The sequence below is a fragment of the Bradyrhizobium xenonodulans genome (assembly GCF_027594865.1).
Lineage (GTDB): Bacteria > Pseudomonadota > Alphaproteobacteria > Rhizobiales > Xanthobacteraceae > Bradyrhizobium > Bradyrhizobium xenonodulans.
The window spans coordinates 6,428,606-6,540,346 of the sequence record NZ_CP089391.1; the positions used below are offsets into that span (position 1 = coordinate 6,428,606).

Here is a 111,741-nt window from a genome sequence, read left to right on the forward strand (position 1 = left end):
TAGCGCTCGCGAGGATAGCCAAAGGCGGCGGCCTCTCCGGAACCACGGTATTCTCGCAGCGACGCGCCTTCGCGCCCTCGCCGGCAGGCGCGATCTCCATCCCGCACCCGCACGACTTATTTGCCGCGCAGCGACAGACTGATCCGCGTTACGACCTCGTCCCACTCCCGCTCTTCGCTCGCCGGGTAGTTGAGCAGGACGCAGTGGATCAATCCGCTCGAGAAGTTGCACCGGTTGTACCAGACCTTGTCGGCCTTGTAGCTGGACACGGCAAAGAACCGAGGCGTCGTTCGCTTGTACTGAATGCGCGCGGGCGGATGCTTCTTTGCGAGAAATGCAGCGGGTGAATCGTTCGAGACGTTGGGCGCGGCCTGTATCGTGAGGTCGGCTCGGCCGTCAGCCGTCCGAAATCGCTGTCCGTACCCGTCCGGCCGGCCAGCTTCTTCGGTAAAGATCGAGGCCGGGAAATCCACCGAGGTACCCGTCTGCGGGATAGAATAGGTCGCCCATCTCACCGGTTGCGCCGAGACTGCAGAGATCGAGGCGGCAAGTCCGAGAACGAGCGCCGTCACCAGCCATTGCATCGCGTCTCCTCCCAGGGAGTCATGAAGACCCGACGAGCGGCGTCTCGGCTTCGATCATCATGGGGCCGACGTTCGGTTCGGCCTCCGGCGCAAGGCAGCGTCAGGGCCAACCGCCCGCAGTTCCGGAAGATCACTTCCGGCCCGACGGCGCCTGAGCATTCGAATCGTTCGGGTTCTTCTTGTTCGCCTCATGATGGCCGATCACGCAGCCGGCGGCAGCGCCGAGCTTGCCGTGCCCTGCCATGTGGCCGGCGACGCCGCCGACGATGGCGCCCTTGATGCAACCCTTCGCGTCCGCACCCGAGGACGCCAGCGCCATTGCGGCCACGCATGCCGCCGTGAAGATCCATTTCATGAGCGTTCTCCGGGCTCGGTTTCCGCGAGATCAATTCGATCCGGAGGCGGTCGTTCCGCTGCGGGCACGCGCCAGGCTGTCGCGACGCATCGAACTCAAGTCGTCAGCCGGCGTTTACTGACATCATGTCAGACGCATTCGACTACTTCCGCGCCTACGCCGTCCGAGCTCTCTGCAAGGCGAGATCGATGCCGCGGGGCCGGATGAGGCGTCTGCAGCTGGTGGCCGGCCGGATCTACAATCTCCTCAAAAAGGAAGCTGCCTACGGTCCCAATATCCAACACCTTGACGACTTTCGCGCAGCTCAGAAGCTCGAGAGCTCTCTCGAACGCCGGCCAAGCGACCGCTCCGGCGGTCGCCTTGCTCCGGCGGCGCCGCAAAGCTCGGATAGGGAGGCTGGCTGAATGCCTTCGCTCGACGCGCGCGGTGTGGCAAGCCTTCTGCGAGAGTACGCGCAGCGGACCGCCTTGCGAGGCGGCAATCCCTACCGGGCGAAAGCGTACTCTCGGGCCGCCGACAGCTTGGCGGCCCTAGCCGTTCCTCTGGAGGTGCTTGTCGCCGAAGATCGACTTACTGAGATCCCAGGCGTCGGCGATGCTATTGCCGACATCATCACCAAGGTTCACAAGACGGGCAGTCATCCCAGCCTCGAAAAGCTGCGGAAGGAGATTCCCGCGGGCGTGCTCGAGATGCTCGCTGTACCCGGCCTTCGTCCGGAGAAGGTGCTGCGCCTATACAAGGATCTCGGCATCGGCTCGCTCTCGGAGTTGGAGGCCGCCGCCAAGGATGACCGCATCAAGAAGGCGAAAGGACTCGGCGCTGCGCTGCAGACCAAGATCCTGCAGAACCTCGCGATTGCCAAAAGCGGAGAAGGCCGCCTCCACCTGCACCGCGCCGCCGCGCTGCTCGCGCATGCGAAGGACTCGATCCGCAAGTCCCGCCCTGAACTCAAGCGTGTGACGATCGCCGGCGATTTCCGCCGCGGCTGCGAACTCGTCGGCGATCTCTCGATCGTTGCGGAGGCTGCCAAGCCGGACAACACATCGACGCCATCGGCCGACGGGCTGCAAATCCGAGTATCCGACCGCAAGCACTTCGGCGCTGCTCTCCTCTTCGCAACAGGCTCCGCCACTCATATCGAACAACTCCAGGCTTTGACGGCGGAGAAGGGGATGCGATTGGAGCCCGACGGCCTGCACAATGGGCGCACCCTGATCGCCAGCGAGGAGGCTGAGATCTACCGCGCCCTCGCTCTGCCCTTCATTGACCCTGAGCTCCGGGAAGGGCGCGGCGAGATCGAGGCGGCTCTGAAAGGCAAGCTTCCGAAGCTCGTCACCGACCAGGATCTGCGCGGCATTCTTCACTGCCACACCGATGCCTCCGACGGCACCGAGAGACTGGAGACCATGGCTAAGGCCACGCGCCAGCGCGGCTTCGACTATTTCGGAGTCGCGGACCATTCCAAGTCTGCCCACTATGCCGGCGGTCTCTCCGTGGAGGAGATCGCGCAGCAGCACCGGGAAGCCGATCGACTGAACAAGCGCTTCGGCAAGGACTTCCGGATCCTCAAGGGTATCGAGTCCGACATCCTGGCGGACGGGTCGCTCGACTATGACGACGACGTTCTGGAGCGCTTCGATTTCGTGGTCGCCAGCATCCATGGGCGCTTCAAGCTGGATCGCAAGGTGCAGACGCAGCGCCTGCTTCGGGCTATTTCCAACCCTCACACCACTATCATCGGCCACATGACGGGGCGACAGCTCCAGCGGCGGCCGGGCTACGAAATCGACGTTGAGAAGGTGCTGCGGGCGTGCGCCAAGCGCGACGTTGTGGTCGAGATTAACGCCCACCCATGGCGGCTCGACCTGGACTGGCGCTGGCACCAGGCGGCGCTGGAGTTCGGCTGCATGCTGAGCATCAATCCGGACGCGCACTCGATCCGGGAGCTCGACCACATGCATTGGGGCGTCCTGATGGCCCGCAAGGGCGGTGCCCCTGCCGACCGGGTCCTGAACGCGATGACGCTTGCAGAGATCACGCGCTACCTGCGCCAGAAGCGGCGCTCGCTCGCCCGCGCCGCCTGATGTCGCAGCGGCACAGCCGGGAAGCGTTCGGCCATCGAGCTCGTGGAATGTAAGCCCCAGTTCGAATCCCAGCTGCGTCGACATGGCAGCGTCGAAGCGGCGGCAGAAGCGCTCGGCGAGCGCCTTGAAGAACTTGGTGTCGTCGCTCGTCTCGCGCAGGATCTCGCTGATGGTCGCGGCGTCGAGACCCTGCTCGTTTTCTTCCGTCGCGAGGCGGTCGGCGCGCAGCTCGCGCGCGAACGGAAGAAGGTTTTCCCAGGCGGTGCCGTGAAATCCGCCGAAGCCCGGCAGGAACGTTGTCACTCTGTTCATCTCGTTCATGTCGCGATCTCCTCATTGCGATGCCGCTGCGCGAAGTCCTCGTCGGTCATGACACGCCCTTCCCAGAACTCGTGGGGATGCTGCAGCAGCACCTGCTCGAAGATCTCGAAGGCCCTGTCGGCGTCGAGACCGGGATTCTCCGAGCGCTGCAGGACGGTGCACGTGGCGCACTGGAACGGACCTCCGTCCGCCGGGCGGCGCCCGATGGCGAAGTAGTGCAGAGCGCCGACATCGCTGTAGACGACCGCGGGTTTGCCCTTGCCGCCGTATTCCAGAGCTAGGACGAGTGCGCGGGGCAGCGACACCCCGCACGCCACGACGTCGGCGGCGGCTGGCCCGGTCGCGTTCTCGATGAACATCGTGTACGTGATGCCTGTCATCTCACGCGTTCTCCGCAGATTTGCGGCGCGAGTGCGCGTCGTCGGTTTCCACCCGCCCGCTCCAGAACTTGCCGCTGTTGTCGAGCAGCTTCCGCTCGAATGAGCGGCGCGCGTAGTCCTCGTTGAGGCGCGGCAGGCAGGCGTGCCGCATGAACTCGAAGGCGAGGTACTCGAAGTCGCCGTTCTCGTGCATGCGCCCGATCGAGACGAGCCGTCCCTTGCCGACGTCGCGGCCGATCACGGTCGCCACGCCCGCGCGGTCGTGCTCGATGGCGATCTTCAGCGCGTCTTCGATTTGGACGCCGCTGGCGAGGATCTCCTCGTCGCCGGCCTCGTTGTCGATGGTCATGGTGTAGGTGGGCTTCATCATGGTTCTCCTTTCAGACCGCGTAGCGCGGCAGTTTCTCGATCTCGCGCAGCGCCACGAGCGGCCAGGTGTCGCCGTAGTCGTCGGCGACCTTCGAGCCGGCGTGACCCTGGATGATGTTGCGGACGTCCTCCGGCACCCCGACGAGGCGGCTCACGGTTGAAAAACGGTGGCGCCAACCGTGATTGGGCGCGACGCCCTCGATGCCGAGCGAGCGGACCCACTCGGCGAGACGCTCCGCGACCTTCTTGTGATGCGGATTCGAATCCGTGCCGCCGCGGCTGCGGTCCGGGTCGTAGAAGAGCGGCCGCTTCCGGCGCGACCTCACGTAGTCGAGCAGTCCCTGCTCGATCAGGTGGCTGTCCAGCGGCACATCGCGGTACGTGCGCGTCTTGTTGTTGGCGCCGCGGATACGGATCATCCAGATGCCGTCGCGCTCGACGAAGTCGTCGGCGATCAGCGGCGTGAGCTCGTTGATGCGGGCGCCGGTGTAGGCGCCGATCCAGGGCAGCCAGCGGCGCGCCGCGGCCGTCTCTTCGCTGATGAGATGCGAGAACCGGAGCCGCGTCGCCGTCAGGATCTTCGCGGCCTCCACGCCGTCGAAGCCCTTCTCGCGCTCCTTGACCTTCTTCTTTACCCGGACCTTCACTTCCTTCGTCGGGTTCTCGGGCAATTGCCCCTGATCGACCGCGAACTGGAGGAGCGCCTTGCTCGCGGCCAGATAGACGTCGCGGACGGTGACGTTATTCATGCCGCCGGCGAGCAGCGTGTCCTTCCAGGCGACGAGGTCGGCGCGCGTGATTGCGGCGGCGTCGTCATGGCCGAGATGACCGATCAGGCGCTCGACCACCGGGGTCCAGCGCTTGACGGTCGCGGGCGAGAGCTGCGCTTCCTTGCTGTACGAGGTGAAAAGGCGGCGCAGCGGCACCGGCGTCCCGCCGTCGGCGGCCACGGCGACTGCCGACGGCCCGACGGCGGCGCAAGCGACGGCACTCCCCGACCGGACGTCGACCGATGAGACGTTGGCCGACGAGACTTCGTCCGAACGAGCGTCGACCCACGGGAGAGCGGCTGACGGGACGTCGGACTCGAATTTGCACTGAAGGTCGGCGAGCAGGTGGCCCTTGCCATCGACGATGGAGGCGTCGATGCCCGACAGTTCGCGCTCGATCCTGGCCAGCAGTTCGAGGTGGCGGATGCGCGCGATCACGGGGTCGCGCGTCCGCAGCGAGATCTTGATCTCGCGCTTACCGATGATCCGCCGCAGCCATTTCGGGACGCGCTTCCTCAATTGGAAGATCCCGCTGTCCGGATCGCGCCTGAGAGATTCGAAAGCCATGTGTACCGACCGTGTGTACCGACGGTCGGTCCGGAAACCCTTTGAGATTCAAAGAGTCCGCTGTTTTCTAGGGGTTTTCGAGTTGGGTGGCGGAGAGGGAGGGATTCGCACCCCCATTTCCACACCTTCACTACTCGTGCTGCTGGCTATAGCTGACTGGTTGGTTGCCGGACCGGGTGACTGCGCACATTGATCAGCGATGCTTGCGCATGTATCAATGAGATATCCCTCGCACCGAAACATCGATCGGCCAAGTCTGGGAAATCAAGGGGTTACGCTGGATTTGGTAGCGGGAGAGGGACTCGAACCCCCGACCCCAGGATTATGATTCCCGTGCTCTAACCAGCTGAGCTACCCCGCCACAGGGTCGCGAACGGCTGTTACGGCCGATCTCGCGAACGCGCGGCATATAAAGAAGGGGGCGGCGGGAAGTCAATCCGCCTTCGCTAAAAGCTTCGGCGAGACAAGGCGGCGGGAGGGGTAAAAAGCGCCCGTTTCGGTCACCGGACTCGCGCATGGTCCCCCTCACCCGAAATCCACGCTTTGCGCGGATTTCGGCCTCTCCCCGGCGGGGAGAGGCGAAGGAAGAAGCGCCCTATTTCGGCCTGACGGTCGGGTCGCCGCCGGGGCTGCCGGGGGGCGGGATCACCGGGGTGTTGCCGCCGGATTCGGGGGCCGGGGCGTGCATGTCGGGATCGACGCCGGCGGGCGGGCAGAGCACGCCGTCGGATTTGGCCAGCTTGTCGCCGAGCGGTTCCCGCGACTGGCCGGTGGTGGTGCCGTCGGGTAAGCGGTTCGGGCGGTCCTGCGGCGTGCAGTTGGCCGCATGTTGCGGGGATGGCGGCGCGGTCGCTTGCGGCGGCGTCGCCGGGGCGGGCGGGGCCTGCGCGATCGCGCTGCCTGAGGCGGCGATCAGGAGGCTTGCCAGGATGATGTTTGATGTCGTGCGCATGGAAGGGGAACGCGCGGGCAAGGCCCGCTGTTCCCACATCGCAACATTACGTTTTATGGTAGCGGATCAGCGAAAAGTGCCCCATCGGCGGCATCGGGCGGCGCTCGGCCAGCGTGACGCCGCCGTGCCTGGCGGCCCAGTTGACGAGGCGGTCCCACGGGAATTCCGGACGCCAGCCGAGGCGGCGGGCGACGGGGGCGAACGCCAGCTCGAACAGTTTTCGCGGGCCGCTCTCGGCGCCGATGTGGTTGACGAGGATCAGCTCGCCGCCGGGCTTGAGCACGCGCACGAACTCGTCGAGCGTGCCTTCGGGATCGGGCACGGCGGTGATGACGTATTGCGCCACCACCGCATCGAAGAATTGATCGGGGAAGGCGAGGTTCTTCGCGTCCATCACCGAGAGCACCTCGACATTGGAGAGGCGAAGGGCCCGCACGCGCGCTTGCGCCTTGCGCAGCATCGGCTCGGAGATGTCGACACCGCAGATCTTGGTGGTGCGGGAATAGTCGGACAGCGAGAGGCCGGTGCCAACGCCGACATCGAGGATGCGGCCGCCGATGCGGTCGGCCTCCGCGATGGTCGACTGCCGTCCGGCGTCGAACACCTTGCCGAACACGAGATCATAGACCGGCGCCCAGCGGCCATAGGCCTTCTCGACCCCGGCCCGCGAGATGTCTGCTGCCATGCCCCCCTGCCCTTGCGCGTTTCTAGAGTGTGATGCGTCTTGGTGAATTCAATGCCGGCACCGCGCGCGGTCTGGCGCCTATCCCGCTTGCGGGAGAGGTCGACACGCTCACGAGAGCGTGGCGGGTGAGGACTTTTTCGGCTCGCGATATATCGCTAGCGGAGAGAGCCCTCTCCCCTACCCTCTCCCGCAGGCGGGCGAGGGAGCGCACTTCCGGTGTCGCGAGAGTGCGATCCAAATTCGTCATGATTAGCCGCGCACGGCTTCCGCGAGCGGGCGTGTCGTACCAGCGCCAAGCTTCGCCGCGGCGCTCTGAATGAAGCCGCCGCCGAGCACGCGCGCCTGCCCCGAGGGCGCGTCGTAGAACACGCAGGCCTGGCCCGGCGAGACGCCCTCTTCGCCGGCGACGAGCTCGACCTCGTAATGGCCGTTCGCGCCGCGCAGCCAGGCCGGCTGCGGCGCGCGGGTCGAGCGCACGCGCACGAACATCTCGAGGCCATTGCCGATGGCACAGTCGATGTCACCGTCGCCGATCCAGTTGACGTCGCGCAGCACGATGCGGTGCATCTTCAGCGCATCGCGCGGGCCGACGACGACGCGGCGGTTCGCCGCATCGAGCCGCACCACGAACAGCGGCGCGTGCGCGGCGATGCCGAGGCCGCGGCGCTGGCCAACGGTGAAATTGGCGATGCCGTTGTGCCGGCCGAGCACGTTTCCGTCGAGATCGACGATGTCGCCGCTTTCCATCGCGTTCGGACGCAGGCGGGTGATGATGTCGGTGTAGCGGCCCGTCGGCACGAAGCAGATGTCCTGGCTGTCGTGCTTGTCGGCGACGGCGAGGCCGAAGCGCCGGGCGAGCTCGCGCGTCTCGGGCTTGGTCATGTCGCCGAGCGGGAAGCGTAGGAAGTCGAGCTGCTCTTGCGTGGTCGCGAACAGGAAATAGCTCTGGTCGCGGTCGGCATCGGCAGCGCACACCAACGCGCGCGAGCCGTCGTCGCGGCGTCGCGAGGCGACGTAATGGCCGGTGGCGAGCGCCTGCGCGCCGAGCTCGCGCGCGGTCTTGAGCAGGTCGCGGAATTTGACGCTGCGGTTGCACTCGATGCACGGCACCGGCGTCTCGCCGAGCGCGTAGCTGTCGGCAAAGTTGTCGATGACGGACTCGCGAAAGCGGTCTTCGTAATCGAGCACGTAATGGGGAATGCCGAGCTTGGCGGCGACGTCGCGGGCGTCGTGGATGTCCTGGCCGGCGCAGCAGGCGCCCTTGCGATGGGTCGCCGCGCCATGGTCGTAGAGCTGCAGTGTGATGCCGACGACGTCATAGCCCTCGGCCTTGAGCAGCGCAGCCGTCGTCGAGGAATCGACGCCGCCCGACATGGCAACGACGACCCTGGTGTCCTCAGGACGGCCTTCGAGATCCAGACTGTTGAGCATGGGCCTAAGGGGTTGTGACGGCGGCGTTCGGCGGTCCGCGATTAGTGCTTCCAGCGGGACATCGGCGATCCCCGGGAACCCTGGTTCCCCCGGGGGGCACGGTCTGCCCGGTCGAAAGCGGCTGAGAGTGTCCCTTTAATATAGGCGGCATTCCGGTGAAGCAATCACGCCAGCGGCGAGCTTAGGGCAATTCTTGCCGGGGAGGCAGAAATGACGGGGCTCCTGCCGCCCTGGCGGAGAGGGTTCTAATTCGACAATACATTGATTTTACTAGATAAAACCTCATTTTGCGAAGCTGGCCCGCTCCTTGCTACCCCTAGGCCGAAGATGTTTCCAAGGGGTATTCCGTGGTCGGTCGGACGTCAGATGTAGCAGCCAGCGTGCAGGTCCAGAGCGCGCAGCAAAAGCCTGCCAGGTCGCAGGCCTCGAGGGACACGTCCGCCACCGACTCCTTCGGCTCGCTGGTCGACAGCAACACCCAGGCGATCAGCAACAATTCGCAGGCGCAGGACACCGCGCCGCGCCGGACCGACTCGTCCTCGTCCGCCTCGGACAAGGGCCCGCGCGAGACCGCCTCGACCGACCAGACCTCGCAGAGCAGGGCCGGCGACGACACCGACAATTCCGCGCCCGGCAAAAACGACAGCAAGGCCGACACCGCGAGCGATACGACGGCTGAACCGGCCAAGCCCGGCAAGACCAAGGACAAGTCCGAGACATCCGACGCCAAATCGGCGGACGAGTCCGAGGAGACCAAGGGCGACAAAACCACCGACGGCCTCGCCGCCGTCGATGCCGCGGCCGCCGCGCAAATCGATCCGGCGCAGGCCGCTATTCCCGATCCGAACGCAATCGTCGTCGCCGCACCTGTGGTGCCGGTCGATCCGAACGCGGCCGCGAGCCAGGCCAGCGAGACCGCCTCTTCCCCGCTGACGATTGCGGCTGCCGGCCTTGCCGCCAGCGCCTCCACCGCGGCGCAGATCGCGGGCGGCAAGACCGAGAACGCGACGGCCGGCGACAAGAGCGCCAAGACGGCCGGGGCCAAGGTCGATGCGGACACCACGGGGACCTTGGGCGACGCTGCGACCGGGGAAGCCGACGCCACCGCGGCCGACGCCAAGACCAATGGCGGGCTGATCGCGGCCGTCGACACCGGCACGCCAAAGACCTCCTTCAAGGCCGTCGCCACCGCGCAAGGCCAGACCGACGTCTCCAATATCGGCCAGGACGCGGGCAAGGCGAACACCGCGCAGACCCCGGCGAATGCAGCGATTGCTGACGCCGCGCATGCGCAAGCCGCCAAGCCTCAGGCCGAGGCCGCGACCGACGCCAAGGCCGGCACGTCCGATCGCAGCGATGCGGCGCCGGCGACATCGACCAACCACGCCCATGCGGGCGCGCAAGGCCAGGTCCCCACGACCGACACCAGCGCGCAGGCCGCCTCCGCCATCCAGGCGCCGGTGACCAATACGACCTCGGCCGCCACCGCATCGACCGCGACGCTCACCGCGACCGCGGCCAATTCGACCGCCGTGCCGATCAGCGGCGTGCCGATCGAGATCGCCGCCGCGGTGCGCGCCGGCAAGACGCGGTTCGACATCAGCCTCGATCCGGTCGATCTCGGCCGCATCGACGTCCGCGTCAATGTCGACCGCAACGGCCAGGTCACCTCGCATCTCACGGTGGAGAAGCCGGAGACGCTGGCGATGCTGAAGCAGGACGCGCCGCAATTGCAGCGCGCGCTCGACGATGCCGGCTTCAAGACCGGCAGCAACGGGCTGTCCTTCAGCCTGCGCGACCAGAATTCGTCGGGCCAGCAGTCCGGCCAGAACAACGACAATGGCGGCAATGCCCGCCGGCTGATCATCAGCGAGGACGAAACCGTTGCCGCTGCGCCCGTCGGGCGCGGCTACGGCCGCATGCTCGGATCGAGCAGCGGCGTCGACATCAGAGTGTGAGGAGTATTCGCAAATGACCACCACGAATGCCGCCACCGCCCCCGCCGTCGTCTCCGGGACGACCGACCTCCCGAAATCCTCCTCGTCGAACTCGCTGAGCTCGAGCACGGGATCGACGCTCGCCGGCAACTTCCAGACCTTCCTGACGCTGCTGACCACGCAGCTGCAGAACCAGAACCCGCTGGATCCGCTCGACACCAACCAGTTCACCCAGCAGCTCGTGCAGTTCGCCGGCGTCGAGCAGCAGCTCAAGACCAACGATTCGCTGTCCCAGCTCGTCACCCTGCAGCAGACCACGCAGGCGACCCAGGCGCTGGGCTTCGTCGGCAAGACCGCGCTGGTCGACGGCTCGACCGCGACCATGACGAAATCGTCGGCGACCTGGCATCTCAACGTGCCCAGCGACTCCACCGTCGACATCACCGTCGCCAATTCCACCGGCCAGACCGTGTTCACCGGCAAATATACCGCCTCCGCCGGCACCGACATTCCCTTCACCTGGAACGGCATGGGCAATGACGGCACGCAATGGCCCGACGGCAAGTACACGATCACGGCGACCGGCAAGGACGTCGCGAACAACAATGTCGGCATCGCCGCGCAGGTGCAGGGTGTGGTGTCGTCGGTCGACCTGACCCAGTCGCCGCCGCTGCTCACCATCGACGGCGCCAGCTACACCTTGAGCCAGGTGAAGAGCATCATCGCCACCAGCAGCAATTAGCGCTCGCGCGGCGCCTGATGCGCACCATTCGTTAGTAAAGTATTTACGAAGACCCCCTCGACCGGCCCGGACGCAACCGTCCCGCCGGCCGGGACAGGCGCGTTCCCGTCATTTTCAACGAGAATTGTATTGAAGCCTTAGGCTTAGCGGATTTTTAAGCCCGCACGCGTAGGGTTACGGCGTGAGTTCAGTGGTTGAGAGTTTGTGAGTACGCCATGACAGAACCCCATCGCCCGAGGGTAAAATACGTCATCGGGCCGGACGGCAGTCCGCTGACGATCGCTGATCTGCCTGCACCCGGCACCAAACGCTGGGTCATCCGCCGCAAGGCCGAAGTCGTCGCCGCTGTGCGTGGCGGGCTTCTCTCCCTCGAGGAGGCCTGCAGCCGTTATACCCTGACGGTCGACGAATTCCTCTCCTGGCAGTTTTCCATCGACCAGCACGGTCTGGCGGGTCTTCGCACCACCCGCATCCAGCAATATCGCCAGTAAGCGATCCGGAAATCTGCGGCTTTTGACGAAAATCGGCCTCGCCCCGCGAGGCCGATTTTTTTCATATCCGCCATTGGCGCCACTTTTGTCCCAGCTCTTAACCTTCGTTAACCATATCGAAACCATCACCTAGGCAATAATTGCCCAGTCGGCCTTTCCAGTGAAAGCAGCCGAAGCTGTCGGGGCGGTTGCTTGCAAGGTCTTGCGGACTTTTTGAAGGGTATCGGAGCCGCCCGGTTCGGGGCGATGATCGCGGTCACCGCCGCGCTCATCGGCTTTTTCGCGTTCGTCATCATGCGCGTCACCACGCCGCAGATGACGACGCTGTTCACCGACCTCTCGGTCGAGGACTCCTCCGGCATTATCAAGGACCTGGAGCGCCAGGGCATCCAGTTCGAGATCCGGAACGAGGGCAGCATCATCATGGTGCCCAAGGACAAGGTCACCCGCCTGCGGATGAAGCTCGCCGAGGGCGGACTGCCCAAGGGCGGCGGCGTCGGCTACGAGGTGTTCGACAAGTCGGACGCGCTCGGCACCACCTCCTTCGTCCAGAACATCAATCATCTCCGCGCCCTCGAAGGCGAGCTCGCCCGCACCATCCGGGCCATCGACCGCATCCAGGCCGCCCGCGTCCACCTCGTGCTACCCGAGCGCCCGCTGTTCTCGCGCGAGGCGCCGGAGCCGTCGGCCTCGATCGTGGTCCGCGTCCGCGGCTCGCTCGAGGCCCAGCAGATCCGCGCCATCCGCCACCTCGTCGCCTCCGCCGTCAACGGGCTGAAGCCGCAGCGGGTCTCGATCGTCGACGAGGCCGGCCAGCTCCTTGCCGATGGCGCCGCGGCCGATCCGGAGCAGGCGGTCGGCGACGAGCGCCGCATCTCGTTCGAGAAGCGGATGCGCAAGCAGGTCGAGGAGATCGTCTCTTCCGTGGTCGGCTCGGGCCGCGCCCGGGTGCAGCTCTCCGCCGATTTCGACTTCAACAAGGTCACCCAGACCTCGGACAAGTTCGACCCCGAGGGCCGCGTGCTGCGCTCGAGCCAGACCCGCGAAGAGCAGAGCATGACCGCCGACAACAACGGCCAGGTCACGGTCAACAACGAGCTGCCCGGCAACCAGCAGAACAGCGGCGTGGCGGCAAAGGACCAGAGCAAGAAGACCGAAGAGACCAACAATTACGAGATCTCCCGCACCACCAAGACCGAGGTGACCGAGGCCGGCCGGGTCAACCGCATCTCGGTCGCGGTGCTGGTCGACGGCATCTATTCCAAGAACGACAAGGGCGAGCTGGCCTATCAGGACCGCACCAAGGAGCAGCTCGACCGCATCTCCGCGCTGGTGCGCTCGGCGATCGGCTTCGACCAGAAGCGCGGCGACCAGGTCGAGGTCGTGAATCTGCGCTTTGCCGACGCCCCCTCCACCGCCCCGATCGGCGAGCCCGGCGGCTTCCTCGGCATGCTCCAGTTCACCAAGGACGACGTCATGTACTTCGTCGAGCTCGGCGTGATGATGCTGCTCGGCCTCGTCGTGCTGTTCCTGGTGATCCGCCCGCTGGTCAAGCGCATCCTCGCCTCCGACGAGGTCGCCGCCGCCATCTCCGGCGTCCTCACCGGCCCGGTGGCCTCGGAAGAGGCCGCGCCCGCCGCCGGCCAAGCGCTCCTGCCAGGCGGCGCCGCGAGCGCGATCGACGTCGCCACCATCCAGGGCCAGGTCCACGCCCAATCCGTGCATCGCGTCGGCGAACTCGCCGAGCGCAACCCCAACGAAACCGTCGCCATCGTTCGCCAATGGCTGAGCGAATCCGCAAAATGACCCGAGAAGTGATCTGACATGGCCGCCGCCCTGCAAAACGCCAACAGCAACGACATCACCAGCGTAATCTCCACGCTCGGTCAACGTGCCGGCAACCGCGCCAAGGACGGTAAGGCGGCCCAGGAACTGTCCGGACCGCGGCGCGCCGCGATCCTGATGCTGGCACTCGGCGAGCAATATGGCGGCAAGATCTGGGGCCTGCTCGACGACGACGAGGTGCGCCAGCTGTCGCTGGAGATGTCGACGCTCGGCACCGTCGAGGTCGAAACGGTGGAGGACATGCTGCTCGAATTCGTCTCGCGCATGTCGGCTTCGGGCGCACTGATGGGCAATTTCGACGCCACCGAACGGCTGCTCCAGCAATACCTGCCGCCCGAGCGCGTCAACGGCATCATGGACGAGATCCGCGGCCCCGCCGGCCGCAACATGTGGGAGAAGCTCTCCAACGTGCAGGAAGAGGTGCTCGCCAACTACCTCAAGAACGAATATCCGCAGACCATCGCGGTGGTGCTGTCGAAGCTGAAGCCGGAGCATGCCGCCCGCGTGCTCGGCATCTTCCCGGAGGAGCTCGCGCTCGACGTCGTCAACCGCATGTTGAAGATGGAAGCGGTGCAGAAGGAGGTGATCGAGAGCGTCGAGAAGACCCTGCGCACCGAGTTCATGTCCAACCTGTCGCAGACCCGCCGCCGCGACGCCCACGAGGTGATGGCGGAAATCTTCAACAATTTCGACCGCCAGACCGAAACCCGCTTCATCACCTCGCTGGAAGAGGACAACCGCGAATCGGCCGAGCGCATCAAGGCGCTGATGTTCACCTTCGACGACCTGGTGAAGCTGGATTCCGGCTCGGCCCAGACCCTGATGCGCAATGTCGACAAGGACAAGCTCGGCGTCGCGCTCAAGAGCGCCAACGAGGACGTCCGCAACTTCTTCTTCGGCAACATGTCCTCGCGCGCAGCAAAAATGCTCCAGGACGACATGGCTGCGATGGGCCCGGTGCGCCTGCGCGACGTCGACGAGGCCCAGGCGCTGCTGGTCAACCTCGCAAAGGACCTCGCCGCCAAGGGCGAGATCATGCTGACCAAGAACCGTGCCGACGACGAACTGGTGTATTGATGGGCGCTCCGGCAAAATTCCTGTTCGACACCGACTTCGCGGCGCCCGAGCGGACGACGCGCGAGAAGGCTGCGACCGCGGCCGAGATCGCCCAGAAGGTCGCGGAGGCCGAAGCGCGCGCCTACCAGGACGGCTTTGCCGCCGGCCAGCGCGAAGCCAAGGCCGAGAGCGACCGCCGCGTCGCACTCGCCATGGAAGAGATCAACATCGCGGTCCGGGGCATCGCGTCCGGCATCGGCAACATCGAGTCCAGGATGGAGACCGAGGCGGTCGACGTCGCGGTGGCGGTGGCGCGCAAGCTGTGCGCCGATCTGGTCGCCGCCGAGCCGCTCGGCGAGATCATGGCGCTGGTCAAGGACTGCTTCTCGCATCTGGTCGCGACCCCGCACCTCGTCGTGCGCATCAACGACGCGCTCTACGACGCCGCACGCGAAAAGATCGAGCGGCTCGCCAAGCAGAGCGGCTTCGAGGGCCGGCTGGTGATCCTGGCCGAGCCTGAAATCGCCACCGGCGACTGCCGGATCGAATGGGCCGATGGCGGCGTCGTGCTGGAACGCAGCGCCATCGCGGCCAAGATCGACGAAATGGTCGGACGCTATATCGCGTCCCGCAGGGGGAGCTAAGCCATGAGCGACACCGACGGACAGGTCCCGCTGCCCGATCTCAACGGCCCGATGCCGCCTGCCGGCACCGACGTCGGCTACACCGAGGACGAATATGCGGCGCGCGCCGCCGCCGACCTCGAGGCCGTGTTCGACGTGCCGGTGCAGGTCTCGGCCGTGCTCGGCCGCTCCAAGATGGACGTCAGCGAGCTGTTGAAGCTCGGGCCCGGCACGGTGCTCGAGCTCGACCGCCGCGTCGGCGAGGCCATCGACATCTACGTCAACAACAAGCTGGTCGCCCGCGGCGAAGTCGTCCTGGTCGAGGACAAGCTCGGCGTGACCATGACCGAAATCATCAAGACCGAACGCGCTTAAGGCGAACACAGGGAATGACGCGCGGCAGCGCGACCAGACGGACAGGAGACTGACATGCGGCTTCTCATCGTTGGCACATTGAAGGGCCAGCTCACCACCGCCACCAAGATCGCGATGGAGAACGGCGCCACCGTGACCCATGCCGAGGATCACGAGCAGGCGATGCGCGTGCTGCGCGGCGGCAAGGGTGCCGACCTGCTGCTGGTCGACGTCGCCCTCGACATCCGCGACCTCGTGATGCGGCTCGAGGCCGAGCACATCCACGCCCCGATCGTCGCCTGCGGCATCACCAACGACGCCCGCGCCGCGGTCGCCGCGATCCACGCCGGCGCCAAGGAATACATCCCGCTGCCGCCGGATCCGGAGCTGATCGCCGCGGTGCTGGCCGCGGTCGCCAACGATTCCCGCGAGCTGGTCTATCGCGACGAGGCGATGGCCAGGGTGATCAAGCTCGCCCAGCAGATCGCGGGCTCGGACGCTTCGGTGATGATCACCGGCGAATCCGGCACCGGCAAGGAAGTGCTGGCCCGCTACGTCCACACCCGCTCGGCGCGCGCCAAGCGCCCGTTCATCTCGATCAATTGCGCCGCGATCCCCGAGCATCTGCTGGAATCCGAGCTGTTCGGCCACGAGAAGGGCGCCTTCACCGGCGCGATCGCCCGCCGCATCGGCAAGTTCGAGGAAGCGACCGGCGGCACGCTGCTGCTGGACGAAATCTCGGAGATGGACGTTCGCCTGCAATCGAAGCTGCTGCGCGCCATCCAGGAGCGCGTGATCGACCGCGTCGGCGGCACCAAGCCGGTCCCGGTCGACATCCGCATCATCGCGACCTCGAACCGTAATCTGGCGGAAGCGGTGCGCGAGGGCACGTTCCGCGAAGACCTTCTGTTCCGCCTCAACGTCGTCAATCTGAAGATCCCGCCGCTGCGCGAGCGTCCCCTCGACATCCTCGAGCTCGCCCAGCACTTCGTGAAGAAATATGCCGAGGCCAACGGTGTGCCGGTGCGCCCGATCTCGGCCGAGGCCCGCCGCGTGCTCTCCACCAACCGCTGGCAGGGCAACGTCCGCGAGCTCGAGAACACCATGCATCGTTCGGTGCTGATGGCGCAGGGCGACGAGATCGGCGCCGACGCGATCCTCACGCCGGACGGCGACCGCCTCGATCTCGCCAAGACCGCGCCGGCCGTGGCGCATGCCACCATGGCCGCCGAACAGGTGACGCGGGCCCTCGTGGGGCGCACCGTTGCGGACGTCGAGCGCGACCTGATCCTGGAAACGCTGAAGCACTGCCTCGGCAACCGGACCCATGCCGCCAACATCCTCGGCATCTCGATCCGCACGCTGCGCAACAAGCTCAACGAATATGCCGACGGCGGCATCCCGATCACGCCGGCGGGCACGCCCGGCGAATATCCGCGGATGCCGATGGTGGGGGCGTAAGCGCTTCTGCCCAACATTGAGGCTGCGAATGCCCGGGCTGGTCCCGGGCATTTTCTTTTCGAGAAGAACGCAAAACGGTCACCACAACCGGTGACGTCCGGCGAAAGCCAAGGCCATCACTCAGCGCACAACGGTAAGCCACCCCGACCCATTCGGAGCCACTCTTCCGCCGCGTGAAGCAGTTCACAATCGAACCACAACAAGATGCTAGAGTGCTTAAGCCGCGCGACGTTGATGTCGGGCAGAGCCGCATCGGTCTCGCGAAACGTCCTTCACATCGAAAGGGCATGCCATGAAGCACTCGTCGTGGACCATCTTCCGCCTCTCTCTGATTGTAACACTGATCGCAGCCTCGGCGCCGCTTGCACGCGCCGACGTGATCATGGATTGGAATGCAAAGGCCGACGCGATCGCCACCGAGAAGCAAATCCTTCCGGCGCCCCACAGCCGTGCCTTGTCCATGATGCACGTCGCAATGTTCGAGGCCCTCAACGCGATCGACCACCGATACGCCCCCTACAAGCTCTCCTTGACCGCGGACCGCTCGACGTCGCGGGAAGCTGCAGCGGCAGTTGCCGCTCACGACGTGCTGCTTTCGATTTATCCAGACCTCAAGCCGGACCTGGATGCGACCCTGACGAAGTCTCTAGTGCCGATCGCCGACGGCGAGTCCAAGATCGCCGGCATCGGCCTCGGAAAAGAGGCCGCGAGGCAGATCATCGAGCTCCGTGCGAATGATGGCAGCGCCGGTCCGGAAACTTACCGGCCCCTGACGACTCCGGGCGCCTACGTTCCGACCACCGTCCCGCTTTTCTCGACTATTGGCGCGACGACACCCTGGGTCATGACCTCCGGGTCGCAGTTTCGCCCCGCGCCCCCGCCAGCACTTGGTTCAGAGGTGTGGACCCGCGATGTCAACGAAATCCGCGAGGCCGGTAGCCGAAGCAGCCCGACCCGGACGCCTGAGCAAACGACGATCGGTCGTTTCTGGTTCTTTGTCGGTGCCCGCACCTACAATCCGATCGTGAGGCAGGCAGCGATGGCCAAGGGCATGGATCTCGTCGACTGCGCCCGGCTGTACGCGTTGACGTCAATCGCAGGCAACGACGCCCTCGTTGCCGTATTCGACGCAAAATACCATTACAATTTCTGGCGGCCGATCACGGCCATACGCAACGCCGACCTGACGTCGAATGCGGCGACGCCTCGCGATGCATCATGGCTGCCGCTGGGGGACACGCCGATGCATCCGGAATACCCCTGCGCTCACTGCATCACGTCGGCCGCGATTTCGACCGTGCTGCAGACCGTCGTTGGTGATTTCGGCGAGTTTTCGCTGACCAGCCCCACTGCACCGGGTGTCACACGCAAATGGACGCGGCTCCAGGACTATAGCGACGAAGTCTCCAACGCCCGCATCTGGGCCGGCTTTCACTACCGGTTCTCGACCGAGATCGGCAAGGAGATGGGCCGGAAGATCGGTGCGCTGACTGTCACGACGCAGCTTCGCGGTGTGGAAGCGATGGCAGAGCCAAACCGATAAGCTTGTGCATCGCCCCATCCGAGCTACGGGTGCGAACACATGGCGGCACCGCATCCGGCGACTAGGTCACGCCCACACAAGGCCCTATAACCCCCGCGTGAGAACCACGCGGGGAACAACATGTCTGAAGCTCAAATCACGGACTGGCTGGCGTCGCAGCGGCAGGCGATGATCGACCTGCTGCGCGATGTCGTGAACATCGATTCCGGATCCTATGACAAGGAAGGCGTCGATGCGGTCGGGGCGCGGTTCGAGCGGCACTTTGCCGAGCACGGCATTCCGTTCCGGCGCGAGGCCAACGCCACCTTCGGCGACGCGATCCATGCCGAGGTCGTAAAACCCGGCAGCAACGAGAAACCGGCGCTGCTGATGGGGCATCGCGACACCGTGTTCGGCAAAGGCGAGGCCGGGCGGCGTCCGTTCACGATCAAAGACGGTCGCGCCTATGGGCCCGGCGTCGCCGACATGAAGTCCGGCGTCGTGATGAACATCTTCGTGGCGACCGCCTTCCACAAATTCGGCGGCAGCCCGCATCCGATCAAGGTGCTGATCACCTCCGACGAGGAGATCGGTTCGCCCTCCTCCCGCCCGGTGATCGAGCGTGAGGGGCGCGCCGCACGCGCCGTGTTCAATTCCGAGCCCGGCCGCCCCACCGGCAACGTCGTGACGGGCCGCAAGGGCGGCATCTTCATGCACATGGCCATCACCGGCAAAGCCGCACATTCCGGCGCCAATTTCGCCGCAGGCGTCAGCGCGATCGGCGAGCTCGCGCATAAGATCGTCCATATCCACGCGCTGACAAACCTCGACAAGGGCATCACGCTCAATGTCGGCCTCGTCTCGGGCGGGCAGTCCGTCAACACCACGGCGCCTTACGCCGAAGGCCAGATCGACCTGCGCTACGTCGATCCGGCCGACCGTGCGACGGTGATGGCCGCGATCGAAAAGATCGTCGCGACCTCATACGTGCCGGGCACCAGTGCGACACTGACGATCAAGGGCGAATTCGTCCCGGTGGTGCAGAGCGCGGATTCGAAGACGCTGTTCGAAGGCTATCAGGCCGCGGCAAGGCAGGTCGGCCTCACCACCCTCCAGGGCGAGTTCTCCGGCGGCTGCGCCGATTCCGGCTTCACCGCCGCCGTGGGTACGCCGACCATCTGCGGCCTCGGGCCGGTCGGCGGGCTCGCACACACGCCGGAGGAATATCTGGAGGTCGACAGCATCGTGCCGCGCGCCCAGGCGCTGGCGCTGGCGATCCTGCGGGGGTGAGTTCGCAGTGAGCGCGTAGAGTGGGTCGGCCACCCTACGCGCGCCGTTAGTTCGCCTTACGCACTCCCGAGATGAGGAGTGAGAGTCTCCCTCACACAATTCCCGCCGCGACCTGGCCGCGCAGGCGTTCCAGGCCGTGCAACGTTTCCGCGCAGGCGGCCGCGACCTCGACGCCCTTGATCGCAAAATGCCTGCGGAAGAAATCGTAGTGCACTTCGGTCTCGTGGAATTGCTGGGGCGTCAGCACGGCGGAAAACACCGGCACCTCGGTGCGGAGCTGCACGTCCATCAGCGCCTTGATCACGGTGTCGGCGACGAATTCGTGACGATAGATGCCGCCGTCGACGACGAGGCCGGCTGCGACGATCGCAGTGTAGCGCCGCGTCTTGGCGAGGACCTGCGCATGCAGCGGGATCTCGAACGAGCCCGGCACCTCGAACACGTCGACATGGGTGAGGTGGCGCGCCTCGGCCTCCTTCACGAAGGCGATGCGGGCCTCCTCGACCACGTCGCGGTGCCAGCAGGCCTGCACGAAGGCCACCCGCTGCGGTTTTGCGAAGCGTGGATGCTCGGTCACGGGAACCGGCGGTTGTGTTTGGGACGTTTCGGTTTGGGGATCTTGCAACATCTGATTCATGGCTTTCCTTCAAAGGACCAGAATCAGGGCACACGGAACGACAAACAGCCGCATCTTGCGATGCGTCTGCCACCGACCGTTCTCTTTCATCCGGACTTTAACCGTCGGCTTCGGAGTTGCACCGAATCTGCTGACCCTTCCCTTCGAGAAATCCTTTTCAGGATAATACCTTGGGGAAGGCGCTCGCGGGCTTGGGCCTTTCGGCCCTTACCGCCGGTGGGGACTTTCACCCCGCCCTGAGAACATCGGCCGTCCGGAATGAACGGCCTGAGGCGAAATATGACGCCGGTTCGGGGCCGCAGCAAGCGTGTTCCGCATGAAAAACCGCATGGTCCCATGCCGCTGGGGCGGTGCGGCCCTCGCGCCGCGGAATTAACGATTGGCGCTTTTCGGGAATCCGATTCCTGTTTGTTCTCATTCGTTAAGAATTGTGGCCGAGATGAGCTGTGGACGAACGAGTCCTGGCTTGTGGACGGACTCGGCAGCCAGTTGCGCAGATTCCGCAAATCACATCAGTTGATCCGCGACAGGCCGCGTTGGTCCGAAGGAGATCGCGAAAGCGACTCCGGAGATCACCAAGTTTAGGGAGCGCGCGCCGGACCCAACCGCGTGCGTATCAAAGACAACAAGAAGGCAAGAGGTCGAGACGGCATGTCCCTGCTCGAAGGCACTATCGATTCCAAAAGCCATCCGCTCGCGGTGGTCGAGGATATCGCCGCCAGCAACAACTGGCCGTTCGAACGCTCCGGCGAAGACGAGCTCACCATTGTCTCCAAGGGACAATGGACCGACTACCAGATCTCCTTCACCTGGATGGGTGAGATCGAGGCGCTGCATCTCGCCTGCGCCTTCGATATGAAGATTCCGGTGGCGCGGCGAGGCGAGGTGCAGCGGCTCGTCGCCGCGGTCAACGAGCAATTGTGGGTCGGCCATTTCGACCTGTGGACCAGCACCGGCATGGTCATGCACCGCCAGGCGCTGGTGCTGCCGGGCGGGCTCACCGCCTCGACCGCGCAATGCGAGGCCATGCTGGCCGGCGCGATCCATGCCTGCGAGCGCTACTTCCCGGCGTTCCAGTTCGTGGTGTGGGCCGGCAAGACCACGACGGAAGCGATGGACGCCGCGATGTTCGACACCGTCGGCGAGGCTTAAGGCTCGCCTCCTGGCGCGTGAGGAGGGCATTGCTCTCTCCTCATGGTCGTCTCTGCGAACGCAGGGACCCATACCGCGTGATTTCGCCGTATCACGACGGCGCTTGTTGCCAATACCTCGATCTACTAGAACCGCTTGTGGTTATGCGACGAGCAAGAGCTCGCGCAGGGGTCCCCTGCTTTCGCAGGGACGGCCCCCTTCCCTTGGGTGATCACAGTGACAGACAACATTCTCAAAAACATCACCGGCACCATCCTGCTCGCCGGCGCCGGCAAGATGGGTGGCGCGATGCTGACCGGGTGGCTGGCGGGCGGGCTCGATCCGCGCCGCGTTGCGGTGGTCGATCCCCACATCGCGCCCGAGATCACCGCGCTCGCCGCCAAGGGCGTTGTGCTCAATCCGGACGTGAAGGCGGCCGGCGCGGTCGAGACGATGGTCGTCGCGGTGAAACCGCAGATGTTCCGCGAGGCCGGCGCCAAGCTGAAATCATTCGTCTCGGAGAAAACATCCGTCGTTTCGATCATGGCGGGAACCACGATTGCCTCACTTGAAGAGGTTTGCGGCGGCGCCGTGGTCCGCGCGATGCCGAACACGCCGGCCGCGATCGGCCGCGGCATCACCGTGGCGGTCGCGGCGAACAACGTCAGCACCACGCAGCGCGCGGTGGCCGATGCGCTGCTGCGCGCCACCGGCTCGGTCGAATGGGTCGAGGATGAAGGCCTGATGGACGCGGTGACCGCCGTGTCCGGCTCGGGCCCGGCCTATGTGTTCCTGCTCGCCGAAGAGCTCGCGCGCGCCGGCGTCGAAGCGGGATTGCCCGAAGCACTGGCGACCAAGCTCGCGCGCGAGACGGTCGCGGGCTCCGGCGAATTGCTGCACCAATCGGAGCTCCCCTCCGCGACGCTACGCCAGAACGTCACCTCGCCCGGCGGCACGACAGCCGCGGCCCTTGGCGTGCTGATGGGTGAGCCCGGCCTGCGCGACCTCATGATCCGCGCGATCGCGGCGGCGACGCAGCGGTCGAGGGAATTGGCGAAGTAAACCGGTGCAGCAGGGTGGGCAAAGGCGCAAAGCGCCGTGCCCACCCTCTTTTTCCACGATGAAGTTGGTGGGCACGCTTCGCTTTGCCCACCCTACGGCATTGCGCCCGCGGCTACTTCCCCAGCCGCTTGTTGAACATCTCGACATTGACGAGCCCGCGCGCGTGGCGGCCCTCACCGAGCCTGCGCGCGCCCTCGAACGCCTCGACCTCGAAGCGGATGACGCGGCGCTCGACGGCCACCACCTTCGCAATGGTCCGCACCGTCGCGCCGACGAGGCTTGCGGCGAGATGGCGGATGTCGACCTCGGTGCCGACGGTGACCCAGCCCGGTTGAAGCGCAGCGCGGATCGCATCGCCCGACGTCATCTCCATTTCCAGGATCATCATCGGCGTCGCATAGACCATCGGCATGCCGGGCACGAAATGCCCGACCGTGCGCTCGGCCGGCACCACCAGCGTGCGCTCGGCGCTCATGCCGACCTTGATGAAATCACGTGCGTCCATTGGTGCTTTAATCTCCGCTGTCGTCCCGGACAAGCGAAGCGCAGATCCGGGACCCCATAACCACAGGACGTCGCGATTATGGGGACTCGGAGTTATCGCTTCGCCAGATAACCATTCCCTGTGGTTATGGGTCCCCGCGTTCGCGGGGACGACAGTTGTGATTGCCGAACCAGCCGCGACTATTTCTTCGCCGCCGCCGCGCGTTCCACGAAGGTCTTGCCGCCCTTCATCTTGTGGCGGAGCGGAGCTTCGTTGATCTGGATGACGACGGCGTCGGCGTCGACGCCGAGATTCGTCACCAGCGCCTGGGTGATGTCGCGCATCATGCCGGCCTTCTGCTCGTCGGTGCGGCCTTCGGCCATGCTGACGGTGATCTCAGGCATCGTTCTCTCCTGCTTTCGTCATGGCCGGGCTTGTCCCGGCCATCCACGTTCTTTGCCATCAAACAGGACGTGGATGCCCGGGACAAGCCTGGGCATGACGGCTTGCCGGAATGGCTAGCCCCACTTTACGTCATGGCGCGCCAAAACCTCGCGCACCTTCGCGACGAGGTCGGCTTCGCTGCACGAGAACTGCGCCGGCCGCGTCTCGCGCCATTCCTGGTTGGAGGCGATCGCGGCGGCGGCCTTGGCGCCTTCGATCAGATCCTTGACCTGCACCTCGCCGCGCGCCTTTTCATCCGAGCCCTGGATGATCACGCAAGGTGAGTTGCGGCGGTCGGCATATTTGAGCTGGTTGCCCATGTTCTTGGGATTGCCGAGATAGAGCTCGGCGCGGATGCCGGCGGTGCGCAAGGACGCGACCATCTTCTGGTAGTCGGCGACGCGGTCGCGGTCGAACACGGTGACGACGACAGGGCCGAATTCGGGCCGCGTGTCGAGCTTGCCGAGCAGCGTCAGCGCGGCCTGAAGCCGCGACACACCAATGGAGAAGCCCGTCGCCGGCACCGGCTCGCCGCGGAAGCGCGAGACCAGGCCATCGTAACGTCCGCCGCCGCCGACCGAGCCGAAGCGCACTGGGCGGCCTTTTTCGTCCTTGGTCTCGAGCAGGAGTTCGACCTCGTAGACGGGGCCGGTGTAATATTCGAGGCCGCGGACGACGGAGGGGTCGATCTTGATGCGGTCCGCACCGTAACCCGACGCAGTGACCAGCTTGGCGATCTCTTCCAGCTCGCTCACCCCGGCCTGCCCAACTTCGCTCTTGGCGAGATAGGTTTCGGCCGCGGCAATGGCCTCTTTCCAATCGTCGCGCGGCTTGGTGATGGCGAGAACGACATCGGCCTCGGCTTCACTCAGATTGGCGCCCTTCGTGAAATCGCCCTTGCCTTCTTCGCCGCCATCCCAGCGTCCGGGACCGAGCAGCTTGCGCACTTCGTCGGCGGAAAACTTGTCGAGCTTGTCGATCGCGCGCAGCACCGTCAGCCGGCGCCCCGCGTTCTCATCACCGCCGAGCCCGATGGACTCCAGAACACCGTCGAGCACTTTCCGGTTGTTGACCTTCACGACGTAGGAGCCGCGCGCAATCCCGAGTGCCTCCATCGTGTCCGCGGCCATCATACAGATCTCGGCATCCGCCGCGGGCGTCGCCGAGCCCACCGTGTCGGCGTCGAACTGCATGAACTGGCGGAAGCGGCCGGGGCCGGGCTTTTCGTTGCGGAAGACGTAGCCGACGCGGTAGCTGCGGTAGGGCAAGACCAGAGCGTCGGTGCCGTAGCGCTCGCCGACATAGCGGGCGAGCGGCGCAGTCAGATCGTAGCGCAATGAGATCCACTGCTCGTCGTCGTCCTGGAACGAGAACACGCCCTCGTTCGGGCGGTCCTGGTCGGGCAGGAATTTGCCGAGCGCGTCGGTGTATTCCATCGCCGGCGTCTCCACAGGCTCGAAGCCGTAGAGTTCATAGACGGCGCGGATTTTTTCGACCATCTCGCGCGTCGCCCGGATCGCGGCGGGGTCGCGATCCTCGAGCCCGCGCGGCAGGCGCGCCTTCAGTTTCTGGGGTTTTTTGGCCTTATCTCTCATGCTCGGCGTTTACCAGCGGACGCCGGTGGCGGCAACCGGAGTATCCGCAAAACTAGTCATGGCCGGGCTTGTCCCGGCCATCCACGCACCACGATGGTGGTGCCAAAGACGTGGATGCCCGGGACAAGCCCGGGCATGACGGAGTGTGGCTAAGCGGGAAGATGGGGGTGAACTACGGCTGCTCCATCCGCGCCCGGAGCGCATCGGCGTCCGCCTTCGGCATCGATTTGAGCAGCGGCTTGATGGTTTCGCCGCCGACGATCTTGCCGTTGCGCATGAACATCCAGTCCGAGATGTCGGCTTCCGCGAACTTGACCTGGTCGCCTGCATGTTTGCCGGGCAGATCGCGCGGCTCGTTGGCGAACAGGCCGGTATAGGTTCCGTCGGGCTTCTTCTTCACCTCGGCCATCCAGATGTGCTCACCGCCCTTGCGGGTCGAAAAGTGCACTTTCAGGGAGTGCCCGGTCTCCGACGATTTGGGCGCGTCATAGGAGGCCCAGAAGGTGGGAAGCGTGCCGCGGGCGCGCGCGATCGCGGCGTTCATCTCGGGATCGGCGGTGCGCACGTCGACGATCGGCGAACGGTCTTGCGCAACGACCTCCGGCGTTGGGCCGATGGTCAGGATGCCGAAGACGGAAACGCCGGTGATGGCGGCGAGAACGATCCATTTCAAGGGTTGGGAGAGTTTTATTGCCATGATCGCGATGTCCAGGATGCTTCGATGTCTGGAGGCTTTGTCGCGCGCTCGCGGTGGTGCGTTCATCTGTCAGATACCACCCGGCGTTCCCCGGATGCTGCGCAGCGCGCGTGGTGCGCTGCTGATCCGGGCTCCAGTCGCTGGCACTCTTGGTCCCGGCTCGCGCTTCGCGCGCCCGGGACACGAGAGATCAAAACACCTTGCGGATCCAGTTGTGCGGATCGTTGGTGCGGCCGTACTGGATGTCGACGAGCTGCTTGCGCAGGCCCATGGCGACGGGGCCGGCGGCGCCGCCGCTGATGTCGAAATCGCCGCTGACCGAGCGCACCTTGCCGATCGGTGAGATCACGGCCGCGGTGCCGCACGCAAACGCTTCCTTGAGCTTGCCGCTCGCAGCATCCTTGCGCCACTGGTCGAGCGAGTACGGCTCCTCGCGCACGGTCTTTCCGGCATCGCGGGCCAGCGCGATGATGGAATCGCGGGTGATGCCGGGCAGGATCGTGCCGAGCGGCGGCGTCGAGAGCGAGCCGTCCTCGAACACGAAGAACACGTTCATGCCGCCGAGCTCCTCGACGTAGCGGCGCTCGACCGCGTCGAGGAAGACAACCTGATCGCAGCCATGCTGGATCGCTTCGGCCTGCGCGCGCAGGCTCGCGGCGTAATTGCCGCCGCATTTGACGGCGCCGGTGCCGCCGACCGCAGCGCGCGTGTAGTTCTCCGAGACCCAGATCGACACGGGGGCAGGCCCGCCCTTGAAATAGGAGCCAACCGGCGAAGCAATCACCGCGAAGATGTATTCGGACGACGGCTTGACGCCGAGGAAGGTCTCGCTCGCGATCATGAAGGGACGCAGATAAAGGCTGCCCTCGCCGCCCGGCATCCAGGCGCGGTCGATGCGCACAACCTGCTCGACCGCCTCGATGAAGACGTCCTCGGGGATCTGCGCCATCGCCATGCGGTCGGCGGAGTCCTTGAAGCGCCGTGCATTGGCATCGGGCCGGAACAGGTTCACGCCGCCGTCGTCGCGCTTGTAGGCCTTCAGGCCTTCAAAAATCTCCTGGGCGTAGTGCAGGACGGCGCCGGCCGGATCCATCTGGAAGTTGGCACGGGCCTCGATCTTCGCCTCGTACCAGCCGCCCTTGGCCTGGTTGTAGCGGACGATCGCCATGTGATCGGTGAAGACCCGCCCGAAGCCGGGGTCCACCAGCTTGGCGACGCGGTCCTTCTCGGGCGTGGGATTGGATGCGGGCTGGATGTCGAATGTCATGCTCATGTCCTTGGCCTCCCGCTGCCGGTAGCGGCGCTGTTCTGGCGCCCGCCTGCCCATTTTGGGCCCGGCTGGCTTGATGTGGTTTCTGGCTGGACCGCCGCCAGCCTTGTTACGGCCGGTTTCCGTGGCCAGCATGTCGCCGAGGACATGCTTTTGCGGAAGGCGGAAGTCCAGTATGTTTTGCCGAAATGCCGTTCGACAATCGCACGGTAGATCTGCTCTGGCCGTCGCCGCCTGTCCGGCTCACTCCGGCCGCCCTGCTTCGATGCCACCCGACGCGATACGATCTAAAATTTCGTGCGGGTCGATCGGTTTGTAACATTGAACCCAAGATACGTCAATATGCCTGACATAAATTTCGCGACTCCCTCTCAAGACGCTGCCGAGCCACGGCCGGCCGCAGGTGAAGGAGGCAATTTGCGCTGGGATATCATCGAGCTGCTGTTCTTCGCCTATCGCGATTTCGTCGGCGATCCCGACCAGGAGCTGGAGGCGTTCGGCTTCGGCCGGGCCCACCACCGGGTCATGCACTTCGTCTACCGCTATCCCGGCCTGAAGGTCGCCGACCTGCTCGACGTCCTGCGTATCACAAAACAGTCGCTCGGCCGGGTGCTCAAGCAGCTCCTGGACGAGGGCTATATCGTGCAGAAGACCGGCGACAATGACCGCCGCCAGCGGCTGCTCTACGCGACGCCGAAGGGCGAGGCGCTGGTGCAGAAGCTCGCCGGCCTCCAGACCACGCGGATCACCAAGGCGCTGGCCGAGATGGCGCCGCAGGATGCGGAGACCGTCAAACGCTTCCTGCGCGCGATGATCGATCGCGACGATCCGGACAAGGTGCTCGAGACGATCTTCGCCTCCGTCAATCAAGACAGCAAGGAGTGACCGTGCCGCTCGCTGCCACGCTCGCCCGCCCGCCGGTGCAACCCGCCGACGACGCGCCGCATCTTCTTCTCGTCGACGACGACCGCCGCATCCGCGATCTGCTCTCGCGCTTCCTCGCCGGCGAGGGCTATCGCGTCACCACCGCGGCGAGCGCCGGCGATGCGCGCTCGAAGCTGCTCGGCCTGCATTTCGATCTTCTCATCCTCGACGTCATGATGCCCGGCGAGACCGGCTTCGATCTCGCCCGTTTCATCCGGACCTCCTCCTCGGTGCCGATCGTGATGCTGACGGCGCGGCATGAAGCAGAAAGCCGCATCGAAGGCCTGCAAATCGGCGCCGACGATTACGTCGCAAAACCGTTCGAGCCGCGCGAGCTGGCGCTGCGCATCAACAACATCCTCAAGCGCGCCGCACCGCCGCCGCAGGCTGCGAGCGTCGAGAAGATCGCGTTCGGTCCCTACGTCTTCCATCTCGACCGCGGCGAATTGCGCCAAGGCGAGGAAGTCATCCATCTCACCGACCGCGAGCGCGAGATGCTGCGGATTCTGTCGGAGACGCCGGGCGAGACCGTGCCGCGCAGCGCGCTCACGGGCAACGGCAGCGTCAACGAGCGCGCCGTCGACGTGCAGATCAACCGCCTCAGGCGCAAGATCGAGACCGATCCCGCCAATCCGCTGTTCCTCCAGGCGGTGCGCGGCATCGGCTACCGCCTGGTGGCCTCGCCATAGTCAAGTGAAGCGCGACCGATGAGCACGATCGATACCGGCCTGACGCTGCTCAAGAGCGCGGCCGGCCGCGTCTCCGCCGCCAATGGCTGGATGGGCAACGCGTTCAAGGGCTGGATGCCGACCGGCCTCTATGCGCGCGCGCTGCTGATCATGATCGTGCCGATGGTGGTGCTGCAATCCGTCGTCGCCTTCGTGTTCATGGAGCGGCATTGGAACACGGTGACGCGCCGCCTGTCGGCCGCGGTGGTGCAGGACATCGCCGCGTTGATCGACGTCTACAAGGGCTATCCTCAAGACAAGGATCGCGACCAGATCCGCCGCATCGCGCAGCAGCGCCTCGGCCTCGTGGTCGATTTCCTGCCCGCCGGCGACATGCCGCCGCCGGGGCCAAAGCCGTTCTTCTCGCTGCTCGACCAGACGCTGTCGGTGCAGCTCGGCCGCCAGATCGGACGCTCGTTCTGGATCGACACGGTCGGCCGCTCCAACCTCGTCGAGATCCGCATCCAGCTCGACGATGCCGTGATGCGGGTGTTCGCGCAGCGCAGCGCTGCCTATGCCTCGAACTCGGAGATATTCCTCTTCTGGATGGTCGGCACCTCGTCGATCCTCCTGATCGTCGCGGTGCTATTCCTGCGCAACCAGATCAAGCCGATCCTGCGGCTTGCGGACGCCGCCGAAAGCTTCGGCAAGGGCCGCGAGGCGCCGAACTTTCGGCCGCGCGGCGCGCGCGAGGTGCGGCGCGCCTCCGTCGCCTTCCTCGAAATGAAATCGCGCATCGAGCGCACGATGGAGCAGCGCACCGCGATGCTCGCCGGCGTCAGCCATGATCTCCGCACCATCCTCACCCGCTTCAAGCTCGAGCTGGCGCTGATCGGCGACAACCCCGAGCTCGAAGGCATGCGCAAGGACGTCGACGAGATGTCGATGATGCTGGAGGATTACCTCGCCTTCGCACGCGGCGATTCCGGCGAGCAGTCGCAGCCGACCGACATGGCGCAGGCGCTCGAAGAGCTGCGCAGCGACGCCGAGCGCCACGGCCACACCGCGACCGTGGCGTTCCACGGCCTGCCCGTAGTCACGGTGAAGCCGGCCTCGTTCAAGCGCTGCCTCGCCAATCTCGTCACCAACGCAGCGCGCTACGGCAAGGCCATCGCCATCACCGGCCAGCGCGATCACCGTTATTTGACCGTGACGGTCGACGACGATGGCCCCGGCATTCCCGCCCATCTGCGCGAAGAAGTGTTCAAGCCGTTCCTGCGGCTGGACAACGCCCGCAACCAGGACGAAGGCGGCACGGGCCTTGGCCTTGCCATCGCCCGCGACATCGCCCGCTCCCATGGCGGCGACATCACGCTCGGCGACAGCCCGATGGGGGGACTAAGGGCGAGCGTGAGGATACCGGTGTAGCCGCTCTTATCTCGCCTCCGCTTGCGGGGAGAGGTCGGATCGCTCTTGCGATCCGGGTGAGGTGGTACAGGTCTCACGACGATCTCAAGCGCGGAGAGAGGCCCCTCACCCCAACCCTCTCAGCGCGAGCGAAGCTCGTCGCGCCCCGTAAGAACGGGGCGAGGGTGCGCACCGGCCGCGCGGCGATCTCGCCTACTTCGGCAGCAGCGCCTTCAGCTTGTCCATATCGCGCACGTTCATCTTGAAGCCGCCGGGCATCACGATGTCGCCGGGCTTCTGCTCCGGCTTGCAGGCGCCCAGCCACTTGGCTTCGAGCGTCGTGGTGGTGTCGCGGCCTGCCGCGCCTACCGCGCCGCCTTGCGCGTGCGACGAGGTCTTCACCGTATAGGCCGAGTTGAAATCGCCAATGATCTCGGCATGCGAGGTCGTGCTGATGCCGGCGACGTTGCACTCGGAATCGCTGACATAGCCGGTCGCGGTCCTCTTGATCTCCTGCTTGGCGCAGATCTGCTTGGCCATCGGGGAGACGTTGTTGTTCATCTCCTTGTCGACGCTCTCGTCGGTGCAGTGCTGCATGGTCATCTCGGGCACGGGCGTGCCGGTTCTGACCATCTTCAATTCCCACAGGCCGGCCTTGCGCACCGGCAGATCGTCGGCGCTGGCGCTGCCTGCCGATACGAGGATGCAAAGGGCCGAGCCGAGCAAAGCGAGTTTGCGCGTCATCTGAGTGGCTCCCGACTGAGAGATTGCGGTGTTACGAAAGCGTCTCAGTAGAGCGTGCGGATCGGCTGTTCGGCGGCGCCGTAGGGCACCCAGCGGCAGGAGAACGAGATATAGCCGCCCTCATAGGCCTGCACCGCCAGAAACTTCACGACCTTGCCGTAGCGCGCGCAGTGATCGACCGCGACCTGACGCGCATCGACCTGGGTCGCCATCGAATAGGCGATGATGCCGCCGGTGTCGTTGCCCTTGAACGGCGGGACCGGAAGGATATCGGCGCGTGCCGACTGGCTCGCCATCATACCCAAGGCAAGAAGGCCCGCGGCCGCAATGATTCGCATTCCCGTTACTCCAATTGATTGGCGCCAGTTTACGGTGCCGTGATCGAAGTGGAAAGAACTGAAGCCCTGCCGGCTGCGACGATGTGGTCAACTCCTGGCGAAGTGTTGCCGCGCTGCACTTGACCCCGCCCGGCCTTCGCGGCACCGTCCCACCTTCGCAAGCCCCAGCAGTCCGGATTGCCCCATGCGCGCCCCCTCCCTGAAATCGCTCCGCTTTGCCGCCGTGCTCGGCCTCATGTTCGGAGCGCTGTCGCTCGGTGAGGCCAGGGCCGCCAATCCGCTGGAGCTGAACTTCTGGCTGAGCGGGCCGCGCTATGACGGCGCCGTCGCCGATTGCGACAAGGCGCTGCCGACGATCGCCACCCAGTTCTGGGAGAAGGAAAGCGCGTTCTGGAATTCCTCGTTGAAGATCACCGGCTTCTCCGCCGTTCGCGAGACCGCATTCCGGCCCTGGCAGTCCGACAACATTCCGCGCCGCTATTGCACCGGCGAGGCCATGCTCACCGACGGCAAGGTGCGCAAGGTACATTTCTCGATCATCGAGGATGGCGGCTTTGCCGGTTACGGCAATGGCGTCGAATGGTGCGTGGTCGGGCTCGACCGCGATTGGGCCTACAATCCGGCCTGCCGCGCCGCCAAGCCCTGATCAGCGAACCCTGATTCGGACCGGTCGGGCGGCCGAACGATCGCCGCTCGAATTTTGTTCTTGAAATGTTCTTGTTGCCTGCTAGGCTGGTTGCACAGTCTAGTTGAGGGGCGTCGCCATGTTTCATTTTAGATTGCAGTCGTTTTCCCGTCTGATGATATCGCTGACATTGGCGGCCGGGCTGGTCGCCCTCGCAGGCGGGGCAAAGGCCCAGGACAAACGGCAGAACGCGCCCGGCGAGTTCGATTTCTATGTGCTGTCGCTGTCGTGGTCGCCCTCGTTCTGCGAGGAGGCGTCCGAGCGCGATCGCGGCGGCGGGCGCTCGCAGATGCAGTGCAGCGGACGGCCCTATGCGTTCGTGGTGCACGGGCTGTGGCCGCAATATGAGAACGGCTTCCCCGAATATTGCCAGCGGCCCTCGCCGCGGCTGAACCGCAACATCGTCTCCTCGATGCTCGATCTAATGCCGGCGCCGGGCCTGATCTTCAACGAGTGGGACAAGCACGGCACCTGCTCCGGGCTCGACGGCCGCAATTATTTCGAGACGATCCGCAAGGCGCGCGCCGCGATCAAGATCCCGGCCGAATATCTCGATCTGTCGCAGGCCAAAACCGTGGCACCGGGCGAGGTGGAGGAGGCCTTCATCAAGGCCAATCCGGGCCTGAGCAATGCCGCCGTCTCGGTCACCTGCAACCGGACCCGGCTCTCCGAGGTCCGCATCTGCCTCAACAAGGATCTGCAATTCCGCGCCTGCGAGGAGATCGAGCGCCGCGCCTGCCGTCGCGACCAGGTGACGATGCCGCCGGTCAGGGGTGGTTGAGTCAAATCCAACGGCCGTGATGTCGTGCGGTTGCGCGTGGATGGCCGGGACAAGCCCGGCCATGACGAGTAGAAGATGCTGAGCATCCTCTCTTGCGAGCCGCCAATCTTGCCATGAATTACCGCCACGCCTTTCACGCCGGTAGCTTCACCGATGTCATCAAGCACATCGTGCTGGCGCGCATCATCACTTACCTCCAGGACAAGCCGGGGGCATTTCGCGTCATCGATACCCATGCCGGTGCCGGCCTCTACGATCTCGACAGCGACGAAGCGCGCCGCGGCGGCGAGTGGCTGACCGGCATCGCGCGGCTGATGCAGGCGCGCCTGTCGAACGAGACCGTGGCGCTGACCAAGCCTTATCTCGACATCGTCCGCGCCTTCAATCCGAAGGGCGAGCTCAAGGCCTATCCGGGCTCGCCGCTGATCGCGCGCGGCCTGCTCCGGCCGCAGGACCGGCTCGTCGCCTGCGAGCTCGAGCCGAAGGCGCGCAAGGCGCTGATCGACGTGCTGCGCCGCGACGAACAGGCGCGCGTGGTCGATCTCGACGGCTGGGTCGCGCTGCCGGCCTTCGTGCCACCGAAGGAGCGACGCGGGCTGGTGCTGATCGACCCGCCGTTCGAGGCGAAGGACGAATTCGACAGGCTCGGCGAAGCCTTCTCGGCGGCTTTCGCGAAATGGCCGACCGGTATCTATGTAATCTGGTATCCAGCCAAGAGCCGGCGCGCCACCGACGCGCTGGCGCAATCGGTGGCGCGGCTCGCAGCCGCAGCAAAACCGCCGGGGAAATGCCTGCGCCTCGAATTCAGTGTGGCGCCGCAAGCCGACGGTGCAGCTCTCACCTCGACCGGCCTCTTGATCGTCAATCCGCCCTACACACTGCACGGCGAGCTCAAGACGATCCTGCCCGAACTGGAAATGCCGCTCGGACAAGGCGGCGCTGCCAGATTCCGATTGGAGGTACCCAAGTCTTAGAGGTGCCGAAGTCTTAGAGGTACCCCATCCGTAACATCCCGGCATTCTTGGGAAAAATATGCAGCAGCGGTAGTCAATCTGCAGAGAACCGTATTATGCTGTTTGCGTGACTGGCTTTACGTTCCGCTTCCGCGAATGGTTGCGGCGGAGTGAAGGCCCTAAGAAAGATCCGACCGGACTGAAAGGTCCGCCCAAGGATGGCCAGCTCCCGGGCTTCGTAAGGCCCGGTCATGTCGTGACGTGAGTCTGCGTCGCGACGGAGGAGCAATGAGGGGGAGTTTCCCGATGGCCATGACGGGAACGGTTAAGTTCTTCAACGGCGAGCGCGGCTACGGCTTCATCAAGCCTGACGACGGCGGTCGCGATGTCTTCGTTCACATCACCGCTGTTGAGCGGGCGGGACTGAAGGACCTTGCCGAAGGACAGCGTATCACATTCGAAGTCGAACCGGACAAGAAGGGGAAGGGACCGAAGGCCGTCAATTTGGTCATCCTGTCCTAGCGAGCCTGGCGCAAAAAAAGTCCCGGCCGCAAGCGGCCGGGAGGTTGGTCCGGTATTTTCTTCTTCAGCTATCAGAAGTGATAGTTCACGCCTGCGCGCACAACGCTGGCGCTATAGCCGTTTGACACGCCTGTAATTGCGAACTGGCTCGTCGACAGATCGATGTAGAGATATTCGAGCTTGGCGCTCCAGTTCGGCGCGAAGCCGACTTCTGCGCCGGCGCCGATGGTCCAGCCGGCGGTGGTGTGCGACTCCGTCCAGCCGAAGGTCTGTGCGCGCAGTTCGCCGAAGGCGAGGCCGGCGGTGCCGTAGAACAGCACGTTGCTGAAGGCATAGCCGGCGCGGCCGCGCAGCGTGCCGAACCAGGGGTTGGAGAACTTCCACGGCGCGAAGGTGTCGTCGGCCCCTGCAGCCTGGATGTCGCCCTCGACGCCGAACACGAACGGGCCGTTCTGGAAATTGTAGCCGGCCTGCACGCCGCCGACGAAGCCGGAGGGCTTCACGGGCGTGTTGCTCACCGAACCCCACTCATAGCCGACATTGGCGCCGAGATACGGGCCCGCCCAGCTATAGGCGTTGAGCGGCTGGTTGACGGTATAGGGCGCACGCTGACCATAGAGATCGGCGGCCTCTGCCGAAGCTGTCCAGCCGGCTGCAACCAACGCGGCCGCGCCCACAACGAACCTCTTCATCGGTACTCTCCAACGCAACTGCCGTCCCCCGCGACGCCTGCGCGCCGCGCGAGGCAAAACCGCATGGTTACGGAACCACCACTTTTTCGCGTAAGATTTATCGAGAGTTTTAAGTTAAAGGCCTGTTAAGCCGGGTTACCGCGCTGTTAACAGGCTTAAGCAAGCGTTACCGGGAACTGCGCCGCCATCCTGTGCGTGCCGCACGGCCGGAACTTCAAATCGGCACCCCCAGCGCCTAAATTCGCAATCATGGCTCACGATTCCACCGACGATCCGGACAACGCAGGCGCGCGCAAACTCCCGCGCGGCGCGACGGCCGACGCCCCGCCGGAGAGCCTGGCGCCGCCGGACCTCGATCCCGCCACCACCGCCGGCGAGGACGAGGACGATGCGCTGCTGCCTGACATCCTGGAGGAGAGCGGCGCGGTCGGCGAGGAGCCGCTGGCGACCGGCCACGAGGCGATCGAGCGCGCGGTCCGGCTCGCCCCCACCTCGCCCGGCGTCTATCGCATGCTCAGTGCGAGTGCCGACGTGCTCTATGTCGGCAAGGCCAAGAACGTCAAAAAGCGCCTGTCCAACTACGCGCGGCAGAGCGCGCCGCAGCCGGCACGCATCCTGCGCATGATCGCGGCCACGGTGACCGTGGAAATCGTCTCGACCAATACCGAGACCGAAGCGCTGCTGCTGGAAGCCAACCTCATCAAGCAGTTGCGGCCGCGCTTCAACGTGCAGCTGCGCGACGACAAGTCGTTTCCCTATATCCTGATCACCGGTGACCATTGGGCGCCGCAGATCCTGAAGCACCGCGGCGCGCAGACCCGGCCCGGGCGCTATTTCGGCCCATTCGCCTCCGCCGGCGCCGTCAATCGCACCATCACGGCCCTGCAGCGCGCGTTCCTGATCCGCTCCTGCACCGATTCCTTCTTCGAGAGCCGTTCGCGGCCCTGCCTGCTCTACCAGATCCGCCGCTGCGCAGGCCCCTGCACCCGCGAGATCGACTTCCCCGGCTATACGACCCTGGTGCGCGAGGCGACCGACTTCCTGTCGGGCAAGAGCCATGCGGTGAAGCAGGAGCTTGCCGGCGAGATGGAGAAGGCCTCCGGTGAACTCGAATTCGAGCGCGCCGCGCTCTACCGCGACCGCCTCGCCGCGCTCTCCGCGATCCAGTCGCAGCAGGGCATCAATCCGCGCACGGTGGAGGAAGCCGACGTGTTCGCCATCCACCAGGAGGGCGGCTTCTCCTGCGTCGAAGTGTTCTTCTTCCGCACCGGGCAGAACTGGGGCAACCGCGCCTATTTCCCGCGCGCGGAGAAGACGTATACGCCGGAGGAAGTGCTCGGGTCGTTCCTCGCCCAGTTCTACGACGACAAGCCGCCGCCGAAGAACATCCTGCTCTCGCACGAGATCGAGGAGAGCGAGCTGCTCGCCAACGCACTGACGATCAAGGCCGGCCACAAGATCGAGGTCACAGCGCCGAAGCGCGGCGAGAAGAAGGAGCTCGTCGCCCACGCGCTGACCAATGCGCGCGAGGCGCTGGGCCGCAAGCTCGCCGATACCGCGACGCAAAGCCGCCTGCTCGATGCGATAGCCACGACGTTGAGCCTGCCTTATTCGCCCAAGCGCATCGAGGTCTACGACAACAGCCACATCCAGGGCACCAATGCGGTCGGCGCCATGATCGTCGCCGGTCCCGATGGCTTCGTGAAGAACCAGTACCGGAAGTTCAACATCAAGTCGGAAGGGATCACGCCGGGCGACGACTTCGCCATGATGCGCGAGGTGCTGGAGCGGCGCTTCAAGCGCCTGATCAATCCGCCCGAGGACGCCGCCAGCAAGGCCAAGGACGATGACTTCCCGCAATGGCCGGACCTCGTGATCATCGACGGCGGCCGCGGCCAGCTCAATGCCGTCAGGGAGATCTTCACGAATCTCGGCCTGACCCAGGTGTCGCTGATGTCGGTCGCCAAGGGACCGGACCGGGATGCCGGCCGCGAGACCCTGTTCATGCCGGAGCGCGAGGCGATCAAGCTGGAGCCGCGCGACCCCGTGCTCTATTTCATCCAGCGCCTGCGGGACGAAGCCCACCGCTTCGTCATCGGCTCGCACCGCAAGCTGCGCAAGAAGGACATCCGGGAGGCCGGTTTGCAGGAGATTCCGGGCATCGGCCCGTCACGCAAACGTGCCTTGCTGCACCATTTCGGAACCCTGAAGGAGATCGAACGGGCCTCGATCGCCGATCTCGGCAAGGTTCCGGGAGTGAGCGCCGAGAGCGCCCGCAGGATTTTCGACTATTTCCATCCCCAACCGGGATGAACTAAAGGGGACGGGGTCATATGGTCGTCGTCTCCCGCACCCCATGTGGGGGATGGGACGGTTGACCTTAGGGCAACAGCGGTATTGGTAGGACGGATGAACATCGCCACGACACGAGGGACCACCAGCCGCGCGATGTCCCTCCCGAACATCCTGACCTATGGCCGGATCGCCGCGATCCCGGTCGTGGTCGGGTGCATCTATGCGCAGTCGATCCTGGACGGTCCGCTATGGCTGCGCTGGGTCGCCGTGACCATCTTCATCGGCGCCGCGGTGACCGACTATCTCGACGGCTATTATGCACGGATCTGGAATCAGCAATCGGCGTTCGGCCGGATGCTCGATCCGATCGCCGACAAGCTGCTGGTCGCCTCGTGCCTGCTGATGTTGGCCGCCGACGGCATCATCCACGGCTGGTCGCTGTGGGCCGCCATCGTGATCCTGTGCCGCGAGATCCTGGTCTCGGGCCTGCGTGAATATCTCGCTGCGCTGCGGGTCAGCGTGCCCGTGACCAAGCTCGCCAAGTGGAAGACGACCGTTCAGCTCGTCGCCATCGGCTTCCTGCTCGCGGGCGAGGCCGGCGACCAGGTCGTGCCCGTCGTGACCCAGATCGGTCTGCTCCTGCTGTGGGCCTCGGCAATCCTCACCATGTACACCGGCTACGACTATTTCCGCTCCGGCATCCATCACCTCATCAAGGAGGATGAGGCATGAAGGTGAAATACTTCGCCTGGGTGCGCGAGCGCGTCGGCAAGACCGAGGAGACGATCGAGCCGCCCGCGACCGTGCACACCGTCGAAGAGCTGATCGCCTGGCTGTCGGGGCAGAGCGAGGCCTATGCCTACGCCTTCGAGAAGCCGAAGGTGATCCGCACCGCGATCGACCATACCCATGTCAAATCGGACGCCGCGATCGCAGGCGCCCGCGAGATCGCCTTCTTCCCGCCGATGACCGGCGGCTAGGCCATGCCCTCCTCTGTCACCACCTGCCCCGTCACCATCCGCATCCAGGAAGACGATTTCGACATCGCGCGCGAGATCGCGGTCCTGACCAAAAGCCGCACCGATATCGGTGCCGTCGTGAGCTTTTCCGGCATCTGCCGCGCCGACGATGACAGCGCGAAGATCGCCGCGCTGACGCTCGAGCATTATCCCGGCATGGCGGAAGAAGAGATCAGGCGCCACGCCGACGAAGCGGTGTCGCGCTGGCCGCTGAACGGCGTCACCGTCATTCATCGCGTCGGCCGGTTCATGCCCGGCCAGAACATCGTGCTGGTGCTGACGGCGTCGCAGCACCGCCAGGCGGCGTTCCAGGCGGCCGAATTCCTGATGGACTATCTCAAGACCAGCGCGCCGTTCTGGAAGAAGGAAGAGAGCGCCAGCGGCACCGGCTGGGTCGAGGCCCACGCCCGTGACGACGAGGCCGCCGCACGCTGGACGAAATCGTGATGGCAAGAGTTTCGAAGAAGACCGCGCGCGGTCGCGCCGCGCCCAAGCCTGCCAAGGTCGGCTCCGGCGAGCTTGTCTCGTTGCTTGATTACCTCCGCTATGCGGTGAGCCGCTTTGTCGAGGCCAAGCTCGCCTTTGCCCATGGCACGACCGACCCGGTCGCGGAAGCAGCCTTCCTCATCGGCGAGGCGCTACATCTCAATCCCGACCAGTTCGAGGGCTTTGCCCACGCCCGCGTCACCGCTGCGGAAGGCAAGACCATCCTCGATCTGATCCATCAGCGCATCATCACGCGCAAACCGGCCGCCTATCTCGTCAACAAGGTCTACATGCGCGGCCTGCCCTTTTATGTCGACGAGCGTGTCATCGTTCCGCGCTCCTTCATCGGCGAGCTGCTGGATTCGCATTTCGGCGGCGAAGACGGCGCCGGCGCGCTGATCGACGATCCCACGGCCGTCGAGCGTGTGCTCGATCTCTGCACGGGATCGGGATGTCTTGCGATCCTGGCGGCACATCATTTCCCGTATGCGGCGATCGATGCCGTCGACATCTCCAAGGGCGCGATCGAGGTTGCCACGCGCAATGTCGACGAATACGGGCTCGATGAACGGATCAGGCTGCATCGCGGCGATCTGTTCGCCCCGCTCGGCGACAGCAAATACGATTTGATCATCACCAATCCACCTTACGTCGATGCCGAAGGCATGGCGGCGCTGCCGCCGGAATGCCGCGCCGAGCCGAAGCTTGCCTTCGATGGCGGTGCCGACGGCCTCGACGTTGTCCGCCGCATCCTGCACGACGCGCCCGACCACCTGACCCCGGACGGCGGGCTGATCTGCGAGATCGGCCGCGGCCGCGACCTTGTCGACGAGGCCTTTCCGGAACTGCCGCTGCTCTGGCTCGACACCGAGGAGTCCGAGGGCGAGGTCTTCTGGATTTCTGCGGCCGATCTCGGCTGATCCGTCACGGCGGCTTTGCTCCCGGCGGAACAAGTCAAATTCCGCCACGTTCATTCCCCGACGAGTTTTCTCGCTCTCGGAGGATGACCGCATGCTCGCGCCATCGGGCGAATTGCTGCGCGCCGGCATGGCGCTCAAGCTCAACCATCTCAAGCGCGCAGCTCAGTCCTATCTGCGCGACCGCACCAGCCAGGCCACGGGGCGCGCGACGTCCTATGCGGTCGCGGCGGGACTGTTCGCGGTGGCCGGGCTGTTCCTGATCGCAACCTTCTTTGTCGGCCTGATCGCCCTGTACCGCTGGGTTGCGCTCACCTACGGACAATTCTGGGGCTTCGGCGTCGTCGCCGCCGTGCTTCTCGTGCTGTCGATGACCTGCGCCGGCATCGGCCTGGCGCAAGTCAAGCGTCGGGACAAGCCGATCGTGCCGCTTGCCAGCCGCATGCGCGTTGCGATCGCCACCCCGCGCATTCCGCGCGGAACGGTCAAACAGGCGGTAAAGGAGGTCGCGACGACGATTCCGCTGGTGCCGCTTGCGCCGGGCGAACGCGGCCATGGCACCAAGGCTACCGGTAGCAATAGTTGGCCGGCCCGGACCAACCGCCCCGTGCAGCTCGGCCTGATGCTCGCGGCGATCGGACTGGTGGGATTCACGGCGGCGCGCCGCCGGCGTCACGGCCGGAGATTGGACGCGTAAATGCTGGTGCGGCGCTCCGAACAGATCGACTCCTGGCTGTTGGTGGCGGCGACTGCGGTTTTCGTGCTCACGGCGGAGCGCTATTTTCAGGACACAGGCTTGCCCCTATCCGGGCCACCGCAAGACCATCGCAAAGGCGAGGCGAATTCACCGGAAACGCACCCCGCGCGCGCGGCCGTGCAGCCCGGTCATGGCCGCCGTGCCAAGAGCCCGCTTGAGATCCCCTGGAAGGGCTGGAAGGATATCTTCTGGCGGACTTATCAGCGCATCGATGAGGATCGCCTGCTTGCCACGGCGGGCGGCGTCGTGTTCTTCGGACTGCTCGCGATCTTTCCGGCAGTTACCGCGCTGGTCTCCTCTTATGGCCTGTTCGCCGATCCCAAGACGATCAGCGCCAATCTCCAGACGCTCGCGACGATGCTGCCCGAGGGCTCGTTCCAGATCGTCGAGGACCAGGTCGCGCGCGTGGTCTCGAACGGCAATACGACGCTGGGTGCCACCTTCCTGTTCGGCCTCGTGCTCGCGATCTGGAGCGCCAATGCGGGCGTCAAATCCATCTTCGACGCCCTCAACGTCGCCTATGAGGAGCGCGAGAAGCGCAGCTTCATCAAGCTCAATATGGTGTCGCTGGCCTTCACGGTCGGCGGCATCGTGGCGCTGCTGGTGATGGTGGGGCTTGTCGTCGCCTTCCCGCTGGCGCTCAATCATCTCGGCATGGCGCCTGAAAGCAAGCTGATCGTGGCGCTAGCACGATGGCCGCTCATGTTCCTCGTCCTGCTGGTGGCGCTTGCGATCCTCTACCGTTTCGCGCCCAGCCGCGATGCGCCGCGTTGGCAATGGCTGAGCCTCGGTGCAGTCACGGCCGCCATGCTCTGGATCGCGGGCTCGGCGCTGCTGTCCTGGTATCTGTCGGCCTTCGCCAATTACAACGCGACCTACGGCTCGCTCGGCGCGGCGATCGGCCTGATGACGTGGATGTGGATGTCGGCGATCGTCATCATGTTCGGCGCCGAACTGAATTCAGAGCTCGAACGGCAAACGCTGAGGGACACGACCGAGGGGCCACCCAAGCCGCTCGGTACCCGTGACGCCGTCTCGGCCGACACGGTCGGAGCCGCCGCGCCAGCCTGACCTCGGCCGCGAACAGGCCGCTATCCCCTCGAATCAACAATGATGTTAGGGTCATACGGCCAAGGGGGAGCATGAGGCGTGACGGGTTCGCACCATGGCCCGTGTTTTCCCGGGTGAGGCAGCAGCTCTTTGAGGCGTAACGCGCGGCATGATTCGCATTTCGACGATCTTCATCGCCATCTGCATGGTTCTGGTCGCGGCCTCGCTCGGGCTGGTGCTCTACTCGGTCGCCGGCATCAGCGGAACCGAATCCGCCATCGTGGCGCTGACCGCGCTGACCTTCCTGATCCTCTACAACGCGGTGTCGATGCGGCTGCGCGACCGCAGCGACGTCGGCGGCCAGATCGCCGACCTCTCGCGCGGCACCGCCGACCTCGCCCGCCAGGTCGCCGAGTACGGCCGCCGGTTGGCTGCGATCGAGGGACGTATCGCCTCGTCCAATTCGACCAATTCCGACCGCATCCAGTCCGTGGTCGGCGAGATCAACGAGCTCGGCGGGCTGGTCAGGCAGCTCGCCACCACTGTGTCGGCCCATGAGGACCTGCTGGCCGGCGGCGCGCCCGTGCCGGCCCCCGCTCCGGTCGCCCGGCTGGAGCCGGAGGCACCGATCGACCTGGTCGCGCCCTTCGAGGAACGGCCGGCCGCCCCTCCTCCGCTTTCCGCACGGCCGGCACCGCCGGCAATCCAGACCCAGACCGCCCATCCGGCTCAAGCCACCAACGGCCGCAATCAGCCCCAGATGCTGGGGACGCTGCGCAACGCCATCGACGAGAATCGCATCGACATCTTCCTGCAGCCGATGGTGACGCTGCCGCAGCGCAAGGTGCGGTTCTACGAAGTGGTGACGCGCCTGCGCGACGAGCGTGACCAGCTCATCGCCGCCGAGGAGTTCATCAGCATCGCCGAGGCCTCCGGGCTGATCGGACGGATCGACAACATGGTGATGCTGCGCTGTGTGCAGGTGCTGCGCCGCCTGATGGTACGCAACAAGGATGTCGGCGTGTTCTGCAACGTCGCGGCCTCCACCCTCGGCAATTCCACCAGCTTCGCGCAGTGCCTCGACTTCCTCGAGGCCAACCGGGCGCTGGCGCCCTCGCTGGTGCTGGAGTTCAAGCAGTCGACCTTCCGCAATCTCGGCCCGGCCGAGACCGAGAATCTCGCAGCGCTGGCCCAGCGCGGCTTCCGCTTCTCGATCGACCACGTCACGGATCTGCGCATCGAGCCGCGCGAGCTGGCCGACCGCGGCGTGCGCTTCATCAAGGTGCCGGCGTCACTTCTGCTCGACCCCAGGCAGGCCTCGACCTCGGACATCCACCCCTCCGACCTCTCCGATCTGCTCGGCCGTTTCGGCATCGACCTGATCGCCGAACGGATCGAGGGCGAGCGCGCGGTGGTCGACCTGCTCGACTATGACGTGCGGTTCGGCCAGGGGTTCCTGTTCGCTCCGCCCCGGCCATTGCGGCCGGATGGGGCATCTGCTACCGGCGGGGCCTCGCCGAACCAGGCGCAGGATATTCAGGGATCCAATGGCTCCGCTTCCCCCAGCCAAGGTACGACATCTGGCGCGACGTCTTCAGCGCCTCCGCCCCAGCGCACCACCGGCAACGCGGCGCTCGCGCGCCGCATCTGATCGGTGCTGCGTATCATGACCACGCTGCATTTTGCCGAAAGCCTGCGCGAGCTCGTGGGCGGCGTCGACGTCGTGCTCAGCGACATCTGGGGCGTGGTCCACAACGGCCTGGAATCATTCCCCGACGCCTGCGAGGCGCTGCACACCTATCGCAGCCGTGGCGGTACGGTGATTCTGATCACCAATGCGCCGCGACCGGCCGACTCCGTGCAGCGGCAGTTGCGCAAGCTGGGTGTTGCGGACGAGACCTACGACGCGATCGTCTCGTCGGGCGATTTGACGCGGCTGTATGTCGCCGAGCATCCCGGAAGCAGGATGTTCTGGCTCGGACCCGAGCGCGACAACTCGATCTATCGCGGCCTCGATGCGACGACCGCGCCGCTCGAAGAGGCAGACTACATCGTCTGCACCGGCCTCTATGACGACGAGACCGAGACGGCGGAAGACTATCGCGGCATGATGCTGAAGGCGCGCGAGCGCAAGCTGACGCTGGTCTGTGCCAACCCCGACATCGTGGTGGAGCGCGGCGACCGGCTGATCTATTGCGCCGGCGCGATCGCGGAGCTCTATCGCGAGCTCGGCGGCGAGGTGATCTTCTACGGCAAGCCGCACCGGCCAATCTACGAGCGCGCGATGCGGCTGGCCGGCGAACGCCAGGGCCACCAGATCGACCGGAAGAAAGTGCTGGCGATCGGCGATTCCGTCCGCACTGACCTCACCGGAGCGCGCGAGTTCGGCATCGACTGCCTGTTCGTCACCCGCGGCATCCATGCCGAGGAGTTCGAGGGCCTCGACCAGCTCGATCCCAAGTCGGTGTTGGAATTATTCGGCCACCCGCCGAAGGCGCTGATGCGCGAATTGAAGTGGTGAGCTCCGTCGTTCCGGAGGAATGACGACGAACGCAGAAAGCCCGGGACGAGCCCGGGCTTTCCAAATTCAGTTGATGGCTTCGAAGCGCGGCTTACGCGCTCGCCATGTCCGGGAAGACCGCCTCGATCTTGGTCTTCAGCGTCGCCGCGTTGAACGGCTTGACGATGTAGTTGTTCACGCCGGCCTTCTTGGCCGCGATCACGTTCTCGGTCTTCGATTCCGCCGTGATCATGATGAAGGGCGTGGTGGCAAGGTTCGGATCCGCGCGCACTTCGCGCAGCAGGTCGTAGCCCGTCATCGGCTCCATGTTCCAGTCGGAGATCACGAGCCCGTACTTCTTGCCGCGCATCTTGTTCAGCGCCGCCGAACCGTCGCTGGCATCATCGATATTCTCGAAGCCAAGCTGCTTCAGGAGATTCCTGATGATACGGATCATGGTGCTGTAGTCGTCAACCACCAGAACCGACATCGACAAATCAACCGCCATCTCGACTCCCCCAACGCAAACCCAGGAAATATTACGATCGGACCCGCCGGGGCTCTGGCCCCGCTGTTCCACGTTTCAAGAACTAGCACCAAGGCGTTAAACAGCGCGTTAATCGCGGGCGCCTCCGAAGGACTGAAATCGCGTTCAATGCGGCCGTCCCCTGCCGCTTGACTTCATCCGGCGGGTCAAGCCACGGTCCGGACCGGTCCTGCCGCTTCGAGAATTTCCCTGATGGCCCCGCATTTTACCGTTATCCGCGACACCACGCAGGATTCCGCGATTTTAAGGGGCGCCGTGGTCGCCATGGGCAATTTCGACGGCGTTCATCTCGGCCATCGCGCGGTGATCGCGGCGGCCCTGGAAATGGGCCGGGCGCATGGCCGCCCTGCGCTGGCGTTGACCTTCGAGCCGCATCCGCGGCGGTTTTTCAGCCCGAACACCCCGCAATTCCGCCTGACGGACGAGCGGGCCAAGCTGCGGCTCCTGGCCGGGACCGGGCTGGACGGCGCCGTGATCATGACCTTCGACAAGGCGCGGGCTGGGACCAGCGCGCAAGACTTCATTCACCATGACCTGATCGGACGCCTCGGCATCAGCGGGATCGCGGTCGGCTACGACTTCCATTTCGGCAAGGGACGGGTCGGCTCCCCCAGCCTGCTGGTCAACGAGGCGCCCCGGCTCGGCATCGAGGTCGACGTGCAGCCGCATGTCGATATCGACGAGCGGCCGGTCTCCTCCAGCGCGATCCGGATCGCGCTGGCCGAGGGCCTGCTCGACGAGGCCACCACCATGCTGGGCGCGCCCTGGTTCGTCACCGGCGAGGTGATCCATGGCGAGAAGCGCGGCCGCGACCTCGGCTATCCCACCGCCAATATCCGCCTCGATGCCAATTGCGGCCTCAAGCACGGCATCTATGCGGTGCGGGTCGGCCGCGGCACCGAGCGCCTGGACGGGGTGGCAAGCTTCGGCCGCCGCCCGACCTTCGACAATGGCGCCCCGCTGCTGGAGATCTTCCTGTTCGACTTCAAGGGCGACCTCTACGGGCAGGCGCTCGACTGCGCCTTCGTCGGCTTCATCCGCGAGGAGCTGAAATTCGACAGTCTGGAGGCCCTGATCCGCCAGATGGACGACGATTCCGCCCGCGCCCGCGCCATGCTGGCGGCCGCCCCGGACGCATTTCCGCGGCTTGGCGTGATCGATTGACGCCGAAAACCGGCCCCGCCGAACCTTTTGCGCTTCTACCTTTTGCGCTTCCTTTGGCCCCCTGCTATGGAGGGCCCATGTTTGCGCGGCGCATCATAGGAATTAGCGGCCCGGCTTCCGCCTGAGCCTTCGGCTCGGCGCAAGACCGGGATTTTGTCGTTTCACCCCGCGATTCCGCATCGCCATCCGTTCCCGCGCCCTTCCGAGCCAGTCAGCCCCATGTCCGAAAAGCCGCAAAAGTCCCAAAAGTCTGAAGCCAAAGACTATTCGAAGACCCTTTATCTGCCGCAGACGGATTTCCCGATGCGCGCCGGCCTGCCGCAGCGCGAGCCGGAGATCCTCAAGCGCTGGTACGAGACCGGCCTCTACGAGAAGCTGCGCCAGAGCGCCCGCGGCCGCGCCAAGTTCGTGCTGCATGACGGTCCGCCCTACGCCAACGGCAACATCCATATCGGCACGGCGCTGAACAAGATCCTGAAGGACCTCGTCACCAAGAGCCAGCAGATGCTCGGCTTCGATTCCAACTACGTGCCCGGCTGGGACTGCCACGGCCTGCCGATCGAGTGGAAGGTCGAGGAGGAGCATTATCGCAAGAAGGGCAAGCAGAAGCCCGACTTCCGCGACAGTGCCGCGATGATCGATTTCCGAAAAGAGTGCCGCGCCTACGCGACGCACTGGCTCGGCGTGCAGCGCGAGGAGTTCAAGCGTCTCGGCGTGATCGGCGATTGGGACCATCCCTACGCCACCATGAGCTTTCCGGCCGAAGCCCAGATCGCGCGCGAGCTGATGAAGTTCGCCGCCAACGGCACGCTCTATCGCGGCTCCAAGCCGGTGATGTGGAGCGTGGTCGAGAAGACCGCGCTGGCCGAGGCCGAGGTCGAATACGAGGACTACACGTCCGACATGGTCTGGGTGAAATTCCCGGTCACCTCGCCCGCGCATGGTGCGCTCGCCTCCGCAAGCGTCGTGATCTGGACCACCACGCCCTGGACGCTGCCCGGCAATCGCGCCATCTCGTTCTCGCCGAAGATCGCCTATGGCCTGTACAAGGTCACGGATGCACCCGCCGACAATTGGACCAAGAGCGGCGACCTGCTGATCCTCGCCGACGCGCTCGCTGAAGAAGTCTTCAAGCAGGCGCGCGTGACGGCCTACGAGAAGGTCCGCGACGTCCCCGGCGACACCATGGACGCGATCGAATGCGCCCATCCGCTGAAGGGCCTTGCCGGCGGCTACGACTTCATTGTGCCGCTGTTTTCAGGCGACCACGTCACCGACGACACCGGCACCGGCTTCGTGCACACCGCGCCCAGCCACGGCCGCGAGGACTTCGACGTCTGGATGGCGAATACGCGCGAGCTTGACGCGCGCGGCGTCCCGACCGCGATCCCCTACACTGTCGACGAGAACGGCGCCTATACCGAGCAGGCTCCGGGCTTTGCCGGCAAGCGCGTCATCAACGACAAGGGCGAGAAGGGCGATGCCAACGAAGCCGTGATCAAGGCACTCGTCGAAAGAGGTATGCTGCTCGCGCGCGGCCGGCTCAAGCACCAATACCCGCACTCCTGGCGCTCCAAGAAGCCGGTGATCTTCCGCAACACGCCGCAATGGTTCATCGCGATGGACAAGGACATCGCGACGGGCGGCAAGACCAAGAGCGGCGACACGCTGCGCGCCCGCGCGCTGCAGGCGATCTCCGTGACGCAATGGGTGCCGCCATCAGGCGAGAACCGCATCAACGGCATGATCGAGGCCCGCCCCGACTGGGTGATCTCGCGCCAGCGCGCCTGGGGCGTGCCGATCGCCGTGTTCGTGCGCGAGAAGGGCGACGGCTCGGCCGAGATCCTCCAGGACGAAGCGGTCAACACGCGCATCGGCGATGCCTTCGAGACGGAAGGCGCGGACGCCTGGTACGCGAAGGGCGCGCGCGAGCGTTTCCTGGGCGCGCGCGCGAGCGAGGACTGGCAGAAGGTCGACGACATCCTCGACGTCTGGTTCGATTCAGGCTCGACCCACGCTTTCGTGCTGGAAGACCCCGTGCAATTCCCCGGCCTCGCCGGCATCAAGCGCAAGGTCGATGGCGGCACCGACACGGTGATGTATCTGGAAGGCTCGGACCAGCATCGCGGCTGGTTCCACTCCTCGCTGCTGGAGAGCTGCGGCACGCGCGGCCGGGCGCCTTACGACATCGTGCTGACCCACGGCTTCACCCAGGCCGAGGACGGCCGCAAGATGTCGAAGTCGCTCGGCAACACCATTGAGCCGCAGGCCGTCATCAAAGAGTCCGGCGCCGACATCCTGAGGCTGTGGGTCGCGTCCTGCGACTACACCGACGACCAGCGCATCGGCCCCGAGATCCTGAAGAACACGGTCGAGACCTATCGCAAGCTGCGCAACACCGTGCGCTGGATGCTCGGCACGCTGCATCATTACAAGCCGGCTGAGGCGGTCGCGCCAGCCGAGATGCCGGAGCTCGAGCGGCTGATGCTGCACGAGCTCGCGGTGCGCGCTGCCGCCATCGACAAGGCCTATCGGGAGTTCGACTTCAAGACGGTGGTCGCTATCCTGTCCGCCTTCCTCAACAGCGAGCTGTCGGCCTTCTATTTCGACATCCGCAAGGACACGCTCTATTGCGATCCGCCGTCCTCGCCGGTGCGCAAGGCGGCGCTGACGACCATCGACCTGTTGTGCGCCTCGATCCTGAAATGGCTGGCACCGGTCCTCAGCTTCACCGCGGAGGAAGGCTGGCGCATGTACCGGCCCGATGCCGAGCCGTCGGTGCATCTGACGCTGTTTCCGAACAACCTCGAAAGCTTCCGCGACGACAAGCTCGCCGCGAAGTGGGAGACGATCCGCAACGTGCGCCGCGTCGTCACCGGCGCGCTCGAGCTGGAGCGCGCCGCCAAGAACATCGGCTCCTCGCTGGAGGCATCGCCCGTGATCTATGTCGCCGACCGCGACATGCTGGCCACACTGTTCGACACCGACCTCGCCGAGATCTGCATCACCTCGAACTATGAGGTGCGCGAGGGTGAGGCGCCGGCCAATGCTTTCCGTCTCGATGCCGTGTCCGGCGTCGCCGTCGTGGTCGAGAAAGCGGTCGGCACGAAGTGCGCCCGCTCCTGGAAGATCTCGCCGACGGTCGGTGAGGACCGTGAATATCCCGACGTCACCCCGCGCGACGCTAAGGCGCTGCGCGAATGGAAGGCGTTGGGCGTGAGCGTCTGATCCCGGCCATGCCCCCGCTCCGCGCCGGCATCCTCGTGGCAATGGTCACGCTCGTGGCCGACCAGGCTTCGAAGCTCTGGCTGCTAAACGTGTTCGACCTCGCCCGCCGCGGCGTGGTGAAGGTGATGCCGTTCTTCGACCTGGTGCTGGCCAAGAACGTCGGGATCAGCTTCGGTTGGCTCCAGAACGACAGCCAGGCGGCGCAGCTCGCGCTGATGGCTGTGAAGGTCGTTGCTGTGGTCGCCCTGGCGATCTGGATGGTCCGTTCGCACACCCGGCTTGCGACCGTCGCCCTGGGACTGATCATCGGCGGTGCCGTCGGCAACGGCATCGACCGCTTCGCCTATGGCGCGGTGATCGATTTCGCCCTGCTCCACATCGAGATCGGCGGAAATACCTATAATTGGTATGTGTTTAACCTCGCGGACGTGGCCATCGTTGTCGGGGTGGCGGCGCTATTGTATGATTCCTTCATGGGGGTACCCGCCGCAAAAGCGCCCTGATCCCGGCTGATACGGGCGGGCAGGCGGAACCTTGCTTTTTGCGAGGATAGGCCGCGTGCGAGCGGTAAACTGCCACAATATGGAACAGGTACAGTGATGCGCAGCTCGAAGACCAGCGGTTTGATGGTTCGAGACCCCCGGCAGGGGATCCGGCGGGCGTTGAAATTGTCCGCTGTCGCGCTCAGCGTCGGCCTCGTCATGTCGGCAGGCGCGGTGCGCGCCGGCGACGACGATGATGACGACATGACCTTCGAAGAGAAGCTCATCGACAATTTGATGTCCGGCCTCGGCGCCAAGAGCATGGAAAAGCCCGGCATCGAATACCGCGAGCGCTCGCCGCTGGTCGTGCCGCCGAAGCTCGACCTGCCGCCCCCTGCATCGTCCGCCGAGGCCGCTCCTCCGAACTGGCCAAAAGACCCGGATGAGAAGCGTCGCAAGGAGCTTGCCGCTGCCAGAAAGAAACCCGGCACCAAGTTCCAGAATCCCTGGGAAACGGCCCGCCCCCTGACTCCGGCCGAACTGGACGCCGTCAAGACCAACGGCAATACCCGCACGTCAAGCAACGACCCCGTCCAGCCGGGCGGAAACAATCCGACCATGAGCCCAAGTCAGCTCGGCTATAAAGGCGGACTGCTCGGGCTCTTCAAGGGTGACAGCGACGAATCCAAGCAATTCACCTCTGAGCCAACGCGGGAATCCCTGACCGAACCACCGCCCGGATACCAGACGCCCTCGCCCAACTACGCCTACGGCTCCGGGGGACCGGATAAGTCCAAAAGGACATATTTTGACGTGCTCAGTGGTAAGGAAAAAGAGCGATAGCGCTCTTGCTGGTTGGCGCCGCCATACGGAACTGCCGCAATCGCCCGGTGTAAGCCGGACGAAGCACATGACTTATCTTTAACCTCACGATGACGGCGTTCTCTTCTTCGTGACGAAAAGCGCCAGGCCGCACGGTGTAGCATGCCGTGCCTCCGAGCCGGACATCCGGATCTCGGCTTCACCAGGGATCATGATGTCCGCAAACCGATCGGCTGCCTGCCTCCTTGCCGCGCTGCTTTCGACGAGTGTCCTCCCAGCCAGCGCCACCTTCGCCCAGACCACGGTGACATCGGCTCCGCCTGCCAGCTTCACGCTCGGCAACGGCATGCAGGTCGTGGTGATCCCGGACCACCGCACGCCCGTGGTCACGGAGATGATCTGGTACAAGGTCGGCTCGGCCGACGAGACGCCGGGCAAGTCCGGGCTCGCGCACTTCCTCGAGCATTTGATGTTCAAGGGCACCTCGAAGCACCCGGTCGGCGAATTCTCCCAGACCGTGCTGCGCGTCGGCGGCAACGAGAACGCCTCGACCTCGGTCGACTACACCAATTACTACCAGCGCGTGCCGAAAGAACAGCTGCCGACCATGATGGAGTTCGAGGCCGACCGCATGACCGGCCTCATCCTCAAGGACGAGAACGTGCTGCCGGAGCGCGACGTCGTGCTCGAAGAGTACAACATGCGCGTCGCCAACAATCCGGATGCGCGGCTCAACGAGCAGATCATGGCCGCGCTCTATCTCAACCACCCCTACGGCCGGCCCGTGATCGGCTGGCACCAGGAGATCGAGAAGCTCGATCGCGAGGATGCGCTCGCCTTCTACCGCCGCTTCTACGCGCCGAACAACGCGATCCTGGTGATCGCCGGCGACGTCGAAGCCGCCGACATCCGCCCGCTGGTCGAGCGTAATTTCGGCTCGATCCCGGCCCAGCCCGCGATCCCCGCACGCCGCGTCCGCCCGCAGGAGCCGGAGCCTGCCGCCCCGCGCACGGTCACGCTGGCCGACCCCCGCGTCGAGCAGCCGAGCCTGCGCCGCTATTATCTCGTGCCCTCCGCGACGACGGCTGCGGCCGGTGAAAGCGCGGCCCTCGACGTGCTGGCGCAATTGATGGGCAGCGGCAGCAATTCCTATCTCTACCGTGCGCTCGTCGTCGACAAGCCGCTCGCGGTGTCGGCCAACGCCAGCTATTCCAGCATCTCGCTCGACCCGACCCAGTTCGCGATCTCGGCCTCGCCGAAGCCCGGCGTCAGCTTTGCCGACGTCGAGCAGGTGGTCGACGGCGTCATCGCCGACATCGCGCGGAACCCGATCCGCGCCGAGGACCTCGAACGGGTGAAGACCCAGCTCATCGCGGAGGCGATCTACGCCCAGGACAACCAGGCTGTGCTGGCGCGCTGGTATGGCGGCGCACTGACCACGGGCCTGTCGATCGAGGACATTCGGAGCTGGCCCGATCGCATCCGCGCGGTCACGGCCGAGCAGGTTCGCGCCGTTGCACAGAAATGGCTCGAGAAGAAGCGCTCGGTGACGGGCTATCTGATCAAGGACACCGCTGCCGCCAAGCGCGAGGAGAAGCGTTCGTGACCTATCCCTTCCTTCGACGCGTTGCCTTCTCCCTCGCCGCTGGCGCGGCACTTGCGCTGGTTAGCGTCTCGCCGTCGCAGGCGGCTGCAAAAATCCAGCATTTGACCTCACCGGGCGGCATCGAGGCCTGGTTCGTGCAGGACGCGACCGTGCCGCTGATCGCCATGGAATATTCCTTCGCCGGCGGCTCGGCGCAGGATCCCAAGGACAAGTCAGGCGTCGCCAACCTCGTCGGCGATCTCCTCGACGAAGGCTCCGGCGATCTCGACTCCAAGACCTTCCACGAGCGGCTCGACCGCCGCGCCATCGAGCTCTCCTTCAGCGCCACACGCGATACGTTCCGCGGCAGCCTGCGCATGCTGCGCGACAACAAGGACGAAGCCTTCGACCTGCTGCGGAGCGCGCTGACCTCGCCGCATTTCGACACCGCCGATGTCGAGCGCATCCGCTCGCAGGTGATCTCGGGCCTGCGCCGCGAGACCACCAACCCGACCTCGCTGGCGAGCCGCAAATTCCTGGAGGTCGCGTTCGGCGATCATCCCTACAGCCGGCAGAGCAACGGCAACCTCGACAGCGTGCCGACCATCACGGTCGCCGACATGAAGGACTATGTCGGCCGCGTGCTTGCCAAGGATGGGCTGAAGATCGCGGTCGTCGGCGACGTCGATCCGGCCACCCTCGGCAAGCTGCTCGACCACACCTTCGGCAGCCTGCCCGCCAAGGCCAACCTCACGCCGGTCGCCGACGTGGAGGCTGAAAAACCGCCGCAGCGCGCCTTCGTCCCACTCGACGTGCCGCAGACCGTCATCACCTTCGGCGGCCCGGGCGTGAAGCGGAGCGATCCGAACTTCATGGCGGCCTATGTCGTCAACCACATCCTCGGCGGCGGCGGATTGTCCTCGCGGCTCTATCGCGAGGTGCGCGAGAAGCGCGGCCTCGCCTATTCCGTGTTCGAATCGCTGCTCTGGATGGAGCATTCGGCGGTCTTCATCGGCAACACCGGCACGCGCGCCGACCGCGCCGGCGACACCATCGACGCCATCGACAAGGAGGTGCGCCGGATCGCCGACGAGGGTCCGACGCAGAAGGAGCTCGACGAGGCCAAGTCCTATCTCAAGGGCTCGCAGATGCTGGCGCTGGATACCTCCTCGAAGCTCGCGCAGGCGCTGCTGCAATATCAGCAGGACAAGCTGCCGATCGACTATATCGAGAAGCGCAACGGCATCGTCGACGCGGTCACGCTGGACGACGCCAAGACGGCCGCCAAACGTCTCTGGGGCCAGGGCCTGCTGACCGTCATCGTCGGCCGCGCGCCGCAGGCCGCCGCGCAGCCGGCGGCAGCACCGGCGACGAAGTCGAACTGAGCTGAGGCAAAAGCGAGCTGCTCCGACGCCGGCAGGCGGCCGCATCACAACGCAAGGTGTATGCGCCCTCGTCCGCGCCCGGCATGATTGACTCCGGAAATCAGGCTTAATATCTTCCCGGCGGGGAGTTGGGGAAGCGTTTGCGACGGGCTGATTGCCGTCGCTAGGGGAATCTGTGGCCGGCTCCAGAAAAGGAGCCGTTATGGCCATCGACAACGATATCCTCTCGATCACCGGAACGGTACAGACGGCACGGTGGAATACCGACGCGCCGCTCGGCACGGCCGTCGTCGTCACCTTCAGCTTCAACTCCGCCCCGGCGACCTACGATATGACGGCGCGGCCAAGCTTCTCGGCGTTTTCCGCCGCACAAAAGGACGATATTCGCCAAGCCTTGAATGTTTGGGCGGCAGCGAGCGGGATTTCTTTCATCGAAGTCCCGGAAGCGGTCGGCGGGCAAATCCGCTTCAACATGTATGACATGAGCGGGGTACTCGCCTCCAACGGGCTGCAGGCCGCCGGGTTCGCATATCATCCGCAGTTTCAGGCCGCTAATGCAGGTGGCACAACGGTCTACAGCCCCACCTACAACAATCTCGGCGGCGACGTTTTCCTGAACTCCAATTTCTACGCCGGAAATGACACCCTGATGGCGCCAGGCCATGGCGGCTACTCGGTCACGCTTCATGAAATCGGGCACGCGCTCGGATTCAAGCATCCGTTCGAAGGCACGCCGACGATCGATCCTGCGCATGACAATGCCAGCTACACGGTGATGTCGTATAATCGTCCGGGCACGACGGTTTCGCTGGGGACGGTGGATGTCGCCGCGTCGCAATATTATTACGGCACGAGCGACGTCAGTCACAGCTTCAACGCCGCAACGCTGACGGTCAATTTCACCGGCACCGGCGCAGGAGAATGGATTCTCGGCACCGAGCTCAGTGACGTGATCTATGCCGGCGGCGGCGACGACCATCTGCGCGGTGAAGTCGGCAACGACCTTCTGGCCGGCGGCACCGGCACCGACATGCTGACCGGCGGCATCGGCAACGACCTCTTCGTGTTCAATCCAGGCGACGGCTTCGACACCATCACCGATTTCGTCGCCGGCGCGCATACCGACGACCGGATCGACCTGACGGCTTTTCATACGACACTCGCCTATGCACTGGGACAGGCGACCCAGATCGGGGCCAACACAGTGTTCAGCTTCGCAAACGGCGACACGCTGACGCTCCAGAACGTCACCAAGGCCAATCTGAACGTCGACGATTTCACCGGCGTGCCGAACAAGGCGGTGAACGATTTCAACGGCGATGCCAGAAGCGACATGCTGCTGATCGATAACACCGCCCACACCGTCTACCAGTGGCAGATGAACGGCACCCAGATGTCCGCCAATCTGCTGGTCGGCACCATCAACGGTGCCGCCGGCTGGAACTACACCGGCAATGCCGACTTCAACGGCGACGGCCGGGCCGACATGCTGTTCATCAATTCCACGACCCACGGCGTCGCCGAATGGCAGATGGACGGCAACACGGTCGTCGCGGGTCCGCAGATCGGGATCTACAATGCCGCGGGCGGATGGAGCTACACCGGCACCGGTGATTTCAACGGCGACGGCAAGACCGATCTGTTGTTTCAGAACGCCTCGACCAACGGCGTCGCGATCTGGCAGATCGACGGCGCGCAGCTGACGGCGGCGCCGCAGATCGGCATCGCGGCGGCCGGATGGGCCTACGCCGGCACCGGCGATTTTAACGGCGACGGCAAGACCGATCTGCTGTTCTCGAACGCTGCGACCCACGGCCTGATGACGTGGCAGATGAACGGCACCCAGATCGCGGACAATTCGCAGATCGGCACCGTCAACACCGCTGGCGGCTGGCACTTCACCACGACAGGCGATTTCAACGGCGACGGAAAGACTGATCTGCTCTTTCTCAACGACATGACGCATGGCGTCGCAATCTGGCAGATGGACGGCAACCGCATCACGGACGCTCCCCAAATCGGTGTCGTCAACGCCGCCGGTGGCTGGCACTTCCAGGATACCGGCGACTTCAACGGCGACGGCAAGACCGATCTGCTGTTCCTCAACGATACCACTCATGGCGTCGCGATCTGGCAGATGAACGGCACCCAGATCACGGCGAGCCCGCAGATCGGAATCATCAACGCCGCCGGCGGTTGGCACTTCGACGCGGTACGCGACCTCAGCGGCGACGGAAAGTCCGACCTGGTGTTCGAGAACAGCTCCACCCACGGCGTCGCATCATGGGTGATGGACGGCACCCAGGTGACGGCGAACGCGCAGTTCAACACATACGACGCCGCGAACTGGCATTTGTATGTGTGAGCCTCGCAAGGAGATGACCGGCATCATCAACGCGGCCGGCGGCGGCTGGCACCCGACTGTCCAGGGCCGTCCACCGCCCGCAGACTGCAGGCAAATCGCAAAAGGATCGGCTAGATTGGCACCAACCCTGATTCTTCGTAAGCCGGTTGTGGTGCCACCATGCTGCGGATATCCCGCGATCTCGTCATCGACGAGGACGATATCGAGATCGGCTTTGTCCGCGCCTCCGGCCCGGGCGGGCAGAACGTCAACAAGGTCGCGACGTCGGCCCAGCTGCGCTTCGACACGCGCAAGCTGACCTTGCCGGAGGATGCGGCTCTGCGCCTCGCCCGCCTCGCAGGTCAGCGCATGACCAAGGACGGCGTCATCGTGATCCAGGCACAGCGTTTCCGCACCCAGGAGCGCAACCGCCAGGACGCCATCGATCGGCTCGTCGAGATCCTGACCGAGGCGATGATACGGCCGAAGCCAAGGCGCGCGACACGGCCGACCTTTGGCTCCAAGCAGCGCCGGCTCGAGGGCAAGAAGCATCGCAGCGACATCAAGGCCGGACGCGGCGGCCGCTTCGACGACTAGCGACGGCAGCCGAAAAACTCCGGCCGCCGGGGCGACCGGAGTTCTGCCGTTTCCCGACCGGGGTTAGTAACGCTTGGAGGGGGCTGCACCGCCCGTCGTGGCATCGTCGGCGGTCCCTTTTTGCGCAGCGCTGCCGGTGGTGCCGACCGTGCCTCTAGTGCCTTTGGTCGGCTTCATGCCGGTCTTCTCGCCCGCGGCGCCCGGCTGAGCACTCATCTCGTCATCGCCGCTGCCCATCGTGCTGCCTTGCATCGGTTTGCTCTGCACGGTGCCGCCTGACTTGGCGGGTGGCGCGCTTTGCGCGAGTACGGGCGCCGCCACAAGAGCCGAGAGGGCGCATGCGATCATCGAGGTCTTCACCAACTTCATCCATTTCTCCTGGATTTTTTCGCGATGAACGGCCCGGCGGCTCCACGCCGCTCGTCTGCACCGGGCCATTGCATCGCATCGAGAGTTCAAGCGGCGCGGTCGTCATGCAATCCGCATCGTGTGGTCATCGTTTAGGGATTTGACGGCGGTTTCGCGGAATTGTGCTCCGCATATAAGGCAGCGCGGAACACCACACGCCGCGAGCATCTCCGCGCTCGGCAAAACAGCCCGCTACTACCACCGCGTCTTTGGCGGCGCCTAGAGTTTGCGCGGGCTGACGTTGATGTGGATGGGCGAGCTGGTGGCGATGCGCGCGATCGTGCTGGGATTGTGCACCGCGATGGTGCTGGTGGTGCGGGTTGCCGATGCGCAAATGCCGTTACCGGCCGCAAAGCCGCCGGATGGCGCCGCGCTGTTCAAGCAGCAATGCGCCGTGTGCCATACGACGAATTCGTCGGAACCGATGCGGCAAGGCCCGCCGCTGGTCCAGATCGTGGGCCGCTCCGCCGGCAAGGTCGAAGGCTTTCGCTATTCCGAGAGCCTTGCGAAAGCGGACTTCGCCTGGGACGAGACGAAGCTCGACGCATGGCTGACCAATCCGCAAGCCGTCATTCCCGGCGTGACCATGATCTACCGGCAGGCCAGGCCGGAGACGCGCGCCGCCATCATCGCTTACCTCAAGGAGCAGAACTGAATGGCAAAGCCCGTTCATTCCATGATCCGCGTGTTCGACGAGGCACGCTCGCTCGACTTCTACAGGCGCGCCTTCGGCCTGGAGGTCGCCGATCAGCTGAAATTCGCGGACTTTGCCTTGATCTATCTGCGTCACCCCTCCTCGCCCTTCGAGCTCGAATTGACGGTCAATTTCGATCGCAAGGATCCGTACCAGCTCGGCGACGGCTACGGACATCTCGCCGTCGTGGTCGAAGATCTCGAGGCCGAACATGCCCGCTTCGAGCGCGAGACGCTCGCGCCGGGACCCTTACGCGACTTCAAGCACGACGGCAAAACGCTGGCGCGCTTCTTCTTCGTCAGCGATCCCGATGGCTACAAGATCGAGGTGATCCAGCGGGGCGGACGTTTCGGCTGACAACAAAAGTCCAATCACAAAAATTGAAGGAGGAATGCCATGAGAGAAGTCGACCGTCGAAGCAAGCACAGCCGCCGCGTGTTTCTCAAGGGCGCGGCGACCGCCGTGCCGGTCGTGGCCGTCGCGACCAGTGTCGCCGTCAGCATCGAGGGCGCCTGGGCCGATGAGGCCAGCGCGCTGTCGCCCGCGACGATGAAGACGCTGCTGAAGGTCGCGCGTGACATCTATCCGCACGATGTGCTCGGCGACAGCTACTACATCACAGCGATCAGGCCGTGGGACGGCAAGGCGGCCAAGGACCCTGCCGTCAAGTCGCTGATCAGCGACGGCATTGCGCGGCTCGATCAGAATGCGCGCGACCGCCACAAGGCGCCTTACGCCGACGTGCCCTGGGAGGCCGACCGCGTGGTGCTGCTGAAGGAGATCGAGCAAAGCGACTTCTTCCAGAAGGTGCGCGGCGACCTCATCGTGTCGCTCTACAACCAGAAAGAGGTCTGGCCGCGGTTCGGCTACGAGGGCTCCTCCGCCGAGCATGGCGGCTACATCAATCGCGGCTTCGCCGACATCGACTGGCTGCCGAAAGCCTAAAGCCACCCAACGGTTCAGGAGAACGCATATGGCAAAATTCGATCTGAACGACTCCAGCGTTGTGGTGATCGTCGGCTCCGGCGCCGGCGGCGGCACGCTGGGCAACGAGCTCGCGCAGAAGGGCGTCAAGGTGGTCATCCTCGAAGCCGGTCCCCGCATCGAGAACCACGACTTCGTCAACGACGAGTGGGAAAGTTTTTCCCAGCTCGCCTGGACCGATGCGCGCACCACGTCGGGAACGTGGCGCGTCGCCAAGGATTTTTCGGGCCTGCCCGCCTGGATCGTCAAAGCGGTCGGCGGCTCGACGACCCATTGGGCCGGCGCGTCGCTGCGCTTCGACGAGCACGAGTTCAAGGTGAAGAGCACCTATGGCAACATTCCCGGCGCCAACCTCTCGGACTGGCCGGTCACGCTCGCGGAAATGGAGCCCTGGTACGCCAAGGCCGAGAACAAGATGGGCGTGACCCGCACCAACGGCATTCCCGGACTTCCCGGCAACAATAACTTCAAGGTGCTGGAAGCCGGCGCGAAGAAGCTCGGCTACAAGACCGTGCACACCGGCAACATGGCGATCAACAGCCAGCCGCGCGACGGACGCGGCGCCTGCCAGCAGATCGGCTTCTGCTTCCAGGGCTGCAAGTCCGGTGCGAAATGGTCGACGCTCTACACCGAGATCCCCAAGGGCGAGGCGACCGGAAATCTCGAAGTTCGTCCCGGCAGCATGGCGGTCAAGATCGAGCACGATTCCGGCGGCAAGGTGACCGGCGTCGTCTACGCCGACGAGAGCGGCGCAATGCAGCGCCAGAAGGCGCGCCTCGTCGCGGTGGCCGGCAATTCGATCGAAAGCCCGCGGCTGCTGCTCAATAGCGCCTCGAACATGTTCCCCGACGGTCTTGGCAATTCATCGGGCCAGGTCGGCCGCAACTACATGCGCCACATGACCGGCAGCGTCTACGCCGTGTTCGAGAAGTCGGTGCACATGTATCGCGGCACCACCATGGCCGGCATCATCCGTGATGAAGCCGCCAACAACCCCAAGCGCGGCTTCGTCGGCGGCTACGAGATGGAGACGCTGTCGATCGGCCTGCCGTTCATGGCGGCGTTCCTCAATCCCGGCGCCTGGGGCCGTCCGTTCACCGCAGCGCTCGACGGCTATCCCAGGATGGCCGGCATGTGGCTGGTCGGCGAGGACATGCCGCAGGAGACCAACCGCATCACGCTCGACTCTGTCGTGAAGGACAAGCACGGGCAGCCGGTCGCGAGCGTGCATTTCGACGATCATCCCAACGACGTCGCGATGCGTGCCCACGCCTACAAGCAGGGCGCCGCGGTGTACGACGCCGTGGGCGCCACCGTGACCTATCCGACCCCGCCCTATCCGAGCACGCACAATCTCGGCACCAACAGGATGAGCGAGAAGCCGCGCGACGGCGTGGTCAACAAGTTCGGCCAGAGCCACGACGTCAAGAACCTGTTCGTCTCCGACGGCAGCCAGTTCACCAGTGGTGCTGCCTGCAACCCGACGCTGACCATCGTCGCGCTCGCGATTCGGCAGGCCGACTACATCGCCGGCGCGATGCAGAAGAAGGAGATCTGAGGTCAGATACGACAAAGCGGCTCTGTCCTTCCCTGGCAGAGCCGCTTTGGCTTTTGAGGAGAACGGATACGGCTATTCAGCCGCGTCGAGAATCGGCGCCACCGTCGCCTTGAAGTCCTGAACCGGCGCGGCATTCCGGGAACGATAAATCAGGCAGGAGCAGCGCAGCAGCGAGGCGAAATTGTTGACCTCGCCGTGATGGTCGAGCACCTCGTTGTAGAGCGTGGTCAGGAACTTGCCGACGCTCATATTCTCCTTGGCCGCGATCTCTTCCAGCGTGTCCCAGAACGCCATTTCCAGCCGGATCGAGGTGCAGTGCCCGCCGATCCGCAAGGAGCGGGTCTGGGATTCGTAGTCGCGTTGGGGCTGGTGCGCAAAGAGATGGCACATGGCGTCCTCCCGTCCTGTTGCCATTTTTTCACGATGCTACACCGCCGCCCGGCACCCCACAATCAGGATGGCAACCGGAGATCGGCCTGTCCCGGTTGTGCGATTTGCTCGAACGCCCAATGTCTTCAATGTGATAGGCATCCCTCTTCCCCAGGGCGCCACGTGGCTGTTGCCCAACACATGCTTTTGACGCAACACGGCCTAGAATAGCGCCGTCAGCGAATCCAGATCGAGTCCAAGTCAGATTCCATGCCCGTCCGCCAATTGCCAGAACAGGTCGTCAACCGCATCGCCGCCGGCGAGGTGGTCGAGCGACCAGCAAGCGTGGTCAAGGAACTCGTCGAGAACGCGATCGATGCGGGCGCGAGCCGGATCGACGTCTTCACCGACGGCGGCGGGCGGCGGCGGATCGGCATCACCGACGACGGCGGCGGCATGAGCGCGAAAGACCTTGCGCTCGCGGTCGAGCGCCACGCCACCTCCAAGCTCGACGACGAGGATCTGCTCCAGATCCGCACCCTCGGGTTCCGCGGCGAGGCGCTGCCCTCGATCGGCTCGGTCGCGCGGCTCTCGATCACGACGCGCCATGCCAGCGAGCCGCATGCCTGGGCGCTGTCGGTCGAGGGCGGCGAGAAATCCGAGATCATGCCGGCGGCGCTCGCCCACGGCACGCGGGTCGAGGTTGGCGACCTCTTCTATGCGACACCGGCGCGACTGAAGTTTCTGAAGACCGACCGCACCGAGGCCGAGGCGATCCGCGAAGTGGTGCGGCGCCTCGCCATGGCGCGGCCGGATATCGCCTTCACGCTTGCGGGCGAGGAGCGCGCGCCGGTGACCTGGACCGCGGCCTTACCGGGCGCGGCCGGACGCCTGACCCGGCTCGGCGATATCCTGGGGGTGGAATTCCGCAGCCACGCCATCGAGGTTCATGCCGAGCGCGAGGGCGTCGTCGTCGCCGGCTATGCCGCAGCGCCCGCGCTGACCAAAGCCAACGCGCTCGGGCAGTATCTGTTCGTCAACGGCCGTCCGGTGCGCGACAAGCTGATCCTCGGCGCGGTGCGCGGAGCCTATGCCGACTATCTGCCGCGCGACCGTCATCCGGTGCTGGCGCTGTTCGTCACGCTCGATCCGCGCGAGGTCGATGCCAATGTGCATCCGGCCAAGACCGAGGTGCGCTTCCGCAACGCCGGCCTCGTCCGCGCGCTGATCGTGCACGGATTGAAGGAGGCGCTCGCCCGTGAGGGCCGCCGTACCGCCGCCAACAGCGGCGAGAGCGCATTGTCGTCGTTCCGGCCCGCCTTCACGCCGCGCCCGGCAAGCTGGGACTGGCGCGCCTCGCCATCCGCCCCGGTCGCGCCGATGCCGTCATTCGAAGGCTACGCAGCGCCCGCATTCGCGGAGCGCGCGCAGGCTGCGTTCGACGTCGGCGCGCCGAGCGCCGATGTGCGGATCGAGACGCAGCCGGTGGCTGATCTCGTCGACCGCCCGCTCGGCGCGGCGCGGACGCAGATCCACGAGACCTACATCGTCTCGCAGACCCGCGACGGCCTGATCATCGTCGACCAGCACGCCGCGCATGAACGCATCGTCTATGAACGGCTGAAGGCCTCGCTGGCCGCCAACGGCGTGCAGCGGCAGATCCTCTTGATCCCCGAGATCGTCGAGATGGACGAGGCCACCGTGGAGCGCCTGCTCGATCGGAGCGAAGAGCTCGCATCGTTCGGGCTGGCGATCGAATCCTTCGGCCCCGGCGCGGTCGCCGTGCGCGAGACGCCGTCGCTGCTGGGCAAGACCAATGCGGGCGGGCTTTTGCGCGATCTTTCCGAGCACATGGCCGAATGGGACGAGGCGCTGCCCTTGGAGCGCCGCCTGATGCACGTCGCCGCCACCATGGCCTGCCACGGCTCGGTACGCGCCGGCCGCCGCTTGCGGCCGGAGGAGATGAACGCCCTGCTCCGCGAGATGGAGGAGACCCCGAACTCCGGCCAGTGCAATCACGGCCGGCCGACCTATGTCGAGCTGAAGCTGAGCGATGTGGAGAAGCTGTTCGGGCGGCGGTGACGGTGCCGTAGGGTGGGCAAAGGCGCAACGCGCCGTGCCCACGATCTCTCCATGATCGAGACAGATGGTGGGCACGCTTCGCTTTGCCCACCCTACGGCAGCGAGACTATGGCCGCTTCAAAAACACGAACTCCGTGTCGTCATATGTCCGCCGCTCCAATTCCTCGAAACCTTCCGGCGTTGCGAACTGCGCCGCCTTCGCCTCTTCCACCACCAGCAGCGCGCCGGGCGTCAGCCAGCCGCCATCGCGCAAGGACGCCAGTGCCTTCTCGGCAAGGCCGTTGCCATAGGGTGGATCGAGAAACACGAGCGAGAACGGCTCGACCGGATGTGCCGGGCCGAGATCGGTCGCATCGCGGCGATAGACCTTTGTCACGCCGCCGAGGCCCAGCGTCTCGACATTGTTGCGCAACAGCGCCCGCGCCTCCGCGCCATTGTCGACGAACAGCGTGAACTTCGCGCCGCGCGAGGTTGCCTCGATGCCGAGCGCGCCGGTGCCCGCAAAGAGATCGAGCACGCGTGCGTCCTCAATCGGGTCGTCATAGGCGTGCACGAGGATGTTGAACACCGACTCGCGCAGGCGGTCCGCCGTCGGGCGGATGTCGCGCGAGGACGGTGAGGCCAGATTGCGCCCCTTCAAGCGACCGCCGACGACGCGCAAGCTAGTCCTCCCGCGGCGTCAGATCGCGCTTGCCGTGATAGCCGCGCTTGGGACGACGCGGCGGGCCGTAGCCATTGGCCTCTTGCTCGTTGCGCTCGCGCGCCTCCTCGCTGCCGGTGCGCTGCACCAGCACGCGGCGTCCCTTGCGGTCAGCGATCACGCCACGCTTGCTGGCGGGCTTCTTCTCGCTCGGAGCATCGTCGTCGCCCGACGAAGATTTCTTTGGCACGTCGAACTGCGCGCCCGACTTCTCGATCACCTTGTCGCCGAGCTGATCGCGCAGCACGCGCGAGCGGATCTCCTCGACCTGGCCTTCGGGGACTTCGCCGAGCTGGAACGGGCCGTAGGAGACGCGGATCAACCGGTTCACCTCGAGCCCGAGATGGGCGCAGACGTTGCGCACCTCGCGGTTCTTGCCTTCGCGGATCGCGAACACCAGCCAGACATTGGCGCCCTGGTCGCGCTCCAGCGTCGCCTCGATCGGACCGTATTTGACGCCCTCGACCTCGATGCCGTTCTTGAGCTCGTCGAGCTGTGCCTGCGTGACGTCGCCATGGGCGCGGACGCGATAGCGCCGCAGCCAGCCGGTGTCCGGTAGCTCGAGCGTGCGCGCGAGCCCGCCGTCATTGGTGAGCAGCAACAGGCCTTCGGTGTTGAAGTCGAGCCGGCCGATCGAGATCAGGCGCGGCAGGCCTTCCGGCAGATTGTCGAACACGGTCGGACGGCCCTCGGGGTCGTCATGCGTGGTCATCAGCCCGCGCGGCTTGTGATACAGAAACAGCCGCGTGCGCTCCCGCTCCGGCAACGGCTTGCCGTCTACCAGGACGACGTCGTTGGACGTGATGTCGAGCGCCGGCGAGTTGATGACGCGGCCGTTGACGCTGACGCGGCCCTGTGTGACCATCTCCTCGGCGTCGCGGCGTGAGGCAAGCCCGGCACGCGCCAGCGCTTTCGCAATGCGCTCGCCGGCCTTCTTCGGCTTCGGTGCCTCTTCGCGGCGCGGCCGCCCCTCGAAATCACGATCGTGCTGGCGATAGGCGCCGCGGCCGCCGAAGGCGGGGCGCTTCTCGAAGATCCGGCTCTCATCCTCGTTTTCACGGCGCGGACGATCGCCGAAGCGGCCTTCGCTGCGCGGATGCTCGTGCCAGTCGGAGCGGCCTTCAGAGCGCTCGCGCGGGCGATTGAATGTCGGGCGGTCGCCGCCACGCCCACCACGGTCGCCATCGCCCTCACGACGGGGCCGGTCGAATTTGGGGCGATCCTCGCGATCGAATTTCGGCCGCTCGCGGAACGGACGATCGCCGGAGGCGCGATCGTCGCGCTTCTGCCAGGGCTTGTCGGCGCTGCGGTCGCGGCCGCCGAAATCCTTGCGCGGCCCGCGATCGGGTGCGCCACGCGAAAACTTGCGCTCGCCGTCGAACTTGCGTTCCGGACGGTCGCCGCGCGGCGCGCGATCGCCACGATCGAAATTCGGGCGGTCTCCACGCGGCTTGAAGCTGCGCTCGCCACGATCCTCGCGCGGCCCGCGATCCGGTCCGCCGCGCGAAAACTTCCGCTCGCCGTCGAACTTGCGTTCCGGGCGGTCGCCACGGGGCGCGTAGGGCTTCTTGTCGCCAAACTTCCGTTCACCGGACCGGCCGGCGGGACGGGAGTCGTCGCGATCCCGGCGCGGCGGACGGTCGTCACGGCCAAAGGACGGGCGATCACCACGCGGCTTGAAGGGCCGCTTCTCGCCGTCGCGCGAGGAGCGATCCGAGAACGGACGGTCGCCGCGCGGCTTGAAGCTGCGCTCGCCGCGATCGTCGCCACCACGGTCGTCGCGCTTGAAGCGCGGACGGTCGCTGAAATCGCGGCGCGGGGCATCGCCCTCCTCGCGACGGCGGAACGGACGGTCGCCACGATCGGCGCGCGGCGGTCGGCTGTCGCGGTCACCACGGGGCGGGCGGCTGTCGCTCTTGCCCTCGAAGCCGCGCTTGGCGAACTTCTTCTCGGGGCCGCGCGCCTTGCCGCTGCGGCCCTTCGGCGGTCCCTTGGGAGGGCCTCGCCGGCCGCGGGAATCGTTGTCTTTGTCGCTGTCGCGAGGCATGAATAATCTCACTCAGGGGGTGGCCAGAAAGCATTGTGCGCGCTCATTCGGAGCCGCATGCTCAGGCGATATCGGTAAGCACTTCTGCTGAAGGCGCAGCTACTAGCAGGTTTCTTCGGATGATACGAGGCTTGAAAGCCCCCTCTTTCATGGATTTGGCGCTCAAAACGGCCGAAAATGCCGGAAAGGCGGGCGAAGTTCCGATCGGATGCGTGGTGGTCCGGGGTTACGAGGTCATCGCCACCGCGGCGAACCGGACGTTAACCGACTATGATCCGACCGCTCATGCCGAGATTGTCGCGCTGCGCGAGGCCGCGAAAAAGATCGGCAGCGAGCGCCTCGTCGACTGCGACCTCTACGTGACGCTGGAGCCCTGCACCATGTGTGCGGGCGCCATCTCCTTTGCAAGGGTCAGGCGGCTCTATTACGGCGCCGCCGATCCCAAGGGCGGCGCGGTCGAATCCGGCGTGCGGTTCTTTGCATCCCCGACCTGCCATCACGCGCCGGACGTCTATTCCGGGGTCGGCGAAAGCGAGTCCGCGCGCCTGCTCAAGGAATTCTTTCGCGAGCGCCGCTAGCCGCCTGCGAAGAACTCGCGCAGCGCCCTCGCGGTCACGTCCGGGTTCTCCTCGGTGAGGAAGTGCCCCGAATCCACCGGCATGCCGTCGACGTTGGTCGCCCATTGCTGCCAGATGTCGAGCGGCGTGGCGGCGGCCTGGGCGATGCCGGCGTTGCCCCAGAGGGCCAGCATGGGAATGGTGATCTTCTTGCCGGCTTCGAAATCGGCCTTGTCGAGGTCGTAGTCGAAATAGGCGCCGGCGCGATAGTCCTCGCACATCGCGTGCACGCGGGCGGGATCGCGGAACGGGGCGATGTAGTGCTCGAGCGCGCGCGGGTCGATAGCATCCAGCGTCTTCGACCTGGTCTGGCTCGCCATCTTGAAGCGCAGGAAGAACTCGCCGTTGCTCGCGACCAGCGTCTCCGGCAGCGGATAGGGCTGCGCCAGGAAGGTCCAGTGGTAGATCTTCAGCGCGTAGGCGCGGTTCATCCGCTCCCAGTAATTATAGGTCGGCAGGATATCGAGCACGGCGAGCTTCGACAGCCGGCCGGGATGGTCGAGCGCAAGGCGATAGGAGACGCGGCCGCCGCGGTCGTGGCCGGCGAGCGCGAAGTGCACGTGGCCGAGGCGCTCCATCATCTCGACCATCGCCTTCGCCATCGCGCGCTTGCTGTAGGGGATATGCAGCGCGTCGGTCTCGGGCATGTCCGACCAGCCATAGCCCGGCAGGTCGGCGATGATCAGCGTGAAATGGTCGGCGAGCTCAGGCGCGACGCGGTGCCACATCACGTTGGTCTCGGAGAAGCCGTGCAGCAGCAGCAGCGGCGGCCCGTTGCCGCCGACGCGGGCGAAGATACGGCCGAACGAGGTGTCGATCCATTCGGCGTCAAAGCCCGGATAGAGGTCGGCGAGATCGGACATCTTTTTGCATCCTTGTCAGTCCCGAGGCCGCCCCGACAAAACGTCGAAAACAACCCCATGCACAGTAGCTAAGTTCAAGATCCGTCTATGTTTTTTTGGAGTGCCGACGGGCGCGGCCGGTCCTGCGCGTCAGGCCGGAAAAAGCGTGTCAGGTCTTGGCCTTCTCGGCTTCCACCGCCTGCCAGCCGATGTCGCGGCGGCAGAAGCCTTCCGGCCAGCGGATCCGGTCGACGGCCTGATAGGCGCGGCTCTGCGCCTCCGTCACGGTCGCACCTAACGCGCAGACATTGAGCACGCGGCCGCCATTGGCGAGGATGGCGCCGTCCTTCGCAACCGTGCCGGCGTGGAAGATCTCGGCGGTCTCCACCTTCGCCGCGTCATCGAGCCCCTCGATGCGCGTGCCCTTCTGGTAGTCGCCGGGATAGCCCTTCGCCGCCATCACCACGGTGAGCGCGGATTCCGGATGCCAGCGCAGATCGAAATTCTTCAGCTGCCCGTCGCAGGCGGCGAGGAAGGCCGGCACGATGTCCGACATCATGCGCAGCATCAGCACCTGGCACTCGGGATCGCCGAAGCGGACGTTGAACTCGAACAGTTTCGGGCCCTGCGTCGTCAGCATGATGCCGGCATAGAGGATGCCGCGGAACGGGGTGCCGCGCTGCTTCATGCCTGATACCGTCGGCAGGATGATTTTTGCCATGATCGCGTCATGGATCGCGGGCGTCACCAGCGGCGTCGGCGAATAGGCGCCCATGCCGCCGGTGTTCGGGCCGACGTCGTGGTCGAACACGCGCTTGTGGTCCTGCGCGGAGGCCAGCGGAATCGCGGTCTCGCCGTCGCATAGCGCGAAGAAGCTGATCTCGCGGCCCGGCAGAAACTCCTCGATCACGACCTCGGCGCCGGCCTCGCCAAAGACGCCCTCGAACATCATGGCGATGGCGTCGTCAGCCTCGCGCACCGTCTTGGCAACCACCACACCCTTGCCGGCGGCCAGTCCGTCGGCCTTCACGACGATCGGCGCGCCCTGGCTGTGGACGTAATCGCTGGCGTCCTTGGCGTTGGTGAATCGCTCATAGGCGCCGGTCGGAATGCCGAATTCGGTGCACAGCGCCTTGGTAAAACCCTTGGAGCTTTCGAGCTGGGCGGGGATCTTGCTCGGCCCGAACGCCTTGATGCCGGCAGCCGCGAGGTCGTCGACGATGCCGGCCGCCAGCGGCGTCTCCGGCCCGACCACCACCAGCTCGACCGCGTTCTTTTTGCAGAAGTCGATCACCGCGGCATGGTCGGCAACGTCGAGCGCCACGCATTCCGCCTCCCGCGCGATGCCGGCATTGCCGGGCGCGCACCAGAATTTGGTCACCAGGGGAGAGGCTGCGATCTTCCACGCCAGGGCATGTTCGCGGCCGCCGGAACCGAGCAGGAGAATGTGCATCGAGGGCTCGAATGAGGGGTTTTGCTGGGGGCGGAGGTCGCACGAATCGGGAGGGGTCTCAAGGGGAAAGGCCCCACCCTCCCCGTCATTCCGGGGCGTGGCGAAGCCGCGGGCCCGGGACCAACCGGGCCTCGCCAAACGCAGAGCGGTGGGCAACGCTCCCAACGTTTCTGTGGGATCAGGGTGGACAAATCCAGAACGGGAACCCATTTTCTGCTACGGCGTGCTACATCGCTAAATACAACTGGGAGAGGACGGACCGTGGCAAAAGGATCAAATAGCAGGGGTGGCGGCGGAAACACTGGGCCGTCGAGAGTGCGCTTCGTGGTCGTCGAAGCCGAGATAAACAGCGATCACGACCTTACGAACATCAGGCGCGGCACCTCGTCGGAAATTACGGTGACAGTGCACTAAATTCCAAAGCCAAAGCATCAGTTGACTCCGTTTAGTGCACTGTCACCGTAATCCCGGAGACACTTGGCCGACTTGAGAGATTGGCACAAGATCGCATATTGCATGGAATAGGCACGAAGGCAGCATTATGAAAAAACCAGCTGGGAAAAAACGTATTCGAGCACCCATAGTCGCGGTTGAGCGTAGTGCTCATAGCGCTGTTTTAAGGAATGCGGTTCGACTGCTCGAAGATGCGCGCATTCTTCGTAAAGCGCGGCGATACCCATCTGCAACGGCATTAGCCGTTCTCAGCTTGGAGGAGGTAGGTAAGTTTCGAACCTTGGATGAAGATCTGCTGTTCTGGAGCTCCGAGATTCACAATAATTCCATTCAAGGGCGCAAGCATCTATATGCGCATAAGAGCAAGCAGAGAGCGGCCGCGGAAGCGCTGATCGATGGCATGGGTTTTGACGAGCTCCGAGACCTGGCTCGCGCTGCAGGCTTCAGGATCATTTTGTCAAAAAAGCGAGAAGGCGTTAGACCTGCGACTATTGATATTATCGGGTCAATAACCAAAAGCACTTTTGAGAAGAAGCTAGCGGGAAAGATTCGGAGAAGCAAACACCATGCGTTCGTGATCGATCTAGCGAAAGGCGAGTTTGACGTCATCAAGCAACGCTCCTTTTACGTTGACGAAGAAGCAAGCGGTGATCTGAGTGACCCCGCCGTCGTTGTAGACAGGTTGGCAGCAGATAGAACTATCAGCCTCGCAAGCGGAGCGATTTACACGACGCGAATGACTTGGCGTCATGCTCGCGCGTTACGAAAGTCCAAGCAATCGCTTGAAAGCGAGGGGGTAACATCGAGCCGTTGAGGGGTTTCTTTTGTTGGTCAAAAGGAAACGGCCTCATTCAGCTACGGTCAGAACCGGCTCAGTCTGGTCGTTCCGCTATACTCTCTCCCACAGGGGGAGAGTATAGAAGTGTGTCCCGGCGCAACGGCACAGGCTACATCTGCCAGCTACGGTCAGAACCGGCTCAGTCTGGTCGTTCCGCTATACTCTCTCCCACAGGGGGAGAGTATAGAAGTGTGTCCCGGCGCAACGGCACAGGCTACATCTGCTTCCCCGCAATGATCTCCTGCAACGTCGCCACATGCCGCGCAAAGGCGCCGCGGCCGGCAGCCGTGGCGGTTACCGTGGTCTGCGGCTTCTTGCCAACGAAGGCCTTCTCCACCGACACATAGCCCGCCTTCGCCAGCGTCTCGATATGCGCGCCGAGATTGCCGTCGGTGGCGCCGGTGAGTTTCTTCAGCCGCGCGAATTCCAGACCGGCCGACACCGGCAACGCGTTGAGCGCCGCCATGATCTTGAGCCGCAACGGCTGATGGATGATGTCGTCGAGTTCGGCCATTCGCTAGATCCGCCGCATCCAGAGGCCGCCGAGGATCAGGCCGCCGCCGTTGACGAAGGCCATCCAGAGCGGGAATGCCTCGCCGATATAGAAGAAGCCGAACAGCGTCAGCGCGGTGATGCCGAGACCGATCGCAATGAAGGCGGTGCCGAACCAGAGGCCGGCGAGTGTGTAGAACAGCATGAAATAGATCGGCCAGAACGTTCCCAACTGGCGCGGACCGAAATGACCGACCACGCTGGTCACGAAATAGCCGAACGCAAAGAACAGGGCGAAGATCAGGAACAGCCTGATGGCAACGCCGGTGCCGAAGGGGTGATCCGACGGACTGAACACGCGAAGTGCAACCAGGCCGCCGACGCCCAGAACGTCCGCCGCAACCCAGGCATAGACCGCGTAGATCGGCCAAAGCCAGGTCACGAGGTTGGCTGCGAACACCAGCACGCCCCACCAGACCGCTGCGAGGCTCGCGAGCTCATAGAGCTGCGAACGCTTCACGCGCTGGACGATGTCGTCGATATCGGCCAGCGCTGCGGAGGCTTCCTTGCTGTCGATCATGTCGTCCCTTTCTGTCCCTCGGCTATATCGTATGACGCTCGGTGACACCTGAGCGCGCGCCTCGTCCTTCGAGACGACCGCTTCGCGGTCTCCTCAGGATGAGGCTCAGTTGCAGGCTTGCCTTTGGATGAGGCTCAGCTGCACCAGGCCCCGTTGAAGCGGCTGCCGCAAACTCCGCCCTCATCCTGAGGGCCCGCCGCAGGCGGCCGTCTCGAAGGATGGCCGCGAGCTCGGTGACAGCTGAGCAAGCGCCTCGCCCTTCGAGACGACCGCTGCGCGGTCTCCTCAGGATGAGGCTCGGTGGCAGGTTTGCCTTTGGATGAGGCTCAGCTGCATCAGGCCCCGTTGAAGCGGCTGCCGCAAACTCCGCCCTCATCCTGAGGGCCCGCCGCGGGCGGGCGTCTCGAAGGATGGCCGCGAGCTCGGTGACAGCTGAGCAAGCGCCTCGTCCTTCGAGACGACCGCTTCCAGCGGTCTCCTCAGGATGAGGCTCAGCTGCACCAAGCCCCGTTGAAGCGGCTGCCGCAAACTCCGCCCTCATCCTGAGGGCCCGCCGCAGGCGGGCGTCTCGAAGGATGGCCGCGGGGAAACCGCTCCCATCTGCGATGGCCCGCCGTCAACGGGGCGCATCATGACTGCCCGCTCCCGCGCGTTGCGACGTCGTCGGCGATGACCGAGACCGCCTTCGGGCTCGTGACGATGCCCATGTGGTTGATGCCGTCGATGATCTTGACGTCGACCTGCGGCTTCACCGCCTGCACGGCCTCGGCATATTTGTCCGAGATCATCATCTCGTCATCAGTGCCGCCGAAGATCGTGATCGGACGTGTCGTCGCCGGCAGATCGATGCGATAGCCGCGCGTCGCGAAATTGCGCATCAGGCGATCGGAATAGGTGGAGACGAGGTATTTCGCCGAGGTCGGCGGCACGGCCAGGGCGAGCACCGGAAGCTGCGAACAGCAGTCGATGCCGAGCTTGCGCAGCGCGGCGAGAGCGAAGAGGCGCGGCAGGTCGGCGTTGGCCCAGCCGCCGGCTTTCGGCTTGTTGGTCGGCGCGTCATAGCCGAGATAGGGCGCGAGCAGCACGGTGCGCACGAACATGTCCTGCATGATCGGGGTCGCCGCGACGCGCAGCGAGAAGCCGGCGCCGGCGGAATGGCCGATCAGGGTGAGCGGCAGATCCGGCGCGCTCTTGCGGATTTGAGCGACGAAATCGACGAGGTCGTCCTCGAGCTGGCCGACATAGCCGATGTCGCCGCGCGTGCCGGAGCCGCCATGGCCGCGGATGTCGAGCGCCCAGGTCTCAACCCCGCGCGCGGCGATCGCATGGGTCAGCGCGTGGTTGACGGTGCCGCTCGAGCCGGAGGAGCCATGGATGAAGATCGCGCCCCGGCCGGTCGCGGGACTATTGGCTGCGTAGTGGCGATAGCCGATCCAGGTGCCGTCGCGGGCCTGGAAGCGCTCCAGCGGAGGCAGCGTCGACCAGTCGACCCCCTTGGCGGAGTCGGAGACCGACTGCATCTCGGGCGGCCGCTCCAGCGGCGTCGCGATCATCGCGGCCAGGATCAGCGCCACGGCGCCGACTGCACACAGGGCCCATTTAAGTCCGCTCAAAACGCCGCGCAGCAGCCGGATCGCCATGGCTCAATCTCCCTCAACTCATCAATCAATAGAGAACTCTATAATACAGAGTACTCTCTCGATCAACCCCGGGATTGGCGCTGGCTTGCGAAAATCCTTAACGTCGGGTCTGACCCCAAAATGCCGAATCGATTGCCGATGCCGCCTGCGGAACAACTTCACAACGCGCCCGAATTCACCGTTTCCGAGCTCTCCCAGTCCCTGAAGCGGACGGTGGAGGACACCTATGGCCATGTCCGGGTCCGCGGCGAGATCTCGGGCTTTCGCGGCGCCCATTCCTCCGGCCATTGCTATTTCGCGCTCAAGGACGAGAGCGCCAAGATCGAGGCGGTGATCTGGAAGGGCGTGCACGGCCGCATGCGCTTCAAGCCCCAGGAGGGGCTGGAGGTCATCGCCACCGGGAAGCTCACCACCTATCCGGGCTCCTCGAAATACCAGATCGTGATCGAGGCGCTGGAGCCGGCCGGCATCGGCGCGCTGATGGCGCTGATGGAGGAGCGCAAGAAGAAGCTCGCGGCCGAGGGCCTGTTCGACGAAGCGCGAAAACAGCTCTTGCCCTGGCTGCCGGAGGTGATCGGCGTCGTGACCTCGCCGACCGGCGCTGTGATCCGCGACATCCTGCATCGGCTGGAGGACCGCTTCCCCCGCCGCGTGCTGGTGTGGCCGGTGAAGGTGCAGGGCGAAGGCTCGGCCGAGCAGGTCGCGGCCGCAATCCGCGGCTTCAACGCGCTGCCTGAAGGCGGCAAGATTCCGCGGCCGGACGTGCTGATCGTCGCGCGCGGCGGCGGCTCGCTGGAGGATCTCTGGTCGTTCAACGAGGAGATCGTGGTGCGGGCGGCCAGCGAGAGCATGATCCCGCTGATCTCGGCGGTGGGGCACGAGACCGACATCACGCTGATCGATTTCGTCGCCGACAAGCGCGCGCCGACGCCGACCGCCGCGGCCGAGATGGCGGTGCCGGTGCGCAGCGATCTGTTCGTCGAGGTCGCCGATCTCGGTCGCCGCACCCGCGCCTATTGGCAGCGCGCCCAGGAAAGCCGCCGCAGCGAGCTGCGTGCCGCTGCGCGCGCACTGCCCGCCGCCGGCGATCTTTTGGCGATCCCGCGGCAGCGGCTGGATTCGGCGGGCGCTTCGCTACCCCGCTGCCTCAAGGCCAACACGCACGCGCATTTCCGCAGGTTCACCGCCGCGAGTGCAAAACTGACGCTGCGCGTGCTGCACGGCCAGATCGCGCAGGCCGATCACCGCCTCACCGTATGCGGCGAGCGGCTCGGCCTGTCCGCGCGCTCGCTGCTCCGGCGACGGCGCGACCGCTTCGCCGGGCTCGAGGTTCGCCTGCGCGCCTCAAAGCTCTCCAACGCGCAGGCGCAGCGCAACGCGATTGCCCGCCAGCGCGAGCGCACGCATCGGCTTGGCGAACGTGCACAACGCGCGCTTGTCACCTTGTTGCAGCGGCTCGATGCGCGCGTGGAGAACAGCGGCAAGCTGCTCTCGGCGCTGTCGTATCGTGGCGTGCTCGCACGCGGCTTTGCGCTGGTGCGCGATGAAGCGGGACATCCGCTGCATGCGGCGGATGCCATCGGCCCTGGTGCGCGCGTCGAGATCGAGTTTGCGGATGGCCGTGTGGGGGCGACCGCGGATGCCGATCGCGCAGCGCCGACGCCAAGGCGTGCACCGGCGCAGGCGAACCCGGCGGCGCAGGAAACAAAGCCTGCGCCGAAGCGTGTGGCCAAGCCGGTGGATCAGGGCAATTTGTTCTGAGGCGCGAGAGCCGCGCTTCACATCCGGCGTCATTCCCCGCCTTCTGCGCAACTGCGCACTGGAGCGGGGAATCCAATACGCCGCGGCTTCTCTGTCGATCACTGATGTCTCGGAGTACTGGATCGCCCGGTCAAGCCGGGCGATGACAGTGAGGGTGCGGAGTGCATATGCAGCCACAACCTCGTCATTGCGAGGAGCCCTTGCGACGAAGCAATCCAGAGTCCTTCCGCGGAAAGATTCTGGATTGCTTCGCTGCGCTCGCAATGACGGCCGTGGAGACAGCGTCGCCCCGCCCTACCGGCAGGACAATCCCGCGTCGATCGTGGTCCAGAAGCCGCAATGTTCCGGCGCAAGCATGGGCGCGCCGGCGTGGGCCTCGAACAGGAAGACCGCGACGGTGAAGACGATGAAGGCGGAGGCGAAGAGGGTGATGCGGTTGCGCATGTGGACTGCGTTTAATCGACATCGTGGTCGAACTAAGGCGGCATGGGCCTAGGTTGAATCAAGCGGCCCCCGGGCTCGGTGCATCTCTCCCGCTTGCGGGAGAGGTCGGCGCAACGCGCCGGGTGAGGGCTCTCTCCTCTTGGGGGTTCTCGATTGCGGAGATACCCTCTCCCCAACCCTCCCCCGCAAGCGGGGGAGGGAGCACACCTCTCTCGTTGCCGCATTCGAACCTAATCCCACCATGCGCTAAGCCGCTGACGGCTACCGCGCCAGCCACTCCGCGACGTCCTTCTGCGACTCCGCGCGCGCGGCCGCATCGGTGCCGAGATGGCCACGATCGGGCACGGCGGCATCGTTGCTGGCGCCCGCTGCGTGCAGCGGCGTGTTGGCGCGGTCGAAATCGTGATAGGCGCCGGGATAGACCACGATGCGCGTCAGCGCGCTGCGGCCGCGCGCACCATCGACCATCTGGCGGCAGGCCGGCGGCGACGACACGTCGTCATTGGCGCCGATCAGCACCAGCGTCGGCACCCGCGCGCTCCAGCCGAGGCCGGCGGAGATCCGGCAATCCGGATAGAACGCGATCGCGGCCCGGAAATCCGGACCCTGATCGCGCGCGGCACTCTGCGGGCGCACCGCCCAGAGCAGCGCGCTGGCGCCGTTGGCCCAGCCGATCAGGCTGACGCGGTCGCGCGCCACCCATTTCTGCTTCATCAGCCAGGCGCGGGATGCCGCGACATCGGCGACGCGCTCGCGCCGCGCCTTGACGTGCATCTCCTTGACGCGGCATTGCGGCCCGAGCTCGCGCGAGCCGTAGCTGTCAGGCAGCAATACGGCGTTGCCGGCCTTGAGCAGCCGCTCGGCCCAGTCGCGATAGCGCGGCAGCACGGAATCGGAACGGCCGCCGAGCCCGCCGCAGTCATGCAGCGCAATCACGGTCGGAAACGGCCCCTCGCCTTCGGGCTTGTAGAGCTGCGCATGCAGGATGCCGGACGACAGCGGGATGTCGACCTGCTGCGGCGCCGGCGCGGCATGCGCGGCCGACATCAGCAGCGTCAGGAACAGGGCGGTCAACGGAAGGCGCATCGGTCTCTGCCGCAGGATCCTTCGGCTCAGCACTATTACGCGGGAACGGCGCCAAAACATCACAAACCGGTGGGTTTACCGGGCGGACAAGCCGCCCTATCTATGCTACATCCCGTCCAACACATCGTGCCCTCCAGGGTTTCCCAGGGAGAGGCTTTCCACGGAGACTTTCGACCGTGCTGAACAAGTTCGGCCCTTCGGGCCATGGCGAAGCGCAGGTGCAATATCTCGACGGCGATTTCCGCGTGATCTCGCCGGGGACCTTCGTGCGCTGCGCGATCACCGACACGCGGATCCCGCTCGACGAGTTGAAGTACTGGAGCGTGGATTTGCAGGAAGCCTATGCCACGCCTGTCGCCGTGCTGCAGCGGCATTTCCCCGGCGCGCTGAAGCCGCAGCTGTGATCTTGTAGGGTGGGCAAAGGCGCAACGCGCCGTGCCCACCCTCTCGTCATGACAACGACGAAGAACGTGGGCACGCTCCGCTTTGCCCACCCTACGAGACCGAGTGCGTGGCACCGTTGTGCTATTGCTGATCGGTGCCATCACCGCCCACGCAGGTCTTGATGAAACTCTTCCTGGCCTCTCCGACGATCTTCTGATCGATCGCCTGCTTCAGGCAATCGAGCCGCGCCTGCGCCAGGCAGAGCTGCATCTGGTCGCGCTTGTCCTGCCCCTTCAGGCTTGCCGTCGTGGCAACACACGTCACGCGCTTGGTCGCGGGAACCGGCACCGTGGTGGGAGCAGCCGGCGGCGTCGACTGGGCAAGCACGGGCGCAACAATCAGACATACGAGGCTGGCGGCGGCGGCCGCGGAGGGCAATTTCATCGAACTCTCCTGATCGGTTCGGAACCGATAGACGTTCGGCGATGAATGTCGCGTGAATGGCAGGAGTCGCAAGCTGGCCACAGCGCAGCTGTCCTGCCGCCGTCGCAGGAGCGGTACAGCTTTCGCGGCGTGCAAGATGGAGACGATGTTCGCGCACCTGACTTTGCGAGTCTCACAGCCGAAAAAAATCCCGGTCGTGCCGATCCGCGTTGCATCGAAGAGTGCTTGCACTCCGTGGTTAGTCATTTCGCGCTGTGGTTGGATTCTTCGATGCGACTCGGCGCCCTTAAGTTGTTCGACGAAGTCTTGGTGAAACAGAACGCTGCTAAACTGCATGTTAGGTAATTAGCCCTGCTGTTTTTATCGCACAGACAATCAAGTCGACCAATCGGCCGTTGAGCATTGGAATTGGCGAAGTCTGTGAACGGGCTCATATCGAAGAGCCATCTGACGGGCTACGATCACCTCGAAATTCGCGGTGGAATATCTGTAAATCGAAAAGTCAAACGATGGGGGTGATCATGCCCACCATACTAGACATGCTCTATCGTGAATATTGCCGCGCCCGTCTCGCTGAAATGCGCAAACAGCTTCTGATCGCAGCTCACCGCCCCGAAGCTTTCAAAGCGGATCTTCATCCTGCAGATCAGAGTGACGACGATCGCACGGACGCACATCGCAAGACCGGCCGCAGCGTGCCCCGCGACCGGTGATCTCTCCCGCGTAGCATTGACCAAGCAATTGGCAACAGTTTGGGAGGCCGCAATGAATACACCCGAATGCTATACCGTCGTGGTGGCCTGCGTATCGTGCCTGACCATCATTGGAATGATGGCCGTTGGCGCGTGGTGAGCGACGCAGCACTCTGCCGCAACACATCGCCCGCCAACACCTCGGTCTGCAGACGTGATGCTTGCCGAGGGATGAGCGTTGCCGCCGCCTGGTCAAACGGCGGCGGCTTCGCTCTGGATCCGGATGTCAGCTTCCGGGCGGGGTATACGAAGAGCGCAGCTTCGCCGCGTTCTGGCGGACCTGCTTGATCTCGTCCTGCGTGAACAACCGGGTCAGCTTCACGTTCTGCAGGGTGCCCGCCGTGACGGTCAGGCCGGAAATCGCCGGAGCCGCGCCTGGGTCAGGCACATCGAAGATCACCAACACGCCGGGGCCATCGGCCGCAACGCTGTACATCGAAAGCAGCCTTCCGCCGGCCGCTTCGATGAGTTTTCGCGCCGCCTCCTGCCGATCGGTCGTGGGATTTTCCAAAATGGCATTGAGAGCGCGTGGTGTGTATTGTCCGGTGAGGCAAAAATGCATGGCATGCCCTCCTCTGGGCTTTTGGCAATGTCCTCCCCGCCGTGACGAACTGGTCGTTACGGCCGCCGCATTTGGAATGATGAAGGTACTGCCCGCCGTGGGCATAAACGCCGCCGATGATTTCCGGGAGTTCGGCACATCCCGGTGACGGCTCTTCTGCGAGGCTACATCAACTCCAGAACCTGCGGAAGTGAATTTCATCAGCCGCGATATGCACGGCACTGGGCGAACTATTTTTCCATCCTGCGCTCTTTGGACGACGGCGCAGTCGCCTTGCCTGCGCTACGAGATCATCGCCCGCTGAACCGCCGCTCGCGCGCCTTGTAGAGATGATCGCTGATCAATTGCCGGAGCGCGGCCGGATCGTCGAACTCGAGCTGGACGGCGAACGGCACGATACTATCGGGCACATCGTCGCGGCCGCGCAGGCGCGCAAGGTCCTTTTCCGTCGTCACCAGCGTGAGCTGCTCGCGCTGCGCCTCCGCTACAAGCGCGGCGATCTCGTCGTGCGAAAACATGTGATGATCGGCGAAGGGGCGCGTGCGCGCGACCTCGATTCCACTCGCCCGCAATGTCCTGAAGAAACGCTCGGGGTCGCCGATGCCGGCGAAGGCGAAAACCTTTTTGCCGATGAGCTGCGCGAGCGAGGCCGCGTCCGGCTTCAGCCGCGCGCGCAGCTCCGGCTTGTTGCGCGCGGCAAGCGCGGCCGCGACACCGTCCGCGGCATGACCCTCGCCGATCACCACCAGCGCGTCGGTGCGCGCGAGCTGCCCCTTCAGCGGCGAGCGCAGGGGCCCGGCGGGAAATACCTTGCCGTTGCCGAGGCCGCGCTCGCTGTCGATCACGATCAGCGAGGTGTCCTTCAGCAGGCGCGGGTTCTGGAACCCGTCGTCCATCAGGATCACGGTGGCACCTTGCGACTTGGCGAGCGCGACGCCTTCGAGGCGGTCGCGTGCGACCGTCACGGGGACATCGCGCACCATCATCAAGGGCTCGTCGCCGATGTCGGCAGCGGTGTGACGCATCCGGTCGACCATCACGGGGCCCTTCAGGCGTCCGCCATAGCCGCGGCTGAGCACCACCGGCGTCTCGCCGAGCTCGCGCAACAGCTTCGTCAGCGCCAGCACGGTCGGGGTCTTGCCGGCGCCGCCGACATGGTAGTTGCCGACGCAGATCACGGGGATGCCGGCGTCAAAACCCTTGCGCAGCATGCGCCGTTCGGTGATCGCGCCATAGAGCGCACCGAGCGGCCGTAATGCATGCGACTTGAAGGAGCGAGGCCGGTACCAGAAGGCCGGCTCACGCATTGGCGGCTCCCATCTCGATGGTGAGCTGCAACAGATAGGGCTCGAGCGCCGTCATGGTGCGATTGAGCGCACCGCCGAGCTCCTCGACCACGCCCGAGCCAGCGCGCTGCATCTTGTCGCGCACGGTGGGATCGGCCAGCAACTGGCCGAGCTGCTTGACCAGCACCTCCTGCGTGTCGGCCTGACGCGCGCCGCCGCTGCCATCGAGCGCCTCGTAGACGTCGGCGAAATTGAAGACGTGCGGGCCATGGACGATGGCGGCGCCGAGCTTGATCGCCTCGATCGGATTCTGGCCGCCATGGCGGATCAGCGATCCGCCCATGAACACAATCGGCGAGAGACGATAGAACAGGCCGAGCTCGCCCATGGTGTCGGCGACATAGACGTCGGTCGTGGCCGTCGGCAATTCCTCGCGCGAGCGCAGCGCCGGCTTCAGGCCCGACGCCGTGATCAGGCCCGCGATCGACGAGCCGCGATCCGGATGCCGCGGCACGATCACGGTGAGGAGCTGCGGGAAGAATCCGACGAGGCTGCGATGCGCGGCGATCAGCATCTCGTCCTCGCCCGGATGGGTCGAGGCCGCGACGATGATCGGACGCCCGCGCGTCATCGCCATCAGCCGTTCGAGCTTGGCGGGATCGGCCGGCGGCGCGGGAACGTCGAGCTTGAGATTGCCCGTGGTGAGAACATCGCGGCCACCGAGCGCAGAGAAGCGCTCCGCATCGGTCCTGGACTGCGCAAGACAAATATCGAAGCGCGACAGCAGCGCCGAGATGGTGCCGTACATCCGCCGCCAGCGCGGGAAGGAGCGCGGCGACATCCGCCCGTTGATCAGCACCATCGGCACCCGGCGCGCCGCGCCCGCGAGGATCAGGTTCGGCCACAGATCGGATTCGATGAACAGTGCCAGCGACGGCTTCCAGTGATCGAGGAAGCGCGCGACATAGCGCGGCGAGTCATACGGCACGTATTGATGGATCACGTCGGGCGGAAAACGCTTGGCCACCACGGCGGCGGACGTGACCGTGCCCGAGGTGAGCAGGATGCGCAGATTGAGATCGCGCAGGCGCTCGATCAGCGCGGCCGCGGCCAGCACCTCGCCGACACTGGCACCATGGATCCAGACCAGCGGACCGTGCGGCCGCACGTCCCGTGACAGGCCCCGCCGTTCGCCGACACGCGCGGGATCTTCCTTGCCCTGCTTCAGCCGCCGCTTGATCAGCGCGGGCGCCAGCGGCATCAGGCCGCTCGCCAGGCGCCGATACATCCGCAGCGTCATCGGCAGTGAATTAGCCATCCTGGGGCCCCGGGCGGCCGAGTTTCGCATAGGCGCGGCGGGTGGCCTCGTTCAAGGTCTCCTCCAGCTCCAGCCGCAGCGCCTCCATGGTGGCGGCGTCGGCGTCCGGCGGAACGTGGATTTCCTTGATACCGACCAATGCGCCCCGCCCGAACGGCAGGTTGATGGTGGTGCGGTCCCAGTTCTTGAGCCGGATAAAGCGGCTGGTCGCCATCGCGAAAGGCATGATCGGCCGCCCCGATTCCCGTGCCAGCATGATGATGCCGAGCCCGGCCACGCGCGAGCGCTTGGGAACATCGGCGGTCAGCGCGACATTACAACCGTCCTGGAGCGTGTGCACCATTTCCCTGAACGCCCCCACCCCGCCCTTGCGGTGGAAGGCGCCGCCATGGTCACCGGAACCGCGGATGAGGCCGATGCCGAGCCGCTCGACGGCGATCGCGTTGAACTCGCCGTCGCGATGCCGCGAGATCAGGACCTTGGCCCGGTAGGAGTCCTTGTTCTTGATGAACGGCGTCAGGAAATGCTGGCCATGCCAGAAGGCGAAGATCGCCGGAATCTGCGGCTCGACGATGTCGTAGACATCGGGCGGATCGAACGTGAATGTGTTGGTCCGCCACACCAGGCGCAGATATTCGGCCGCCAGGAACCCGACGGCACGCTGAACGAAGCTGCTTCGCAGCGTATTGCGAAGCAGTTTTTTCAACGCGCCGGTTCTTGATTCGGGTCGAGCAGCCGGTGGAGGTGGACGATGAAGTAGCGCATCTGGGCGTTGTCGACCGTGCTCTGCGCCTTGGCGCGCCAGGCGACGTGAGCGGACGCGTAGTTCGGATAGAGGCCGACGATCTCGACGTCGTCGAGGTTCTTGAAGGTGTTGTGCTCGAGATCGAGTAGCTCGCCACCAATCACTAGATGAAGCAGTTGTTGCGGGGCACTATCTGGCATGGGTTCTGTTCCTAACGGGCTGCCCGGCAAAGCAGTGTTCGACAAGCACGACGGCAGCGCTTCAGGCCAAGGGACGGTTTCGAAAATGCGCGACAATGCCCGCATGACGATCTCGCCCCGCTGCCACCAGCACCCCGTGCGTGACTTCCCGGCGGTTATAGAGGATGGGATCTCCGGAGAGGTCGCTCATCCTACCATCCGCTTCCTGCACGATCAAATCGGCCGCTGCAAGGTCCCAATCATGGCTGTTGCCCCCCGCAAAAGCCGCATCCAGCACGCCGTCGGCGACCCGGCACAGGCGGAGCGCGAGCGAGCCGATTCGCGGATGCAGCTTGACCTCGCCGCCCGCGGTATTGAGTCGCTCGACCATCGGCTTCGGGCCGGCGACGCGGGAGAAGTCGAGCGCCGATCCGCCCGCCGCGCGCACGGCCTTGCCGTTCAGCGTCGTGCCCTGCCCGCGGGCCGCGAAGAAGAACTCGTCGCTGGCCGGCGCGAACACCGCACCCAGCACCGGCGCGGCATCCTCGACCAGCGCGACGCTGACGCACCATTCGTCGTGGCCGCCCAGATAATTGCGGGTGCCGTCGATGGGATCGACCACCCAGGTCAGCCGCCGCGACAGCCGCGAGGAATCGTCGGCGCTCTCCTCCGACAGCCAGCCATAATCGGGCGTCGCCTCGCGCAGCCGCGCTTCGAGCAGATCGTTGACGGCGATGTCGGCTTCCGAGACCGGCGAGGACACGCCCTTGGTCCATTTCTTCAGCTCGGTGCGGAACATCGACTGCGCGAGCGCGCCCGCTTCCCGCACCGCGTCTCGCAGCAGTGCCGCATCCCGCGCCAGGATCATTTCGTGCGCGTCAACGTCCGCCAAGCGTCAAACCCTCGATGCGCACCGTCGGCGCATTGATGCCGTAGCGGAACTCGAGATTGTTTGCGGGCTGCATCGACTTGAATATCTCGAACAGATGGCCCGCGATCGTCACCTCGCTGACGGGATAGGTGAGCTCGCCGTTCTCGATCCAGAAGCCGGAGGCGCCGCGGCTGTAATCGCCGGTGACGCCGTTGACGCCCGAGCCGATCAGGTCGGTGACGTAGAAGCCCTGCTTGATGTCGGCAATCAGCTCGGTCGGCGTCGGCGTGCCGGGCTCGAGATGCAGATTATATGGCCCGGGCGAGGGCGAGGACGACACGCCGCGATGGGCGTGGCCGGTGGTGGTGAGGCCGAGCTCGCGCGCGGTGGCGCAGTCGAGCAGCCAGGTGGTGAGCACGCCCTCGTCGACCAGCGCGATTTTCTTCACCGCGACGCCCTCGGCGTCGAAGGTCTGCGAGCGCAGGCCGCGCTTGCGCAGGGGATCATCGATGATGCGGATGTTTTTCGAAAACAGCTGCTGGCCGAGCTTGTCCTTCAGGAAGCTGGTCTTGCGCGCGATCGAGGCGCCGTTGATGGCGCCGACGACATGGCCGACCAGCGAGCCGGCAACGCGCGGATCGAACACGACGGGCACCTTGCAGGTCTCGACCTTGCGCGGATTGTAGCGCGCCACGGTGCGCTCGCCAGCGGAACGGCCGACGACCTCCGGCGACAACAGATCGGCCCCATGCGGCGCCGAGGTGAAGTCGTAGTCGCGCTCCATGCCGGTGCCTTCGCCGACGATCGCGGTCGCCGAGATGCCCTGGCTGGAACGCAAATAAGAACCGTGGAAGCCGGTAGACGTGACGAGCACCATGCCGCCCATGCCAGCGGAGGCCGACGCGCCTCCGGACTTGGTCACGCCCTTCACAGCGAGCGCGGCGGCCTCGGCCTCGAGCGCACGGCGCTCGAGCTCACTCGTTGCGGGCACATCGGGATCGAGCAGATCGAGCTCGGGGAAGTCGCGCGCGAGCAGCGCGGGATCGGCGAGGCCGACATATTTGTCATCGGGCGCGACACGCGCCATCGCAACGGCGCGTTCGGCAAGCTTGGTCACGGCATCGCCGCTGGCGTCATTGGTCGAGACCACCGCCTGGCGCTGGCCGACCAGCACGCGCAGGCCGACGTCGTCGCCCTCGGAGCGCTCGGATTCCTCGACGCGGCCGTCGCGCACCTCGACGCCCTGCGAGACGCCGCGCACCGCGACCGCATCGGCCGCATCGGCGCCGGCCCGCTTCGCCGCCTCCACGAGCCGCTGCGCGAGATCGGAGAGCGCGGACTGATCGAACAGGTCGCGATTGGCCTTTGGCGAAAGCGTCGAGCTTGGTGAAGGGTTCACAAACGAAATCCTGTTGGGGCGGGGTTCGGGACCGGAACCCACAGATGTGCCCAATTGATGCGGACTTCAAGCATTTTCACCCCGCAAAAAGCTCAGATTCGCGTCTTGCGCGCAACGTCTCGTCAATCATGTGCGCCAAGGTCTTGTCAATCATGAGCGGCGGTGACACTGGGTTAACCAGCCTTTTTAAGCGGTTTCCGCAAAGCGCGCGCTAAGGTCCTCGCATCGACCGGGAACATAATCCCGGCGGGGAGAACTAAAGCCGTGAGGCGTCAAACAGCAACATGCGGGGTCGCTCCCGCCGGGTCGGGCCGCAGTCTGCGGCTCGACCCTCTTTCCCTTCCGGTCCGCTTCGATGCGCACGATCCGCGCGCCGACGGACATGTCCGGCAGATCGAGCTTCATCGCGAGCGTGTCGTGCTGCGCCGTGCCGTCCGCGGCATGCAGATGGCGATCAACGTCCGCGTCAGCGACTTCACCGGCGTCGCGCTGCGCGGCAACGACGAGGCGCAGACCCTCGTCCTCGTTCATCGCGATCCCTCGCTCTCCGTTCCGCTGCTGGTCAGCGCCGATGGCGACGAACTCACCGAGGCCTGGGCGATCTGGAGCGAGCTGTTCGCGCTTCCGCAGCTCGACGAAGGTGCACGCAAGCCGGCAGCGCGCCGCCGCCGTGCCAACGCGATCCGGGCCCGCCGCCCGAAATTCCTGATGCGCCGCCGCACCGGCATGGTGCGCGAGCTGCCGGTTCATCGCGAAGAGCGCGAGATCATCGCAAGGAATTAGTCGGCAATCACAGGTGACGTAGGGTGGGCAAAGCGCAAGCGTGCCCACCTTTTTTGTCAATCATTGCGAGATGGTGGGCACGGCGCAAGTGCGCCTTTGCCCACCCTACGACAGCTACGAATTACGCCGCCCGCATCACCGCGTCCGCCAGCAATCCCGCAAACAGCAGCGCCCCCGCGTACTTGTTCGAGTAGAACAGGCGCTTGCACAATTCCGGATCGTCGATCCGCAGACGCACGATCTGCGAGGCCAGATGCACGGCGAAGGCGGCAAGCCCGAACCAGGCCGGCCAGCGCGCATCGCCGGAGGCGAGCGCGACGCCGATCAGTATCACCGCAAGCCCGTAGAACAGGATCAGCGCCTGGTGCGTGTGCGCGCCGAACAGGCGCGCGGTGGACTTGATGCCGATCAGCGCGTCGTCCTCGGCGTCCTGATGCGCGTAGATCGTGTCATAGCCGATCACCCAGGAGATCGCGCCGGCATAGAGCACCAGCGCGGTCAGCTCGATGCGGCCGAAGGTGACGGCAAATCCCATCAAGGCGCCCCAGGAGAAGGCGAGGCCCAGCACGATCTGCGGCCACCAGGTGATGCGCTTCATGAAGGGATAGATCGCAACGATCAGCAGCGAGGCGATGCCGGTCGCAATCGCGAAGCGGTTGAACTGGAGTAGCACCACGAGCCCGGTCAGCGCCTGCGCGACCATGAAGACCAGCGCCTGCTTCGTGGTCACCTGCCCCGACGGCAGCGGCCGCGAACGGGTGCGCTCGACCTTGTCGTCGAGATCGCGGTCGGTGATGTCGTTCCAGGTGCAGCCGGCCCCGCGCATCACGAAAGCGCCGATGAAGAACAGGATGATGGTGAGCGGCAGCCGGCTGACGTCATGCGCCATGGCGGCGGCGAGCGCCGCCGACCACCAGCACGGCATCAGCAGAAGCCAGGAGCCGATCGGACGGTCGAAGCGCGACAGCCGCAGATATGGCCGCGCCCATTGCGGCGCGAGCGTATCGACCCAGTTGCCGGTGGAATCGGCAACGCGGGCGGATGTGCTAGTGCCCAGTTTTCGAAGTTCGTATTCCATCGCGGCGTATTCCGGTACGAACTTCGAAAACTACAAGGGCACGAGCAAGAAATTATAATTCACGTGCCGCTTATCGATTTGAAGTTCCTATGAGGATCTCGCGGCAGACACCGTAGGAACTTCAAGTCGGCGGCACATGTATCATCGGGTGAGGACGTTGCCGTTGAGCGTGTCGAAGGTGCTGCCACCCTTCTTGCCGGCATTGGCTTCGGGCGCCGAGCCCGAGCCCAGCACTTCGCTCAGCGACGGACCAGCCGGCCCGCGCGGCTGGTTCTGCATCTGCTGCGCCACGTTGCAAACCTTCGCCTGCATGGCCTCGGTGTTCTTATGGCCGTCCTTCATCTGCCCGCCGACCTGCGGCGGGATTCCGCATTTGGCCGCGTTGGCCTCGATGTATTTGATCATCTTGGATTCGGCCTGGCTGAAGTTGCGGATCAGCTTGCAGGCCTCGTCCGGCTGAGCGTGACGGTCGCTCGCCGCCTTGATCAGCTTGCCGCGCTTCTCGGCCTCCTCGCGCAGAGGCATGAAGGCCTTCATGCAGTCCTCGCCGGCACCGCCCTGCGTCGGCGGGGCCGCGCTGAACGCACCGGCGCCACCGACAGGCGCTGCGCCGTTGACGGGGAAGGACGATTGCGGCGCCGTACCGACGGACGCGGTCGGCGCCGAGCCGTTGACCGGCGGAAACGCGGAGCTGGACGCGGCCTGTCCGGGCAACGGCGCAGGGAATCCCTGTGCGTGGGCGCCCGCGGCTCCCATGGTGACCATGGCGGCAGTGATCGGAACCATCAAATGACGGATCATCAAGATAGTCTCTCCGGCAGGAGCTTACGGGGTTCGGCGTCTTCTCAATTGAAGCGCAACCAGCGTGCTCGCGATTCTACGATTCCCGCCGGCCCTTAACAACCCGTCGAATAGGGCAAGAGCGCGGCGTGCCGACGCACCAATCTGGCAATATTTACCCCCGAAATGGCGGCTTTCGGTTAATACCGGCGGCAAATTGGACCTTTGAACGATGCCCTCCCACGATTTTCGCGCCCCCCGCCTGTTCGTCGATGCCCCCCTTTCCCAGGACGCCAGGGTTCCGCTGGACCGGGACCAGAGCAATTATCTCGGCAATGTGCTGCGGCTGGCCGCCGGAGCCGAGGTTTTGGCGTTCAACGGCCGCGATGGCGAGTGGCAGGCTGCCATCGAGGGCCGCAAGCGGCCGGACGGCCTCGTCATCCTCCAGCAGACCCGGGCCCAGGACCAGCTCGCCGACCTCGCTTACGTCTTCGCCCCGCTCAAGCATGCCCGGCTCGACTACATGGTCCAGAAAGCCATCGAGATGGGCGCCGCCGCGCTTCAGCCGGTCCTGACCCGGTTCACCCAGGCCTCCCGGGTCAACACCGAGCGGATGCGCGCCAATGTCGTCGAGGCGGCCGAGCAATGCGGAATTTTGAGCATCGCAACTGTTGCCGAGCCGGTGACGCTGGACCGCTACCTCAGTCAGCGCCCCGCCGACCGCCTTCTGGTATTCTGCGACGAGGCGGCCGAGGTCCAAAACCCCATTCAGAGCCTGCAGGACGCCCGCGAGGCCGGCCAAGGTATCGACCTGCTGATCGGCCCCGAAGGCGGCTTTGCCGAGGAAGAGCGCGCGCTGTTGCTGCGCCAACCGAAAATCCTGCGGCTGGCCCTTGGTCCCCGGATCATGCGCGCCGACACCGCCGCGGTGGCGGCGCTGGCGCTGGTGCAGGCCGTGCTGGGCGATTGGGGCGGTCCCTAACGTGGCAATAACGAGCCGGCAACCGCTTCCCAAAAGGTTTGCTCATCTCGTTTGCCGTCCAAGCATGCTCTTTCCGCCTGCTTGTTTGCGTGGGATGCGGCCGACGGACCATGAACAATCGCGAGCTCATGCGCCGTGCGCTGGACCTCAATCCAGAAATCATCGTCGGGGGGTGCCGTCATGACGCCACCTTGCCACGGGGACTAAATTAGGACAGCCCCAATTGCTGCACCCCCGTTAAACCATTGTGCCCATTGGAGGTCGAAACCGCTTTCGGGCCATGCTAAGGGCTGCGCTAATCCCCTTGCCCTGCCCGGTTCCACCGGGACGATGGACCCCTGTGATGACCGCGACTGCCACCTCAAATGCTGCCGGCTCTGCCGCCTGGGCGGATACGCTGCTGTTGTCGTTCGCGCAGGCCGGTTACGTCAGGGCCGAGCCCGCCATCCTGCAACCGGCCGAGCCGTTCCTGGACCTTTCCGGCGAGGACATCCGCAAGAGCCTCTATTTGACGACGGACCTGTCCGGCGAGGAGCTCTGCCTGCGCCCGGACCTGACCATCCCCGTCGCCCGCGACTACCTCACCTCCGGTCGCGCGGGCCAGCCGGCCGGGTTCAGCTATCTCGGTCCGGTGTTCCGTTACCGCAGCGGCCAGGCCAGCGAGTTTCTCCAGGCCGGCATCGAATCGTTCGGCCGCCAGGACCGCGCCGCAGCCGACGCCGAGATGCTGGCGCTGGCGCTGGAAGCAACCGCCGCCTTCGGTGTCCGCGACGTCGAGATCCGCACCGGCGACGTGGCGCTGTTCAACGCGCTGCTCGACGCGCTCGACCTCTATCCGGTCTGGCGCCGCCGCCTGGTCAAGGACTTCAACCGCAAGATCAGCCTGGAAAAAGACCTGGAGAAGCTGGCGGCCGCGACCACCGCGACCCGCAGCGAATATGAGGGCGTGCTCGCCGCGCTCGCCGGCTCCGACCGCAAGGCGGCGCTCGCCTTCGTCACCGATCTGATGTCGATCGCCGGCACCACCAATGTCGGCGGCCGCACCACGGCCGAGATCGCCGACCGCTTCCTCGAGCAATCGACGCTGAAGGGCGGCGCGCTGCCGCGCGAGGCCATCGCCGTGCTCAAGCGCTTCCTGTCGATCGCAGGCAATCCCGACGATGCCGTCGCCGAGCTGCGCGCGCTCACCACGGACGCGAAGCTCGATCTCACGGCGGCCATCGACCAGTTCGAAAGCCGGGTCGGCTTCATGGCGGCGCGCGGCATCGACGTGAAGCAGACGCGCTTCTCGACCGCGTTCGGGCGCGGCCTCGACTATTACACCGGCTTCGAATTCGAGCTGCACCACAGGGGCAATGGCGCCGAGCCATTGGTCGCCGGCGGCCGCTATGACGGGCTGATGACCCAGCTCGGTTCGGTCGAGCCGATCCCCGCGGTCGGCTTCTCGGTCTGGGTGGACGCGCTGACCCGGATCGGCCGCAAGGTGGGAGCTTAAAATCATGAGCGCGCCGTTCGTTCTGGCCGTTCCCTCCAAAGGCCGCCTGCAGGAAAACACCGAGGCCTTCTTCGCCCGCGCCGGGCTGAAGCTGTCGAAGGCCGGCGGCGCGCGCGACTATCGCGGCACGCTCGCAGGCCTCGACAATGTCGAGGTCGCCTATCTCTCCGCGAGCGAGATCGCCTCGCAACTGTCCCGCGGCCTCGCGCATCTCGGCGTCACCGGCGAAGACCTGGTGCGCGAGAACATCGCGGATGCCGACAAGCGCGTGTCGCTGATCGAAGGGCTCGGCTTCGGCTATGCCGACGTCGTCGTCGCGGTGCCGCAGGCGTGGATCGACGTCCGCACCATGGCCGACCTCGACGACGTCACCACCGGCTTCCGCGAGCAGCATCACATGCGGATGCGGGTCGCGACCAAGTTCATCAACCTCACCCGCGCCTTCTTCCAGAGCCAGGGCATCACCGATTACCGCATCGTCGAAAGCGCAGGCGCGACCGAAGGCGCGCCTGCGGCCGGCAGCGCCGAGCTGATCGTCGACATCACCACGACCGGTGCGACGCTCGCCGCCAACGGCTTGCGGGTGCTGGACGACGGCGTCATCCTGCGCAGCCAGGCCAATCTGGTGGCGTCGAAGGATGCCGACTGGTCGCCGCAGGCGCGGGAGACCGCGCGCGTCATCCTCGATCACATCGCAGCACGGGCACGGGCCAACAAATACCGCGAGGTCCGCACCCGCTTCCGGCAATGCGACGCGGCCCTGCTCGGCGAAGCCCATGAGCGGTTCGGCGTCGAGGCCCCGTTCGGCGGGCCGACCTCGTCGGGCATGCTCACGCTGCACTGCCCGCCGGGCCAGCTCTATGCGCTGGCGAGCTTCCTGCGCGAGCACGGCGCCGAGACCGTCTCGGTGGTCTCGCTGGATTATGTATTCGACCGGGAGAACCCACTGTTCGCCAGGCTCGAGGCATTCCTGCGGCAGTGAGCCCAAAGTTTTTTGGACGGCTCCGTTCAGCGTAGCGACAGCAAACGGCAGCTACCATATGCTGCTCCGATGACATTGAACGCCTCTGGAACCTTGATCGATGACGCTGGGCTCTGACGTTTCCGGCATGACGGCCACCGCAGGCTCCGCCGCCGCGAAGGGGATGTCGATCGTCGTTCCCGTCTACAACGAGGCGGCGGGCCTCGCCGCCCTGCACCAGCGCATCTGCGATCTCGCGAAAACCCTGCGAGAGCGTTATCGCCTCGCCTGCGAGGTCGTCTATGTCGACGACGGCAGCGCGGATGCGACGCTGTCGATCGCCCGCTCGCTGCCGGCCGATGCGATCGACGTCCAGGTCGTTTCGCTGTCGCGCAATTTCGGCAAGGAGGCCGCGCTGATGGCCGGGCTCGACCATGCCCGGCTCGGCGCCGTCATGTTCATGGACGGCGACGGCCAGCATCCGCCTGTTCTGGTCGAGCAGCTCGTGCGGCACTGGATCGAGGACGGCTATGACGTCGTCTATACCGCCAAGGCCCATCGCGACAACGAGCCCTTCCTGCGGCGGCTCGCCGGGCGCGGCTTCTACGCGCTGATCAATTGGGGCGCCCGCCAGAAAATCCCCGAGGACGCCGGCGATTTCCGCCTGCTGTCGCCGCGCGCGGTGGCAGCACTCAGGCAGCTCCCGGAGCGCAACCGCTTCTTCAAGGGCCTCGCAAGCTGGATCGGCTTCCGCCAGATCCGCGTCGACTACGAGCCCGCGCCGCGCACCCACGGCGTGACGACATTCAGCGCCGCGCGTCTGCTCGGTCTTTCGATCGAAGGGGTGACCTCGTTCTCGGTAGCGCCGCTGCGCTTCGCCAGCCTGCTCGGCGTCATCCTCGCCGGCGGCGCCTTCCTGTTCGGCCTCTCGATCCTGTGGGAGGTCTGGACCACCGGCAAGCAGGTGCCCGGCTATCCTTCGCTGGTGATCGGCCTGATGACGATCGGCGGCGTGCAGCTCATCATGATCGGCATCGTCGGCGAATATATCGGCAAGATCCTCTCCGAGCTGAAGGCGCGTCCGATCTATTTCGTCGCCGAGCACAGCGAAAAGCATGCCGAGGCAGACGACGCCGCAAAGCGGACGGCGGCCGAATGAGCGCGGCCGCGGGCCTGCGGCGGATCTGGCTCTGCGCCGACGATTACGGCATCAGCCCGGGCGTCAACCGCGCCATCCGCGACCTCATCGAACGCGGCCGTCTCAACGCCACCTCGGTGATGATGGTCGGACCTGCGATCGAGCGCAGCGAGGTGGAAGCGCTTCAGGCTTCGGCAAAGGACAGCCCGCGCTGCGCGATCGGATTGCACGTGACGCTGTCGGCGCCGTTCCGGCCGCTCACCATGCATTTCCGCCCGCTCGACGGCGACATGTTCATGCCGTTTCCGAAGCTGTTGCGCGCAGGCCTTGCGCGCACGCTCGACCGCGAATTCTTTCGCAACGAGGTGAAGGCGCAGCTCGCCGCCTTCACCGAAGCGTTCGGTCGCGTGCCCGACTTCGTCGACGGCCATCAGCATGTGCAGCTCTATCCGCAGGTGCGCGACGGTTTTGTCGACGCGGTCAGCGAAGTCGCGCCGAACGCCTGGGTGCGCCAGGGCGGCCGCGACCTGCCGCTGGCGCAGCGGCTCGCTTCACCAAAGGCCATGGTGCTCGATATCCTCAGCGCGCAATTCCGCCGCCGTGCCGGCAGCGCCGGCCTCGGCTTCAACCCCGGCTTCGCCGGCGCCTATGACTTCACGCGGGCGGCCGATTTCGGCGAGCTGATGCGGCAATTCCTGGACGGCCTCCCCGACGGCGGCCTCGTGATGTGCCACCCCGGTTTCGTCGACGAAATCCTCACCGGCCTCGACCCGATGACGGATGTCCGCGAGCGCGAGCACGCCTATCTCACGGGCGATGCCTTCGCACGCCTGCTCACGGAACGCGGCGTCACGCTGGGGTGAAACCGGCGGAAAACAAGCGACGGGGGCAGCTTGTCGCATACCGAAATTTAATATGGCCGGCACTGTTGGGGCCACAATGGAACCCTACATCTGCCTCGCGCTTGGTTTGCGCGAGGGAGATTGATCATGACGCCGCAGGAACGCCAGCTCGTTGACGAGCTTTTCGACCGGCTTTCGAAACTGGAAAACGCACCGCGCGATCCCGATGCGATCGCCGCGATCTCCGATGGCCTGCGGAAGGCCCCCGGCGCTGTCTATGCGCTGGTGCAGACCACGCTGTTGCAGGACGAAGCGCTGAAGCGCGCCCATCACCGCATCCAGGAGCTTGAAGCGGCCCAAGCGCCCGAGCAAGCGCAGTCCGGCGGCTTCCTCGACACCATGCGTGACACGCTGTTCGGCGGCAGCCCCTCGCGCGGCTCGGTTCCGAACGTGCCGCCGCGGGAGCAGCGGCCGGTCTGGAACACCGGTCAGGCAATGCCGCAGACGCAGCCCGGCTACGGCGCGCCGCCGCCTTACGGACAGGCCTACGGCCAAGGCCCGGGTCAAGGTTATGGCGCTCCGCCGGTCGGCGGTGGCGGTGGCTCGTTCCTCGGCACGGCGGCGGCGGCCGCCGCCGGCGTCGTCGGCGGCTCGCTGCTGCTCTCCAGTATCCGCGGCATGATGGGCGGATCGCACCAGCAGGCGTTCGGCGACACCAATTCCCTGAGCGGCGACCGCAGTGCTGGTGGAAGTCCTTGGGGCGGCAGCGACCAGTCCGGCGGCTCGCTCGCGCGCGATGCCGGCCTCGACGACATCGGCTCGAACCGGGAGTCCCGCCAGGGCTTCCTCGACCATGCCTCGAACGACCGGGACAACAACAACGATCAGAGCTACGGCGACGACGATCGCGACAACGGAAATATGGACGTCGCCGACGACAGCGATTTCGGCGGCGGCGACGACGGCGGCAGCGATTACGCCTGATCGCAGCCCAACCTCTCGGCAACCTGAACGAACGGCCGCCCCATGGGCGGCCGCTTTCGTTTCAGCGGTATCTATGTCTCTTGCGTGCAATTCGTCACATAAGTCCGCACCGCTTCGTGCTCGGTCTTGGACAGGCGCGACGCCGCCGCTATGATGCAGCCTTTCGGACGGGGAGACTTGCAATGCGCATGATTTGCCTGACTGCCTCCATCATTTTTATTTTTGCGTTGCACGCGAGCTGCGCCTTCGCCGCACCTGCGGGCATCTTGAACAAGACCATCACGATCTCCTTTGCCACCACCGGCATGGCCAAATCGCCCGACGGCCGGTCGAAGGGCTTCACCACCAAGTTGTCTCGAACCATCTACGTCAGCAGCGCCGGACGCCTGTTCAGCCGCTACCGGGCCACCAACCGTGGCGGTGACCGGAGTGGCGAGATTGCGCCGGGCCAGGGTAAGGCCAGCGTGAGCTTTCAGGGCGACCGGCTGGTCGCCGTGATCCCCTTCGAGGTCGGCGCGCGCCAGGTCACCGTGACCTTCGATCCCAGCTACTCCAGCTGTTCGGTCAACGTGATCGAGGGCCATAGCGGCGGTGTGATCCGCCGAAAGGGGCCGAACGGCGTGATGTACGAGCTCTCCGGCGTGACCACGACGTCGCCGAGTTGCTCGATCCAGAGCGGCAACGCCTTCGCCAGTTAAGGTTTCCGGTGGCCGGATGACCACCGGCAGCGTCCAGCGGTTGTTTGGCCATCCGGCTTTTGATAGGGACTCTCATTGCACCCGCGGAGACGATCCGTGCGATCCGCCTTTTTCTTTGTCCTCGCTCTGATCTTGTCGATCTCCACCGACGCGGCCTGGGCCGGCAAGCGCGTCGCGCTGGTCATCGGCGTCTCCGCCTACAAGCAGGTGCCGCAGCTCACCAATCCCGCGCGCGACGCCGATGCGATGACGGCGCTGTTCAAGAAGGCCGGCTTCGACGCCGTCGACAACAGACGCGATCTCGGCATCTCCGAGCTGCGCCGCGCCATCCGCGACTTCTCGGCGACGTCGCAGGATGCCGACGTCGCGGTGGTCTACTATGCCGGCCACGGCATCGAGGTCGACGGCGCCAACTATCTGGTCCCGGCCGACGCCAAGCTCGCGAGCGATTTCGACATCGAGGACGAGACCATCTCGCTCGACCGCGTGATGCGCGCGCTCGACGGCGCCAAGCGGCTCAAGCTCGTCATCCTCGATGCCTGCCGCGACAATCCCTTCGCCAACAGCATGAAGCGCACCGTCGCCAGCCGCGCGATCGGGCGCGGACTTGCCAAGGTCGAACCTTCGATGTCCGACACGCTGATCGCGTTCGCCGCCAAGGCCGGCGCGGTGGCGAGCGACGGCGACGGGCAGAACAGCCCGTTCGCCACGGCGCTGGTCCGCAACATCGCCGAGCCCGGGCTGGATCTGCGGATCGCATTCGGCCGCGTGCGCGACGAGGTGCTGAAGGCAACCGGCAATCGCCAGGAGCCGTTCGTCTACGGATCGCTCGGCGGCGATACGGTCGCGCTGGTGCCGCGCGTTGCCGATCCTGAAGCCGAAGCACGCGTCGATTACGAGCTGGCGGCGCAGGTCGGCACCAGGGAGACATGGGATTCCTTCCTGGCCAAACATCCGACCGGCTTCTTCGCCAACCTCGCCCGCGGACAGAACAGCAAGCTCGAGGCAGCCCAGCAGGGCCGTGCCAAGGCCGACGACGCCAAACGTCAAGCCGACGAGCTGGCGGCTCAGAAGGCCACGGACTTCCGCCGGCAATTGGAAGAGCAGAGCGCGCGCCAGACCGCGGAGGCCAAGCAGAAGCTTTCCGAGCAGGCCAAGCGCGACCTCGACGAGGCACGGGCGCAGATCGCCGAGCAGGCCAAGAAGGAGCTGGACGAGGCAAGGCGGCAGGCCGAACAGGCCCGGCAGCAGGCCGATGCGGCCCGGGTGCAGGTCGACGCCGCAAGGCGCCAGGCGGCCGCCGATGCGCAGGTCCAGGTCGAGCAGGCGAGGCGCGATGCCAAGGCCCAGGCGGACAAGGCTCAAGCCGACAAGGCCCAGACGGAGAAGCTGGCGGCGCTCACGCCGAACCAGCCGCCCTCGCCCGAGCCGCCTCCTGCCGCGCCGAAGATGGATCCTTCCGATATCGCGCGACTGCTCCAGGCCCATTTGAAGCGGGTCGGCTGCAATCCCGGCAATGTCGACGGCAAATGGGATGACGGCTCGCGCAATGCGCTGGAACTCTTCAACAAGAGTGCCGACACCCGTTTCGACGTGAAGCTGGCGAGCCTCGACGCGCTGGACTCGGTCCGCAGCAAGACCGACCGGGTCTGTCCGCTGGTCTGCGCCAAGGGGCAGCGCGCCGAGGGCGATCGCTGCGTCCAGATCGGCTGTTCGAGCGGTTATGTCCTCAACGCCAGCGGCGCCTGCGAGAAGCGGCCCGAGCCGGCACCGAAGCCCAAGACCGCGACGCGGCAGGAGCCCGCCGCACCGCGCAGCGCGCCGGCGCCTCGCGGTGGCGGCGGCAAGTGCTTCTCGTTCGGCGGCAAGACCTATTGCGAGTGAGGTCTGCTCACGCGCCCTTCGCGCGCATCGGCACGAAGGCGCTGGCGCTGATGGCGTAGACCTCCTCACCGCGCTGGTTGGTGCCGGTGGTGCGCGCCGTCAGGATGCCCCAGCCGGGCCGCGAAGCCGATGTGCGCTTGTCGACGACGACGTTGACGTAGTTGATCGTGTCGCCCGCGAGCACCGGCCTGATCCAGCGCAGGTCGCGAAAGCCCGGCGAGGGACCCCACACCGCAATCTCCTCGCCGCGCGAAGCGGCCTCGCGCGCCTGGCGCTGGCCGTCCGCGACAAGCAGGCTCATGCAGGCCGAGCCGACATGCCAGCCCGAAGCGGCGAGCCCGCCGAACAGCGAGTTCTTGCCCTCCTCCTCGTCGAGGTGGAAACGCTGCGGATCGAATTTTGCGGCGAAACTCTTGATGGAGTCCGCGGTGAACGTGTAGGTGCCGATCTCGCGGCGGTGGCCGATCTCGATCTCCTCGAAGAACGCCATCAGACCGCTCCCTCGCGTCGCTCGATCAGGATCGGCGAGGTCATCTCGCACAGCGCCTGCCCCGCCGCGTTACGCGCGGTGCATTTGAACTTGACGATCCCGAGCTCGGGGCGGCTCTTCGAGGCGCGCGCCTCGAGGACGTCGACATCGAGTGTCAGGTCGTCACCCGGCCTGAGCGGCGACAGCCAGCGCACCTCGTCGACGCCGGGCGAGCCGAGCGAAGCGGCGCGGGTAATGAAACCGTCGGCCATCATCCGCATCATCAGCGAGCAAAGGTGCCAGCCCGAGCCGGACAGGCCGCGCAGCATGCTCTTGCCGGCGGCCTCCTCGTCCAGATGCATGGGTTGCGGATCGAACTCGGCGGCAAAGGCCAAAATCTCGTCGCGGGTGACATGGCGCGGGCCGAATGTTCCGAACCGGCCGGGCGGGAAATCTTCGAAGGTCAGGGTCATCTTGGGATCACTGGCGGAAATGACAGATTGTGGCCGCACTTTGCGGCAATCTCAACCCGCCGGCCCGCATGGCTCGTGCTACATTCGCCGCGGCGGCCTGGTCTGAGTCGGCCGGCCCGCGTCGGGTCGACCAGGGGCTGCGGCGTGGTTTGACAAGGCCCGATTTGTGTTGGGGAGAGCAATGTTTTCATTCAGCGACCTGTTTCAGTGGGACCGCTTCATCACGCCGACGATCATCAAGACCTTCTACTGGCTGGTGATCGCGCTGATCTGCCTGTTCGGCCTCTCCGGCATCTTCTCAGGGTTAGCGACCATGGCGATCAGCCCGTTCGGCGGCTTCCTGCTGCTGCTGTCGTCGATCGCGAGCGTCGTCGTCGGCATCGTGTTCTCGCGCATCGCCGCGGAACTGATCCTGATCGTCTTCCGCATCAACGAGCATCTCGGCGCGATCCGGGATCAGGGCGGCGGGATGCGGTGAGGCGGCCATAGGTGCCGTAGGGTGGGCAAAGCGAAGCGTGCCCACCTCTTCTTTCGCAGCGAACGAACGGTGGGCACGGCGCGATGCGCCTTTGCCCACCCTACGGCACCGCGGTTTGCGGCTTAATTGTTGAACCGGAAATGCATCACGTCGCCATCGGCGACGACGTATTCCTTGCCCTCGAGGCGGAGCTTGCCGGCATCGCGGGCGCCGGCTTCGCCGTTCAGCGCGACGTAGTCGTCGTATGCAATCGTCTCGGCGCGGATAAAACCCTTCTCGAAATCGGTGTGGATCACACCGGCCGCGCCCGGCGCCTTGGTGCCGCGATAGATGGTCCAGGCGCGCGCTTCCTTCGGGCCCACCGTGAAATAGGTGATGAGGTCGAGCAGCGTGTAGCCGGCGCGGATCAGGCGATCGAGGCCGGCCTCTTCGAGACCCAGCGTCTCCAGGAAGTCGGCGCGTTCCTCGCGTGAAATGGTGGCGATCTCGGATTCGATCTTGGCGGAGATGACGACGGCGATGGCGCCTTCCTTGGCGGCCTGCTCTTCAACCGCCTTGGAGAATGCGTTGCCGGTCGCGGCCGAGCCTTCCTCGACGTTGCAGACATAGAGCACGGGCTTCGACGACAACAGGCCGAGCATCCCGAAGGCGCGCTCCTCCTCGGCCTTGCGCTCGACGAGACGCGCGGGCTTGCCCTCGCGCAGCAGCACCAAGGTGCGGTTGACGAGGTCGAGCTGCTCCTTGGCGTCCTTGTCGTTGCCCTTGGCCTTCTTGGTGAGGTTGTCGACGCGCTTCTCGAGGCTGTCGAGATCGGCGAGCATCAGCTCGGTCTCGATGGTCTCGATGTCGGCGAGCGGAGCGATCTTGCCTTCGACATGGGTGATGTCGGAATCCTCGAAACAGCGCACGACATGCGCGATCGCGTCGACCTCGCGGATGTTGGCCAGGAACTGGTTGCCGAGGCCTTCACCCTTGGAGGCGCCGCGGACGAGGCCCGCGATGTCGACGAAGGTCAACCGGGTCGGGATGATCTGTCCCGACTTGGCAACGGCCGCGAGCTTGTCGAGCCGCGGATCGGGCACGGCGACCTCGCCGACATTCGGCTCGATGGTGCAGAACGGATAGTTCGCGGCCTGCGCCGCGGCCGTCTCGGTCAGCGCATTGAACAAGGTCGACTTGCCGACATTGGGCAATCCGACGATCCCGCATTTAAATCCCACGAGCGTTATTCCTTGCCGTTCTCGTCCTTGGTCAAAAATCCCTTCGCCTGCATGGCCAGATGCACCCTGTTGGCGAAAGTCGCGTCCGTGCCCTTGGCGACCAGCGCCGCGTGCTCGGCAACGGCGTCGCACAGCGTCGCCACCCAGTCATTGTCGGCCTTGGCGAAGTCCGACAGCACGTGGCCATGCACCAGCTCCTTGACGCCGGGATGACCGATGCCGAGCCGCACCCGGCGGTACTCGTTGCCGATATGCGCCGAGATCGAGCGCAGGCCGTTGTGGCCGGCGATACCGCCGCCGATCTTCACCCGAACCTTGCCCGGCGGCAGCTCGAGCTCGTCATGGAACACGGTGATGTCGCCTGGCGCGATCTTGAAGAAGCTTGCGGCCTCCTGAACGCTGCGGCCGGAATCGTTCATGTAGGTCGTGGGCTTCAGCAGGATCACGCGCTCAGTGCCGAGCGCGCCTTCCGAGGTCTCGCCCTGAAAACGGCGGCGCCATGGCGCGAAACCATGACGCCGCGCGATCTCGTCGACGGCCATGAAGCCGATATTGTGCCGATTGCGTGCGTATTTCGCGCCGGGATTGCCGAGCCCAACAAAGAGTCGCATGACGCGGCGCGCCCCTCGCTCGGCGCGCGATCAGAGACCGCGCGCCAGCTCTTTGAGAGATTACTTCTTCTTGTCGCCGCCGGCGGGAGCCTTGGCAGCCGCTGCCGGAGCAGCACCCGCAGCCGGAGCCGCCGCGCCAGCCGCCGGAGCTGCCGCAGCAGCGCCCGGAACTGCAGCCGCAGCCGCGGCCTTCTGCTCTTCAGCGTAGCCGGACGGCGGCACGATGGTGACGAGGGTCGCGTCCTCGCGGGTCAGCGCCTTCACGCCGGCCGGCAGCTTGACGTCCGACAGATGCAGCGAGTGACCGATTTCGAGCGAGCCGACGTCGGCCTCGATGTATTGCGGGATGCTCTCGACACCGCATTCGAGCTCGATCGCGTGGGCGACGATGTTGACGGTGCCGCCGCGCTTCACGCCGGGCGACCCTTCAGCCTTGACGACATGCAGGGGAACGCTGATGCGGATGGTGGCGCCTTCGCCGAGCCGCATGAAATCGACATGGATCGGAAAATCCTTGACCGGATCGAGGTGATAGTCGCGCGGAATCACGCGATGCTTCTTGCCCTCGAGATCGATGTCCACCAGCGTGGTCAGGAACCGGCCGGCGAGGATGCGCTGGCGCAGTTCACGATCTTCAATCGAGATCGTGAGGGGGGGCTGGTTGTTGCCATAGATCACTCCGGGCACTCTGCCGGCGCGACGCTCAGCCCGGGCGGCCCCCTTGCCGCTCTGCGGACGTGCGGTCGCCTTCAATTCCTTGACGGTCGTCGCCATGTCGTTAAGTCCTTGTTTTTGCAAAAGTTAATGGGCCGCAAGGCGGCCCATGGTGTACGCCGCAGCAAGCCTCCAGGGGTGCGGGGGCCGCGGACGTGGCGGGCTTTTACCCGGAAGACGCGGAAATGACAAGGAGAATGGGCTGGCATCCCGGGTTCCTACCCTCCCCTGGAGGGGGAGGGTCGATGCGCATGCAGCGAAGCGGAATGCGCAGCGGGGTGGAGTGACAGTCCATCCAATGAGGCGGTGCCCGAGTGGAGAGATCACCCTACCCGGCGCTGCGCGCCGACCCTCCTCCTCCAGGGGAGAGGGGAAGGACGTTACCCGCCGAGCTTGGCCTCCAGCGCCGTAATCCGCGCCTTCAAGGCCTCGTTCTCTTCACGCGCCAGGCGAGCCATGTCCTTGACCGCCTCGAACTCCTCGCGCTTGACCAGATCCATGTCGCGCAGGAATTTTTCGGCCTGGGTGCGCATCACCGTGTCGAACTCGCGCTTGACGCCCTGCGCGGCACCGGCGGCATCGTTCATCAGGCGGCCGATCTCGTCGAAAAACCGGTTGTTGGTCTGGGTCATGTCGGTCTCCTGGCGGCTGCCGATAAACTTTGCGCGAACGCTCGAAAAGACAATGGCAATCCAGGCGGAACGGTTCAAGGGCCGATCGGCGGTATCCTTGTCATGCCCCGGTTTCCTTGCAATCGTATTCAACGTCCCTGCATAAGAAGAATCACAAGGCGCACGAGATGATCGACCAGCAGATCGCGATCCCGACCAGGGACGGCCATACCGCAACCTTCATCACCCATCCCGAACGCGGCGGGCCGTTTCCGGTCATCCTGTTCTACATGGACGCGCCGGCGATCCGCGAAGAGCTGCGCGACATGGCGCGGCGGCTGGCGACCTCGGGCTATTACGTGATGCTGCCGAACCTCTATTACCGCTCCGGCGTGATGGAGCTCGGCCCGCTGCCGGCCGATCCGAACGCACCGGAGCGCAAGCGCATGTTTGCGCTGATGGCATCGCTCACCATTCCCATGATCATGGACGACACCAGGGCGCTGCTGACCTATGCCGAGGGCCAGGCGGCCGCGAACACGAAAATCGTCGGCACCGTCGGCTATTGCATGAGCGGCCGCTACGCCGTCAACGCCGCCACGCATTTCCCCGACCGCGTCAAGGCCGCCGCCTCGATCTACGGCACCCAGCTCGCGACCGATCAGGACGACAGCCCGCATCTGGCCGCAAGCAAGGCCAAGGCCGAACTCTATTTCGCGTGCGCCGAGACCGACATCTATGCGCCGACCGAGATCATCGAGAAGGTCAAGCAGGGCATGAGCGGCGCGAAAGCCGAGGTCGAGATCTATCCCGGCACACATCACGGCTTCGCCTTCCCCAAGCGTCCGGTCTACGACCGCGACGCCGCCGAGCGGCACTGGGAGCGGCTCCTGGCGCTCTATCGCCGCAATCTCGTGTGAGCAGCAGTATGGATTGGCCCATCCGCGAACTCGGTGCACCTCTCCCGCTTGCGGGAGAGGTCGGCACGCAGTGCCGGGTGAGGGTTCTTTCCTCTGAGGGAGTCTTCGTTGGCGAGACACCCTCTCCCCTGCCCTCCCCCGCAAGCGGGAGGGAGTGCACCTCCGTCCTGATCACACACTGACCTCCAGTTCTGAAACCAAGGCGCGATGCAGCTTCTTCTGATCGACTTTCCCGCCTTCAAGCCGATCGCGATCGAGATCGGGCCGTTCGCCATTCGCTGGTACGCGCTGGCCTATATCAGCGGTATCGTGTTCGGCTGGCTCTATGCACGCTCGCTGCTGAAGAAGGAGCGGCTGTGGGGCGGCCCCGCGCCGATGTCGCTGGTGCAGATCGACGACTTCATCCTGTGGGTCACGCTCGGCATCATCCTCGGCGGCCGCACCGGTTACGTGCTGTTCTACAATCTGCCGTTCTTCATCGATCACCCCGCCGCGATCTTCAGATTGTGGGAGGGCGGCATGTCCTTCCATGGCGGCTTCCTCGGCTGCGTCGTCGCGGTGATGTGGTTTGCCTATCGCAACAAGATCTCGATCCTGTCGCTCGGCGACATTACGACCGCCGTCGCCCCGGTCGGGCTGCTGCTCGGGCGCATCGCCAATTTCATCAATGGCGAATTGTGGGGTCGCGCCACCGACCCGGAGCTGCCCTGGGCGATGATCTTTCCCAACGATCCCACCCAGCTGCCGCGCCATCCGAGCCAGCTCTATGAGGCCGGCATGGAGGGCATTTTGCTGTTCACGGTGCTCGCCATCATGATCCGCTTCGGCGCCCTGAAGCGGCCGGGCATGATCCTCGGCGCCTTCATTCTGATCTATGGTTTGAGCCGGATCATCGGCGAGCATTTCCGCGAGCCGGACGTCCAGCTCGGCTTCCTCTGGGGCGGATTAACCATGGGCATGTGGTTGTCGATCCCGATGCTTATTGTCGGCCTCATACTTATTGTATTGGCAGTGCGGCGCGGTGCGCCGAAGCCCGCAGGGGCTATTCGTTAATTCCTTTCGAGAAGATAGGCCGTGACCGAACAGCCGTTACTCAACGAGATCAAGGCGCTGATCAAATCCTCAGGGCCCATGCCGGTCTGGCGGTACATGGAACTGTGCCTGATGCACCCGCGCCATGGTTATTACGTCTCGCGCGATCCATTGGGACGAGAAGGCGACTTCACCACCGCCCCCGAGGTCAGCCAGATGTTCGGCGAGCTGCTGGGCCTGTGGACCGCCTCGGTGTGGAAGCAGATGGGCTCACCGCAATTCTTGCGACTGATCGAACTCGGCCCCGGCCGCGGCTCCATGATGGCGGATGCGCTCCGCGCGCTCCGCGTGCTGCCGCCGCTCTACCAGGCGCTTCAGATCCACTTGGTCGAGGTCAATCCGGTCCTGCGCGAGCGGCAGAGTGCGACGCTGGCGGGCGTGCGCAACATCGCCTGGCACGACAGCGTCGACGAGGTCCCGGAAGGCCCGAGCGTCATCCTCGCCAACGAATATTTCGACGTGCTGCCGGTCCATCAGATGGTGAAGCGCGAGAACGGCTGGCACGAGCGCGTGATCGAGATCGATCCCAACGGCAAGCTTCAATTCGGCGCGGCCGCCGAGCCGACGCCGCGCTTCGACGTGCTGCTGCCGCCTCTGGTGCGCGCGGCGCCCGTCGGCGCCGTGTTCGAATGGCGGCCGGACGGCGAGATCATGAAGCTTGCGACGCGCGTCCGCGACCAGGACGGCGCGGCGCTGATCATCGACTACGGCCATCTGCGCAGCGACGCCGGCGACACCTTCCAGGCGATCGCGCGCCACACCTTCACCGATCCCCTGAAGGCGCCGGGCCAGGCCGACGTCACCGCCCATGTCGACTTCCAGGCGCTCGCGCGGGCCGCGGAGGATGTCGGCGCCCGCGTGCACGGTCCGGTGACGCAGGGCGATTTCCTCAAACGCGTCGGCATCGACACCCGTGCCGCCGCCCTGATGCAGAAGGCGACGCCTGAGGTCGCCACCGACATTTCGGTCGCGCTCAAGCGGCTCACCGATACCGGGCGCAGCGGCATGGGCTCGATGTTCAAGGTGCTCGGCATCTCCGAGCCGCGGCTGACGGGCCTCGCCGGCCTCAGCGATCTCGAACAGGCCGGAGACGGTTCATGACGCTTGCTTCGTCGCTGCTGTCGGCCGTGCCTGGTCTGCGCCACGCCTTCTTCACCCGCGAGGGTGGCGTCTCCAGCGGCATCTATTCCGCACTGAACGGCGGGCTCGGCTCCAACGACGATCAGACCCTGGTCGCGGAGAACCGCCGGCGCATGGCCGAGCATGTCGGCGTCGCGCCGGAACGCTTCGTCAGCCTGCACCAGATCCATTCGCCCGATGTGCTCGTTGCAGAAGCCCCGTGGCCGAGCGGGCCGCGGCCGAAGGGGGACGCGCTGGTGACGAACACACCGGGCATCGCGCTCGGCGTCTCCACTGCCGATTGCGGACCGGTGCTGTTCGTCGATCCCAACGCGCGCGTGATCGGCGGCGCGCATGCCGGCTGGAAAGGTGCGCTGACGGGCGTGCTGGAATCGACGATTCTGGCGATGGAGAAACTCGGCGCCGCCCGCAGCGGCATCATCGCGGCGATCGGCCCCCTGATCCGCCAGGACAGCTACGAGGTCGGCAACGAGTTCGTGGCGCGCTTCATCGAAGCGGACGCGGACAACGCCATGTTCTTCATCCCGTCGTTACGCGACGGCCATGCGATGTTCGACCTCGCCGGCTTCATCCGCCAGCGGCTGGAGGCCGCCGGCATCCTGATGATCGACGATCTCGGGCTCGACACCTACGCCGACGAGCGCTTCTTCAGCTATCGCCGCTCGGTGCACCGCAAGGAGCCGGATTACGGCCGCCACGTTCACGCGATCGCGCTGGAGGGGTGAACACACAGGCAACGTCGTTTCATTCCGGGGCGATACACAAAATCGACGCCCGTAATGCCCCCGGATCTGTGTCGCCCCCGCCCTAGACCTTAATCGATTTTAACGATATCGCTGCCCTCCATAATGAGGGACGCGTCATTCATCTTGCGCCGCGCGGGTTCGCGCGTGCTGGCGGTCATGCTGCTGGCAGCGGCGACCATGCTGGCCGGCTGTGCCGGCGGCAACGCGCCCGGCAATTCCTATGCGATGGCGCCGAGCGGCGGCTCCGGGGCGACCGTGGCCTTCGAATCGATCGACGGGCCGCCGCCGCAGGTGTTCGACCGCATGGTTGGCGTGCTCGACAGCGAATCCAAGCTGCGCAGCCTGTCCGTGGTCTCCCGCGAAGGCTCGGCCGCCTACCGCGTGCGCAGCTACCTCTCCGCCCAGGTGGTCCGCGGCAAGACCGTGATCGCCTGGGTCTGGGACGTCTACGACGCCAACCAGCAGCGGGCGCTGCGCCTCTCCGGCGAGGAACCGACCGCGGCCAAGGGTGGCCGCGATGCTGCCCGAGATCCTTGGCAGGCCGCCGACGACCTCGTGCTGCGCAAGATCGCCCAGGCCGGATTCAGCGGACTTTCCAACATGATCAGCGGCGCGCCGGATGCCCCGGGCTCTGTTCCCGGGCTGCGCGGACCGGCCGTAGCGAGCGTGATCCCGGAGGCTCCGGCGCCTGCGATGCCGGCCACGGCGCTCGGCTATGCCGAGCGATAACCCCCGCTAAACCACGGCCTCAACTTACGGCCAAGCCGTTGGCCCGACTCAGGATTTTCAGAGGGAAAACGTAGCATCCCGGGTTGCCATTACGGCCCCCGGCCTGATATTTCCTCGCCCGTCGTAACCGTGCTGTCAGTGGGTATTTTCTGATGTTGAACGTCGTATCCAGCAAAGCGCGGGAGGAAGCGTCCATGTCGGCCAAGAACGGCTCCATCAAGCTTGTCGCCGGCAACTCCAATCCGGCCCTCGCGCAGGCCATCGCGCAGGGCCTCGACATGCCGCTGACCAAAGCGGTGGTCCGGCGCTTCGCCGACATGGAGATCTTCGTCGAGGTCCAGGAGAACATCCGCGGCTCGGATGCCTTCATCATCCAGTCGACCTCGTTTCCGGCGAACGACAATCTGATGGAGCTCTTGATCATCACCGACGCGCTGCGCCGCTCCTCGGCGCGCCGCATCACCGCGGTGATCCCCTATTTCGGCTATGCCAGGCAGGACCGCCGCTCCGGCTCGCGCACACCGATCTCGGCCAAGCTCGTCGCCAATCTGATCACCCATGCCGGCGTCGACCGCGTGATGACGCTCGACCTGCATGCCGGCCAGATCCAGGGCTTCTTCGATATCCCGACCGACAATTTGTTCGCTGCCCCCGTGATGGTGCGCGACATCCGCGAACGTTTCGACCTCGGCAAGGTGATGGTGGTCTCGCCCGACGTCGGCGGCGTCGCCCGCGCCCGCGGCCTCGCCAAGCGCATCAACACCCCGCTCGCGATCGTCGACAAGCGCCGCGAACGTGCCGGTGAATCCGAGGTCATGAACGTGATCGGCGACGTCGCCGGCTACAGCTGCATCCTGGTCGACGACATCGTCGATTCCGGCGGCACGCTGGTGAACGCGGCCGACGCGCTGATCGCCAAGGGCGCCAAGGAGGTCTACGCCTACATCACCCACGGCGTGCTCTCCGGCGGCGCGGCGGCCCGCATCACGAACTCCAGGCTGAAGGAGCTCGTGATCACCGACTCGATCCTGCCGACGGAGGCGGTGACCAAGGCGCCGAACATCCGCACGCTGCCGATCGCCAGCCTGATCTCCGACGCGATCGCGCGCACGGCTGCGGAAGAGTCGGTGTCGAGCCTGTTCGACTGATCTTTCCGATCCGGAAGGTCTCGTAGGGTGGGCAAGGCGCACTGCGCCGTGCCCACCTTTTCTTTTTGGATCGCGGACAATGGACGCGCTTGCGGCCTACGGCCCTGCACTCTGACGCACCGCAACACGTCCCGGCTGGCACGGGTTGTTGCCGGCGGCGACGCATGACATCATCCAGATATCGAGTCACCTCCTGGATGCCTGATGCCGCGCGGGAAATTCGCTTGGGAAAAGCTGTCGGACGAGGAACTGCTCCAGCAGCGCCTGAGTAGCCTGAAGGTTACGGTCGAAGGCACCTGGCTCGAAGACTGCGTTGCCACACTCCACGAAGAGCTCGAAGAGCGGGGCATCCGGCTGCGGCCGCACACGTGGATCTCGAGCGAATGGTTCAGTCCGGGAGACGTGCCCGGCATCGCGCTTCCCTTCTATCTCGCCCATCCCCGCCTGATGAAGCTCGAGAAGAAGATGATGTTCGACGTCGAGGGAGGAACCTGGCGTGAGTGCATGGCCATTCTCCGTCACGAAGCCGGCCATGCGCTGCAGCACGGCTACCAATTGCAGCGCCGCCGGCGCTGGCAGCAGCTGTTCGGCCCGTCGTCAAAGCACTATCCGCGCTACTACCGGCCCAACCCCGCGAGCCGGCGCTACGTCCAGCATCTCCGGCTCTGGTACGCACAGAGCCACCCCGACGAAGACTTCGCTGAGACGTTTGCGGTGTGGCTGCGGCCGCGCTCGAACTGGCGGACGCGCTATGCCGGCTGGCCGGCGCTGAAGAAGCTCGAATATGTCGACGAGCTGATGGGCGAGATCGCGGGAAAACGACCGCTGATTACGACGCGCGAGCGCGTCGATCCACTGAGCAAGCTCAGCCAGACGCTCGAAGACCATTACAAAAAGAAGCAGGCCTTCTACGCCTTCACGCCGCCCAAGACCTACGACCGCGACCTCTCCCGGCTTTTCTCCGCCGATCCACGACATCTTCGTTCCAAACCCGCTTCGAGCCTGATCAGGCGGCACCGAGCCCAGATCAGGCGACTCGTCGCGCGGTGGACGGGCGAGAACCAGCTCACGCTCGATGCCGTGCTCGACGACATGATCTCCCGTTGCCGCGAGCTCGATCTGCGCGCGGTCGGCCCCGAACAGAAGCTCGTTCTCGATTTCACCGTCCTCGTGACCGCCAAGACGATGCACGCGTTGTTCGGCCCGTCCCGGCGCAAATGGATCGCGCTATGAGACGTCAACGCATTCTGGTGCTGATGCATCCGGACTTCCTGCCGCCGGATTCGAGCGACGGATACACGCCGCAGGAAATCAACAACTGGAAGACGGAATACGACGTCGTCAGCACCCTGCGCGCGGGCAAACATGAGGTTCGCGTACTCGGCGCGCAGGAAGAGATCAGACCGGTCCGCGAAGCGATCGAGCAATTCAAGCCGCACGTGGTTTTCACGCTGCTGGAGGAATTCCACAACAACGTCGCCTACGACCAGCACATCGCCAGCTATCTCGAACTGATGAAGGTCCCCTACACCGGATGTAACCCGCGCGGCCTGATCCTCGCGCGCGGCAAGGATCTGTCCAAGACGCTGGTGCACCACCGCCGCATCGCGGTGCCGGCCTTCGCCGTCTTCCCGATGCGACGCAAGGTCAAGCGGCCGAAGCATCTCGCGCTGCCGCTGATCGTCAAGGCCCTCAACATGGATGGATCTGCCGGTATTTCTCAGGCCTCCATCGTCGATACCGACGAAAAGCTCGCGGAGCGCGTCGCCTTCATCCACGATCGCAGCGAAACCGCCGCCATCGCCGAGCAGTTCATCGAGGGACGCGAGCTCTATGTCGGCGTGCTCGGCAACAATCGACTGCGCGTGCTGCCGGTCTGGGAATTGAAATTCGGCAGCATGGGCGGACGCAGGTCACGGCACATCGCGACTGAAAAGGCCAAGCACGACACCGACTACCAGGAGAAGGTCGGCATCGTCGACGGACCGGCGAAAGATCTCGCGCCGGAAGTCACCGCGCGCATCCAGCGTGCCGCCAAGCGCATCTATCGGGCGCTCGGCCTCGACGGCTACGCGCGCATCGATTTTCGCCTCGCCGCTGACGGTACGCCGTATTTCATCGAAGCCAACCCCAACCCCGAGATCGCGAAGAGCCAGGAGTTCGCGACGGCGGCTCTGCACGACGGGCTGAAGTACGGGGATCTGCTGCACCGGATCCTGACGCTCGGGATCAGCCGGGCCAAGGCCGGCGTGTCTTTGGGGTGAATAAGGACGGCTTGCACCCGCGCGAAGCGCAAATCGCTTGGCGTAACCCACCTCTTCTATTTCCGCAGTGACAGAAATGGTGGGTTATGCCTTCGGCTAACCCACCCTACGCATTCCGCCAAATCCTACGAATAGCTCGGCGCATCCGGCTTGCGGAAGATGTGGATGGGATCGCCCGGCACGATCGGCTGGCCTGAGAACATCGCGTAGGCATAGAGCGCGAGATAGGCGATCGCGAGCGCGCCGATGGCGTAGAAGGCGAGGGTCGCGACGCGCTTCATCGTTCCGCTCCACTGCCGTCCCGACGGGAGGCTCAGGCAGCGCTTCTAGAGCGATGACGGGGAAAAGGCCAGCCTGAGCGGCCTGTGTGGGGCGGCGATCAAACGCCGCGCCGGCTGTGCGTGGGAACGCTGACTTCCGCGAGCCTGGCCGCATCTTCGTCCTGGTCGACCGCCACATACTGGCCGTGCCAATAGGCGAGCGCCGCGTTGCGGGTCGAATTCCTGACGGTCCTGACACGGCCGATGACGATGCCGTGCGAATGGCGCTCGACGATTTCCTCGACCTCGCAATCGACCGCGGACAACGCGCCGACCAGCAGCGGAACGCCCGAGACTGATGTCACCCACTGGCTGCCGGCAAAGCGATCGGCGCCCTTCAGGCCGCCCTTGCCGGCAAAGCGCTCGGCGACATCGAGCTGATCGGCCGCCAGGATGTTGACGCCGAAGGCACCGTAGCGGCGGATCAGCGGGAAGGACGAGGCATCGCGGTTGATGCTGACCAGCAGCGTCGGCGGTTCGACCGACAGCGAGGCCACCGAAGTGACCGTCATGCCAGTGATGTCCCTGCCCCGCCCGGCGGTGATGACGCTGACGCCGCCGGTGAGGTGGCGCATGGCGCCGCGGAAATCGGCGGGCGAGACGGCAGTTTCGGTCATGAGATCGCGGGGCACTACATTCATGGCATGGTCCCCGAACGGGGTTCCCTTGTATTTAGGTACGATCATCCGCCGACAAAAGATGGCTCAGGATCGAGCCTTCAAGGCCGGCAAGCTCGGCCGAGCCCCGTTCGCGCGGCCGGGCCGCGTTGACCGTGACGTCGTGGGCGATGCGGCCCTCCTCGATCACCAGCACCCGATCCGCCAGCGCGACCGCCTCGGAGACGTCGTGGGTTACCAGGATCGCGGTAAAGCCCTGGTCGCGCCAGACCCGCTCCAGGAGCCGTTGCATCGAGATGCGGGTCAGCGCGTCCAGCGCACCGAGCGGCTCGTCGAAGGCGAGCACGCGCGGCCGGGAGACCAGCGCGCGGCCGAGCGCGACGCGCTGCTTCTGGCCGCCCGACAGCACCGAGGGCCACTGGTCGCGCTTGTCGGCGAGGCCGACCTCGGTCAAGGCCTTCTCGGCCCGCGCATGCGCATCGGTCGAGGCGCGATCGCGGCCGAGACCGACCTCGACATTGGCCAGCACGCGCGCCCAGGGCAGCAGCCGCGGCTCCTGGAACATCACGCGGATGTCCTCGGGCTGGATATCCTGGCCGAAGCTGATGCTGCCGGCGTCGATCTTGTCGAGGCCCGCGATCAGCCGCAACAGCGTGCTCTTGCCGCAACCGCTTTTTCCCACGATGGCGACGAACTGCCCGGCGGGAATGTGCAGGTCGATGCCGCGCAGCACCTCGTTGTCACCGAAGGATTTTCGCAAGCCCCGGATGCTGAGCGGCAGGCCGCTGGTCTGCGCCGGGCGCTCGTCGCGCACCACGCGGGCCGATGGTACGAAATTGGCGCGGCCGGTGAGCTCGGTGTCCGGAAGGGAGGTACGAAGCGCTGTCTGCATGTGATGCCCAGTCTTTCTGCTCAACGTTTCTGGAAGGCGGGGTGCCAGGAAAGCGTCAGGCGCTCCAGCACGCGGGAGGCGCTGTCGGCGAGCTTGCCGAGCAGAGCGTAGATCAGGATCGAGAGCACGACGACGTCGATCAGCATGAACTCGCGCGCCTGCATCGCCATGTAGCCGAGGCCCGAGGACGCCGCGATGGTCTCGGCGACGATCAGCGTCAGCCACATGATGCCGAGCGCGAAGCGGATGCCGACGAAGATCGAGGGCAACGCGCCCGGGAAGATCACGCGGCGGAACAATTCGCTGTCGGTCATGCCGTAGATGCGGCCCATCTCGATCAGCTGCGGATCGACGGTGCGGATGCCGTGCAGCGTGTTGAGGTAGATCGGGAAGAACACGCCCAGCGCCACCAGGAACAGCTTTGCGCTCTCGTCGATGCCGAACCACAGGATGACCAGCGGGATCAGCGCCAGGTGCGGCACGTTGCGCACCATCTGGAGCGTGGTGTCGGTGAGTTTTGCCGAGAGCTGCGACAGGCCGTTGGCGAGACCGAAAGCAAAGCCGATGCTGCCGCCGATCAGGAAGCCGATCGAGGCGCGCCAGAACGACACCCAGATGTTGCGAACGAGCTCGCCGGACAGCAGCAGCTTCCAGCCCGCGAGCACGACGTCGCTCGGCGCCGGCAGCACGCGGATCGGCACGAAGCCGGTGACGCTCGCGACCTGCCAGATCGCGATGATGGCGAGCGGCACGATCCACTGGACGAGGCCGTCGACCCGCGGCAGGCGAAGGCTGCGCGGGAGCGAAACGCTGTCGATCAGGCTCATGACTGCGACACCTTATGCTGCGGGCGGTAATCGCTGCCGACCGTTTCGCCGAAGGGGCCGCCGTTGAAGTGGAGCCTGGTCACGTTGGAGGGCTGCTCCAGCGAGAGCAGCGGGAACACCAGCTCGGCGAAGCGATAGGCTTCCTCCAGATGCGGGTAGCCCGACATGATGAAGGTATCGATGCCGATGTCCTGATACTCCTTGATGCGCTCCACGACCGTCTGGGCGTCGCCGACCAGCGCCGTGCCGGCGCCGCCGCGCACGAGGCCGACACCGGCCCAGAGGTTCGGCGCGATCTCGAGCTTGTCGCGCTTGCCGCCATGGAGCTGCGCCATGCGCTGCTGGCCGACGGAGTCCATGCGGGCAAAGTTCTTCTGCGCGGTCGCGATGGTGTCGTCGCTGACATGCCTGATCAGCTCGTTGGCCGCACGCCAGGCCTCTTCGTTGGTTTCGCGGACAATCACATGAAGCCGGATGCCGAAGGAGAGCTTTCGGCCACGCGCCGCAGCGACCTCCCTCACCTTCGCGATCTTCTCGGCGACCAGCGCCGGCGGCTCGCCCCAGGTGAGATATTTGTCGACGGTGTCGACGGCGACGTCGATGCCGGCATCCGAGGAGCCGCCGAAATACAGCGGCGGCCGCGGCGACTGCACCGGCGGAAACAGCAGCTTGCTGCCTTCGACATGGATGTGCTTGCCCTCGACATTGACCGTCCTGCCAGCGAGCAGCTCGCTATAGACGCTGAGGAACTCGCGGGTAACCTCGTAGCGCTCGTCATGGCCGAGGAAGATGCCGTCGCCCTTGTTCTCGACGGGATCGCCGCCGGTGACGACGTTGACGAGCAACCGGCCATTGCTGATGCGGTCGAGCGTCGCCGTCATGCGCGCCGCCACGCTCGGCGATTGCAGCCCAGGGCGGGCGGCGACGAGATAGCGCAGCCGCTCGGTGAACGGCGCGACGCTGGACGCAACGATCCAGGAATCCTCGCAGGACCGCCCGGTCGGCAGCAGCACGCCGAAATAGCCGAGCTGATCGGCGGCCTGCGCGATCTGGCGCAGATAGTTGAAATTGACCTCGCGGCCGCCAATGCCGGTGCCGAGATAGCGGCCGTCGCCGTGGGTCGGCAGGAACCAGAGAATGTTGGCGTTGGATGGCGTGCTCATGGCTGTACTCACGATCCTGGTTTCCGCGCGACGTCGGAAATCCTGATGGATTTGGGAATCAGGTTGAGGGCGAAGAACGCATCGGCGACCTGCTGCTGATCGGCGATGACGGCATCCGTGATCGGCTTGATGCCGTAGGACTGCCGCTTCAAGGCCACCTCGACCACCGGCACCGACAGGCCGATCGCCGGCGCCAGCTGCTCGGCCACCGCATGGATGTCGCCCTTGGCCCAATCGTCGACCGCGCGGAGCTCGGCGAGCACGACGTCGACGATCTCAGGGTTGGCGGCGAGAAATTTCTTCGAGGAGAAATAGAACTGGTAGTTGGCGACGATGCCGGTGCCGTCAGTGAGCGTCCGCGCACCGGTTGCGGCTTCCGCCGCCGCCTGGAACGGATCCCAGATCATCCAGGCATCGACCGCGCCGCGCTCGAAGGCAGCGCGCGCATCGGCGGGTGCGAGGAACACGGGCTCGATCTCGGAATACTTCACACCAGCCTTCTCCAGCGCCTTGACCAGGAGATAGTGGACGTTGGAGCCCTTGTTCAGCGCGACCTTCTTGCCCTTGAGATCGGCAACCGACTTCAGCGGGCTGTCCTTCGGCACCAGGATCGCCTCGCCCTTCGGCGCGGGCGGCTCATAGGCGACGTACTGGATCGGCGCG

At 65.4% G+C, this 111,741-nt stretch carries 116 protein-coding genes, 1 tRNA gene and 1 riboswitch (1 of these 118 running past the window's edge); of the genes, 65 read left to right on the forward strand and 52 right to left on the reverse strand.

The genetic code is table 11. From position 1 onward, the window contains the following. Nucleotides 1–116: 116 nt before the first annotated feature. Together I3J27_RS30535 and I3J27_RS30540 are read right to left on the reverse strand one after the other, a co-directional pair. Complete coding sequence (locus I3J27_RS30535; RefSeq protein ID WP_270162574.1) at nt 117–584, reverse strand: hypothetical protein; 468 nt, start codon at nt 582–584, stop codon at nt 117–119. Between the two features lie 130 nt (nt 585–714). Then, a complete protein-coding gene (locus tag I3J27_RS30540) occupies nt 715–939 on the reverse strand; it encodes a hypothetical protein (protein ID WP_270162575.1) in 225 nt (74 codons plus the stop codon). Between the two features lie 404 nt (nt 940–1,343). Between I3J27_RS30540 and I3J27_RS30545 the strand changes: the two genes are divergently transcribed. Further along, entirely contained in the window at nt 1,344–3,023 is a 1,680-nt protein-coding gene (locus I3J27_RS30545) for a DNA polymerase/3'-5' exonuclease PolX (RefSeq protein ID WP_270162576.1), read from the forward strand. 317 nt (nt 3,024–3,340) lie between these two features. On the opposite strand, the gene I3J27_RS30550 is transcribed toward I3J27_RS30545, so the two are convergent. From I3J27_RS30550 to mnmA, 7 genes are all read right to left on the reverse strand, one after another. Continuing rightward, nucleotides 3,341–3,724 carry a hypothetical protein gene (locus I3J27_RS30550; protein WP_270162577.1) on the reverse strand — a complete coding sequence of 128 codons (384 nt, stop codon included), beginning with the start codon at nt 3,722–3,724 and terminating at the stop codon, nt 3,341–3,343. A 1-nt stretch (nt 3,725) separates the two neighbouring features. Next, nucleotides 3,726–4,094 (reverse strand): hypothetical protein, encoded by a 369-nt coding sequence (locus I3J27_RS30555; RefSeq protein WP_270162578.1) that lies wholly within the window; start codon nt 4,092–4,094, stop codon nt 3,726–3,728. A gap of 10 nt (nt 4,095–4,104) precedes the next feature. After that, complete coding sequence (locus tag I3J27_RS30560) at nt 4,105–5,382, reverse strand: DUF6538 domain-containing protein (protein WP_270162579.1); 1,278 nt, start codon at nt 5,380–5,382, stop codon at nt 4,105–4,107. 332 nt (nt 5,383–5,714) lie between these two features. Further along, nucleotides 5,715–5,791 (reverse strand) — tRNA-Met (locus I3J27_RS30565). Between the two features lie 234 nt (nt 5,792–6,025). Then, nucleotides 6,026–6,382, reverse strand: coding sequence for a hypothetical protein (locus I3J27_RS30570; protein ID WP_270162580.1), 357 nt, complete (start codon nt 6,380–6,382; stop codon nt 6,026–6,028). A 46-nt stretch (nt 6,383–6,428) separates the two neighbouring features. Next, a complete protein-coding gene (locus I3J27_RS30575) occupies nt 6,429–7,067 on the reverse strand; it encodes a class I SAM-dependent methyltransferase (protein ID WP_270162581.1) in 639 nt (212 codons plus the stop codon). 249 nt (nt 7,068–7,316) lie between these two features. Beyond that, nucleotides 7,317–8,498: a tRNA 2-thiouridine(34) synthase MnmA gene (gene mnmA / locus I3J27_RS30580; protein ID WP_270162582.1), complete on the reverse strand. Its 1,182-nt coding sequence runs from the start codon at nt 8,496–8,498 to the stop codon at nt 7,317–7,319. Nucleotides 8,499–8,845: 347 nt separating this feature from the next. Between mnmA and I3J27_RS30585 the strand changes: the two genes are divergently transcribed. From I3J27_RS30585 to I3J27_RS30630, 10 genes are all read left to right on the forward strand, one after another. Next, nucleotides 8,846–10,456, forward strand: a complete 1,611-nt coding sequence (locus I3J27_RS30585) for a flagellar hook-length control protein FliK (protein ID WP_270162583.1) — start codon at nt 8,846–8,848, stop codon at nt 10,454–10,456. 13 nt (nt 10,457–10,469) lie between these two features. After that, on the forward strand, nt 10,470–11,177 hold the full coding sequence (locus I3J27_RS30590; RefSeq protein WP_270162584.1) for a flagellar hook assembly protein FlgD: 708 nt from the start codon (nt 10,470–10,472) through the stop codon (nt 11,175–11,177). Between the two features lie 215 nt (nt 11,178–11,392). Further along, nucleotides 11,393–11,668 carry a CtrA inhibitor SciP gene (gene sciP, locus I3J27_RS30595; protein WP_002714638.1) on the forward strand — a complete coding sequence of 92 codons (276 nt, stop codon included), beginning with the start codon at nt 11,393–11,395 and terminating at the stop codon, nt 11,666–11,668. A gap of 192 nt (nt 11,669–11,860) precedes the next feature. After that, the gene (gene fliF / locus I3J27_RS30600; RefSeq protein ID WP_270162585.1) at nt 11,861–13,474 is read left to right on the forward strand and encodes a flagellar basal-body MS-ring/collar protein FliF; all 1,614 of its coding nucleotides are present in this window, start codon (nt 11,861–11,863) and stop codon (nt 13,472–13,474) included. 18 nt (nt 13,475–13,492) lie between these two features. Further along, the gene (gene fliG / locus I3J27_RS30605) at nt 13,493–14,590 is read left to right on the forward strand and encodes a flagellar motor switch protein FliG (RefSeq protein ID WP_270162586.1); all 1,098 of its coding nucleotides are present in this window, start codon (nt 13,493–13,495) and stop codon (nt 14,588–14,590) included. Further along, complete coding sequence (locus I3J27_RS30610) at nt 14,590–15,213, forward strand: FliH/SctL family protein (protein WP_270162587.1); 624 nt, start codon at nt 14,590–14,592, stop codon at nt 15,211–15,213. The genes fliG and I3J27_RS30610 overlap by 1 nt, the downstream gene beginning before the upstream one ends. Before the next feature lie 3 nt (nt 15,214–15,216). After that, nucleotides 15,217–15,567, forward strand: a complete 351-nt coding sequence (gene fliN / locus I3J27_RS30615) for a flagellar motor switch protein FliN (RefSeq protein WP_270162588.1) — start codon at nt 15,217–15,219, stop codon at nt 15,565–15,567. 54 nt (nt 15,568–15,621) lie between these two features. Next, nucleotides 15,622–17,007: a sigma-54-dependent transcriptional regulator FlbD gene (flbD, locus tag I3J27_RS30620; protein WP_270162589.1), complete on the forward strand. Its 1,386-nt coding sequence runs from the start codon at nt 15,622–15,624 to the stop codon at nt 17,005–17,007. Between the two features lie 292 nt (nt 17,008–17,299). Beyond that, nucleotides 17,300–18,550 carry a vanadium-dependent haloperoxidase gene (locus I3J27_RS30625; RefSeq protein ID WP_270162590.1) on the forward strand — a complete coding sequence of 417 codons (1,251 nt, stop codon included), beginning with the start codon at nt 17,300–17,302 and terminating at the stop codon, nt 18,548–18,550. Between the two features lie 120 nt (nt 18,551–18,670). Further along, nucleotides 18,671–19,819 carry a M20 family metallopeptidase gene (locus tag I3J27_RS30630; RefSeq protein ID WP_270162591.1) on the forward strand — a complete coding sequence of 383 codons (1,149 nt, stop codon included), beginning with the start codon at nt 18,671–18,673 and terminating at the stop codon, nt 19,817–19,819. A gap of 91 nt (nt 19,820–19,910) precedes the next feature. On the opposite strand, the gene I3J27_RS30635 is transcribed toward I3J27_RS30630, so the two are convergent. Next, nucleotides 19,911–20,456 (reverse strand): 6,7-dimethyl-8-ribityllumazine synthase, encoded by a 546-nt coding sequence (locus tag I3J27_RS30635; protein WP_270162592.1) that lies wholly within the window; start codon nt 20,454–20,456, stop codon nt 19,911–19,913. Between the two features lie 74 nt (nt 20,457–20,530). Beyond that, a riboswitch (FMN riboswitch) is annotated at nt 20,531–20,704 on the reverse strand. 403 nt (nt 20,705–21,107) lie between these two features. Here I3J27_RS30635 and I3J27_RS30640 point away from each other — a divergent pair. Beyond that, nucleotides 21,108–21,608, forward strand: a complete 501-nt coding sequence (locus I3J27_RS30640; protein ID WP_270162593.1) for a type III secretion system chaperone family protein — start codon at nt 21,108–21,110, stop codon at nt 21,606–21,608. Nucleotides 21,609–21,884: 276 nt separating this feature from the next. Next, entirely contained in the window at nt 21,885–22,649 is a 765-nt protein-coding gene (gene proC, locus I3J27_RS30645) for a pyrroline-5-carboxylate reductase (protein WP_370691991.1), read from the forward strand. Between the two features lie 112 nt (nt 22,650–22,761). Here the strand turns inward: proC and I3J27_RS30650 are convergent, their stop codons facing one another. The 5 genes from I3J27_RS30650 to I3J27_RS30670 all read right to left on the reverse strand — a co-directional run bounded on the left by I3J27_RS30650 (nt 22,762) and on the right by I3J27_RS30670 (nt 27,142). Then, nucleotides 22,762–23,154 (reverse strand): thioesterase family protein, encoded by a 393-nt coding sequence (locus tag I3J27_RS30650; RefSeq protein ID WP_270162595.1) that lies wholly within the window; start codon nt 23,152–23,154, stop codon nt 22,762–22,764. 179 nt (nt 23,155–23,333) lie between these two features. Then, complete coding sequence (locus tag I3J27_RS30655; protein WP_270162596.1) at nt 23,334–23,537, reverse strand: tautomerase family protein; 204 nt, start codon at nt 23,535–23,537, stop codon at nt 23,334–23,336. A gap of 114 nt (nt 23,538–23,651) precedes the next feature. Continuing rightward, nucleotides 23,652–25,172 (reverse strand): histidine--tRNA ligase, encoded by a 1,521-nt coding sequence (hisS, locus tag I3J27_RS30660; RefSeq protein ID WP_270162597.1) that lies wholly within the window; start codon nt 25,170–25,172, stop codon nt 23,652–23,654. Nucleotides 25,173–25,344: 172 nt separating this feature from the next. Next, entirely contained in the window at nt 25,345–25,869 is a 525-nt protein-coding gene (locus I3J27_RS30665; protein WP_270162598.1) for a YegJ family protein, read from the reverse strand. Nucleotides 25,870–26,059: 190 nt separating this feature from the next. Then, nucleotides 26,060–27,142: a branched-chain amino acid aminotransferase gene (locus I3J27_RS30670; protein WP_270162599.1), complete on the reverse strand. Its 1,083-nt coding sequence runs from the start codon at nt 27,140–27,142 to the stop codon at nt 26,060–26,062. 339 nt (nt 27,143–27,481) lie between these two features. Here I3J27_RS30670 and I3J27_RS30675 point away from each other — a divergent pair, with 339 nt between their 5' ends. From I3J27_RS30675 to I3J27_RS30685, 3 genes are read left to right on the forward strand one after another with little or no spacing between them, the layout of a single operon-like run. Then, nucleotides 27,482–28,024 (forward strand): MarR family winged helix-turn-helix transcriptional regulator, encoded by a 543-nt coding sequence (locus I3J27_RS30675; RefSeq protein ID WP_270162600.1) that lies wholly within the window; start codon nt 27,482–27,484, stop codon nt 28,022–28,024. Next, nucleotides 28,021–28,752, forward strand: a complete 732-nt coding sequence (locus I3J27_RS30680) for a response regulator (protein ID WP_270162601.1) — start codon at nt 28,021–28,023, stop codon at nt 28,750–28,752. Before I3J27_RS30675 ends, I3J27_RS30680 begins: the two co-directional genes overlap by 4 nt. An 18-nt stretch (nt 28,753–28,770) precedes the next feature. Beyond that, entirely contained in the window at nt 28,771–30,159 is a 1,389-nt protein-coding gene (locus I3J27_RS30685; RefSeq protein WP_270162602.1) for an ATP-binding protein, read from the forward strand. A gap of 192 nt (nt 30,160–30,351) precedes the next feature. On the opposite strand, the gene I3J27_RS30690 is transcribed toward I3J27_RS30685, so the two are convergent. Both I3J27_RS30690 and I3J27_RS30695 read right to left on the reverse strand, forming a co-directional pair. Beyond that, complete coding sequence (locus tag I3J27_RS30690; RefSeq protein WP_270162603.1) at nt 30,352–30,882, reverse strand: DUF3617 domain-containing protein; 531 nt, start codon at nt 30,880–30,882, stop codon at nt 30,352–30,354. A gap of 44 nt (nt 30,883–30,926) precedes the next feature. Next, on the reverse strand, nt 30,927–31,220 hold the full coding sequence (locus tag I3J27_RS30695) for a hypothetical protein (protein WP_270162604.1): 294 nt from the start codon (nt 31,218–31,220) through the stop codon (nt 30,927–30,929). Between the two features lie 184 nt (nt 31,221–31,404). Between I3J27_RS30695 and I3J27_RS30700 the strand changes: the two genes are divergently transcribed. The 4 genes from I3J27_RS30700 to I3J27_RS30715 all read left to right on the forward strand — a co-directional run bounded on the left by I3J27_RS30700 (nt 31,405) and on the right by I3J27_RS30715 (nt 34,161). Further along, nucleotides 31,405–31,866 carry a hypothetical protein gene (locus I3J27_RS30700; RefSeq protein ID WP_270162605.1) on the forward strand — a complete coding sequence of 154 codons (462 nt, stop codon included), beginning with the start codon at nt 31,405–31,407 and terminating at the stop codon, nt 31,864–31,866. 118 nt (nt 31,867–31,984) lie between these two features. Continuing rightward, complete coding sequence (locus I3J27_RS30705; protein WP_270162606.1) at nt 31,985–32,686, forward strand: ribonuclease T2 family protein; 702 nt, start codon at nt 31,985–31,987, stop codon at nt 32,684–32,686. 113 nt (nt 32,687–32,799) lie between these two features. Then, the gene (locus tag I3J27_RS30710) at nt 32,800–33,660 is read left to right on the forward strand and encodes a 23S rRNA (adenine(2030)-N(6))-methyltransferase RlmJ (RefSeq protein ID WP_270162607.1); all 861 of its coding nucleotides are present in this window, start codon (nt 32,800–32,802) and stop codon (nt 33,658–33,660) included. A gap of 285 nt (nt 33,661–33,945) precedes the next feature. Beyond that, nucleotides 33,946–34,161, forward strand: coding sequence for a cold-shock protein (locus tag I3J27_RS30715; protein WP_008544396.1), 216 nt, complete (start codon nt 33,946–33,948; stop codon nt 34,159–34,161). A gap of 71 nt (nt 34,162–34,232) precedes the next feature. Here I3J27_RS30715 and I3J27_RS30720 read toward each other — a convergent pair whose 3' ends face one another. Further along, nucleotides 34,233–34,853, reverse strand: a complete 621-nt coding sequence (locus tag I3J27_RS30720; RefSeq protein WP_270162608.1) for an outer membrane protein — start codon at nt 34,851–34,853, stop codon at nt 34,233–34,235. Between the two features lie 249 nt (nt 34,854–35,102). Between I3J27_RS30720 and uvrC the strand changes: the two genes are divergently transcribed. The 9 genes from uvrC to I3J27_RS30765 all read left to right on the forward strand — a co-directional run bounded on the left by uvrC (nt 35,103) and on the right by I3J27_RS30765 (nt 43,898). Next, nucleotides 35,103–37,166, forward strand: coding sequence for an excinuclease ABC subunit UvrC (uvrC, locus tag I3J27_RS30725; protein ID WP_270162609.1), 2,064 nt, complete (start codon nt 35,103–35,105; stop codon nt 37,164–37,166). 96 nt (nt 37,167–37,262) lie between these two features. Beyond that, nucleotides 37,263–37,880 (forward strand): CDP-diacylglycerol--glycerol-3-phosphate 3-phosphatidyltransferase, encoded by a 618-nt coding sequence (pgsA, locus tag I3J27_RS30730; RefSeq protein WP_270162610.1) that lies wholly within the window; start codon nt 37,263–37,265, stop codon nt 37,878–37,880. After that, the gene (gene moaD / locus I3J27_RS30735) at nt 37,877–38,128 is read left to right on the forward strand and encodes a molybdopterin converting factor subunit 1 (protein WP_270162611.1); all 252 of its coding nucleotides are present in this window, start codon (nt 37,877–37,879) and stop codon (nt 38,126–38,128) included. Before pgsA ends, moaD begins: the two co-directional genes overlap by 4 nt. Before the next feature lie 3 nt (nt 38,129–38,131). Beyond that, a complete protein-coding gene (locus I3J27_RS30740) occupies nt 38,132–38,614 on the forward strand; it encodes a molybdenum cofactor biosynthesis protein MoaE (RefSeq protein WP_270162612.1) in 483 nt (160 codons plus the stop codon). After that, nucleotides 38,614–39,573 (forward strand): 50S ribosomal protein L3 N(5)-glutamine methyltransferase, encoded by a 960-nt coding sequence (prmB, locus tag I3J27_RS30745; protein ID WP_270162613.1) that lies wholly within the window; start codon nt 38,614–38,616, stop codon nt 39,571–39,573. The genes I3J27_RS30740 and prmB overlap by 1 nt, the downstream gene beginning before the upstream one ends. 91 nt (nt 39,574–39,664) lie before the next feature. Further along, nucleotides 39,665–40,267 carry a phage holin family protein gene (locus I3J27_RS30750; protein ID WP_270162614.1) on the forward strand — a complete coding sequence of 201 codons (603 nt, stop codon included), beginning with the start codon at nt 39,665–39,667 and terminating at the stop codon, nt 40,265–40,267. Then, nucleotides 40,268–41,398: a YihY/virulence factor BrkB family protein gene (locus I3J27_RS30755; RefSeq protein ID WP_270162615.1), complete on the forward strand. Its 1,131-nt coding sequence runs from the start codon at nt 40,268–40,270 to the stop codon at nt 41,396–41,398. 148 nt (nt 41,399–41,546) lie between these two features. Next, entirely contained in the window at nt 41,547–43,028 is a 1,482-nt protein-coding gene (locus I3J27_RS30760) for an EAL domain-containing protein (protein ID WP_270162616.1), read from the forward strand. A gap of 15 nt (nt 43,029–43,043) precedes the next feature. Continuing rightward, complete coding sequence (locus I3J27_RS30765; RefSeq protein ID WP_270162617.1) at nt 43,044–43,898, forward strand: TIGR01459 family HAD-type hydrolase; 855 nt, start codon at nt 43,044–43,046, stop codon at nt 43,896–43,898. Between the two features lie 91 nt (nt 43,899–43,989). On the opposite strand, the gene I3J27_RS30770 is transcribed toward I3J27_RS30765, so the two are convergent. After that, the gene (locus I3J27_RS30770; RefSeq protein WP_007596883.1) at nt 43,990–44,385 is read right to left on the reverse strand and encodes a response regulator; all 396 of its coding nucleotides are present in this window, start codon (nt 44,383–44,385) and stop codon (nt 43,990–43,992) included. A gap of 231 nt (nt 44,386–44,616) precedes the next feature. Here I3J27_RS30770 and I3J27_RS30775 point away from each other — a divergent pair, with 231 nt between their 5' ends. The 8 genes from I3J27_RS30775 to arfB all read left to right on the forward strand — a co-directional run bounded on the left by I3J27_RS30775 (nt 44,617) and on the right by arfB (nt 56,031). Next, a complete protein-coding gene (locus I3J27_RS30775) occupies nt 44,617–45,588 on the forward strand; it encodes a bifunctional riboflavin kinase/FAD synthetase (protein WP_270162618.1) in 972 nt (323 codons plus the stop codon). 219 nt (nt 45,589–45,807) lie between these two features. Beyond that, nucleotides 45,808–48,816, forward strand: a complete 3,009-nt coding sequence (gene ileS / locus I3J27_RS30780; RefSeq protein ID WP_270162619.1) for an isoleucine--tRNA ligase — start codon at nt 45,808–45,810, stop codon at nt 48,814–48,816. An 8-nt stretch (nt 48,817–48,824) separates the two neighbouring features. Continuing rightward, nucleotides 48,825–49,319: a signal peptidase II gene (lspA, locus tag I3J27_RS30785; RefSeq protein WP_270172918.1), complete on the forward strand. Its 495-nt coding sequence runs from the start codon at nt 48,825–48,827 to the stop codon at nt 49,317–49,319. Nucleotides 49,320–49,415: 96 nt separating this feature from the next. Then, on the forward strand, nt 49,416–50,141 hold the full coding sequence (locus I3J27_RS30790; protein WP_270162620.1) for a hypothetical protein: 726 nt from the start codon (nt 49,416–49,418) through the stop codon (nt 50,139–50,141). A 193-nt stretch (nt 50,142–50,334) separates the two neighbouring features. Next, on the forward strand, nt 50,335–51,726 hold the full coding sequence (locus tag I3J27_RS30795; protein WP_270172919.1) for a M16 family metallopeptidase: 1,392 nt from the start codon (nt 50,335–50,337) through the stop codon (nt 51,724–51,726). Next, nucleotides 51,723–53,090, forward strand: a complete 1,368-nt coding sequence (locus I3J27_RS30800; RefSeq protein WP_270162621.1) for a M16 family metallopeptidase — start codon at nt 51,723–51,725, stop codon at nt 53,088–53,090. Before I3J27_RS30795 ends, I3J27_RS30800 begins: the two co-directional genes overlap by 4 nt. Before the next feature lie 202 nt (nt 53,091–53,292). Beyond that, nucleotides 53,293–55,455, forward strand: coding sequence for an FG-GAP-like repeat-containing protein (locus I3J27_RS30805; protein WP_270162622.1), 2,163 nt, complete (start codon nt 53,293–53,295; stop codon nt 55,453–55,455). 159 nt (nt 55,456–55,614) lie between these two features. Then, a complete protein-coding gene (arfB, locus tag I3J27_RS30810; protein ID WP_270162623.1) occupies nt 55,615–56,031 on the forward strand; it encodes an alternative ribosome rescue aminoacyl-tRNA hydrolase ArfB in 417 nt (138 codons plus the stop codon). 63 nt (nt 56,032–56,094) lie between these two features. Here the strand turns inward: arfB and I3J27_RS30815 are convergent, their stop codons facing one another. Then, nucleotides 56,095–56,400, reverse strand: a complete 306-nt coding sequence (locus I3J27_RS30815; RefSeq protein ID WP_270162624.1) for a hypothetical protein — start codon at nt 56,398–56,400, stop codon at nt 56,095–56,097. A 307-nt stretch (nt 56,401–56,707) separates the two neighbouring features. Between I3J27_RS30815 and I3J27_RS30820 the strand changes: the two genes are divergently transcribed. The 4 genes from I3J27_RS30820 to I3J27_RS30835 are packed head-to-tail and all read left to right on the forward strand — an operon-like array spanning nt 56,708 to nt 59,675. Beyond that, entirely contained in the window at nt 56,708–57,094 is a 387-nt protein-coding gene (locus tag I3J27_RS30820; protein ID WP_270172920.1) for a c-type cytochrome, read from the forward strand. Further along, nucleotides 57,095–57,490, forward strand: coding sequence for a VOC family protein (locus I3J27_RS30825; protein WP_270162625.1), 396 nt, complete (start codon nt 57,095–57,097; stop codon nt 57,488–57,490). A gap of 39 nt (nt 57,491–57,529) precedes the next feature. Further along, the gene (locus I3J27_RS30830) at nt 57,530–58,078 is read left to right on the forward strand and encodes a gluconate 2-dehydrogenase subunit 3 family protein (protein ID WP_270162626.1); all 549 of its coding nucleotides are present in this window, start codon (nt 57,530–57,532) and stop codon (nt 58,076–58,078) included. A 28-nt stretch (nt 58,079–58,106) separates the two neighbouring features. Continuing rightward, nucleotides 58,107–59,675 (forward strand): GMC family oxidoreductase, encoded by a 1,569-nt coding sequence (locus I3J27_RS30835; RefSeq protein ID WP_270162627.1) that lies wholly within the window; start codon nt 58,107–58,109, stop codon nt 59,673–59,675. Between the two features lie 72 nt (nt 59,676–59,747). Here the strand turns inward: I3J27_RS30835 and I3J27_RS30840 are convergent, their stop codons facing one another. Next, nucleotides 59,748–60,065: a ribbon-helix-helix domain-containing protein gene (locus tag I3J27_RS30840; RefSeq protein ID WP_270162628.1), complete on the reverse strand. Its 318-nt coding sequence runs from the start codon at nt 60,063–60,065 to the stop codon at nt 59,748–59,750. A gap of 249 nt (nt 60,066–60,314) precedes the next feature. Between I3J27_RS30840 and mutL the strand changes: the two genes are divergently transcribed. Beyond that, nucleotides 60,315–62,126 carry a DNA mismatch repair endonuclease MutL gene (gene mutL, locus I3J27_RS30845; RefSeq protein ID WP_270162629.1) on the forward strand — a complete coding sequence of 604 codons (1,812 nt, stop codon included), beginning with the start codon at nt 60,315–60,317 and terminating at the stop codon, nt 62,124–62,126. A gap of 106 nt (nt 62,127–62,232) precedes the next feature. Here mutL and rsmD read toward each other — a convergent pair whose 3' ends face one another. Both rsmD and I3J27_RS30855 read right to left on the reverse strand, forming a co-directional pair. Continuing rightward, nucleotides 62,233–62,787 (reverse strand): 16S rRNA (guanine(966)-N(2))-methyltransferase RsmD, encoded by a 555-nt coding sequence (gene rsmD / locus I3J27_RS30850; RefSeq protein WP_270162630.1) that lies wholly within the window; start codon nt 62,785–62,787, stop codon nt 62,233–62,235. Between the two features lies 1 nt (nt 62,788). Continuing rightward, nucleotides 62,789–64,873: a pseudouridine synthase gene (locus I3J27_RS30855; RefSeq protein WP_270162631.1), complete on the reverse strand. Its 2,085-nt coding sequence runs from the start codon at nt 64,871–64,873 to the stop codon at nt 62,789–62,791. 119 nt (nt 64,874–64,992) lie between these two features. On the opposite strand from I3J27_RS30855, the gene I3J27_RS30860 reads away from it, so the two are divergent. Further along, nucleotides 64,993–65,451, forward strand: a complete 459-nt coding sequence (locus I3J27_RS30860; RefSeq protein WP_270172921.1) for a nucleoside deaminase — start codon at nt 64,993–64,995, stop codon at nt 65,449–65,451. On the opposite strand, the gene I3J27_RS30865 is transcribed toward I3J27_RS30860, so the two are convergent. Continuing rightward, nucleotides 65,448–66,353 carry an alpha/beta fold hydrolase gene (locus I3J27_RS30865; RefSeq protein ID WP_270162632.1) on the reverse strand — a complete coding sequence of 302 codons (906 nt, stop codon included), beginning with the start codon at nt 66,351–66,353 and terminating at the stop codon, nt 65,448–65,450. The genes I3J27_RS30860 and I3J27_RS30865 overlap by 4 nt on opposite strands. Before the next feature lie 148 nt (nt 66,354–66,501). Next, a complete protein-coding gene (purD, locus tag I3J27_RS30870; protein ID WP_270162633.1) occupies nt 66,502–67,785 on the reverse strand; it encodes a phosphoribosylamine--glycine ligase in 1,284 nt (427 codons plus the stop codon). A gap of 541 nt (nt 67,786–68,326) precedes the next feature. On the opposite strand from purD, the gene I3J27_RS30875 reads away from it, so the two are divergent. Continuing rightward, entirely contained in the window at nt 68,327–69,052 is a 726-nt protein-coding gene (locus tag I3J27_RS30875) for an AbiV family abortive infection protein (protein ID WP_270162634.1), read from the forward strand. A gap of 238 nt (nt 69,053–69,290) precedes the next feature. Here I3J27_RS30875 and I3J27_RS30880 read toward each other — a convergent pair whose 3' ends face one another. From I3J27_RS30880 to I3J27_RS30890, 3 genes are all read right to left on the reverse strand, one after another. Further along, a complete protein-coding gene (locus I3J27_RS30880; RefSeq protein WP_270162635.1) occupies nt 69,291–69,590 on the reverse strand; it encodes a winged helix-turn-helix domain-containing protein in 300 nt (99 codons plus the stop codon). A 3-nt stretch (nt 69,591–69,593) separates the two neighbouring features. Beyond that, nucleotides 69,594–70,148, reverse strand: a complete 555-nt coding sequence (locus I3J27_RS30885) for a hypothetical protein (RefSeq protein ID WP_270162636.1) — start codon at nt 70,146–70,148, stop codon at nt 69,594–69,596. A gap of 629 nt (nt 70,149–70,777) precedes the next feature. Beyond that, complete coding sequence (locus I3J27_RS30890) at nt 70,778–71,788, reverse strand: alpha/beta hydrolase (RefSeq protein WP_270162637.1); 1,011 nt, start codon at nt 71,786–71,788, stop codon at nt 70,778–70,780. A gap of 138 nt (nt 71,789–71,926) precedes the next feature. On the opposite strand from I3J27_RS30890, the gene xseA reads away from it, so the two are divergent. Beyond that, nucleotides 71,927–73,549 (forward strand): exodeoxyribonuclease VII large subunit, encoded by a 1,623-nt coding sequence (xseA, locus tag I3J27_RS30895; protein ID WP_270172922.1) that lies wholly within the window; start codon nt 71,927–71,929, stop codon nt 73,547–73,549. A 294-nt stretch (nt 73,550–73,843) separates the two neighbouring features. Here xseA and I3J27_RS30900 read toward each other — a convergent pair whose 3' ends face one another. Beyond that, nucleotides 73,844–73,993, reverse strand: a complete 150-nt coding sequence (locus I3J27_RS30900) for a hypothetical protein (protein WP_270162638.1) — start codon at nt 73,991–73,993, stop codon at nt 73,844–73,846. A 261-nt stretch (nt 73,994–74,254) separates the two neighbouring features. Beyond that, nucleotides 74,255–75,079 (reverse strand): dienelactone hydrolase family protein, encoded by an 825-nt coding sequence (locus tag I3J27_RS30905; protein ID WP_270162639.1) that lies wholly within the window; start codon nt 75,077–75,079, stop codon nt 74,255–74,257. Nucleotides 75,080–75,255: 176 nt separating this feature from the next. Here I3J27_RS30905 and I3J27_RS30910 point away from each other — a divergent pair, with 176 nt between their 5' ends. Continuing rightward, on the forward strand, nt 75,256–75,483 hold the full coding sequence (locus I3J27_RS30910) for a DUF2093 domain-containing protein (protein WP_270162640.1): 228 nt from the start codon (nt 75,256–75,258) through the stop codon (nt 75,481–75,483). A 121-nt stretch (nt 75,484–75,604) separates the two neighbouring features. On the opposite strand, the gene I3J27_RS30915 is transcribed toward I3J27_RS30910, so the two are convergent. After that, a complete protein-coding gene (locus I3J27_RS30915) occupies nt 75,605–75,907 on the reverse strand; it encodes a hypothetical protein (RefSeq protein WP_270162641.1) in 303 nt (100 codons plus the stop codon). A 509-nt stretch (nt 75,908–76,416) separates the two neighbouring features. On the opposite strand from I3J27_RS30915, the gene I3J27_RS30920 reads away from it, so the two are divergent. Continuing rightward, entirely contained in the window at nt 76,417–76,620 is a 204-nt protein-coding gene (locus I3J27_RS30920) for a hypothetical protein (protein ID WP_270162642.1), read from the forward strand. A gap of 265 nt (nt 76,621–76,885) precedes the next feature. On the opposite strand, the gene I3J27_RS30925 is transcribed toward I3J27_RS30920, so the two are convergent. From I3J27_RS30925 to I3J27_RS30955, 7 genes are all read right to left on the reverse strand, one after another. Then, a complete protein-coding gene (locus I3J27_RS30925; protein WP_270162643.1) occupies nt 76,886–77,221 on the reverse strand; it encodes a GYD domain-containing protein in 336 nt (111 codons plus the stop codon). A 290-nt stretch (nt 77,222–77,511) separates the two neighbouring features. Next, complete coding sequence (lpxK, locus tag I3J27_RS30930; RefSeq protein ID WP_270162644.1) at nt 77,512–78,528, reverse strand: tetraacyldisaccharide 4'-kinase; 1,017 nt, start codon at nt 78,526–78,528, stop codon at nt 77,512–77,514. Then, a complete protein-coding gene (locus I3J27_RS30935) occupies nt 78,521–79,855 on the reverse strand; it encodes a 3-deoxy-D-manno-octulosonic acid transferase (RefSeq protein ID WP_270162645.1) in 1,335 nt (444 codons plus the stop codon). Before I3J27_RS30935 ends, lpxK begins: the two co-directional genes overlap by 8 nt. Then, nucleotides 79,818–80,531, reverse strand: coding sequence for a lysophospholipid acyltransferase family protein (locus tag I3J27_RS30940; protein WP_270162646.1), 714 nt, complete (start codon nt 80,529–80,531; stop codon nt 79,818–79,820). The genes I3J27_RS30935 and I3J27_RS30940 overlap by 38 nt, the downstream gene beginning before the upstream one ends. Further along, nucleotides 80,528–80,770, reverse strand: coding sequence for a DUF4170 domain-containing protein (locus I3J27_RS30945; protein ID WP_014491932.1), 243 nt, complete (start codon nt 80,768–80,770; stop codon nt 80,528–80,530). The genes I3J27_RS30940 and I3J27_RS30945 overlap by 4 nt, the downstream gene beginning before the upstream one ends. A gap of 61 nt (nt 80,771–80,831) precedes the next feature. Further along, complete coding sequence (locus tag I3J27_RS30950; protein WP_270162647.1) at nt 80,832–81,641, reverse strand: 3'(2'),5'-bisphosphate nucleotidase CysQ; 810 nt, start codon at nt 81,639–81,641, stop codon at nt 80,832–80,834. Next, complete coding sequence (locus I3J27_RS30955) at nt 81,628–83,019, reverse strand: TldD/PmbA family protein (RefSeq protein WP_270162648.1); 1,392 nt, start codon at nt 83,017–83,019, stop codon at nt 81,628–81,630. Before I3J27_RS30955 ends, I3J27_RS30950 begins: the two co-directional genes overlap by 14 nt. Nucleotides 83,020–83,283: 264 nt before the next feature. On the opposite strand from I3J27_RS30955, the gene I3J27_RS30960 reads away from it, so the two are divergent. Further along, nucleotides 83,284–83,802 carry a DUF6101 family protein gene (locus tag I3J27_RS30960; protein ID WP_270162649.1) on the forward strand — a complete coding sequence of 173 codons (519 nt, stop codon included), beginning with the start codon at nt 83,284–83,286 and terminating at the stop codon, nt 83,800–83,802. 121 nt (nt 83,803–83,923) lie between these two features. Here the strand turns inward: I3J27_RS30960 and ubiA are convergent, their stop codons facing one another. Together ubiA and I3J27_RS30970 are read right to left on the reverse strand one after the other, a co-directional pair. Beyond that, nucleotides 83,924–84,880, reverse strand: a complete 957-nt coding sequence (ubiA, locus tag I3J27_RS30965; RefSeq protein WP_270162650.1) for a 4-hydroxybenzoate octaprenyltransferase — start codon at nt 84,878–84,880, stop codon at nt 83,924–83,926. Nucleotides 84,881–85,021: 141 nt separating this feature from the next. Continuing rightward, on the reverse strand, nt 85,022–85,681 hold the full coding sequence (locus tag I3J27_RS30970) for a hypothetical protein (protein WP_270162651.1): 660 nt from the start codon (nt 85,679–85,681) through the stop codon (nt 85,022–85,024). Nucleotides 85,682–85,892: 211 nt separating this feature from the next. On the opposite strand from I3J27_RS30970, the gene I3J27_RS30975 reads away from it, so the two are divergent. The 8 genes from I3J27_RS30975 (at nt 85,893) to I3J27_RS31010 (ending at nt 94,644) form a co-directional block, all read left to right on the forward strand. Further along, a complete protein-coding gene (locus tag I3J27_RS30975) occupies nt 85,893–86,642 on the forward strand; it encodes a 16S rRNA (uracil(1498)-N(3))-methyltransferase (RefSeq protein WP_270162652.1) in 750 nt (249 codons plus the stop codon). 343 nt (nt 86,643–86,985) lie between these two features. After that, nucleotides 86,986–88,137 carry an ATP phosphoribosyltransferase regulatory subunit gene (locus I3J27_RS30980; RefSeq protein ID WP_270162653.1) on the forward strand — a complete coding sequence of 384 codons (1,152 nt, stop codon included), beginning with the start codon at nt 86,986–86,988 and terminating at the stop codon, nt 88,135–88,137. Between the two features lie 4 nt (nt 88,138–88,141). Further along, entirely contained in the window at nt 88,142–89,119 is a 978-nt protein-coding gene (gene hisG, locus I3J27_RS30985) for an ATP phosphoribosyltransferase (protein WP_270162654.1), read from the forward strand. A 100-nt stretch (nt 89,120–89,219) separates the two neighbouring features. Further along, a complete protein-coding gene (locus tag I3J27_RS30990) occupies nt 89,220–90,257 on the forward strand; it encodes a glycosyltransferase family 2 protein (RefSeq protein ID WP_270162655.1) in 1,038 nt (345 codons plus the stop codon). Continuing rightward, on the forward strand, nt 90,254–91,099 hold the full coding sequence (locus I3J27_RS30995; RefSeq protein WP_270162656.1) for a ChbG/HpnK family deacetylase: 846 nt from the start codon (nt 90,254–90,256) through the stop codon (nt 91,097–91,099). The genes I3J27_RS30990 and I3J27_RS30995 overlap by 4 nt, the downstream gene beginning before the upstream one ends. 126 nt (nt 91,100–91,225) lie before the next feature. Beyond that, a complete protein-coding gene (locus I3J27_RS31000; protein WP_270162657.1) occupies nt 91,226–92,062 on the forward strand; it encodes a DUF2076 domain-containing protein in 837 nt (278 codons plus the stop codon). A 182-nt stretch (nt 92,063–92,244) separates the two neighbouring features. Beyond that, a complete protein-coding gene (locus tag I3J27_RS31005) occupies nt 92,245–92,760 on the forward strand; it encodes a hypothetical protein (RefSeq protein WP_270162658.1) in 516 nt (171 codons plus the stop codon). Between the two features lie 96 nt (nt 92,761–92,856). Further along, entirely contained in the window at nt 92,857–94,644 is a 1,788-nt protein-coding gene (locus I3J27_RS31010) for a caspase family protein (RefSeq protein ID WP_270162659.1), read from the forward strand. Nucleotides 94,645–94,651: 7 nt separating this feature from the next. Here I3J27_RS31010 and I3J27_RS31015 read toward each other — a convergent pair whose 3' ends face one another. Continuing rightward, the gene (locus tag I3J27_RS31015; RefSeq protein ID WP_270162660.1) at nt 94,652–95,134 is read right to left on the reverse strand and encodes a MaoC family dehydratase; all 483 of its coding nucleotides are present in this window, start codon (nt 95,132–95,134) and stop codon (nt 94,652–94,654) included. Then, on the reverse strand, nt 95,134–95,586 hold the full coding sequence (locus I3J27_RS31020) for a MaoC family dehydratase (RefSeq protein WP_270162661.1): 453 nt from the start codon (nt 95,584–95,586) through the stop codon (nt 95,134–95,136). The genes I3J27_RS31015 and I3J27_RS31020 overlap by 1 nt, the downstream gene beginning before the upstream one ends. 181 nt (nt 95,587–95,767) lie before the next feature. Here I3J27_RS31020 and I3J27_RS31025 point away from each other — a divergent pair, with 181 nt between their 5' ends. Next, complete coding sequence (locus I3J27_RS31025) at nt 95,768–96,064, forward strand: DUF4282 domain-containing protein (RefSeq protein ID WP_270162662.1); 297 nt, start codon at nt 95,768–95,770, stop codon at nt 96,062–96,064. A gap of 122 nt (nt 96,065–96,186) precedes the next feature. On the opposite strand, the gene ychF is transcribed toward I3J27_RS31025, so the two are convergent. The 4 genes from ychF to I3J27_RS31045 form a co-directional block, all read right to left on the reverse strand. Continuing rightward, nucleotides 96,187–97,284, reverse strand: coding sequence for a redox-regulated ATPase YchF (ychF, locus tag I3J27_RS31030; RefSeq protein ID WP_270162663.1), 1,098 nt, complete (start codon nt 97,282–97,284; stop codon nt 96,187–96,189). A gap of 5 nt (nt 97,285–97,289) precedes the next feature. After that, nucleotides 97,290–97,895 (reverse strand): aminoacyl-tRNA hydrolase, encoded by a 606-nt coding sequence (gene pth / locus I3J27_RS31035; RefSeq protein WP_270162664.1) that lies wholly within the window; start codon nt 97,893–97,895, stop codon nt 97,290–97,292. Between the two features lie 60 nt (nt 97,896–97,955). Continuing rightward, complete coding sequence (locus I3J27_RS31040; RefSeq protein WP_270162665.1) at nt 97,956–98,669, reverse strand: 50S ribosomal protein L25/general stress protein Ctc; 714 nt, start codon at nt 98,667–98,669, stop codon at nt 97,956–97,958. Between the two features lie 320 nt (nt 98,670–98,989). Next, nucleotides 98,990–99,241 carry an accessory factor UbiK family protein gene (locus tag I3J27_RS31045; RefSeq protein WP_011090176.1) on the reverse strand — a complete coding sequence of 84 codons (252 nt, stop codon included), beginning with the start codon at nt 99,239–99,241 and terminating at the stop codon, nt 98,990–98,992. A gap of 167 nt (nt 99,242–99,408) precedes the next feature. On the opposite strand from I3J27_RS31045, the gene I3J27_RS31050 reads away from it, so the two are divergent. From I3J27_RS31050 to I3J27_RS31085, 8 genes are all read left to right on the forward strand, one after another. Then, nucleotides 99,409–100,140 (forward strand): dienelactone hydrolase family protein, encoded by a 732-nt coding sequence (locus I3J27_RS31050; protein WP_270162666.1) that lies wholly within the window; start codon nt 99,409–99,411, stop codon nt 100,138–100,140. 207 nt (nt 100,141–100,347) lie between these two features. Then, nucleotides 100,348–101,193, forward strand: a complete 846-nt coding sequence (gene lgt, locus I3J27_RS31055; protein WP_270162667.1) for a prolipoprotein diacylglyceryl transferase — start codon at nt 100,348–100,350, stop codon at nt 101,191–101,193. 21 nt (nt 101,194–101,214) lie between these two features. After that, nucleotides 101,215–102,333, forward strand: coding sequence for a class I SAM-dependent methyltransferase (locus I3J27_RS31060; protein WP_270162668.1), 1,119 nt, complete (start codon nt 101,215–101,217; stop codon nt 102,331–102,333). Next, on the forward strand, nt 102,330–103,097 hold the full coding sequence (pgeF, locus tag I3J27_RS31065) for a peptidoglycan editing factor PgeF (RefSeq protein WP_270162669.1): 768 nt from the start codon (nt 102,330–102,332) through the stop codon (nt 103,095–103,097). The genes I3J27_RS31060 and pgeF overlap by 4 nt, the downstream gene beginning before the upstream one ends. Nucleotides 103,098–103,220: 123 nt before the next feature. Then, on the forward strand, nt 103,221–103,847 hold the full coding sequence (locus tag I3J27_RS31070; protein ID WP_270162670.1) for a hypothetical protein: 627 nt from the start codon (nt 103,221–103,223) through the stop codon (nt 103,845–103,847). A gap of 194 nt (nt 103,848–104,041) precedes the next feature. Continuing rightward, complete coding sequence (locus I3J27_RS31075) at nt 104,042–104,995, forward strand: ribose-phosphate pyrophosphokinase (protein ID WP_270162671.1); 954 nt, start codon at nt 104,042–104,044, stop codon at nt 104,993–104,995. 204 nt (nt 104,996–105,199) lie between these two features. Continuing rightward, nucleotides 105,200–106,228, forward strand: coding sequence for a putative zinc-binding metallopeptidase (locus tag I3J27_RS31080; RefSeq protein ID WP_270162672.1), 1,029 nt, complete (start codon nt 105,200–105,202; stop codon nt 106,226–106,228). Then, entirely contained in the window at nt 106,225–107,259 is a 1,035-nt protein-coding gene (locus I3J27_RS31085) for a D-alanine--D-alanine ligase family protein (RefSeq protein WP_270162673.1), read from the forward strand. The genes I3J27_RS31080 and I3J27_RS31085 overlap by 4 nt, the downstream gene beginning before the upstream one ends. 125 nt (nt 107,260–107,384) lie before the next feature. Here I3J27_RS31085 and I3J27_RS31090 read toward each other — a convergent pair whose 3' ends face one another. The 6 genes from I3J27_RS31090 to I3J27_RS31115 all read right to left on the reverse strand — a co-directional run. Continuing rightward, on the reverse strand, nt 107,385–107,540 hold the full coding sequence (locus I3J27_RS31090) for a hypothetical protein (protein ID WP_167523728.1): 156 nt from the start codon (nt 107,538–107,540) through the stop codon (nt 107,385–107,387). A 98-nt stretch (nt 107,541–107,638) separates the two neighbouring features. Next, complete coding sequence (locus I3J27_RS31095) at nt 107,639–108,220, reverse strand: flavin reductase family protein (RefSeq protein ID WP_270162674.1); 582 nt, start codon at nt 108,218–108,220, stop codon at nt 107,639–107,641. A gap of 31 nt (nt 108,221–108,251) precedes the next feature. Further along, a complete protein-coding gene (locus I3J27_RS31100; RefSeq protein ID WP_270162675.1) occupies nt 108,252–109,088 on the reverse strand; it encodes an ATP-binding cassette domain-containing protein in 837 nt (278 codons plus the stop codon). A gap of 20 nt (nt 109,089–109,108) precedes the next feature. Beyond that, nucleotides 109,109–109,915 carry an aliphatic sulfonate ABC transporter permease SsuC gene (gene ssuC, locus I3J27_RS31105; protein WP_270162676.1) on the reverse strand — a complete coding sequence of 269 codons (807 nt, stop codon included), beginning with the start codon at nt 109,913–109,915 and terminating at the stop codon, nt 109,109–109,111. Next, complete coding sequence (gene ssuD / locus I3J27_RS31110) at nt 109,912–111,078, reverse strand: FMNH2-dependent alkanesulfonate monooxygenase (RefSeq protein WP_270162677.1); 1,167 nt, start codon at nt 111,076–111,078, stop codon at nt 109,912–109,914. Before ssuD ends, ssuC begins: the two co-directional genes overlap by 4 nt. An 8-nt stretch (nt 111,079–111,086) precedes the next feature. Continuing rightward, on the reverse strand, nt 111,087–111,741 hold the 3' portion of the coding sequence (locus tag I3J27_RS31115; protein ID WP_270162678.1) for a sulfonate ABC transporter substrate-binding protein. 299 nt of this gene lie beyond the right edge of the window; 655 of the gene's 954 nt are visible here — the last part of the coding sequence; its start codon lies off the right edge, out of view; it ends in the stop codon at nt 111,087–111,089.

Coding starts and splice junctions, on each gene's coding strand:
- I3J27_RS30535 (WP_270162574.1), bottom strand. CDS start 584: ATGCAATGGCTGGTGACGGCGCTCGTTCTCGGACTTGCCGCCTCGATC.
- I3J27_RS30540 (WP_270162575.1), bottom strand. CDS start 939: ATGAAATGGATCTTCACGGCGGCATGCGTGGCCGCAATGGCGCTGGCG.
- I3J27_RS30545 (WP_270162576.1), top strand. CDS start 1,344: ATGCCTTCGCTCGACGCGCGCGGTGTGGCAAGCCTTCTGCGAGAGTAC.
- I3J27_RS30550 (WP_270162577.1), bottom strand. CDS start 3,724: ATGACAGGCATCACGTACACGATGTTCATCGAGAACGCGACCGGGCCA.
- I3J27_RS30555 (WP_270162578.1), bottom strand. CDS start 4,094: ATGATGAAGCCCACCTACACCATGACCATCGACAACGAGGCCGGCGAC.
- I3J27_RS30570 (WP_270162580.1), bottom strand. CDS start 6,382: ATGCGCACGACATCAAACATCATCCTGGCAAGCCTCCTGATCGCCGCC.
- I3J27_RS30575 (WP_270162581.1), bottom strand. CDS start 7,067: ATGGCAGCAGACATCTCGCGGGCCGGGGTCGAGAAGGCCTATGGCCGC.
- mnmA (WP_270162582.1), bottom strand. CDS start 8,498: ATGCTCAACAGTCTGGATCTCGAAGGCCGTCCTGAGGACACCAGGGTC.
- I3J27_RS30590 (WP_270162584.1), top strand. CDS start 10,470: ATGACCACCACGAATGCCGCCACCGCCCCCGCCGTCGTCTCCGGGACG.
- sciP (WP_002714638.1), top strand. CDS start 11,393: ATGACAGAACCCCATCGCCCGAGGGTAAAATACGTCATCGGGCCGGAC.
- fliG (WP_270162586.1), top strand. CDS start 13,493: ATGGCCGCCGCCCTGCAAAACGCCAACAGCAACGACATCACCAGCGTA.
- I3J27_RS30610 (WP_270162587.1), top strand. CDS start 14,590: ATGGGCGCTCCGGCAAAATTCCTGTTCGACACCGACTTCGCGGCGCCC.
- fliN (WP_270162588.1), top strand. CDS start 15,217: ATGAGCGACACCGACGGACAGGTCCCGCTGCCCGATCTCAACGGCCCG.
- flbD (WP_270162589.1), top strand. CDS start 15,622: ATGCGGCTTCTCATCGTTGGCACATTGAAGGGCCAGCTCACCACCGCC.
- I3J27_RS30625 (WP_270162590.1), top strand. CDS start 17,300: ATGAAGCACTCGTCGTGGACCATCTTCCGCCTCTCTCTGATTGTAACA.
- I3J27_RS30630 (WP_270162591.1), top strand. CDS start 18,671: ATGTCTGAAGCTCAAATCACGGACTGGCTGGCGTCGCAGCGGCAGGCG.
- I3J27_RS30635 (WP_270162592.1), bottom strand. CDS start 20,456: ATGAATCAGATGTTGCAAGATCCCCAAACCGAAACGTCCCAAACACAA.
- I3J27_RS30640 (WP_270162593.1), top strand. CDS start 21,108: ATGTCCCTGCTCGAAGGCACTATCGATTCCAAAAGCCATCCGCTCGCG.
- proC (WP_370691991.1), top strand. CDS start 21,885: ATGGGTGGCGCGATGCTGACCGGGTGGCTGGCGGGCGGGCTCGATCCG.
- I3J27_RS30650 (WP_270162595.1), bottom strand. CDS start 23,154: ATGGACGCACGTGATTTCATCAAGGTCGGCATGAGCGCCGAGCGCACG.
- I3J27_RS30655 (WP_270162596.1), bottom strand. CDS start 23,537: ATGCCTGAGATCACCGTCAGCATGGCCGAAGGCCGCACCGACGAGCAG.
- hisS (WP_270162597.1), bottom strand. CDS start 25,172: ATGAGAGATAAGGCCAAAAAACCCCAGAAACTGAAGGCGCGCCTGCCG.
- I3J27_RS30665 (WP_270162598.1), bottom strand. CDS start 25,869: ATGGCAATAAAACTCTCCCAACCCTTGAAATGGATCGTTCTCGCCGCC.
- I3J27_RS30670 (WP_270162599.1), bottom strand. CDS start 27,142: ATGAGCATGACATTCGACATCCAGCCCGCATCCAATCCCACGCCCGAG.
- I3J27_RS30675 (WP_270162600.1), top strand. CDS start 27,482: ATGCCTGACATAAATTTCGCGACTCCCTCTCAAGACGCTGCCGAGCCA.
- I3J27_RS30685 (WP_270162602.1), top strand. CDS start 28,771: ATGAGCACGATCGATACCGGCCTGACGCTGCTCAAGAGCGCGGCCGGC.
- I3J27_RS30690 (WP_270162603.1), bottom strand. CDS start 30,882: ATGACGCGCAAACTCGCTTTGCTCGGCTCGGCCCTTTGCATCCTCGTA.
- I3J27_RS30695 (WP_270162604.1), bottom strand. CDS start 31,220: ATGCGAATCATTGCGGCCGCGGGCCTTCTTGCCTTGGGTATGATGGCG.
- I3J27_RS30700 (WP_270162605.1), top strand. CDS start 31,405: ATGCGCGCCCCCTCCCTGAAATCGCTCCGCTTTGCCGCCGTGCTCGGC.
- I3J27_RS30705 (WP_270162606.1), top strand. CDS start 31,985: ATGTTTCATTTTAGATTGCAGTCGTTTTCCCGTCTGATGATATCGCTG.
- I3J27_RS30710 (WP_270162607.1), top strand. CDS start 32,800: ATGAATTACCGCCACGCCTTTCACGCCGGTAGCTTCACCGATGTCATC.
- I3J27_RS30715 (WP_008544396.1), top strand. CDS start 33,946: ATGGCCATGACGGGAACGGTTAAGTTCTTCAACGGCGAGCGCGGCTAC.
- I3J27_RS30720 (WP_270162608.1), bottom strand. CDS start 34,853: ATGAAGAGGTTCGTTGTGGGCGCGGCCGCGTTGGTTGCAGCCGGCTGG.
- uvrC (WP_270162609.1), top strand. CDS start 35,103: ATGGCTCACGATTCCACCGACGATCCGGACAACGCAGGCGCGCGCAAA.
- pgsA (WP_270162610.1), top strand. CDS start 37,263: ATGAACATCGCCACGACACGAGGGACCACCAGCCGCGCGATGTCCCTC.
- moaD (WP_270162611.1), top strand. CDS start 37,877: ATGAAGGTGAAATACTTCGCCTGGGTGCGCGAGCGCGTCGGCAAGACC.
- I3J27_RS30740 (WP_270162612.1), top strand. CDS start 38,132: ATGCCCTCCTCTGTCACCACCTGCCCCGTCACCATCCGCATCCAGGAA.
- prmB (WP_270162613.1), top strand. CDS start 38,614: ATGGCAAGAGTTTCGAAGAAGACCGCGCGCGGTCGCGCCGCGCCCAAG.
- I3J27_RS30750 (WP_270162614.1), top strand. CDS start 39,665: ATGCTCGCGCCATCGGGCGAATTGCTGCGCGCCGGCATGGCGCTCAAG.
- I3J27_RS30755 (WP_270162615.1), top strand. CDS start 40,268: ATGCTGGTGCGGCGCTCCGAACAGATCGACTCCTGGCTGTTGGTGGCG.
- I3J27_RS30760 (WP_270162616.1), top strand. CDS start 41,547: ATGATTCGCATTTCGACGATCTTCATCGCCATCTGCATGGTTCTGGTC.
- I3J27_RS30765 (WP_270162617.1), top strand. CDS start 43,044: ATGACCACGCTGCATTTTGCCGAAAGCCTGCGCGAGCTCGTGGGCGGC.
- I3J27_RS30770 (WP_007596883.1), bottom strand. CDS start 44,385: ATGGCGGTTGATTTGTCGATGTCGGTTCTGGTGGTTGACGACTACAGC.
- I3J27_RS30775 (WP_270162618.1), top strand. CDS start 44,617: ATGGCCCCGCATTTTACCGTTATCCGCGACACCACGCAGGATTCCGCG.
- ileS (WP_270162619.1), top strand. CDS start 45,808: ATGTCCGAAAAGCCGCAAAAGTCCCAAAAGTCTGAAGCCAAAGACTAT.
- lspA (WP_270172918.1), top strand. CDS start 48,825: ATGCCCCCGCTCCGCGCCGGCATCCTCGTGGCAATGGTCACGCTCGTG.
- I3J27_RS30790 (WP_270162620.1), top strand. CDS start 49,416: ATGCGCAGCTCGAAGACCAGCGGTTTGATGGTTCGAGACCCCCGGCAG.
- I3J27_RS30795 (WP_270172919.1), top strand. CDS start 50,335: ATGTCCGCAAACCGATCGGCTGCCTGCCTCCTTGCCGCGCTGCTTTCG.
- I3J27_RS30805 (WP_270162622.1), top strand. CDS start 53,293: ATGGCCATCGACAACGATATCCTCTCGATCACCGGAACGGTACAGACG.
- arfB (WP_270162623.1), top strand. CDS start 55,615: ATGCTGCGGATATCCCGCGATCTCGTCATCGACGAGGACGATATCGAG.
- I3J27_RS30815 (WP_270162624.1), bottom strand. CDS start 56,400: ATGAAGTTGGTGAAGACCTCGATGATCGCATGCGCCCTCTCGGCTCTT.
- I3J27_RS30820 (WP_270172920.1), top strand. CDS start 56,708: ATGCGCGCGATCGTGCTGGGATTGTGCACCGCGATGGTGCTGGTGGTG.
- I3J27_RS30825 (WP_270162625.1), top strand. CDS start 57,095: ATGGCAAAGCCCGTTCATTCCATGATCCGCGTGTTCGACGAGGCACGC.
- I3J27_RS30830 (WP_270162626.1), top strand. CDS start 57,530: ATGAGAGAAGTCGACCGTCGAAGCAAGCACAGCCGCCGCGTGTTTCTC.
- I3J27_RS30835 (WP_270162627.1), top strand. CDS start 58,107: ATGGCAAAATTCGATCTGAACGACTCCAGCGTTGTGGTGATCGTCGGC.
- I3J27_RS30840 (WP_270162628.1), bottom strand. CDS start 60,065: ATGTGCCATCTCTTTGCGCACCAGCCCCAACGCGACTACGAATCCCAG.
- mutL (WP_270162629.1), top strand. CDS start 60,315: ATGCCCGTCCGCCAATTGCCAGAACAGGTCGTCAACCGCATCGCCGCC.
- I3J27_RS30855 (WP_270162631.1), bottom strand. CDS start 64,873: ATGCCTCGCGACAGCGACAAAGACAACGATTCCCGCGGCCGGCGAGGC.
- I3J27_RS30860 (WP_270172921.1), top strand. CDS start 64,993: ATGATACGAGGCTTGAAAGCCCCCTCTTTCATGGATTTGGCGCTCAAA.
- I3J27_RS30865 (WP_270162632.1), bottom strand. CDS start 66,353: ATGTCCGATCTCGCCGACCTCTATCCGGGCTTTGACGCCGAATGGATC.
- purD (WP_270162633.1), bottom strand. CDS start 67,785: ATGCACATTCTCCTGCTCGGTTCCGGCGGCCGCGAACATGCCCTGGCG.
- I3J27_RS30875 (WP_270162634.1), top strand. CDS start 68,327: ATGAAAAAACCAGCTGGGAAAAAACGTATTCGAGCACCCATAGTCGCG.
- I3J27_RS30880 (WP_270162635.1), bottom strand. CDS start 69,590: ATGGCCGAACTCGACGACATCATCCATCAGCCGTTGCGGCTCAAGATC.
- I3J27_RS30885 (WP_270162636.1), bottom strand. CDS start 70,148: ATGATCGACAGCAAGGAAGCCTCCGCAGCGCTGGCCGATATCGACGAC.
- I3J27_RS30890 (WP_270162637.1), bottom strand. CDS start 71,788: ATGGCGATCCGGCTGCTGCGCGGCGTTTTGAGCGGACTTAAATGGGCC.
- xseA (WP_270172922.1), top strand. CDS start 71,927: ATGCCGCCTGCGGAACAACTTCACAACGCGCCCGAATTCACCGTTTCC.
- I3J27_RS30900 (WP_270162638.1), bottom strand. CDS start 73,993: ATGCGCAACCGCATCACCCTCTTCGCCTCCGCCTTCATCGTCTTCACC.
- I3J27_RS30905 (WP_270162639.1), bottom strand. CDS start 75,079: ATGCGCCTTCCGTTGACCGCCCTGTTCCTGACGCTGCTGATGTCGGCC.
- I3J27_RS30915 (WP_270162641.1), bottom strand. CDS start 75,907: ATGAAATTGCCCTCCGCGGCCGCCGCCGCCAGCCTCGTATGTCTGATT.
- I3J27_RS30920 (WP_270162642.1), top strand. CDS start 76,417: ATGGGGGTGATCATGCCCACCATACTAGACATGCTCTATCGTGAATAT.
- I3J27_RS30925 (WP_270162643.1), bottom strand. CDS start 77,221: ATGCATTTTTGCCTCACCGGACAATACACACCACGCGCTCTCAATGCC.
- lpxK (WP_270162644.1), bottom strand. CDS start 78,528: ATGCGTGAGCCGGCCTTCTGGTACCGGCCTCGCTCCTTCAAGTCGCAT.
- I3J27_RS30935 (WP_270162645.1), bottom strand. CDS start 79,855: ATGCGAAACTCGGCCGCCCGGGGCCCCAGGATGGCTAATTCACTGCCG.
- I3J27_RS30945 (WP_014491932.1), bottom strand. CDS start 80,770: ATGCCAGATAGTGCCCCGCAACAACTGCTTCATCTAGTGATTGGTGGC.
- ubiA (WP_270162650.1), bottom strand. CDS start 84,880: ATGGAATACGAACTTCGAAAACTGGGCACTAGCACATCCGCCCGCGTT.
- I3J27_RS30970 (WP_270162651.1), bottom strand. CDS start 85,681: ATGATCCGTCATTTGATGGTTCCGATCACTGCCGCCATGGTCACCATG.
- I3J27_RS30975 (WP_270162652.1), top strand. CDS start 85,893: ATGCCCTCCCACGATTTTCGCGCCCCCCGCCTGTTCGTCGATGCCCCC.
- I3J27_RS30980 (WP_270162653.1), top strand. CDS start 86,986: ATGACCGCGACTGCCACCTCAAATGCTGCCGGCTCTGCCGCCTGGGCG.
- hisG (WP_270162654.1), top strand. CDS start 88,142: ATGAGCGCGCCGTTCGTTCTGGCCGTTCCCTCCAAAGGCCGCCTGCAG.
- I3J27_RS30990 (WP_270162655.1), top strand. CDS start 89,220: ATGACGCTGGGCTCTGACGTTTCCGGCATGACGGCCACCGCAGGCTCC.
- I3J27_RS30995 (WP_270162656.1), top strand. CDS start 90,254: ATGAGCGCGGCCGCGGGCCTGCGGCGGATCTGGCTCTGCGCCGACGAT.
- I3J27_RS31000 (WP_270162657.1), top strand. CDS start 91,226: ATGACGCCGCAGGAACGCCAGCTCGTTGACGAGCTTTTCGACCGGCTT.
- I3J27_RS31005 (WP_270162658.1), top strand. CDS start 92,245: ATGCGCATGATTTGCCTGACTGCCTCCATCATTTTTATTTTTGCGTTG.
- I3J27_RS31015 (WP_270162660.1), bottom strand. CDS start 95,134: ATGGCGTTCTTCGAGGAGATCGAGATCGGCCACCGCCGCGAGATCGGC.
- I3J27_RS31020 (WP_270162661.1), bottom strand. CDS start 95,586: ATGACCCTGACCTTCGAAGATTTCCCGCCCGGCCGGTTCGGAACATTC.
- I3J27_RS31025 (WP_270162662.1), top strand. CDS start 95,768: ATGTTTTCATTCAGCGACCTGTTTCAGTGGGACCGCTTCATCACGCCG.
- pth (WP_270162664.1), bottom strand. CDS start 97,895: ATGCGACTCTTTGTTGGGCTCGGCAATCCCGGCGCGAAATACGCACGC.
- I3J27_RS31040 (WP_270162665.1), bottom strand. CDS start 98,669: ATGGCGACGACCGTCAAGGAATTGAAGGCGACCGCACGTCCGCAGAGC.
- I3J27_RS31045 (WP_011090176.1), bottom strand. CDS start 99,241: ATGACCCAGACCAACAACCGGTTTTTCGACGAGATCGGCCGCCTGATG.
- I3J27_RS31050 (WP_270162666.1), top strand. CDS start 99,409: ATGATCGACCAGCAGATCGCGATCCCGACCAGGGACGGCCATACCGCA.
- lgt (WP_270162667.1), top strand. CDS start 100,348: ATGCAGCTTCTTCTGATCGACTTTCCCGCCTTCAAGCCGATCGCGATC.
- pgeF (WP_270162669.1), top strand. CDS start 102,330: ATGACGCTTGCTTCGTCGCTGCTGTCGGCCGTGCCTGGTCTGCGCCAC.
- I3J27_RS31070 (WP_270162670.1), top strand. CDS start 103,221: ATGAGGGACGCGTCATTCATCTTGCGCCGCGCGGGTTCGCGCGTGCTG.
- I3J27_RS31075 (WP_270162671.1), top strand. CDS start 104,042: ATGTCGGCCAAGAACGGCTCCATCAAGCTTGTCGCCGGCAACTCCAAT.
- I3J27_RS31080 (WP_270162672.1), top strand. CDS start 105,200: ATGCCGCGCGGGAAATTCGCTTGGGAAAAGCTGTCGGACGAGGAACTG.
- I3J27_RS31085 (WP_270162673.1), top strand. CDS start 106,225: ATGAGACGTCAACGCATTCTGGTGCTGATGCATCCGGACTTCCTGCCG.
- I3J27_RS31090 (WP_167523728.1), bottom strand. CDS start 107,540: ATGAAGCGCGTCGCGACCCTCGCCTTCTACGCCATCGGCGCGCTCGCG.
- I3J27_RS31095 (WP_270162674.1), bottom strand. CDS start 108,220: ATGAATGTAGTGCCCCGCGATCTCATGACCGAAACTGCCGTCTCGCCC.
- I3J27_RS31100 (WP_270162675.1), bottom strand. CDS start 109,088: ATGCAGACAGCGCTTCGTACCTCCCTTCCGGACACCGAGCTCACCGGC.
- ssuC (WP_270162676.1), bottom strand. CDS start 109,915: ATGAGCCTGATCGACAGCGTTTCGCTCCCGCGCAGCCTTCGCCTGCCG.
- ssuD (WP_270162677.1), bottom strand. CDS start 111,078: ATGAGCACGCCATCCAACGCCAACATTCTCTGGTTCCTGCCGACCCAC.